Source organism: Cellulomonas sp. NTE-D12 (genome assembly GCF_027923705.1).
Taxonomy (GTDB): domain Bacteria; phylum Actinomycetota; class Actinomycetes; order Actinomycetales; family Cellulomonadaceae; genus Cellulomonas.
On record NZ_AP026442.1, the window covers coordinates 1361155 to 1476497 of the forward strand.

Consider the following 115343-nt stretch of genomic DNA (forward strand, 5'->3'; position numbering starts at 1 on the left):
TCGGGCCGTTGGGTGACCGCGGCGCCGACGAGCAGGCCGCCGTTGGAGCCGCCCCAGCACGCCAGCTGTGCGGCCGTCGTCCACCCCGTCGCGACCAGGTGCTCCGCCACGGCGTGGAAGTCGTCGAACACGTTCTGCTTGTGCTGCCGCATGCCGGCGCGGTGCCAGTCCTCGCCCTCCTCACCGCCGCCGCGCAGGTTGGCGACGACGTAGGTGCCGCCGGCCTCGACCCACGCCAGGGTGGTGGCCGAGTACGCCGGGTCGAGGCTGACCTGGAAGCCGCCGTACCCGTACAGGACGGCCGGCGCGGGTGTGCGGGGCCGGCCCGCCTCGTCGACCGCGTCGGCGCGGGTCACGACGAAGGCGCGCACCACCGTGCCGTCCCCGCTGGGCACCTCGAGGCGTCCGACGTGCACCGCCGGCAGGTCCGGGGGAGTGCCCGGCGGGGCGGCCCACAGGCTCGTGGCACCGGTGCGGCCGTCGTACACCTGCACGCTCGGCACCGTGGTGTGGTCGGTGTAGGAGAACCAGATCTCAGGGCCGCCGTCGCGCCGGGCGACGAGCCCGGACACCGACCCGAGCCCCGGCAGAGGGACCTCACCGAGCCGGGCGCCCGTCACCGGGTCGTGCCGGCTGACCTCGGAGACGGCGTGGCGCCGCCGGGACGCGAGCAGGGCGGTCGGCACCGTCTGGTCGCCGCCTCCGTCGAGCAGCGCGACGTCCTCGAGCACCGCCTCGTCGTCCTGCGCGAGGAGCGTCCGCCAGGTGCCGACGCCGGGGTCCTCCGGTCGTGTCACGGCCAGGCGGCCGCGCGGGGCGTCCAGGTCCGTCAGCACGTAGAGCTGACCGTCCCGGCCCACCCAGGCGCCCACCTGTGCGTCGTACCCGACGGCCACCTCCCGCAGCTCCGGCACCGGGCCCGCCGACAGGTCGCCGATCCAGACGTCGGTGCGCGGAGCCGTGCCCGCCGACGCGGAGACCAGCAGCCACCGGCCGTCGCGGGACACCGACACGCCGTAGTAGTTGGTCGGCTCCAGGCCGGCCCCGAACACCTCGACGTCCTGGTCGGCGTCCGTGCCGACGCGGTGCAGCCGCACCCTCCGGTGGAACGCCCGCTCGTCCGCCGGCACCAGCTCGGGCGCCAGCCGGCGGACGTAGTAGAACGCCGAGTCGCCGTCCGGGTCGGGGACCCAGGCGACCGGCGAGTACCGCGCTCGGTCGACGGGGCCGTCCACCAGCTCGCCGCTCTGCACGTCCAGGACGAACAGGACGCTCTCCTCCGTGCCGCCGGACGAGATCTGGTACGCGAGGAGCCGTCCGTCCGTCGACGGCTGCCAGGCGTCCAGCGTCGTCGTGCCCTCCGGGTCCAGCGCCATCGGGTCCACCAGGACGCGCTCGCGGACGCCGCCGTCCGGCGCCGGCTCCGCCACGACCACGACCGCGTGCTCCGCCCCGGGCTCCCGGCGGGTCTGGAACCGCAGGTCGCCCCGCCACACCGGGGTGCCGACGTGGCCCGCGCCCAGCAGGGACCGCAGCCGCTGGTCCAGCGTGCCGGCGGCGAAGGCCGTGCCGGCCGCGCGCTCCACGAGCTCGGTGCGGTAGGCGGCGTACACGGCGTCCTGCGCGGCCGACCACTCCTGCGTCGCCGCGTCGTCCGGGTCCTCCAGCCAGCGGTACGGGTCCGCCACGGGCCGCCCGTGCAGCAGGTCGACGACGTCGTCCACGCGGGCGGGCGGGTAGCGCAGGCGGAGCGAGGAGGCCATGACCCGACAGGCTACGCAGGCCAGGACGGCCGCCGCGTGTGGCCGGGTCGCGCCGCACCGGCTCTGGCAGGATCGGTGCCGTGCCAGACGAGACCGACCGCCCAGCCGAGCCGCTGCTGCGCCTCGCGGCGGCTTACGGGGTGGTCCCCGACTACCGCGGGCACGACGGGCTGCACCACTGGGCCTCCGAGGCGACCCTCCGCGGTGTGCTCGCGGCCCTGGGCGTCGACGCGTCCTCGCCGGAGCGGGTGGCGCTCGCCGTCGCGCACGTCGAGGACATGCCGTGGCGCCGCGTGGTGCCCCCCGTCGTGGTCACCCGCAGCGGGCGCCAGGCGCACGTGCCGGTGCACGTGACGGACGGCGACCCGGTCCGCGTCTGGCTGGCGCTCGACGAGGAGACCGGCGGGGGCCGGCTCGAGCTGACCCAGGTCGACGTCTACGTCGAGCCGCGGGTGGTGGACGGTCGGCGGGTCGGACGGGCGACGTTCACCCTGCCCGCCGACCTCCCGCTGGGCTGGCACGAGCTGCACGCCGAGGGACCGAGCGCGGGTGCGCACTGCGCCGTGGTGGTCACCCCGGACCGCCTGGAGCTGCCCGCCGCGCTGGCCGGTCGGCACACCTGGGGCTACATGGCGCAGCTGTACTCCGTGCGCTCGCGGACGTCGTGGGGCATCGGCGACCTCGGCGACCTGGCGGAGATCGGCTGGCTCGCAGCGAAGCGGTGCGGTGCCGACTTCGTCCTGGTCAACCCGCTGCACGCCGCCGAGCCGGCCGGGCACATGACGCCGAGCCCGTACCTGCCGACCTCCCGGCGCTTCATCAACCCGGTGTACATCCGCGTCGAGGACGTGCGGGAGACGGCCTACCTGTCGGCCGCCGACCGCGCGCTGGTCGAGTGGGCCGCCGAGCCGGTGCTGGCGCTCGACGCCGACCCGGGCCCGATCGACCGGGACGCGGCCTGGACGGCGAAGAAGGCGGCGCTCGAGGTGGTGTTCGCCGCGCCGCGGTCCGCCGCCCGGCAGGAGGCGTTCGACGACTTCGTCGCGGAGCAGGGCGCAGGCCTCGAGACGTTCGCGCTGTGGTGCGCCCTGTGCGAGCGGTACGCCGACCAGCCGCGGTGGCCGGCCGAGGCGCTCGACCCGTCGTCCGAGCTGGTGAAGGCGGCGCGGACCGAGCTGGCCGAGCGGGTCGTGTTCCACGAGTGGCTGCAGTGGGTGGCCGACACCCAGCTGGCGGAGGCGCACCGCGCCGCCCGGTCCGGCGGGATGGCGATCGGCGTGATGCACGACCTCGCGGTCGGGGTGCACCCGGAGGGCGCCGACGTGTGGGCGCTGGGCGACGTGCTGTCGTCGGGCGCGACCGTGGGGGCGCCGCCCGACATGTACAACCAGCAGGGGCAGGACTGGTCGCAGCCGCCGTGGCGTCCGGATGCCCTGGCTCGTGCGGCCTACCGCCCGTACCGCGACATGCTGCGCACCATCCTCCGGCACGCCGGGGCGCTGCGGATCGACCACGTGATCGGCCTGTTCCGGCTGTGGTGGGTGCCCACCGGCATGTCGGCCGCGGAGGGCGCGTACGTCCGCTACGACCACGAGGCGCTGGTCGGCATCCTGGCGCTCGAGGCGCACCGGGCCCGCGCGCTGGTGATCGGTGAGGACCTCGGCACGGTGGAACCCTGGGTCCGGGACTACCTGTCCGAGCGCGGCATCCTGGGGACCTCGGTGCTGTGGTTCGAGCAGGACATGCACGGCAACCCGGTGCCGCCGGAGCACTACCGCCGGCTGGCGCTGGCCACGGTGACCACCCACGACCTGCCGCCCACCGCCGGCTACCTCGCCGGCGAGCACGTGACGCTGCGCAACAGGCTGGGCCTGCTGACGGCACCCGTGGAGCAGGTCCGTGCCGAGGCCGAGGCGGAGCGCAACCGGATGCTGACCGCCCTCCGGCAGCGCGGCATGCTCGGCGACGACCCGTCCGAGCGGGAGATCGTCGAGGCCCTGCACCGCTGGGTGCTGGCCACGCCGGCGGCGCTGATCGGGGTGTCCCTGGCGGACGCGGTCGGCGAGCGGCGGGCGCAGAACCAGCCGGGCACCGACACGGAGTACCCGAACTGGAAGATCCCGCTCACGGACAGCTCCGGTGCGGTGGTCCTGGTCGACGACCTGTTCGACAACCAGCGCCTGCTCTCGCTCGCCGCCGTGATGAACGGACACTGAGCGGCCGCGGACGAGCGCGGCGCGCGGCCGTCCCACCGACGGCGGGACGGCCACGCGCGCTGCGGTCAGCCGCGGCGGTCCGCCTCCTGCGCCGCCAGGGCGCGGCGGACGCCGTCGCGGTTCTCCGACACGATCCGCCGGAGCGCCGGGGCGGCGTCCGGGTGGGCGCCGAGCCAGGCGTCGGTGCGGGCCAGCAGGTCGACGTCCGCGTGGCCGACGAGCTCCACCGGGTAGAGGCCGAACACGATCGTCTGCGCGATCTCGTTGGTCCGCGTGCGCCACACCTCCTCGATCGCCTCGAAATAGCGGTCGACGAAGGGCACCAGCAGGTCCACGTCGTGCACCCGGCCGAAGCCGGCGATCGTGGCGGCCTGCACCGCGTTCGGCAGGTCGTCCCGGTCCACCACCGAGGTCCAGGCGGTCTCCTTCGCCTCGGCGGTCGGCACGGCCGCACGGGCCGCGGCGGCGGCACGCTGACCGGTGGCCGTCGGGTCGGCGGCGAGCTGGGCCGCGATGTCAGGCTCCCCGGCGCGGCCACCGGTGACGAGCGAGCTGAGGAGCTCCCAGCGCAGGTCGGTGTCCACCGACAGGCCGGGCAGGTGCAGCCTGCCGTCCAGCAGGTCGGTGACCAGGCTGAGCTGCGGCTCCGTGACGGCGCGGGCCGCGAACGCCTTGACCAGCTGGAGCTGCAGGTCCGAGCCGGCGGCGGCCGCCCGGGCCAGCTCGAGCAGCCGGTCGGCCGCGGCGGCGGCGGTCGCACCGCGGTGCTCGGGCGCGACGTACAGGTCGAGGGCCGTGGTCAGCTGGCGCAGCAGGACGAGCACCACCGACGAGTCCGTCTCGTGCGCGAGGTTGCCCAGCACCAGGTCGACGTAGCCGCGGGCCGGCGTCTCGCCGTCGCGGGTGGCGTCCCACGCGGCCGCCCAGACCAGCGTGCGGGGCAGCGACGCGTCGAACGCGGCCAGGTGCTCCGTGGCGAAGGCGAGCGAGACCGGGTCCAGGCGGGTCTTGGCGTAGGCCAGGTCGTCGTCGTTGACCAGCAGCAGGTCGGGACGGTGCATCCCGACCAGCTCCGGCACCGGGGTGCTCGGCCCGTCGACGTCGAGCTCGATGCGCGTGGTGCGCACCAGCCGGCCCGACGCGTCCAGGTCGTAGCCGCCGACGGCCAGGCGGTGCGGACGCTGCACGGGGTGCGTGTCCGGAACCTCCTGCAGCACGGCGGCCGACGTGATGACGCCGTCGTCGTCCACCTCGATCGCTGGCCGCACCAGCGTGACCCCGGCCTGCTCGAGCCACAGCCGCGACCAGGCGCTCAGGTCCCGGCCGCTGGTGACCTCCAGCTCGCTCAGCAGGTCGCGCAGCCGGGTGTTGCCGTACGCGTGCTTCGCGAAGTAGGCCCGCACACCGGCGTCGAACTCCTCCTCGCCCACCCAGGCCACCAGCTGACGCAGCACGCTGGCGCCCTTGGCGTAGGTGATGCCGTCGAAGTTCACCTCGACGTCCTCGAGGTCACGGATGTCCGCGGCGATGGGGTGCGTGGACGGCAGCTGGTCCTGCCGGTACGCCCAGCTCTTCTCCAACGAGGAGAAGGTGGTCCAGGCGCTGGTCCACGGCGTGACGGTGGCGGTCGCGCGGGTGGACTGGAACTCGGCGAACGACTCGTTGAGCCACAGGTCGTCCCACCACTGCATGGTGACCAGGTCGCCGAACCACATGTGCGCCAGCTCGTGCAGGATCGTCACGGCGCGGCGCTCGACGGTGGCGTCCGGCACCTTGGAGCGGAAGACGTAGGTCTCGACGAAGGTGACGCAGCCGGCGTTCTCCATCGCACCGGCGTTGAACTCGGGCACGAAGAGCTGGTCGTACTTGGCGAACGGGTACGGCGTGCCGAACGTCTGCTCGTAGAACGCGAAGCCGGCGCGCGTGATGTCGACGATGTTGTCGGTGTCCAGGTGCTCGGCCAGCGAGGCGCGGCAGTAGACCCCGAGCGGGATGGTGCGCCCGTCGATGCTGGTCAGCTCGCGGTGCTCACCGTGGTACGGACCGGCGACGATCGCGGTGATGTACGACGAGATGCGCGGCGTCGTCTCGAACTGCCACACCGCGATGCCGTGGTCGGCGCCGCCGTTGCGGTTCACGCCGCCCTCGATGCGCACCGGCTGGCCGACCGCGGGGCCGTTGGAGACGACCGTCCAGTGCGCCGGCGCCGTGACGGTGAACGTGAACGTCGCCTTGAGGTCCGGCTGCTCGAACACCGCGAACACCCGCCGGCTGTCGGCCACCTCGAACTGGCTGTACAGGTAGACCTCGTCGTCCACCGGGTCGACGAACCGGTGGAGGCCCTCACCGGTGTTCATGTAGGCGCAGTCCGCCACGACCACCAGCTCGTTCTCGGCCGCCAGCCCGTCCAGCCGGATCCGCGCGTCCGCCACCACGTCGGCCGGGTCCAGGCCGCGGCCGTTGAGCACCACCTCGCGCACCGTCGGCGCGATCAGGTCGATGAAGGTCGACGCGCCCTCGGTGGCCGTGAACCGCACCGTGCTGCGGGACAGGAACGTGCTCGGGCCCGTGGTCAGGTCGAGAGCCACCTCGTAGCTGGCGGTCTGGACGAGGGAGGCGCGCCGGCGCGCCTCGTCACGGGTCAGGTTCTGTCCGGGCACGTGCGACTCCTGCGGGATGGGCCGACCGATCGGGCCGGCGCGGAGGCCGCGGGTGGCGGCCGCCGACGATCATGGCACGCGACCCGTGCACACGGCCTGCGGGCCCTACCGAGGTGCGCCGGGCCCCTGCGGGCAGGCAGACTCGAGCCGAGTCAGGCCAATTGCGACAGATCGGAGCCCGTGTGCCCTCTCGTGCCGAGACGACGCCCGTCGGTGCCCGGACCAGGACCGTCCGTACCCGGACCGGGTGCGCGCAGTGAGCGCTGTCGCGCGTCCGGACCACAACCGGTTGATCCGCATCCTCGTGGCCGTGGACGCGGTGCTGGTCGGAGCCCTGGTCATCGCGCTGGTGGTCACCGGCGTGAACCGTGGCTCCAGGAGCGGCACCGCGGCCACCACGGGCAGCTCGGTGGGCGGTTCGGCCTCGGCTGCCCCCAGCGGCTCGGCGTCGCCGGGCCCGGCCCACTTCCGGCTGCCGAGCGGCAACATCGCCTGCACGCTGACCGGCGACTCGGCGACGTGCACCATCGCCAACGCGACCTTCACCGTGCCGCCGGTCGCCGGGTGCACCGGCAGCGTCGGGCACACCGTGGTGCTCGACGCCCACGGTGTCGCGACACCCTGCGAGACGGGGCCTGCCCCCGGACCCGCCGGCGAGGACGTGCCGACGCTGCCGTACGGCAGCTCGAGCACCCTGGGCGGACGGACGTGCACCAGCGCGACGGACGGCGTGACCTGCACCGATGCCCGCGGGGTCGGCTTCCGCCTGGCGCGGGAGTCGCTGACCCTGCTCCCGCAGGGCACGGCGCCGTCCGCGACCGCCGCGTCGAACGTGACGAGCGGGTCGCCGGGCCCCACGGGTGGCGATGCCGGTGGCAAGGGGAAGGGCAAGGGCAAGGGCTAGGGCCGGGGCGAGCGTCAGCGGCCCGGCCCGGCCCGTCACCAGATGCTGACGCGCTCCTCCGGCGGCAGGTACAGGCCGTCGCCCGGCTGGACGTCGAACGCCTCGTAGAACGCGTCGAGGTTGCGCACGACGCCGTTGCACCGGAACTGCTCGGGGCTGTGCGGGTCGACGGCCAGGCGCCGGATCACCTCGGCGTCGCGGCCCTTGGACCGCCACGCCTGCGCCCAGCCGATCAGCACCCGCTGCACGCCGGTGAGCCCGTCGATGACCGGCGACTCCTCCAGCGGCCGACCGAGCGCGATCCGGTACGCCTTCAGCGCGATCGCCATGCCGCCGAGGTCGCCGATGTTCTCGCCGATCGTCAGGGCGCCGTTGACGTGGTGGCTGCCGTCCAGCTGGGCGGGGGAGTACGCGTCGTACTGGTCGACCAGGGCCTTGGTGCGGGCCTCGAACTCGGCGCGGTCCTCGGCGGTCCACCAGTCGGCGAGCCGGCCGGTGCCGTCGTACTTGCTGCCCTGGTCGTCGAACCCGTGGCCGATCTCGTGGCCGATCACCGCGCCGATGCCGCCGTAGTTCACCGCGTCGTCCGCGTCCGCGTCGAAGAACGGCGGCTGCAGGATGGCGGCGGGGAACACGATCTCGTTCATCCCGGGGTTGTAGTAGGCGTTGACCGTCTGCGGCGTCATGAACCACTCGTCGCGGTCGATCGGCTTGCCGATCTTGGCCAGCTCCCAGTCCTGCTCGAAGGCGGACGCCCGCCGGACGTTGCCGACCAGGTCGTCCGCGCGCACCACCAGGTCCGAGTAGTCCCGCCACCGCACCGGGTAGCCGATCTTCGGGGTGAACGCGTCGAGCTTGGCCAGCGCCTTCGCGCGGGTCTCCGCCCCCATCCACTCCAGGCCCGAGATGGACTCCCGGTACGCCTCGACCAGGTGGCCCACCAGGGCGTCCATCCGCGCCTTGTGCTCGGGCGGGAAGTGCCGGGCGACGTACTGCTTGCCGACCGCCTCGCCCAGCACGCCCTCGACGAAGGAGACGCCGCGCTTCCAGCGCTCGCGCTGCTCCTGGGCGCCGGTCAGCGTGCGGCCGTAGAAGTCGAAGTTCGCCTGGCTCAGCTCGTCGGTGAGGAAGGCGGCGCGGGCGCTGACGGCGTGGAACGCCATCCAGTCCTTCCAGTCCGCCAGCGGCTCCGTCTCCCACAGGCTCGCAAAACCACGGGCGAAGTCCGGCTCGCGGATCACCAGGTCGTCCATCGAGCCCTCCGGCGCGCCGAGCGCACGCGCCCAGGCGTGCCAGTCGAACTCGGGTGCCTCGTCGGCGAGGTCCGCCAGCGTCGTCGCGTTGTAGGTCAGCTCCGCGTCACGGTCCTTGACGACGTCCCAGTGGTGCGCCGCGAGCGCCGTCTCGAGGGCGACCACCCGGCCGGCGCGCTCGTCCGCGTCCGCCTGGTCGGACGCCACGCCGCCGAGCAGCAGCATGCGGGCGACGTGCGGGCGGTACGCCTCGAGGAAGGTGGCGTACTGGGGGTCGCGGTAGTAGGCCTCGTCCGGCAGGCCGAGACCGGACTGCGTCAGGTGCACGACGTAGCGGTCGGGGTTCCTGGCGTCGTTGTCGACGAAGAACGCGACGGCGCCGCCGGCACCGGTGCGCTGCAGGGCGCCGAGCGCCCCGGTCAGCTCCGCCTGCGTGCTCGCCTGCTCGATCAGCGCCAGGTCGATGCGCAGCGGGGCCAGCCCGGCGGCCTCGATCGCCTCCGTGTCCATGAAGCTGGCGAAGACGGCGCCGACCTTCGCGGCGTCCTCGTCCTGCTGCTGGCCGGCGGCGACCTGCTCGCCGAGCTCGGTGATGATGTCGCGGACCTGCTCCTCGGAGCGGTCGCGCAGCGCGCGCAGCACGCCGTCGGACGCCCGGTCGGCCGGGATGGTGTGGGAGGCGATCCAGCGCCCGTTCACGTGGGCGAACAGGTCGTCCGCGGGACGGGTGGCCGGGTCGAGGGCGGTGACGTCGATGCCGCTACGGGTCATGGGCGCCAGCCTACGGACCGGCACCGACGGGACGGCGGACGCGGTCGGTCGGGCGGCGCACCGGGCTGGCAGGATGACGCCATGCGCATCCACGTCGCCTCCGACCACGCCGGCTTCGAGCTGAAGAACGCGGTCGTCGAGCACCTGAGCGCGGCCGGCCACGAGGTCGTGGACCACGGCGCGCACACGTACGACCCGCAGGACGACTACCCGTCGTTCTGCTTCGCGGCCGGGGAGGCCGTCGTCGCCGACCCCGGGTCGCTCGGGGTGGTGATCGGGGGCTCGGGCAACGGTGAGCAGATCGCCGCCAACAAGGTGACGGGCGTCCGCGCGGCCCTGGCCTGGAACGACGACACCGCCCGCCTGGCGCGGCAGCACAACGACGCCAACGTGGTCGCGATCGGTGCCCGTCAGCACTCCGTGGACGACGCCCTCGCGCTGGTCACGCTGTTCGTCGACGAGCCGTTCTCGCACGACCCGCGGCACCAGCGCCGCATCGACCAGCTCGCGCAGTACGAGCGCGACCGCGGCTGACCGCGGCTCAGAAGGTCCAGCTGCACAACGGCGCGACCGGCCACCCGAACGCCGCGGCGGCGCGCACGCCGGCACCGGGCGTGCGCTCCTCGACCAGCCCGGCGGCGACCAGGCCGGCCAGCGACCTGCCACCGAGGTAGGCGGCGCCCAGCTCACGGACGTCGGCCCGCAGCTGCGCGTCCTGGTCGGTGCGCTCGACGGCGAGCGCCCACGTCCCCTGGTCGTCGGGGCTGTGCGACCACAGCCGCCACCTGCCCGCGTTCGCGGGGACCAGGGCGTCGGTCACCTCGAGGACGGTGTCGAGGGGCGCCAGGTAGCGGCGCAAGGACAGCGCGGTCGGCAGGTCGAGGAGCCGCACCCACAGGTTGTCCTCCAGCCGGGGGCGGCCGGGCCGTTGGTCGACGAGCAGCGAGAGCAGGGGGTCGTCCAAGGCCAGCTTCGGCGTGCTGACGGTGGTGGTGAGGTCCAGGTCGAGGAGGAACGACCAGAGCCGGTGCGTCGCCGATGCGTCCAGCGCGACGGCGGCGAGCACCTCCACGGAGAACTCCGGCCCCGCCTCGGTCCAGCGGGGTGTCCGGCGCAGCAGCGCGAAGCCGCGCGGCTCACCACCCGGCGCGCGCACGGTCGCCAGCTGCATCGGCTCGCCCCCGGCGCGCCACTGCGGCGGGTCGACCAGGATGCGCCGGCGCAGGGCGGGCGTGCTGCGCACCACCCAGCCCGGCCTGCCGGCACCTGCGGCGACGTGCAGCCGGTCGACGAGGTCCTCGTGCAGGTCGGCGTCCGCCGTCGCGAGCTCGACCGTCAGGGCGTCCGATCCCGGGACGGGACGCAGCGCGGCCCGGCGGGGGAGGGTCAGCCGAACCGCGTCCGCCGCGCAGCCGTAGCCGAACCGGCCGTAGATGCCCTGCTCGGCCGCGAACAGGGCCGAGACAGGCTCGCGGCGGGCCAGGGACCTCTCGACGTGGGTGGCGATCATCGACGTGAGCAGCCCCCGCCTGCGCTCGTCGGGACGTACCCCGACCCAGGTCAGGCCCGCGCAGGGCACCACGCCGCCCGGCACCGGCAGCGTGAACGGGTACGAGCCGTGCACGGCCGCGAGCCGACCTCCCGGCCCCTGGACCGCCATCGCCCGGTCGAACGGAACGGTGAACGGCACCTGTGCGTCGACCTCGGGGTCCGGGGGCCAGGCGAAGGCCAACCGGTCCACCGCCCGGAACTCCGCCTGGCGGTCCTCGCCGATCTCGACCGTGCTGTAGCCGTCGGGCAGCGTCGTCATGGTGCCCATGCTGCCGGGCGCCCCGGTGCCGCTGCACCGTCTTTGCTGGCCGACCGGCGGATCGTCGGGCCACCGTCGGTGCGCGCGGTTAGCCTTCGCGCATGACGAGCAGCCCCGACCGGCGCGCCGGCGACGACGTGCCGGGCGGCCCGGCCGCTCGCACCTCCGGCCGACCCGCGCGAGGCCGGGCCGCACCCGGTGGTTCCGGCGGGCTGGAGCACAGTCTCGGTCGGTGGGCCCGGCGGCCGCAGGCCGTCCCCGGCGTGGTGCTGGCGGCGCTCGCGGTGCTGCTGGCCCTCGGCATGTGGGACCGACCGGAGTGGGTGGCGCCCTCGGCCTTCCTGCTCCTGCTGCTGGTCGCGGTGTTCGTGCTGCGCTGGCTCGCCCTGGTGGTGGTCGCAGCCCTGGTCAGCGTGCTGGCGCTGACGCTGTGGGCGATGGGGTCGGGCACGATGACGCCGGGGACGATCGTGGTGCTCGCCGCGGCCGTGGGTGCGGTGCTGATCTTCGGACGCAGCCGTGAGCGGCTCGGTCTGCAGGGCGCGCCGAGCGGCCTGATGCTGGTCGACCTGCGGGACCGGCTGGAGGCGAACGGCCACATCCCGCCGCTGCCGGCCGGCTGGCGCGTCGACGCCGTGGTGCGGTCGGCCCACCAGGACGCGTTCTCGGGGGACTTCGTCGTCGCGCGGGCGCCCGCCGACGACGTGCTCGAGGTGGTGCTGGTCGACGTCTCCGGCAAGGGTCAGGCCGTCGGGGTGCGGTCCCTGCAGCTGTCGGGCGCACTGGCCGGGCTGCTGGGCGCGATGGCACCGGCCGACTTCCTGCCGGCGGCGAACTCCTACCTCCTGGGGCAGGGCTGGGACGACGGGTTCGCCACCGCCGCGCACCTGGCGCTGGACCTGCGCACCGGCGCCTACCAGGTGGCCACCGCCGGCCACCTGCCCCCGGTGCAGCTGCACGCCGGGTCGGGGCGGGTCAGCGTGGTCGACACCGTCGGTGCACCGGTCCTCGGTGTGACGCCGGACTTCCGGTGCCAGGCCCGGACCGGCACCCTGCAGCCCGGTGACGCGCTGCTGCTGTACACGGACGGGCTGGTGGAGACCCGCGGCGGCGACCTGGACCAGGGAATCGACCGGCTGCTCGGCGTCCTCGAGCAGCTGGTGTCCACGGGGCGCGGCGGGGCCGACGCGGTGCTCGCGGCGGCGCGCCGCCAGGAGGACGACGACCGGGCGCTCGTGCTGGTGCAGCGGGCCTGAGCGATGGACGACGACTACCTGGAGCAGGTGCTCGACCTGGTCGCGGCCGTGCCGGCGGGCCGCGCGGTCACCTACGGCAGCGTCGCAGAGGTGCTGCGGGACCGGCTCGGCCGGGGCGGCCCCCGGCAGGTCGGTCAGGTGCTGGCGCACGCCGGTGGGGGAGTGCCGTGGTGGCGGGTGGTCAACGCCGCCGGGTCGCCGCCCGTACGGCACGCCACCGAGGCGCTCGACCGGCTGCGCGCCGAGGGCACCCCGCTGGTCGCGGACGGCACGCGCGTGGCCCTGCGCCGCGCGCTGTGGTGGCCGGAGGACGACGCGTTCGACGACGGGGCGACACCGGGCTGACGGACGCCCCGTCGCCGCCTCGCTACGCGTCCCGGGAGTCGTCGGCTGCAGCGGTCGCCGTCGCCCCGAGAGCCTCGGCGACCCGCGGGAGGTCTCGTGGATCGGTCTGCAGCAGCATCGTCGTCACCGCGGTCTGCTGCCAGGCCGCGAGCTGGTCGCGCAGGTCGTCCGCGGTGCCCACCAGCGCGACGTCCCGCACCAGCTCGGTCGGCACCGCGGCGGCGGCACGGGCGCGGTCTCCGGCGAGGAAGTGCGCCGCGATCTCGTCGAGCGCCTCGGCGTACCCGAGCCGTGCCAGCGCGTCCCGGTGGTAGTTGGCGGCGCGGGCTCCCATGCCGCCGGCGTACAGCGCGATGAAGGGCCGGACGGCGTCGGCCGCCTGCTCGACGTCCGCCCCCAGCACCGCCGGCACGGTCGCCGTCACCTCGAAGCGCTCGCGGAGGCTGGAGCCGGCGGTGCGGCGCGCGAAGCCGTCGTCGAGCAGCTGGCGGAACTCGTCGTCGAGCCGCGGGGCGTAGAACAGCGGCAGCCAGCCGTCGGCGATCTCCGCGGTGAGGGCGATGTTGCGGGGGCCCTCCGCCGCGAGGTGGATGGGCAGGTCGGCGCGCAGCGGGTGCACCGTCGAGCGCAGCGGCTTGCCGAGACCCATGCCCTGGTCCGCCGGCAGGGGCAGGCGGTAGAACTCGCCGTCGAACGTCACCGGCGCCTCACGGGCGAGCACCTGGCGCACCACGGCGACGAACTCGCGGGTCCGGGCCAGCGGCTTGGGGTAGGGCTGCCCGTACCAGCCCTCCACCACCTGAGGCCCGGACACGCCGAGCCCCAGCACGAACCGGCCGCCGGACAGGTGGTCGAGCGTGAGGGCGGCCATCGCCGTCGCGGTCGGGGTGCGGGCGGAGATCTGCGCGACGGCCGTGCCGAGCCGCACCCGCGTGGTCGCGGCACCCCACCAGGCGAGCGGCGTGAACGCGTCCGACCCGTAGGCCTCTGCCGTCCACACCGAGTCGAAGCCCAGCCGCTCGGCGGTCAGCACCGCCTGCTGCGCGCCCTGCGGAGGTCCCGCGGACCAGTAGCCGGTGTGGTAGCCGAGCCGCACGGGAACCTCCGATCGTCCGACGTCGCCGCGCCGTCGCGGCGTCCGTGCCGGTCAGGCTACGGCCCGCACCGGCCCGCCCGGCGTTCGGCGCGGTGGTCCGTCAGATGTAGATCGCCGGGTCGTCGACCTCGGGGTCGAAGCTGTGCGCCACCTTGGGCAGCCGGACCTGCGCCGGCACGCCCACGGCGATCGCACCGGCCGGCACGTCGTGAACCACCACGGCGTTGGCGCCGATCTGGGCGCCGTCGCCGATCCACACCGGTCCGAGCACCTTGGCGCCCGCCCCGACCACCACGCCGTCACCCAGCGTGGGGTGCCGCTTGCCGTGCCGCATCGTCTTGCCGCCCAGCGTGGAGCCGTGGAACAGCACGACGTCGTCGCCCACCTCGGCCGTCTCGCCGACCACCACGCCCATGCCGTGGTCGATGAACAGCCGGCGTCCGATCCGGGCGCCGGGGTGGATCTCCACCCCTGTCGCCGCCCGAGCGGCCTGGGAAAGCAGCCGCGCGGCGAGCCGGAGCCCGGGCTCCTGCCACATGCGGTGCGCGAGGCGGTAGACCCAGACGGCGTGCACGCCCGGGTAGCCGAGCGCCACCTCGAGCCGGCTGCGGGCCGCGGGGTCGTGGTGGTGGGCGGCCTCGAGGTCCTCCCGGAGGACCTCGAGCAGCGGTCGGTGGTGCGCAGCGGTGGACGGCCGCGCACCACCGACGACCCGTCCGCGCGCCGGTGTGCCGTGGCTGCCGAGCAGTGCGGTCATGGACAGGCTCCCGGTGGATCGGTCGGACGGGTGGGGACGAGCAGCGAGCCGGCGACCCGGCTCAGTCGAGCAGGTCGGCGTACAGCACGGTGGACAGGTACCGCTCGCCGAAGCTGGGGATGATCGTGACGATCAGCTTCCCCTTGTTCTCCGGACGGTTGGCCACCTGGATCGCCGCGGCGATCGCGGCACCGGAGGAGATGCCGACCAGCAGGCCCTCCTCCTTCGCGGCACGGCGCGCGTAGGCGATCGCCGTGTCGCCGTCGATGTCGATCACCTCGTCGTACACCGAGGTGTCGAGCACCTCGGGCACGAAGTTGGCGCCCAGGCCCTGGATCTTGTGCGGACCGGGCTCGCCACCGTTGAGGATCGGGGACTCCTTGGGCTCCACGCCGATGATCTGCACGCCGGGCTTGCGCTCCTTGAGCACCTGTCCGACGCCGGTGATGGTCCCGCCGGTGCCGATGCCCGCGACCAGGATGTCCACCTCGCCGTCGGTGTCCGCCCAGATCTCCTCCGCGGTGGTCCGGCGGTGGATCGCCGGGTTGGCGGCGTTGGCGAACTGGCGGGCCAGGACGGCACCCGGACGCTCGGCGGCGATCTCGTTCGCCTTGTTGACGGCGCCCTTCATGCCCTCGGAGCCGGGCGTCAGGATCAGCTCGGCGCCGTAGGCGCGCAGCAGGGCGCGGCGCTCCTTGGACATGGTCTCCGGCATCGTCAGGACCACGTGGTAGCCACGCGCCGCACCGACGAACGCGAGCGCGATCCCGGTGTTACCGCTCGTCGCCTCGACGATCGTGCCCCCCGGCTGCAGCTCGCCGGACTCCTCGGCGGCGTCGACGATCGCGACGCCGATGCGGTCCTTGACGGAGCTGGCGGGGTTGTAGAACTCGAGCTTGCCGACGATCTGCGCGGGCGCGCCGTCCGTGATCTTGGTGATGCGGACCAGCGGGGTGTTGCCGATGAGCTGCGTGGCGTCGTCGTAGATGCGGGACATGGTTCCTCTTCGTCGGTTCTGGTGGAGGCACGGGCCGGGCGGGACGTTCACCTCGAGCCTGCGCGGTGCACGCGGCGTCGGCCACAGCAGCGGGGGCGAGGTCGTCCGACGAGGCGAGCGCTGGCCGACCGGGTGGTCCGGGTTCCCGCCGTCGGGCAGGAGGCAGCCAGCGCTCTACCGACAGCGACAGGTGCGCGCCGACGAGGCCGCGCGGGTGCGCCCGGACGGGCGCGCGGCGAGGGTGGTCGGCGGGTGCTGCACGCTGATCGGCCTCCCTCGCTCGGGCGGGTGCCAGGTCTCCGATCGGAGCTGGACCTGGTCCGCGACGCCATGACGCTAGCCGCAACCGGGAGACCGGCGCAAAGATTCCCGCCCGACCACCTCTACGCTGGTCCCTGCGCGGGACGCCGTCCGGCGCGACGGGGTGTGGCGCAGGTTGGTAGCGCGTCCGCTTTGGGAGCGGAAGGTCGCCGGTTCGAATCCGACCACCCCGACGATGCGATGCGACGTCTCGGCGTCTGAGTCCCCCAGGACGGAGGTAGACGCGTGGAGGACCAGCGCGGCCCTGCTGACCAGCAGCTGCTCGACCTGCTCGACGAGCAGCTGACGGAGTTCACCTCCGGCGCCGCCGTGGTGCTGGGGGACCGGGCGTCCTGCAGCGTGATGCTGCGGCTCGACGGCGGCGTGCGCCGCTCGGCGAGCAGCGACCCGCTCGCGGCGGCGTGCGACGAGGTCGAGCTGGCCGTCGACGAGGGGCCGTGCCTCGACGCCCTCGAGACCGGTCTGGTGATGCTGGTCGACGACCTCGACACCGAGGACCGGTGGCCGGCGTGGACGCGCACCGCTCGTGCCGCGGGATTCCGGTCCTCCGGGGGCTTCCCGGTGCACCTGCGCAGCGAGGCGGCCGTCGCGGTGAACGTCTACCGGCCGGGGCCCGGGCCGTGGGACCGGGACAGCCTGGTGCGCGCCGACGTCTACGCGCAGCAGCTCGGCCGGGTCGTCGACCTCTGCCTGGACCTGAGGGAGGCGAACGGCCGCCGGCACGCCCTGGAGGACGCCCTCGCCGCGCAGGCCTCCATCGACCAGGCGGTCGGCGCGATCATGGCGACGAAGCACTGCGACGCGTCGGCGGCCTTCGCCATGCTGATCGCGGCGGCTCGGGACGGCCGGTCCGACCTGAGCGACGTCGCGGTGCAGGTCCTCGAGGCGCTGGTGGACCGCCGGCCCGGCGGAGAGCTCTGAGCTGACCCCGCCGGGCAGGCCGGCCGGCGTCAGAACGGCAGGGTCAGGCCCTTCGGCGTGCCGTTGCCCGTCGGGCCGTCGTAGCCGGTGCGGGCGGTGCACAGGTACGCGGTTGCGGTGGACCGCTTCGAGGTGCACGTCCCGTCGGAGCCGCTGGTGACGTCGTACAGGCTCGTGGCGTTGGCGTACAGGTTCGCCGGCGCGTAGCCGGTGGTGGGGACGCCATCGCGGGCGAACACGGCCCCGACGATCGGCGCGGCGACCGAGGTGCCGCCGAAGACGAGCCAGTTCGCGCCGCCGGTGGAGCCGTACGAGTCGTAGACCGCGACACCGGTGGACGGGTCCGCGACCGCGGCGACGTCGGTCACCGTGCGGCGGGTGCACGCGGTGTCGCGCTGCCACGACGGCTTGCCGACGTACGCCGAGCAGCCGGAACCGGTGCCGGACCACACCGTCTCGGACGCCCGGGCGCCGGTGGACGTCAGCGTCAGCGTGGTGCCGCCGACGGCGATCGCACCGGCCGATGCCGCGGGGAACTGGACGCCGTACCCGTTGTCGCCGGCGGCCACCGTGACGGCCACCCCGGGGATGTTCCAGTTCGACCAGCTCGTCTCACCCTTGAACTCCGCCCCGCCGTAGGAGTTGGAGATCACGGCCGCGCCCAGGTTCTTCGCCGTCGTGACGGCCGCTGCCAGGTCCGAGAAGGACGCCGAGCTCGCACCGACGTAGAGGATCCCGCAGGCGGGGCAGATGGCGGACACCATCTGGAGGTCCAGGTCCTCCTCCTGACCCCAGCCGGTGTCGCCGGCGACCGTGGAGATCGAGCCGCCGGTCTGGTTCACCTGCGTGAGCCGGGCGGTGCCGAGTCCGAACTGGGTGCGGTAAGCAGCCAGGTCCCCGGCGGCGTTCGGGTTGGCGTAGGCGTCGACGACGGCGACCGTCGGCGCACCGGAGCCGAAGGGTCCGTAGACGCCGGTCAGCTGCGCGGGGCCGTAGCCGGCCGAGTAGCTGGCGGTCGCGGCGGGTCGGCCGGTCCGCGCATCCGTCACCACGTGGGCCTCGCACGCCGCGGCTCCTGCCGGCGCCACCGCGCAGACCCGCTTCTGCGAGTGCGCGGCACCGGTCGGTGAGGGGGCAGCGGCCGCGGCCCCGGCGGAGAACGTCAGTCCGGCCGCGGTCAGCAGACCCATGGCGGCGGTGAGGACGGCTGTCACGCGGGTACGGCGCACGGCGTGCTCCTGGGGGTCGGGGCTGGCGACACCCTTCTCATCGGCACGGCGCTCAGGTACCTGAACGATGCAGGCGCCTGCTGGTGCTCAGCGGCTGCCGCTGCGACGCCCGCGCCGCGCTCCGCCGGCCGAGAACGCTGCCGCTCCGCCGGCCGAGAACGCTGCCGCCCCGCCGGTGCCGGCCGCGCGCGGCGCCGGACGGCCCGTGGCGGTCGCGCCACCGACCGGTCGGTCCTGCGCGCCGGCACTCGAAGCGGTCGTCCGGCCGCCGCGCGGGGCCGCACCCGGTGCGGCGGAGCCGCGGCGTCGTCGAGAACCCCGACCCGTCGGCGCTGCGCCGGAACGCGGTGCGACCGGCTGGACGGCCGAGGCCGGACGGTGCACCCGCGCGGCCGGCTGTCCGACCAGTGCGCGCACCTGCGGCGACTCGGCGGTCACGGCCTGCAGCGGGGCGTGCACGGCGGCCCGGCGCAGCAGCGTGGCTACGTCGTGCCGCTGCTCGGGCAGCGTCACGGTCACCACCGTGCCGGCCGCACCGGCGCGCGCCGTACGCCCGGACCGGTGCAGGTAGGCCTTGTGCTCCGTCGGCGGGTCGACGTGCACCACCAGCGGCACGTCGTCGACGTGCACCCCGCGGGCGGCCACGTCGGTGGCCACCAGCACGCGCACCTCGCCGCTGCGGAAGGCCGTCAGGTTCCTGTCGCGGGCCGCCTGGGAGAGGTTGCCCTGCAGGTCCACGGCCGGGATGCCGTCCGCGGTCAGCTGCTTGGCCAGGCGCTTGGCGACGTGCTTGGTCCGCACGAACAGGATCGTGCGCTCCTCGCCGGAGGCCAGCGCCTCGACCAGCCGCTTCTTCGCGTCCGCGTCGGCCACGCCGAACACCGCGTGCTCCAGCAGCTCGACCGCGTTGGTCGCGTCGTCGACCGAGTGGGTGGCGGGGGAGGACAGGAAGCGACGGACCAGCTTGTCCACGCCGTTGTCCAGCGTCGCGGAGAACAGGAGCCGCTGGCCGCCGGCCGGCGTGGCCGCGAGGATGCGGGTGACCGCCGGGAGGAAGCCGAGGTCGGCCATGTGGTCCGCCTCGTCGAGCACGGTGACGCGGACGGCGCTGAGCCGGACGTGGCCCTGCTTCATCAGGTCCTCGAGGCGCCCGGGGCACGCGACCACCACGTCGACGCCGGCCTGCAGGGCCTGGACCTGCCGGTTCTGCGAGACACCGCCGAAGACGGTGGTCACGGTGTGGCCGGTCGCGGCGAGCAGCGGCTCGAACGTCGCGGCGATCTGGGTGGCGAGTTCACGGGTGGGCGCGAGCACGAGCGCGGTCGGGTGGCCCGCTCTCGCCCTCGTCCCTGCGGACGCCAGCCGCGCGACCACGGGAAGGGCGAAGGCGAGCGTCTTGCCGCTGCCGGTGCGGCCGCGGCCGAGCACGTCCCGGCCGGCGAGCGTGTCGGGGAGGGTGTCGCGCTGGATGGGGAACGGCTCGTCGATGCCCTGCGCGTGCAGGACGGAGACGAGGCGGGCGGGGACGCCGAGGGCGTCGAAGGAGGAGGACATGGACTGCTTTCGCGAGAGGGGCGCTGCGACGCGCTGAGGGGGACCGTGCGGGACACGCGCACCCCGGCAGGAGCCGGAGGCGGTTCGCCGTCGATCCGCGCCTGGGCACCGGGTGCCGCAGGGAGCGTTCGTCGACGCGAGGCGCAGGAGTGCGCCGGGTGCCCCCAGCGTACCTGCTGGCGCACGTCCGCCCCGCCGCGGCGGGGCGCCGGGAGCCTGGAATGGGCACGCATACGTGCTCTGACCTGCGCATCTCTTCGACGAGCGCCCTCGGTGGTGCCGCCTTAGCATCGAGCCCCAAGGGGGTGACCGGCCGACAGCGGAGGCAACACAGCGGAGGCAACAGTGAGCCAGATCCGTCCACACTCGCAGGACGTGCCGCCGCAGCTCGACGTCGGCACGCCCGAGGAGCCGGGAAGCCACGGCGAGCGTCGGTCCCCCCTCGCCCGGTTCTTCGGCGTCCTCGGTCCCGGCCTGGTCACGGGGGCGGCCGACGACGACCCGTCCGGCATCGCCACCTACGCCCAGGCCGGTGCCACGTTCCGCTACAGCATGCTGTGGACGTCGATCCTCACGTTCCCCCTGATGACGGCCACGCAGGAGATCTGCGACCGGATGGCGCAGGCCACGGGGGACAGCTTCGGCAAGCTGATCCGGCGCAAGTTCCCGCGCTCCCTCCGGCTCGTGATCGGCGTGCTGCTGGTGGCGCTGATCGTCGCGAACGTCGTCAACGTGGCGGCGGACCTGATGGCGATCGGCCAGGGGATGCAGCTGCTGCACGCGGGGCCCGCGCCGGTCTGGAGCGGGGTCGCCGGCGTCGCGATCCTGGGCGCCGTGGTGGCCGGCTCGTTCGAGCTGATCGGCCGGGTGTTCAAGTGGTTGTGCCTGGTGCTGCTGGTCTACATCGGCGTGCTCTTCGTGGCCGACGTGGACTGGGGGCAGGTGCTGCGGGGCTTCGCCGGCCTGTCCATCCAGCTGACGCCGGACTACCTCGGCCTGACGGTCGCCGTGCTCGGCACCACGATCTCGCCGTACATGTTCTTCTGGCAGACCGCTCAGCGCGTCGAGCAGCTGCGGGCCGAGGACCTCGGCGGCGACAAGGCGCCGCGCCTGGCCGACCGCACGCCGAGCGCCGCCCGCCGCAAGCTGCGCAACGGTCGCGTCGACGTCGTCGCCGGGATGGCGTTCTCGCAGCTGATCATGTTCGCGATCATCACCGCGACCGCGGCCACCCTCGGAAAGGCCGGTACGCAGGTCAGCACCGCGGCCGACGCGGCCAAGGCGCTGGCGCCCATCGCCGGCGCCGGCTCCACCGTCCTGTTCGCCGTCGGCTTCATCGGTTCCGCCGTGCTCGCGGTCCCGGTGCTCGCCGCCTCGGGTGCCGCCGGCATCGCGGGCCTGGCCAACAAGGACTGGGGCCTCGAGCGGAGCCCGCGAAAGGCGCCGCTGTTCTACGTCGTGCTCGGCGTCGGCATGGTCGCCGGCATCGTCATGAGCGTGATCAGCTCCGACCCGATCGGCCTGCTGGTGCTCAGCGCGATCCTCAACGGGATCGCGGCCGGCCCGTTCCTGGTGGTGATGATGCTGATCTCCCGGGACCGCCGGATCATGCGCGAGTACGCCAACGGTCGGCTGGCGGCGGTGCTCGGCTGGACGACGACGGTGCTGATGTGCGCGGCCGGTGCGTACGGCATCTGGTACACGGTCACCGGGGGCTGAACCGGTGCCGGCGGCGAGCGCCGATTCGGCCCAGGCTCACGGCTCCACCGCGTAGGGTCTGCGGCATCGACGTGGCGCACCAGCGCGCACCGTCGCTCGTGGCCAGCTCACCCGGCTGGCGCCTCGCAGGTGCCGGGTCTGCGGCGGGCGTCGAGCCGGGTCCGGGCGCTCGCTCGTGGAGGTTCCGCGTGGTGACCAGCACGTCCACCCGCCGCCCGCGCCGCGTCGGTCTCGCGGCCGACGGCGGGCGGTCCGGCGCACCCGGTCCGCTGGACCGGCCCCCAGGTCCGGTCGCGCGCCGGATGAACACCCTGGTCCGGGCGCTGGCCGGCAGCTGGGTGTCGGACCCCCGCGTGGCGGTGTCGCTCGCCGGCGCGGGCCTCCTGCTCGGGATGCTGCTCGGCGCGACCGCCCCCAACGCCGAGGCGATCGGCGTGCACCTGCCGCTCTCCCTGCTGCCGTCGCTGTCGGGGCACACCGTCCTGGCCAGCCTGATGCTCTACGCCGCCGAGATCCTCGCCGGGCTGGGGCTCGCCGGGATGATCTGGGCGAACAGCAAGGGCTGGCGGCCCGACCCCCGGCACCTGCTCGTCGCCTCGGCGGTGGTGGTGGCCGTGATGGTGAGCTTGACGCCGGTCGGCTCGTCGGACGTGGCGAGCTACGCGGTGTACGGACGCATCGCCGCGCAGGGCGGCAACCCGTACGTCACCAGCCCGCTCGCGTGGGGTGAGGCGGCGTACCTGGACCCGGTCGGCATGATGTGGAAGGACCAGCCGTCGGTGTACGGCCCGGTCGCCACCCTGCTGCAGTCGTTCGCCGCCTGGGTCGGCGGCAGCCACGTCGCGACCACCGTCCTGGTGTGGATGGTGCTGAACGGGCTCGTCTTCCTCGGCGTCGGGGTGCTCCTGCTGCGGACGTCCGACGACCCCGTGCGCGCCACGCTGTTCTGGACCGCGAACCCCGTGCTGATCCTCGCGCTGGTCGGCGGCGGGCACCTGGACACCCTGGTCGCCGCCGCGGCCGTCGGCGCGATCCAGGTCGCGCGGAAGCTGCGGTCCGGCTGGGGTGACGTGCTCGCCGGCGTCCTGGTGGGCCTCGGGAGCGGCGTGAAGATCTCCGCGGTGCTGATCGGTCTGGGCCTCGCGTGGCCCCTGGTGGCGCGGCGGCAGTGGGGCCGCCTGCTGCGGATGTCCGCAGCCGCTGCCGCCGTGCTGGTGGTGCCGTACACGTTCTACGGCACCAGTGCGCTCGGCCCCTTGCTGCACGGGCTGCAGCTGGTGACGTGGCCGTCCCCGTGGCGGCTGGTCGAGATCACCGGGCGGGCGTTCGGCGTGAGCGAGGCGGCGATGATGCACGGCATCAGCCTGCTGTGGCCGCTGGCGCTCCTGGTGGTGGCGTGGCTGCTCAACCAGCGGATCGCGACGGACCAGCCGCGTGAGGTCGTCGGGCCCTTCGTGCTGGTGTTCGCCTGGATCCTCGTGGCCCCGTGGGTGTTCGCCTGGTACACCGCGGTGGCGTGGGCGGCGCTGAGCCAGGTGCCGCGCAACCGGATGACACGCTGGCTGACGCTGGTCACCGTGGTCCTCGCGCTGTTCCTGTCCAGCGGTGGGCACCCGATGCCCGTGCGGTGAGGGCACCGGGTGCCGGCGCGCCCGTACGCTGACCGCGTGGTCACCGCCGTGGACGCCGGAGCGGCATCTCCCCTCGAGAGCGTCGATCGCGCGTTGCGGCTGCTGGAGGCGCTCGCCTCGCACGGTGCCGACGGTGCCACGCTCGCGGAGCTCGCCACGGCGACCGGCATGCACAAGACCACCGCGCACCGCACCCTCGGCGCGCTCCGGCACCGGCAGTTCGTCGACCAGGACGGCGGGACGGGGCGGTACCGGCTCGGGCGAGGGGCGGTCGCCCTCGCCGACCGGTTCCTCGACGAGGGGAACCTGCCGTCCCTGCTGCACGGCGCGCTGGTGGCGTTGTGCTCGGCCACCGACGAGCTGGTGCACCTCGGGGTGCTGTCCGGGGCGCAGGTGCTCTACCTGGACAAGGTCGAGCCCGACCGGCCGGTGCGGGTGTGGTCCGCGGTCGGCCGCCGGCGGTGGGCGGTCACCACGGCCCTGGGCAGGGCGATGCTGGCGTACTCCGGGACGTCCCGGGAGGCGCTGGACGGGTACGTGCGGCCGATCGGCGGCGACGGCCGGTCCGCCGAGCGGGCGGTCGAGGCCGACCACGTGTGGGACGAGCTCGAGCGTGCCCGCGCGCGCGGCTACGCCGTCGAGTCGGAGGAGAACGAGCCCGGCATCTCCTGCGTGGCCGTGCCGCTGGTCCGTGGTGCCGCGAGCTCGTCCGCCGGAGCCGGTCCCCAGGGTGCGGTCGTCGGCGCCGTCAGCCTCACGGTGCCGAGCGAGCGGATGGACCAGCGGCGGGTGGAGCAGCTGTACGCGACGATCCGCGAGGTGCTCCCGCCGCTCCTGCCGGCCGGCCTGGCCCTGCCCCTCGGCTGAGCCGAGGGACGACGGTGCGCTCCCGCGCATCGTCATGACATACTCGTTTCGCTGCACGCGATGGGCATTGCGACTAGCGAAACGGACTCCCGGTGCCGAGCATCCTCGACCAGCTCTCCGCCCACCGTCTGGTGCCGGTCGTCGTCATCGACGACGCCGCCCAGGCCGGCCCGCTCGCGCAGGCCCTGGTCGACGGCGGCCTGCCCGTCGCCGAGGTGACCTTCCGCACCGCGGCCGCCGCCGAGGCGATCCGCGCGATGGCCGACCGCGGGGACGTGCTGGTCGGCGCCGGGACCGTGCTGACGCCGGCACAGGTGGACGCCGCGGTCGCCGCCGGCGCGCACTACGTCGTCTCGCCCGGCACGGACCGCGCCGTCGTCGAGCGCGCGCAGGAGCACGGGGTGCTGGCCCTGCCGGGAGCCGTCACCGCGACGGAGGTGCAGGCGGCGCTCGCGCTCGGACTGACCGCCGTGAAGTTCTTCCCGGCCGGCACGTCCGGCGGTGCCGCGGCGATCGCCGCGCTGGCGGCACCGTTCGGCGGCGTCGGCTTCGTGCCGACCGGTGGTGTCGGGCCGAAGAACCTCGGCGAGTACCTGGCGCTGCCGTCCGTCAAGGCCGTCGGCGGCTCGTGGATGGTGCCGCGCGACCGGGTCGCCGCGGGCGACCTCGCCGGCGTGCGCGACCTCGTCGCAGAAGCGGTCCGGCTCGCGTCGAGCCTGCGCCCCTGACCGCGCCGAACCGCCTGCCCCGCAGCCCGAACCAGTGCACCGCCCCGACCCAGCCGCAGGAGTGCCCGTGCCCGCCCTGACCATCCGCCCCGCCGAGCAGACCCGGTACGACGCCGTCAGCCTGGGCGAGGTGATGCTGCGGCTCGACCCAGGCGAGGGGCGCATCCGCACCGCACGCGAGTTCCGGGTGTGGGAGGGCGGCGGCGAGTACAACGTCGCCCGCGGCCTGCGCCGGGCCTTCGGGCTGCGGGCCGCCGTGGTGACGGCGCTCGCGGACAACGAGGTCGGGCGGCTGGTGGAGGACCTGATCCTGCAGGGCGGCGTGGACACCTCGTTCATCCGCTGGATGCCGTACGACGGCGTGGGTCGCACGGTGCGGAACGGGCTGAACTTCACCGAGCGCGGGTTCGGGGTGCGCGGCGCAGTCGGCGTCTCCGACCGGGGCCTGACCGCGGCCAGCCAGCTGCGCGCCGAGGACGTCGACTGGGACCACCTGTTCGGCGAGCTGGGCGTGCGGTGGTTCCACACCGGCGGCATCTACGCGGCGCTGTCCGAGACGAGCGCGGCCACCACGCTGGCGGCGGTCGAGGCGGCGCACCGGCACGGCACCGTCGTCTCCTACGACCTGAACTACCGGCCCAGCCTCTGGAAGGCGATCGGTGGCAAGGAGCGCGCGCAGCAGGTCAACCGCGAGATCGCCCGGCACGTCGACGTGATGATCGGCAACGAGGAGGACTTCACCGCGGCCCTCGGGTTCGAGGTGGAGGGGGTCGACGAGAACCTGTCCGCGCTGGACGTCGACGCGTTCGGCGCGATGATCGACCGGGTCGGTGCGCAGTACCCGAACTTCGCCGTCATCGCCACGACGCTGCGCACCGTGCGGTCCGCCACGGTGAACGACTGGGGCGCGATCGCCTGGTCCCGCGAGGAGGGTCTGGTCCGGGCGACGCACCGGCCGGGGCTGGAGATCCTCGACCGGGTCGGCGGCGGCGACTCGTTCGCCTCCGGCCTGGTGTTCGGGCTGCTCGACGGTCAGCCGCTCGCGACGGCCGTGGAGTACGGCGCCGCGCACGGCGCGCTGGCGATGACCACGCCGGGCGACACGACGATGGCCTCCAAGGCGGAGGTGCTCAAGCTGGCCGGCGGCGGGAGCGCGCGGGTGGACCGCTGAGGGTCAGCTGCCGGACCCGTCGAACGTCAGCACCACCTTCACGTCGTCGTCCTGGTCCACGAACGCGTCGGCGAACCGCTCGACCGGGACCCGGCGGGTGATCAGCCGTGCGAGCCAGTCCACGTCTGCCTTGGCCAGGGCCTCGGCCGCGAGCTGGTAGTGGTGCAGGTTGGCGTTGACCGAGCCGACGACCGCCTCGTTCTCCAGGACGATCTCGCGGTTGAGGCCGCCGGCGTCGATGGTCAGCCGGCGCCTGGTCGGTGACACGCCCGTCAGGCAGACGATGCCGTACGACGAGGTGGCCGCGATCGCGCCGAAGATCAGCGGGCCGACGCCGGTCGCCTCGAGGACGACGTCCGGCTTGATCGCCGTCGCGACCTCGTCGATGTCGCCGTGGTGGTACGTCGCGCCGAGGTCGGAGACCAGCGCGGGCTTGGGTCCGTCGGTCACCCGGTCGAGCACGTGCACCTCGAGCCCGCGCTGGACGCCCAGCATGGCCGCGAGCAGCCCGATGGGTCCGGCGCCGGTGACCAGCACCGTGCGCGGGTCGAACCAGGCGCGCCGCCCGACGTGCTCCACCTGGTCCCACGCCTTGGCGACCACCGTCGTCGGCTCCATCAGCACGCCGACCTGGTGCAGCCGCGGGTCCAGCGTCACGGCGAAGTCCGGTTCCACCGACCACTGGTCGCTGGCGTAGCCGTCCAGCTGCTTGATGCCGCGCTCGGTGTACTGCCCGTTGCGGCACATGTCGAACTGCCCGTGCGCGCAGGCTCCGCACGGCACCGGGTCCGGCCGACGAACGACGCCGACCACCAGGTCGCCGGCCGAGAAGCCGCTGCCGTCGGGCGCGGAGCGGACGCGCCCCAGGGACTCGTGGCCGATCACCAGCCGCTCCCTGCCCGGCGGAGCCCACCCGTAGTGCCCGTCGGCGATCTCACGGTCCGTACCGCACACGCCGACGGCGAGGGCGTCGACCAGCAGCTGTCCGTCCGCCGCCGTGGCGTCGGGGACGTCGCTGACCTGCAGGGTGCCGCCGTGCAGCGGGATGGTGGTCAGCGCGCGCATGGTCGCTCCTTCTCCGCGTGAGGGCAGGGTCCGCATGGGGCCGGCGGGCGGCCGAGGACCCGATGGAGCCCTCCCGCACGCTAACCACGGACCGCTGGAGCGGCACGGCGAGAGGAAAGTTGAATTTCCACGGGTGTCTCCGCTTTTAACCGCGCCGTCCCTGAGCAACACTGACGATCAGCCGAGTCCGGGAGGAACCGAGGGTGGTCCAGCCGAGGGAGAACGACCTCGCTCGCTGTGCCGTCGCGGCACCCGCACCCTCCGCACCCGCGCCCGCCGCACCCCTGCAGGCGCACGCCCGGCCGCCGCGCACCCCCGCGCTCCGCCGACCGGCGCCGGGGGCACCCCGGCCCAGCTGAGCCCGTTCTCGCTACCTCCGCACGAACGTGTGTCGATCGAAGGAGCACCGATGAACCCGAGCACCACCCCGCGCACCCCCGCGGAACCGGGCCTCGACGGCCCCGTGTCGGAGGCGCTGCTGCGGCTCGGGCGCCATTTGCGCCGTGGTGAGGTGTCGGCCGACCTGCGCACCCTGAGCAAGGTGGGCGGGCGGGACGCCGACGAGTTCTACCGGGACCGCTGGAGCCACGACAAGGTGGTCCGCTCCACCCACGGGGTCAACTGCACCGGCTCGTGCTCCTGGAAGGTCTACGTCAAGGACGGGATCATCACCTGGGAGGCGCAGCAGACCGACTACCCGTCGGTCGGTCCCGACCGGCCCGAGTACGAGCCGCGCGGCTGCCCCCGCGGCGCGGCGTTCAGCTGGTACACGTACTCGCCCACCCGGATCCGCTACCCGTACGTCCGCGGCCTGCTGCTGGAGATGTACCGGGAGGAGCGCCGCCGCACCGGTGACCCCGTGGCGGCCTGGGCGGCCATCGTCGACGACCCCGAGAAGGCTCGTCGGTACAAGAGCGCCCGCGGCAAGGGGGGACTGGTGCGGGCGTCCTGGGAGGAGGCCGTCGAGATCGTCGCCGCCGCCCAGGTGCACACCATCGCCAGGTACGGGCCGGACCGGGTGGCGGGCTTCTCGCCGATCCCCGCGATGTCGCAGGTGTCCCACGGCGTGGGGGCCCGGTACCACGAGCTGATCGGCGCGCCGATGCTGTCGTTCTACGACTGGTACGCCGACCTGCCGGTCGCCTCGCCGCAGGTGTTCGGCGACCAGACCGACGTGCCGGAGTCGGGGGACTGGTGGGACGCCGGCTACCTGATCATGTGGGGCTCCAACGTCCCGGTGACCCGGACGCCGGACGCGCACTGGATGACGGAGGCGCGCTACCGCGGCCAGAAGGTGGTCGTCGTCTCGCCGGACTACGCCGACAACGTGAAGTTCGCCGACGAGTGGCTGGCGGCCCAGCCGGGCACGGACGGCGCCCTGGCGATGGCCATGGGCCACGTGACGTTGCGGGAGTTCTTCATCGAGCGGCAGGTGCCGTACTTCGACTCCTACGTGAAGCGGTACACGGACCTGGCGTTCCTGGTGCGCTTGGAGGAGCGCGACGGCGCCTACGTCCCCGGCAAGTTCCTGACGGCGGCGGACCTGCCCGGCGCCGAGGCGCGCAGCCAGAACGCCGCGTTCAAGACCGTCCTGGTCGACCGCGCCACCGGCTTGCCCGTGGTCCCGGCCGGCTCGCTCGGGTTCCACTACGGGGACGACGGAGCCGGACGGTGGAACCTCGACCTCGGCGAGGTCGACCCGCTGCTGAGCCTGTCCGACGAGGGTCCGCTCGGCGCCCCGACGAACGGCCCCGGGGAGGTCGTGCCCGTGGAGGTCGACCTGCCGCGGTTCGACACGCTGGACGGCGCGCCGGGCACGCTGCGCCGCGGCGTGCCCGCTCGGCGGATCGCGGGCCACCTGGTCACCACGGTGTTCGACCTGCTGCTCGCCCAGTACGGCGTGGGCCGGCCGGGCCTGCCCGGCAGCTGGCCCACGGGCTACGACGACGCCGAGCAGGTCGGCACGCCGGCCTGGCAGGAGCAGTTCACCGGGGTACCGGCGGAGAAGGCGGCGCGCATCGGCCGCGAGTTCGCGGCGAACGCGGAGGAGTCACGCGGCCGCTCGATGATCATCATGGGAGCCGGGACCAACCACTGGTTCCACTCCGACACGATCTACCGCACGTTCCTCACCCTGACCATGCTGACCGGCTGCCAGGGGGTCAACGGCGGCGGCTGGGCGCACTACGTGGGCCAGGAGAAGGTCCGCCCGCTCACCGGGTACACCACCTACGCGATGGCGCTGGACTGGGCCCGGCCGCCGCGCACGATGATCCAGACGGCCTACTGGTACCTGCACACCGACCAGTTCCGGTACGACCCGTTCTCTGCGGACGCGCTGTCGTCGGCCACAGGCACGGGGCTCCTCGCGGGGCTGAGCACCGCGGACGTGATCGCCAAGACGGCCCGGATGGGCTGGATGCCGTCCTACCCGACCTTCGACCGCAGCCCGCTGACGCTCGCGGACGACGCGGAGGCGGCGGGTCTGCCGCTGGACGAGTACGTGCCGCGCGAGCTCACCGAGGGTCGGCTCCGGTTCGCCGCGGAGGACCCCGACGCGCCGGAGAACTTCCCGCGGGTGCTCACGGTGTGGCGGGCCAACCTGCTGGGCAGCTCGGCCAAGGGCAACGAGTACTTCCTCAAGCACCTGCTGGGCACCGACTCGAACCTGCGGGCGCAGGAGGCGCCGCCCGACCGGCGGCCGCGGGACGTCGTCTGGCACGACGAGGCCCCCACCGGGAAGCTCGACCTGCTGCTCTCGCTGGACTTCCGGATGACCAGCACCACGGTGTTCTCCGACGTCGTCCTGCCGGCGGCCACGTGGTACGAGAAGCACGACCTCAACACCACGGACATGCACCCGTTCGTCAACTCGTTCAGCCCGGCGATCGCGCCGCCGTGGCAGAGCCGGACCGACTTCGACATCTTCCAGACGCTCGCGCGCACCTTCAGCAGCCTGGCGGGTCCGCGGCTGGGGGTGCGACGAGACGTGGTGGCGGTGCCGTTCACCCACGACACCCCGGACGAGCTGCTCAACCCGGGCGGTGTCGTGCGGGACTGGAAGGACGGCGAGTGCGACCCGGTCCCGGGTGTGAGCATGCCGAAGCTCGTCGTCGTCGAACGGGACTACGGCGCCGTCGCGGCGAAGATGGCGACCCTCGGACCGCTCGTCGACACGCTGGGTGCGACCACCAAGGGCGTGACGTTCGACGTCCGCGAGGAGGTCGAGTACCTCGCGCGCAAGAACGGCGTCGCCCGGAACACCGGGGGCAGCGTGGTGGAGGGGCGTCCGCTGCTGGCACGCGACGTGCAGGCGTGCGAGGCGATCCTCGCGCTGTCCGGCACCACCAACGGCCGGCTGGCCGTGCAGGGCTTCCACACCCTGGAGAAGCGCACCGGCACGCAGATGGCCGACCTCGCCGCCGAGCAGGAGGGCAAGCAGGTCACCTTCGCCGACACGCAGAGCCGCCCGGCGACCGTGATCACCTCGCCGGAGTGGTCCGGCACCGAGGCGCACGGCCGCCGGTACTCGCCGTTCACGATCAACGTGGAACGGCTCAAGCCCTGGCACACGCTGACCGGCCGGCAGCACTTCTACCTCGATCACGACTGGATGACGGAGCTGGGCGAGGGCCTGCCGGTGTTCCGGCCGCCGCTGGACATGCGCGAGCTCTTCGGGGAGCCGGAGATCGGCTCGATGGGCGAGCTCGGCGTGACGGTGCGTTACCTGACGCCGCACAACAAGTGGTCGATCCACTCCGAGTACCAGGACAACCTGCTGATGCTCACCCTGTCCCGTGGCGGGCCCACCATCTGGATGAGCGACGTGGACGCCGCGAAGGTGGGGGTGCGGGACAACGACTGGATCGAGGCGGTCAACCGCAACGGCGTGGTCGTCGCCCGGGCAGTCGTCTCGCACCGGATGCCCGAGGGGACCGTGTACATGTACCACGCGCAGGACCGGCTGATCGACGTCCCCTTGACGGAGACGACCGGCCGCCGCGGCGGCATCCACAACTCCCTGACCAGGCTGCTCATCAAACCGAGCCACCTCATCGGCGGGTACGCGCAGCTGTCCTACGCCTTCAACTACCTGGGCCCCACCGGGAACCAGCGCGACGAGGTCACCGTCATCCGCCGCCGTTCCCAGGAGGTGCAGTACTGATGCGCGTCATGGCTCAGATGTCGATGGTGATGAACCTGGACAAGTGCATCGGCTGCCACACCTGCTCGGTCACCTGCAAGCAGGCGTGGACCAACCGCACCGGCGTGGAGTACGTCTGGTTCAACAACGTCGAGACCCGCCCCGGGCAGGGCTACCCACGCACCTACGAGGACCAGGAGCGCTGGCAGGGCGGCTGGCGCCTGAACCGGCGTGGCCGTCTGGAGCTCAAGGCGGGCAGCCGGGCGAAGAACCTGCTGAGCATCTTCGCCAGCCCCAAGCTGCCGTCGCTCGAGCAGTACTACGAGCCGTGGACGTACGACTACGAGAACCTGACGAACGCGCCCCTGCAGGAGCACACCCCGGTGGCGCGGCCGCTGTCGCTGCTCACGGGCGAGCCGACCAAGGTGCGCTGGAGCGCCAACTGGGACGACGACCTGGGGGGCGCCCCGGAGCTGACCAAGGACGACCCGGTGCTGGCCAAGGTCTCCGAGCAGGTCAAGCTCGAGTTCGAGCAGACGTTCATGTTCTACCTGCCGCGCATCTGCGAGCACTGCCTCAACCCGTCGTGCGCGGCGTCGTGCCCCTCCGGCGCGATCTACAAGCGGGCCGAGGACGGCATCGTGCTGGTGGACCAGGACCGCTGTCGCGGCTGGCGCAAGTGCGTCACCGGCTGCCCGTACAAGAAGGTCTACTTCAACCACCGCACCGGCAAGGCCGAGAAGTGCACGTTCTGCTTCCCGCGCATCGAGGTGGGCATCCCGACGGTGTGCTCGGAGACGTGCGTCGGCCGGCTGCGCTACATCGGGCTGGTGCTGTACGACGCCGACCGCGTGCTCGCGGCGGCCAGCGAGCCGGACGAGACCAAGCTGCTGGCTGCCCAGCGCTCGGTGTTCCTCGACCCGTTCGACCCGGACGTCATCCGCGAGGCGGAGCGCTCGGGCATCCCGCGGGACTGGATCGACGCCGCGCAGCGGTCGCCCATCTGGAAGCTGATCAGCACCTACGAGGTCGCGCTGCCCCTGCACCCGGAGTACCGGACCATGCCGATGGTCTGGTACATCCCGCCGCTGTCGCCGGTGGTCGACGCGGTGCGGGAGACGGGGGAGGACGCCGAGGAGCGCGGCAACCTGTTCGCGGCCATCGACACCTTGCGGATCCCGGTGGAGTACCTGGCGGGCCTGTTCACCGCCGGCGACCCCGAGCCGGTGACCGCGGTGCTGCGCAAGCTCGCCGCCATGCGGTCCTACATGCGCGACCTGTCCATGGGTCGCGAGGGCGACGCGTCCATCCCGGCGGCCGTCGGCATGGACGAGGGCACCATCCAGGAGATGTACCGCCTGCTGGCCATCGCCAAGTACGACGAGCGGTACGTGATCCCGACGGCCCACGAGGAGCAGGCGCACGGCCTGGAGGAGCTGGCCACCGAGTGCAGCCTCGACTACGAGGGCGGTCCGGGGATGAACGAGTGGGGGCCGTTCGGCGAGGGGTCGGGCGGCACCACCCCGATCGCCGTTGAGAACTTCCACATGCTGCAGCAGCGGCAGACCACCGACACCGTGGCCGATCCCGCGACCCGCAAGGCGCGGGTCAACCTCCTCAACTGGGACGGCAAGGGCGTGCCCGAGGGGCTGTTCCCGCCGTCCTCGCCGGAGGCGAGGCCGCGCGAGCCGGAGGGTCCCTCCGGCGAGGTCGACCCCCTGCCGTCGGGCGGCAGCGAAGCCGGTCCCACCGGCTCGGGAACGGAACCGCGGTGAACCGCGTCGCTCGGGCTGCGGCGGCGCACCGGCTCGCCACCCGGGAGCACGCTCTGACGTACCGGCTGGCCGCCCTGCTGCTGGAGTACCCGACGCCAGACCTGCTCGGTCTGCTGCCGGACGTCCGGGCGTCGACCGACGAGCTGGCGCCCGGACTCGCGGCTCCGTTGCGGCGCCTGGTGGACCACCTGGTCGGCGCCCCGCTGCCGCGGCTGCAGGAGGAGTACGTCGAGACGTTCGACCTGCGGCGACGCTGCAGCCTCTACCTGACCTACTACGCCTACGGCGACACGCGGAAGCGTGGCGTCGCCCTCGTGGAGTTCAAGCAGGCCTACCGCGCGGCGGGTGCCGAGATCGAGGGCGACGAGCTGCCGGACCACCTGTGCGTGGTCCTCGAGTTCGCCGCCACCGCCGACGCCGAGTCGGGCATCCGCCTGCTGCTGGCCCACCGTGCCGGTCTCGAGCTGCTGCGCCTCGCGCTCGAGGAATCCCGCTCGCCCTACGCCGACGCGCTCGCCGCGGTGTGCGCGACGCTCCCGCCCCTGGGCGGTGACGAGCGCGAGGCGGTCGCCCGGCTCGCGGCGGAGGGCCCCCCGGGGGAGGAGGTCGGTCTCGAGCCGTTCATGCCGCCGCCGACGCCGATGGGAGCCCGCCGATGAGCACCAAGGACCTGCTGCTGTGGGTGGTGGTGCCGTACCTCTGCCTGGCGGTGTTCGTGCTGGGTCACGTCTGGCGGTACCGGTACGACAAGTTCGGCTGGACCACCCGCTCGTCGCAGCTCTACGAGTCCCGGCTGCTGCGCTGGGCCAGCCCCCTGTTCCACTTCGGCATCCTGTTCGTCTTCCTCGGGCACGTGATGGGTCTGGGCGTCCCGGAGTCGTGGACGTCGGCGGTGGGCATCAGCGAGACGGCGTACCACGTGATGGCCGTGGGGATCGGCGGCATCGCCGGTGTGTGCACGCTGGTCGGGATGGTGCTGCTGATCTACCGGCGGCGCACCGTCGGGCCGGTGTTCAGCGCGACCACCAAGATGGACAAGCTGATGTACGCCTGGCTCGCCGCGGTGGTCCTGCTGGGGCTCTGGAACACGGCCGCCGGGTCGGCGCTCAAGCTCGGCGGTGAGTACGACTACCGCCTGGGCGTGTCGGTGTGGTTCCGCGGCATCTTCTACGGGCACCTCCACCCGGAGCTGATGGCGCACGCGCCGATCGGCTTCCAGCTGCACGGACTGCTCGCGTTCGGCCTGTTCGCGCTGTGGCCGTTCACCCGGCTGGTGCACGTGTTCAGCGCCCCCGTCGGGTACCTGTGGCGACCGTACGTCGTCTACCGCTCGCGCAGCCCACGGCTCGGGGCGGAGCCGCCGCGGCGCGGGTGGGAGCGGGTGGAACGGCCGCGGAGCGGCGCACGCCGCTGAGCGCGGCAGCAGTGCGGCTCGTCGCGGACGGCGGCAGGATCGGGCGATGCGACTGGTGCTGCTCGCGGACACGCACGTCCCGGCCCGGGCGCGCGACCTGCCGCCCGTCGTGTGGGCAGCGGTCGACGCGGCGGACGTGGTGGTCCACGCCGGCGACTGGATCTCCGAGGAGCTCTACGCCGCGCTCGCCTCGCGGGCTGTGCAGCTGGTCGGCTGCGCGGGCAACAACGACTCGGTGGCGCTGACCAGGCTGCTGCCCACGGTCGCGACGGTCGAGCTGGGCGGCGTCCGTCTCGGGGTGGTGCACCAGACCGGACCGGCGACCGGCCGCGAGGCGCGCTGCGACCGGGACCACCCCGGCCTGGACGTGCTCGTCTTCGGCCACAGCCACATCCCGTGGGACTCGCGCACACCTGCCGGGATGCGGCTGCTCAACCCCGGCTCACCGACGGACCGGCGGCGTCAGCCGTTCGCGACGTTCGTGACGGCGCGGGTGCGTGACGGTGCGCTGCACACCGTGGAGCTCCAGCGGGTCGACCCGTCCTGGCGCTGAGCGGGGTCCGCGCCCGGGGGACGACGTGTCAGCGCGCGCCGGACCGCCCACCGTCCTCCGCCCGGCGGGGCCGCTCGGGGTGGCCCGCTGCTACGGCGTCGGGCGGCCCGGCGAGGGTACGCGGAGGCTGCGCCCGGCCGGTGGTCCGGACGACGCGGTCGCGCGCCCGCCGGTGTGCGCACCGTGGCTGCGCAGGTAGTCCTCCACGGCGCCGGCCGGCTGCGCCCGGGCGAACAGGAAGCCCTGTACGTAGGGGATGTCGAGCTGCTGGAGCGCCACCAGCTGCCCGGCCCGCTCGACACCCTCGGCGACGAGCACGAGCCCCAGGGAGCGGGCGAGCGCCGTGACCGCCGCCAGCAGGGGTGAGGGCTGCGTGTCGACGGAGTTGATCAGGCTGCTGTCCAGCTTGAGCACCGAGACGGGGAACCGCTCGAGGTAGTTCAGGGCGGAGTAGCCGGTGCCGAAGTCGTCGATCGCCAGCTCCACGCCCGCTGCCGTCAGCTCCGTCAGCGCAGCGGTCAGCTCGGCGCCACCCGGTACCGCGGTCTGCTCGGTGATCTCGATGGTCAGCTGGCTGGGCAGCACGCCGGCGCTCGCGACGTGGTCGAGCACATGGGTGACCAGGTCGGAGCGGCTGAGCGAGGCCGCCGTCATGTTGACGGCGACCCGGACGGACCGGAACGCGGGGTCGGCGTCGCACCAGGTGGCCAGCTGACGAAGCGCCGTGGCGAGGACCAGCTCGTCGAGGTCCGCAGAGAGGCCCGCGTGCTCAGCGGCGGGGAGGAACTGACCGGGCAGCAGCGGACCTCGGCTGGGGTGCCGCCACCGCACCAGCGCCTCGACGGACCGCAGGCCGGCGCCGTCGACCGCCACGACCGGCTGGTAGGCGACCCAGAGCCCGCCGGACTCCGGGTGGCGCAGCGCGTGGTCCAGCTGGCCGGCGAGCTCGCGCTGCCCGAGCACCTGGTCGCGCAGCTCCCGGCTGTAGACGCGGTAGGTCGCTCGGCCCGCGTCCTTGGCGGCGTACATCGCGATGTCCGCGTCCACCTGCAGCCGTTCGAGGGTCTGGACGTCGGGGGAGATCACCACACCGACGCTCGCCGACACCCGCAGCGGGAGGCCCTCCAGGACGAAGGGCTCGGCGAACACCGAGAGGATCTGGCCGCCGATCCGGTCTGCGTGCGCCGTCGCGTCGGCGTCGGTCCCGACGGCCAGGACGCCGAACTCGTCGCCGCCGAACCGGGCGACGAGGAGTCCTGCCGGAAGCGCAGTGGTCAGCCGGTCGGCCACCTGGACCAGCAGGGCGTCGCCCACCGTGTGCCCGTACGTGTCGTTGATCGCCTTGAAGTCGTCCAGGTCGAGCAGCGCGAGCAGCGCCGTCACGCCGTGCGGCAGGTGCGCCGACCGTGCCAGCTCGTTGCGGAACCGCCGGAGGTTGGCCAGGCCGGTCAGGGCGTCGTGCAGGCTGGCCCGCTCGCTGCGGGCGAGCAGGTCGATCGCGCGGGACATCGCCAGCAGGAAGAGCACGAGACCGGCGGCCGCGGCGAGCCAGAGGTCCAGGTGCAGCGTGCCCAGCACCGCCCCGAGGCACAGCGCCGGCACGACAGCTCCTGCGGGCAGCAGCATCAGGAGGCCGGGGACCCGTGAGGGCGCGACGCCCGCGGAGGGCAGCCCGACCTTGGTCATCGACGGGTGCACCGCAGCGAGGCCCAGCGCCAGGTAGGAGGTGTAGGCGAAGCCGTCCCACCGCGAGCCGGGGTGGTACTGACCGCCGATGGTCGCCAGCCCGACGACGGTGTCGGACGCGACCGCGCAGCACAGCGCCGCGACCAGGACACCGAGGGACACGCTGCGTCGTGGGCCGCGGTCGCGCAGCCGCAGCAGCAGCGCGAAGAGTGCGAGGTCGAGGGTGGGCAGCGCGGCGGCGGACGTGATCGCGGCCCCGGTGGCCCCGGCGTCGACGTAGGGCTGGACCAGGAACTGGTAGCCGAGCGTCGCCAGCGTGACCAGGCCGATCGCGCTGTCCAACCAGGCCAGGCGGTCGCGCTCGGCCGGCGCCGGAGGGGTGAAGCCGAGGATCGCGACACCGACCGCCAGCGAGCCGATGTCGAAGCCGAGAGACACGGCCGACGTGATGGCCTGCTCGTGCACCTGCACCGCGGAGCCGATCGCGGCCGAGACGAGCGCGAACGCCAGCAGCAGCCACGCCCGTGGCCGTGCCGGACCGCGCAACCCCACGGACAGGATGACGGTCACCGCCGCGGCCAGCGGAGCGACGACCAGCAGCCACAGCCGCACGTGGGCACCGGCCAGGGCGAAGGCGACGACCCCGACGACCGCCACACCGGCGGCCACCACGAACGGAGACGGGGTTCGATGCATCGCCGTCATCCAGGCCTCGCGCTCTCTGCCCACTCCGTCGCCCGGCGAGCGCCGCATCGCGCGCGGGTGGCACCCCCCCTATCGGCCTGAACCGGCGCACCGGAAGGACTCCATCGGGTGGTGCGGCTCACGGGCGCCTGATTCACCCGGTGACCGCCCGCCTAGCATCGGCAGGGTGACGGACGTGCAGAGGCTGGCGGTGGCCGGTGCGACGGGCCTGATCGGCACGCAGGTGGTGGAGCTGGCGCGGGCCGCCGGCCACGAGGTGGTGCCGCTGAGCCGCGCGACCGGCGTGGACCTCACCGTCCCCGGATCGGTGGGTGACCGCCTCGAGGGCGTGGACGCGGTGATCGACACGACGCGCTCGCCCCTGATGGACCAGGCCGCGGCCGTCGACTTCTTCACCCGGGTGGCGGCCAACCTCGGCGCCGCGGCGCACGCCGCCGGGGTGCGTCGCACGGTCGTGCTGTCGATCGTCGGCGTCGACCGGAGCCAGGACCACCCCTGGTACGTCGCCACGCTCGCCCACGAGCGCGCGACCCGTGAGCACGCGCCGGGGCCCCGGGTGCTGCGCGCCACGCAGTTCCACGAGTTCCCCGGGCAGGTGCTCGACCGGGGCCGGCACGGCGGCACGGCACAGGTGATGCAGATGCCGACCCAGCCGGTGGAGTCGCGGGAGGTCGCACGGCTCCTGGTCGAGCTCGCGACGGACCGGACGGACGGCGACGTCGACGTGGCCGGACCTCGTCGCGAGGACCTCGTGGACCTGGTCCGGCAGCTGGTCGAGCTGCGCGGCGAGCGGGTGCGGATCGAGCCGGTGCCGGCATCGCCCAGCACGATGGCCGGCTCCGTGCTGCCGGGACCGACCGCCCTGGTCAGGGGCGTCGACTGGCAGACGTGGGCGCGGTCGGCCGCGGCCTCCGGCCGGCTCTGAGCGTCGGTGCCCTCAGCCGGCGTCCAGCAGCCGCCGCACCGAGCTCGGCACCTGCAGGCGCCCGACCGGCACCCCACCGCCGAGCACCGGCGGTACGGGCACGGTGCGGAGCGTGGCCGGGTCGACACCGAGGCTCTCCAGCACCGCGAGCGCGACCGGCAGCCGAGCCCGGTCGGAGCCGTCGGCGATCTTGATCGCCACGCCGGTCCCGTTCGGCACTGCCAGCGCCTGCACCCCTTCCGCACCGTCCTTGGCGACCAGGCCGGGCACCGCACGCATCAGCTGGGTGACGTCCCGACCCTCGCCGCCCACCAGCTCGGGAAACCGACGCATCGCCGCCGCCACCCGGCCCTCGGCCGTGCCCTCGGCCGCCGTCGCCAGCCGCGCGTACGCCGTGGCGACGCCACGCAGGCTGACGGCGAACAGCGGGGCGCCGCAGCCGTCCACGGAGACGGTGGCGGGCTGCTCGCCGGTCAGCTCGGTCATGGTCCGCTCGATGGCGCGCTGCAGCGGGTGGTCCAGGGACACGTAGTCGTCGACCGACCAGCCGTTGACCACGCACGTCGCCACCATCGCCGCGTGCTTGCCGGAGCAGTCCTGGCACACCGGCACCGGTCCGTGGCCGGTGCGCAGCCACTCCTCCCGCTCGGGCTCGCCGAACGGCAGTGCCGCGACGTTGCGCAGCGCCGTCTCGTCGTGCCCGTGCAGCGCGAGGATCCGACGCACACCGTCCCGGTGGACCGCCGCGCCCGAGTGGCTCGACGCGCCGAGCGCGAGCAGGTCCTCGGGGAGCTCGAGGCCGCTGCGGAGCATCGCGGCGAGCTGCAGGGGCTTCAGCGTCGACCTCGGGAAGACGGGCGCGTCGACGGGACCGGCGCCGAGCAGGACGCGGCCCCGGGCGTCCGCGAGGCAGAACGAGCCGCGGTGCTCGCTCTCGACGAGCTCGCCCCGCGTGCACTCCACCAGGGCGACGGGTCCGGCGTGCGTCATGCCGGCCGGGTCGTGGTCCATCGTCGTCCGTCCTGTCGGGGTGTGGTCAGAGGTGCTGCGGGCCGGTCGTCGAGAGCAGCGCCAGCGCGCCCGCCGCCTCGCTGCGCGGGTCCGCGGTGTACAGCACGACGCGCAGGTCACCGGCTCCCGGCACGGTCAGCACGTCGCAGTCCACCACGACCTCGCCGACCGACGGGTGCACCACCGTCTTGCGCTCCGAGGCGTGCCGTCCCACCACCCCGGCGTCCCACAGCTGCGCGAACCGCTCGCTGCGCGCCCGCAGGCCACTGACCAGGCCGTCCACCGACCGGTCGGCGGGATGGTCGGCCGCAGCCGCCCGCAGGTCCGCGACGAGGGCGGTCTCGAAGCGGTCGAGGTCGCCGGCCGACCCGTGGCGCACCGCGCTGACCCCCAGCACGAAGTGCCGCCAGAGCAGGTTGCGCTCCGTCTCGTCGCGGAGCGGGCCGAGCAGCGCCATCCACGCGTCGTTCGCCAGCAGCATCGTCCAGGTCGCGTCCCACACGCTCACCGGCGTGCCCGAGAGCCGGTCGACCAGGCGACGGACCCCGGGCGTGACGTGCCGGGACACCATGCCGGCGCCCGGTGGGCGCAGCCCGGCGGACAGGAAGAGGTGCTCGCGCTCGGCCGTGCCGAGCCCCAGGGCCCCCGCCAGTGCCTCGACCACCCGCGGGGAGGGCGCGATGGCGCGTCCTTGCTCCAGCTGGATGAGGTAGTCGACCGAGATGCCGGCGAGCAGCGCGAGCTCGTCGCGGCGCAGCCCTGGGGTCCGCCGGCGGAACCCGGGCGGCAGACCGACGTCCGCGGGTGCCACGCGCTCCCGCCACGTGCGCAGGACGGTTCCCAGGTGGGACGGCATGGACCCAGTCTCGCTCCGCCGACCGGCCGCTCCGCACCCTGGTACTGCGGGTACCTGCCGGCGCCCGGTGGACCGGCACAGGCTGCTCGCATGACGACGACCTTGATCACAGGTGGCAACAAGGGCCTCGGCCGCGAGACCGCCCGCCAGCTCCTCGCCCACGGGCACGACGTGTGGATCGGCGCCCGGGACGCCGAGCGCGGCCGGCGAGCCGCCGACGAGCTGGGCGCCCGGCTCGTGCAGCTGGACGTGACCGACGACGCCTCGGTGGCCGCGGCGGCCGCAACGGTCGGCGACCTCGACGTGCTGGTGAACAACGCCGGGGTGTCCGGCGGCCTCGCGGCACCGGCCGACGTGACGGCGGACCTGATGCGCACGGTGTTCGACACCAACGTCTTCGGCCTCGTGCGCGTGACGCGGGCCTTCCTGCCGGCGCTGCAGCGGTCCACAGCCGCGACGGTGGTGAACGTGAGCAGCGGGCTGGGGTCGTTGACGCTGGCCACCGACCCCGGGTCGATCGCGAGCCGGTACCAGCTCCTCGCCTACAGCTCGGCGAAGGCGGCGGTGAACATGGTCACCGTGCAGTACGCCAAGGCGTTCCCGCAGCTGCGCGTCAACTGTGTCGACCCGGGCTTCACCGCCACCGACTTCAACGGCCATCGCGGGGTGCAGACGGTGGAGGAGGGTGCCCGGGCGATCGTGCGGGCGGCGCTGCTCGGCCCCGGCGGACCGACGGGCGCGTTCTTCGACGACGACGGCACGGTGCCGTGGTGACGCGGCGACGGACGGGCCCGGTGCCGGGCGCCGGTCAGAACTGGGGGCCGGCCGTCCGCGTCCGCTTGAGCTCGTAGAAACCCGGCACGCGGGTCATCAGCACCAGGCCGTCGAACAGGTCCAGCGCGGCCTGGCCGGTCGGCGCGGGCGTCACCACCGGTCCGAAGTACGCGACCCCGTCGATGGCCATCACGGGCGTGCCGACGTCGTCCCCGACCAGGTCGATCGCACGCTGGTGGGAGGCACGCAGCAGGTCGTCCACCTCGGTGGTGCCGCCGACCTCCGCGAGCGTGGCCGGCAGGCTGACCTCCGCGAGCGACTCGGCGATGATCGCGTCGGTGTCGGTCCGGCCCTGCGGGTGCCGCCGGGTGCCCAGGGCCGTGTACAGCGGCGCCAGCACCTCGTGCCCGTGGTCCCGCGCGGCCGCGATCGCGACGCGCACGGCCGCCCACGAGTCGTCCATCAGCCGCCGGTAGTCGTCCGGCAGGTCCCGGCCCTCGTTCAGCACGGACAGGCTCATCACGTGCCAGCGCAGGTCGACGTCGCGGTGCCGGCTCACCTCGGTCAGCCACCGCGAGGTCATCCAGGCCCACGGGCAGGCGGGGTCGAACCAGAAGTCGACGACAGGGCGCGGCGAGGCGGTCACGAGGCTCCTTCACGGGGCGGACGGCAGACGGCAGGGGGTCTCCATCATCAGGCCGCCCGGCCCGCGACGCCTCGTGCGCAGTCGCCGTCAGGACGTCGGCGCCAGGTAGGCGAGGGCGGCGACCACCTGGGTCTGCACCATGGTCGCCAGGGTGGGGTCGATGACGGGTGCGAAGAGGGGCGAGTGGTTGGCCGGGATGTCCTGCGCGACCCGGCCGGCCGCAACGGCGGCGCGGTACTCCGCCGCGTCGTGCCCGCCGACCGTCCAGTAGGCGTACGGGATGCCGAACGCGTCGGGGATGCGGGAGAAGTCCTCGGACGCGGTGACGGGTTCCTGGTGGTGCACGCGGTCGGCGCCGAAGTGGGCGACGAACGCGCGCGTCACCTGGTCGTTCGTGCCCGGGTCGTTGGAGGTCAGCGGGAACTGGTCGTAGTACTCGATGTCCGGCTCGCGGGGGCTGCCGGAAGCCTCGCACTCCGCGCGGACCATCCGCTCGATCGAGGCGACCACCCGCGCGCGCAGGGCGGCGTCGTACGTCCGCAGGTTCAGCAGCAGCGTCGCCCGGTCGGGGATGATGTTCGACTTGGTGCCGGCGTTCAGGGCTCCGACGGTCACCACGGCGAACGCCCCCGGCGGGGTCTCCCGGGACACGATGGTCTGCAGCCGCAGCACGATGCTGGCCGCCAGCACCACCGGGTCGACCGAGTTGTGCGGCATCGACCCGTGCGCGCCCTTGCCGTACACGGTGACCTTCACCGAGTCCCCGGCGGACAGCACCGGACCCGGGGTCGTGCCGATCGTCCCGGCCTCGAACGGCAGCACATGCTGACCCACGGCGACGTCGGGCCGCGGGATCTTCGTCGTGAGGCCGTCGTCCAGCATCGCCTGCGCGCCGGCCCCGATCTCCTCACCGGGCTGGAGCAGCACCGCGTACGTCCCCGACCATGCGGAGCGTCGGCCGGCCATGAGCGCGGCGGCGCCCAGCAGCGCCGCGGCATGCATGTCGTGCCCGCAGGCGTGCATCACGGGCACGGGTCCGGAGTCGTCCTGGACCGTCTCTGTCGACGCGTAGTCCAGCCCCGTCGCCTCGCGCACGGGCAGCGCGTCGATGTCCGCTCGGGCCAGCACGACGGGTCCGGGCCCGTTGGCCAGCACCCCGACCACTCCCGTCCCGCCGATCCGCTGCACCGCGTAGCCGAGGCCGCTCAGCCGCTGCTCGAGGAGCTGGGCCGTCCGGTGCTCACGCATGCTGAGCTCGGGATGCCGGTGCAGGTCGCGGTACAGCTCGCGCAGCCCCCCGAGCTGGTCCTTCAGGCCGACCAGGACCTCGTCCACCGCCGCCATCTCGCACCTCCGCGCCCGACAGCACCCTTGCTCATGGTGCATCGGGTCGTGCCCGCCGGCCACCGAGTCGTCGACCGGATGAGACGGCTCCAGGTGCTTGCTCGAATAAGTCCCCGGGTGCAGACTTCATTAAGTCTCCGAATGAGGACTTAGGAGGGGTCGATGGTACGGACCGGCAGGCGTCCCGGACCGACGAGCACGCGGGAGCAGATCGTCGCCGCGGCGGCCGAGTGCTTCTCGGCCCACGGGTTCGACGGGACGAGCATGCGAGGCGTCGCGGCCGCCGCCGGCGTCGACTCCGCCCTGGTCCGCCGCTTCTTCGGCAGGAAGGAGCAGCTGTTCACCGAGGTGGCGACCGCTCTGATCGTCCCCGAGCGGGCCCTCGCGGCGGTCGCGGCCGGCGCACCGGATGCCGCCGGGGAGCGGCTGGTCAGGTACTTCCTGTCCTTGTTGGGGGACGTGTCGCAGCCGGGGCCCTTCTTCGGGCTCATCCGGTCCGCCGTCGACAGCGAGCACGCCGCGGCCCTGCTGCGTCGACTGCTCGCCGACCGCGTGCTCGGCGAGCTCGCGACGTCGTTCCGCTCCGAGAACGCCGAGCTCGGTGCTGCGCTGGCCGCCAGCCAGCTCGTCGGCCTGGCCGTCGCCCGCTACGCGGTCCGCCTCGACGCACTGACGGCAGCGGGCACAGAGGACCTCATCCCGTGGGTCGCCCCGGTCGTCCAGTCCTACCTCACCGGCACCCGCATGTCCTGAAGGGGGAGACATGACCACCTGCGCCCATTCCCACGTGCTGGTCACCGGAGCCTCGTCCGGCATCGGTCGCGCCACGGCGCTGCGCCTGGCAAGGAGCGGCTACCACGTGTTCGCCGGCGTCAGGAAGCCTGCGGACGAAGCGGCTCTCGCCGCGGCGGCCGGTGGCGACGTGACCCCGGTGATCCTGGACGTCACCGACCCGCTGCAGGTCGCGTCGGCCGTCGAGGTCGTCGCCGCACACGTCGGCGACGCCGGTCTCGCCGGCCTGGTGAACAACGCCGGGATCGGGGTGTTCGGTCCGCTGGAGCTGATCCCGGTCGAGCAGTTCCGCCGCCAGCTCGACGTCAACGTCACCGGCCAGCTCGCCATCACCCAGGCTGCCCTCCCGCTGCTGCGGCGCGCCCGCGGCCGGATCGTCATGATCGGCTCGATCGGCGCGCGCTTCACGCCACCGTTCGTCGGCCCGCTGGCCGCCACCAAGAGCGCGCTGGCCACGATGAGCACCGCGCTGCGGCAGGAGCTCGCGCCGTGGGGCATCCACGTGACGGTGGTGGAGCCGGGCAGCATCCGCAGCGAGGCGGTGGACAAGCTCGAGAGCGACGCCCAGCGGGTGCTCGACGAGGCGACCGCGCAGGGCCGGGCGCTGTACGGGGACGCGTTCGGCCACTTGGTGGACTTCTTCGCCGACCTGCACGAGAAGGGCAGCCCACCCGAGGTCGTGGCGGCGACCGTCGAGCGCGCGCTGCGCGCCTCCCGTCCCCGGCCCTCCTACCTGTCCGGCAAGAACGCGAGGCGGATGGCGACGATCGCCCGGCTGCTGCCGGTGCCCGCCCAGGACGCGCTGCGCCGCAGGCTCGCCCGGCAACCGGGCCGGGGCGCCCTGGCCATCGGTACGCCTGGCTGATCGCACCTGTGACCTGCGCATACGGGGGTGGAGCGGACGACGGGAATCGAACCCGCGTAGCCAGTTTGGAAGACTGGGGCTCTACCATTGAGCTACGTCCGCACAGGTCCGCCAGGGCGGACCGCGGCCCTCAGGGTACCGGGCGGATCAGGCCTTCCGGCGCACCACCCGAGCCGCCTGCGCGGCGGCGATCCCGCCGATGCCCCCGCGTCCCGCCCGCAGCCGCGTGAACGCCGACGCGTCCGGTCCGCCGGGCACCCGCCGCGGTAGCGAGTCGACGGCGACCAGCCAGCTCGGCCAGCCGAGCAGCCGTGCCGCGGCCTGCAGCCGCTCCGACTCGTTCTCGCTCTCCCCGAGCCGCTCGGCCAGCAGCTCCTGCAGCTCGTCGGCAGCCTGCGCCCGGTCCGCCGCGCGTGCGAGGGCCGAGGCCCCGTGCGCCCCGACCGGACCGTCGGAGATCCCCACCGGGTTGCCGAACGGGTCCAGCTCGAGCGGCGCGTCCTCGGCACCGACGCTCGGGTCGCTGACGTAGTCGACCAGCTGGCCGCCGGCCCGGCCCGCCCACAGCCGCAGCAGCTCGTCCTTGACCACCACGACCGAGGCCACCACGGCATCGGTGCGCTCGCTGATCGCCTCCGCGAGCTCGGGCAGGCGCCGTCGGTGCGAGGCGACGTGACCGACCGGTGACTCGGGCACGGCGACCGTCCACCCGTCCTCCGTCGGCGCGACCCAGCCGGAGAACCGCTCTGCGGTGAGGATCTCCAGCAGCTCGTCGTGCGCCAGCCGGGTCACCAGCACGGCATAGGTCAGCCCGCTGGGACCCCCCACCTCGGTCTCGCCGTAGAAGCTCATCGGCGCCAGTCTGCCGGACCTCGGCGGTCCGCCGCCCGGACGTACCCGACCTGTCCGATCGCCCTGGGTCCACGGGGCGTGCCCCGGACGGCAGCGCCGAGCACCAGGGGCCGATTGGGGCGCGAGGATGCCGTGACGTACGATCGAGGGTCGCCAGCGCGAGGTCGACGCCGCCCTGCTCGATCACGGGCGGTACGCGCGACGCACGCGCCCCCGCCGGAGCACCGGCGCCCGCCGAACCAGTTGGAGAGCACCCGAAGTGAAGAGCGCCGTCGAGACCCTGGAGCCCACGAAGGTCAAGCTGACCGTCGAGGTGACGTACGACGAGCTCAAGCCGAGCATCGAGCACGCCTACCAGCACATCGCCGAGCAGGTCACCGTGCCGGGCTTCCGCAAGGGCAAGGTGCCGCCGCGCATCATCGACCAGCGCGTGGGACGGCCCGCCGTCATCGAGCACGCGGTCAACGAGGGGCTGGGCGAGTTCTACGCCGAGGCCGTGCGTGACAACAAGCTGCGCCCGCTCGGCCAGCCGAACGTCGAGGTGACCCAGGTCCCCGGCCTCACCAGCACCAAGCCCGGCGAGGAGGGCGAGCTCCACTTCACCGCCGAGGTGGAGGTCCGCCCCGAGATCACGGTGCCGGCGCTCGACGGCCTCACGGTCGCCGTGGACGACGTCGAGGTGACGGACGAGGACGTGCAGGCGCGGCTCGACGGCCTGCGCGAGCGCTTCGGCACCCTGGTCGGCGTCGACCGCCCCGCCGCGGACGGCGACTTCGTGCAGATCGACCTGGTCGCCACGATCGACGGCGAGGAGGTCGACAAGGTCAGCGGCGTCAGCTACCAGATCGGCTCCGGCAACATGCTCGAGGGTCTCGACGAGGCGCTCACCGACCTGTCGGCGGGGGAGACCACCACGTTCGAGAGCGTCCTGGTGGGCGGCGAGCACGCCGGCCAGACAGCTCAGGTGACCGTGACGGCGTCGACCGTCAAGGAGCGTCAGCTGCCCGACGCCGACGACGACTTCGCCCAGCTCGCCAGCGAGTTCGACACGCTCGACGAGCTGCTGGTGGACCTGCGCGAGCAGGTCGGCCGCATCAAGACCCAGAACCGTGCCGTCCAGGCCCGCGACCGGCTGCTCGAGCAGCTGCTGGCCGACCTCGACATCCCGGTCCCGGCCGGCGTCGTCGAGGCCGAGGTGGTGCGCCACCTGGAGTCCGAGGGTCGCCTCGAGGACGACGTCCACCGCGCCGAGGTCACCGAGCAGGCCACCACCGCGCTTCGCAACCAGATCCTGCTCGACACCCTCGCCGAGGACCTGCAGGTGAAGGTCAGCCAGCCCGAGCTGGTCGACTACCTGATCAACGCCTCGCGGCAGTACGGCATGGACCCGAACACCTTCATCCAGACGATCGACCAGCAGGGGCAGATCCCCTCGATGGTCGCCGAGGTCGCCCGGTCCAAGGCGCTCGCCGTCGCGCTGCGCCGCGTGACCGTCACGGACCCGGCCGGCGCCACCGTCGACCTGTCCGAGTTCATCGGTACGGACGAGGAGGAGGCGGAGGCGCAGGCTGCCGAGTCCGACGAGGCCGGCGAGACCACGGAGCAGGCCTCCCCGGTCGCCACGGACGCCGCGACCGACATCTCGGCGATCATCCGCGACTGAGCTCGCAACCGTCACGACGGGCCCGGGTCGGCACCACGCCGGCCCGGGCCCGTCGCACGTCCGGCCGCACCGGCCGGGCTGCCGCAGCGGCTCGAAGCCGGGCTGTGCGCCCCGTGCGCCGTCAGCGAAACGGCCCCCGCGCCGGACATGGCCCCACCTGGCAGGGCGTTAGGGTCGCTGCAGCGTCGCCGCCCAGCACGGTCCCTCTCGGACCCGGACCGGGCGGCACGGTGATCCACCAGCACTCGACGAGGGAGCCCATCCGTGAACGAGCAGGTGCCGGCGATCGCCCGGGCCGATTCCCCGGGGTTCGGTCTCAACGACTCCATCTACAACCGTCTGCTGCGCGAGCGCATCATCTGGCTCGGCTCGGAGGTGCGCGACGAGAACGCGAACGCCATCTGCGCCCAGATGATGCTGCTCGCGGCAGAGGACCCGGACAAGGACATCTGGCTGTACATCAACTCGCCGGGCGGCTCGATCACGGCCGGCATGGCGATCTACGACACCATGCAGTACGTCCAGCCGGACGTCGCGACCATCGGCATCGGCATGGCCGCCTCGATGGGGCAGTTCCTGCTCTCGTCGGGCGCCAAGGGCAAGCGCTACGCGACGCCGCACGCCCGCGTGATGATGCACCAGCCGTCCGGCGGCATCGCCGGCACCGCGACCGACGTGCGGATCAACGCCCAGCTGATCCTGCACATGAAGACGGTGCTGGCCGAGCTGACCGCCCAGCAGACGGGCAAGACGATCGAGCAGATCAACTCCGACGCGGACCGCGACCGCTGGTTCACGGCGCAGGAGGCGCTCGAGTACGGCTTCGTCGACCACGTCGTCGAGACGGCCCACGCGGTCACGGGCCGCGGCGGCACGGCCTGACGTCCGACGACCTGAAGAGGAGACCTTGATGAGCATCGAGTCCCAGTTCGTCGCCGCCGCCGGCCGCCTGGCCGGCCCCGGTGGCCTCGCACCCGCCTCGCCGTCCGGCCGGTACGTGCTGCCTCAGTTCGAGGAGCGCACCGCGTACGGGTTCAAGCGGCAGGACCCCTACACCAAGCTGTTCGAGGACCGGATCATCTTCCTGGGAGTCCAGGTGGACGACGCGTCCGCGGACGACGTGATGGCCCAGCTGCTGGTGCTGGAGAGCACCGACCCCGACGGCCTCATCACCATCTACATCAACTCGCCCGGCGGCTCGTTCACCGCGCTGACCGCCATCTACGACACGATGCAGTACATCAAGCCGCAGATCCAGACGGTGTGCCTCGGACAGGCCGCCTCCGCCGCGGCCGTGCTGCTCGCAGCCGGGACGCCCGGCAAGCGGCTGGCGCTGCCGAACGCCCGCGTGCTGATCCACCAGCCGGCCATGGAGGGCGGCGGCTACGCGCAGGCGTCCGACATCGAGATCCAGGCCAACGAGCTGATCCGCATCCGCGAGTGGCTCGAGCAGGCTCTCGCGCACCACACCGGGCAGCCGCTGGAGCAGGTGCGCAAGGACATCGAGCGGGACAAGATCCTCACCGCCCAGCAGGCCGCCGAGTACGGCCTGGTCGACCAGGTGCTGGCCAGCCGCAAGGGCGTCGTGCCGACGACCGTCCAGCCGTCCTGACGGGAAGGGCCGATCTGTCGGCTCCCCGTCGCGCACCGGGACCTGCGTCCCAGTCGTGACCGGGGGCCGGCGGATCGGCCCGGCAGGACACGCCGTCCGTTGCGGGGGGTACGGCTGACACGGCGCCTGCCGTGGTGTCCAATGGGAAGACGCGCACCGCCGCCGGAGCCGTGCTGCGGGACGATGCACGGAACGCACCGCGGGTGCACTCGAGGAAGGGGATTCTGTGGCTCGGATCGGGGACGGGGCCGACCTCCTCAAGTGCTCCTTCTGCGGGAAGTCGCAGAAGCAGGTCAAGAAGCTGATCGCCGGACCGGGCGTGTACATCTGCGACGAGTGCATCGACCTCTGCAACGAGATCATCGAGGAGGAGCTGGCGGAGAGCACCGAGGCGGGCATGGTCGAGCTGCCCAAGCCGAAGGAGATCTTCGAGTTCCTCGAGCAGTACGTGATCGGCCAGGACGCCGCGAAGCGATCGCTGGCCGTCGCCGTCTACAACCACTACAAGCGCATCCAGGCCGGTGAGACCGGCCGCGTCGGTCCCGCCGAGGACCACGTCGAGATCGCGAAGTCGAACATCCTGCTGATCGGCCCGACGGGCTGCGGCAAGACGTACCTCGCCCAGACGCTCGCGAAGATGCTCAACGTGCCCTTCGCCATCGCGGACGCGACCGCCCTGACCGAGGCTGGGTACGTCGGCGAGGACGTGGAGAACATCCTCCTCAAGCTGATCCAGGCGGCGGACTACGACGTCAAGAAGGCCGAGACCGGCATCATCTACATCGACGAGGTCGACAAGATCGCCCGCAAGAGCGAGAACCCGTCGATCACGCGGGACGTGTCCGGCGAGGGCGTGCAGCAGGCGCTGCTGAAGATCCTCGAGGGCACGACGGCGTCGGTGCCGCCGCAGGGTGGCCGCAAGCACCCGCACCAGGAGTTCATCCAGATCGACACCACCAACGTGCTGTTCATCGTGGCGGGTGCCTTCGCCGGCCTGGACGAGATCATCACGTCGCGCGCCGGCCGTCGGGGCATCGGCTTCGGGGCGCCGCTGCACACCGCCGACGACATCGACGTCTACGACGAGGTCATGCCGGAGGACCTGCTGAAGTTCGGTCTGATCCCCGAGTTCATCGGCCGCGTGCCGGTGATCACGACGGTGTCTCCCCTGGACCGCGAGGCCCTGGTGCGGATCCTCACCGAACCGCGCAACGCCCTGGTCAAGCAGTACCAACGGATGTTCCAGATCGACGGCGTCGAGCTCGAGTTCGACGACGACGCGGTGGCGGCGATCGCCGACCAGGCGCTCCTCCGGGGCACCGGGGCTCGCGGGCTGCGCGCGATCATGGAAGAGGTCCTCCAGCAGGTGATGTTCGAGGTACCGAGCCGCGACGACGTCGCCCGCGTGGTGATCACCCGGGACGTCGTGCTGGCGAACGTGTACCCGACGCTGGTGCCGCGCGAGGCTCCGCGGGACAAGCGCCCGCCCCGCGAGAAGAGCGCGTGAGCGACAGCAGCCCGACCGGCCCCGTGGTGCCGGCCGAGCTCGCCCGCCTGCGGCACAGCATCGACAACATCGACGCGGCGCTGATCCACATCCTGGCGGAGCGCTTCAAGGCCACCCAGCGCGTCGGCGTGCTGAAGGCCGAGCTCGGGCTGCCCGCGTCCGACCCCGGCCGCGAGGCCGTCCAGGTCGCCCGCCTGCGCGACCTCGCCCGTGAGGCGGACCTCGACCCGGTGTTCGCGGAGAAGTTCCTCGCGTTCATCGTGGAGGAGGTGATCCGCCACCACGAGGCGATCGCATCCGGGGTGGCGCTCGGCCGTGCGGGTGGCGGAAGGTAGAGGGGTCAGCCCCGGGGCCTTCGGCCCCGCCGTGGTCGCCGGGGACCGTCGAGCACCGAGGAGTCCTCTCGATGGATCTGCACTGGCTCAAGCCCCTGCTCGGGCGTCCCGCTCCCTTCACCACCGTGTACCTGGATGCGACCCCGTCCCAGCTGTCCGCTGAGGCGGAGGCGGCGGACCGGTGGAAGGCGGTGCGTCGAGCGCTCGAGCGTGACGGGGCACCGGCCGAGGTGCTGGATCAGATCGGTGAGCGCCTCCAGGTGCCCGACGGTCGTCGCACCCCGCACGGCCGCGTGCTGGTGGCGGACGCCTACGGGCTGGTGGTCGACCGGCTGCTGTCCACGCCACCGGCGCAGTCGCAGGGCATGTTCGGGCCGGCGCCCGCGCTGCTGCAGGCGATCCACGCCGCCGACGAGACCGTCGACCTGCTCGTCGTCGCAGTGGACCGCAACGGTGCCGACCTGCAACGCGTGCAGGCCGGGGAGCGGGACGCCAAGCCGACCACCGAGGTGGTGCACGGCGGTCACGACGAGGTGCACAAGACTCGCGGCGGTGGCCTGGACCGCCGGTCCCAGACCCGTGCCGAGGACTCCTGGCAGCGCAACGCGGAGGCGGTCGCCTCGGCGCTCGACCACCGCGTCGCCGAAGACCCGCCGGACCTCGTCGTGCTGACCGGCGACGTGCGGGCGGTCGCGCTGGTCCGTGACGCCGTCGGGCAGCCGGCGCGTGACCTCATGGTCGAGGTGCCGGGGGGCGGCCGCGGCGAGGGCGTGCACGGGGAGGCCTTCCACACCAAGAAGGTCGAGGCGGTGGACGCGTACCGCGCACGGCGCCGTTCTGCGACGCTGAACCGGTTCCGGCAGGCGCTGGGCCAGGGGAACGCCGCCGTAACGGCCCTGGACTCCGTGGTGGAGGTGCTGCGGCGCGGTCAGGTCGCCGAGCTGGTGCTGGGCGACGGGGCCGCCGCGCTGACGCAGCGGACCCTGTGGGTGGGTCCGGACCCCCTCCAGCTGGCGACCAGCGCCGGGGACCTGGCGGCGATCGGCGTCACGTCCGGCGAGGCCCGTTCGATGCCGTGCGACGTGGCGCTGCTGCAGGCGGCCCTCGGCCAGGACGCGGGGGTGACGTTCGCGGGCGAGGGTGAGGCGGAGCTGGTCGAGGGTGTCGGTGCGCTGCTGCGCTGGTCCGACGGCTCCACGCCCAGCGGTGGGCTGCTGTCCCAGTCCGCCGATACGGCGCGGCTGCGCACGCTCGCCTGACGCCGGCGGGGGCGAACCGTCCACGGCGCGGCCGTCGGCACCCTCGGGCGTGCCGGCGGCCCGCCGGCGGGACGGGTCAGTCGTGCTGGCGGGTGTCCTCATACAGCTCGTCGATCTGCGCTGCGAAGTCCTTGAGCACTTGCGCGCGCTTCACCTTCAGCGACGGGGTCAGGTACCCGTTCGCCTCGGTGAAGTCGGTGCTCAGCACGCGGATCTTGCGGATGGACTCCGCACGGGACACCGCCTCGTTGGTGCGGGCGACCGCGCGGTCGAGGGCCTCGAGGACGGCGGGGTTGGTCGCGGCGGTCTCGACGTCCATCGACGGCAGGCCGTGCATCGCGAGCCAGCCTGGCAGCATCTCGGCGTCGAGGGTGACCAGGGCGCCGATGAAGGGTCGCTGGTCGCCGACCACCACCACCTGGCTGACCAGCGGGTGCCCGCGCAGGCGGTCCTCGAGGAGCGCGGGGGCGACGTTCTTGCCGCCGGCGGTGACGATGATCTCCTTCGACCGGCCGGTGATCCGCAGGTAGCCGTCGTCGTCGAGCGAGCCGAGGTCGCCCGTCTTGAACCAGCCGTCCACCAGCACCTCGGCGGTCTGCTCGGGCAGGTGCCGGTAGCCACGGAAGACGTGCGGGCCGGCGACCCAGATGGCGCCGTCGTCGTCCACCCGCACGCTGGTGCCGGGGAAGGCGGGCCCCACGGTGCCGACCTTGGTCAGGCCCGGGCGGTTCACCGCCGTCGGGGCCGTCGTCTCGGTCAGGCCGTAGCCCTCGAGCACGTGGACGCCGATCCCACGGTAGAAGTGCCCCAGCCGCTCGCCCAGGGGTGCCCCTCCGGACACCGCGAACTCCGCCCGGCCGCCCAGGGCGCCGCGCAGCTTGCGGTGCACCAACCGGTCCGCGAGCCGGTGCTGGGCCGTGAGCACCGGGTTGGGGCCCGACGGGGTGTCGAGGGCTCGTGAGTACGTGATGGCGACCTTGGCGGCCCACCGGAAGATGCGCAGCGGCAGACCGTCGCCCGCCTTCTGCTCGGCGGAGTTGTAGACCTTCTCGAACACCCGGGGGACGGCGAGCACGAAGGTCGGCTGGAACGCTGCGAGGTCTGCGATCAGGTTCCGGGCGTTGGGTGCGTGCCCCATCACCGCACCGGACGGCACGCACAGCACCTCGATGAAGCGGGCGAACACATGGGCGAGCGGCAGGAACAGCAAGGTGCGCGAGTAGGGCTTCGCGCAGACCTCGCCGAGCCCGGCGACACCCTCCCGGGTGATCGAGACGAAGTTGCCGTGGGTCAGCTCGACGCCCTTGGGACGTCCGGTGGTGCCGGAGGTGTAGATGATCGTGGCGAGGGAGGCGCCGTCCGCCAGCGCGCTGCGCGCGGCGATCTCCTCGTCGGTCACCTCGGCACCGCGCGCGACGAGCGTCCCGATCGCGTCCTCGTCGAGCACCAGCACCTCGATCAGGCCGGGCAGGTCGTCGCGCACCTGGGCGACGGCCTCCGCGTGGGCGGGCGTCTCGACGATCGCGAGGCGGGCGCCGGAGTCGGAGACGATCCAGCGCACCTGCTCCGGGGACGACGTCTCGTAGACCGGCACACCCAGTGCGCCGGCTGCCCAGCACGCGAAGTCGACGACGGTCCACTCGTACCTGGTGCGGGACATGATCGCGACGCGGTCACCGGCCTGGATGCCCGAGGCGACCAGACCCTTCGCGACGGCGTTCACCTGGTCGACGAACTCGCGGACGGTCACCGCCGTCCAGGTCCCGTCCGGACCGTCGGACCGCTCGGCGAAGACACCGTCAGGGTCGCGAGCCAGCCGGGCGGCGAGCATCCCGGGGATGGACAGCGCGGGGTCGTCCTCGACGAGGGCAGGGGAGGCGAACTCGACCATGGGTGCTCCAGGTGCGGTGATGTCGGACCGACCCTAGTGGCTGGCAGGCGCGCGCCTGCCCGCCACGACGGGCGACCCGGCGCGGGGCCGCCGTGGCGGCGCCGGGCTGGTCAGGCGAGCGTTCAGGCGCGCTGCTCGGCGATGCCCAGCTCTGCGTCCCGTGCGACCGACGAGCCGTCCTCGCCGCTGACCAGGTGGAGTGTCCCGGTCACCCGGCCGGCGGCCCGGAGGTCGGTCAGCGCGAGCTCCACCGAGGTGCGCGCCGCGGACGGGACCGTGAGCGTGACCGCCGTGATCGGCGTGCGCATCGACACCTTGGCCTCGGACTTCACCTTGCGGAGGGCCGCGAGGGCAGCACCCGCAGCGGCGACCACACCGGCGTCCGCGTCGCCCGCGGCGACGCGGAGCGGCTCGGCCGTCGGCCAGGCGGCGCGGTGCACCGAGCCCTCCCGCCACCAGGACCAGACCTCCTCGGTGGCGAACGGCAGCACCGGCGCGAACAGGCGCAGCAGCGTGTCGAGGGCGATGCCCAGCGCGGCGCGCGCCGAGGCGGCACCCTCAGGGTCGTCCTCCGCGGCGTAGGCGCGGTCCTTGACCAGCTCGAGGTAGTCGTCGCAGAACGTCCAGAAGAACGTCTCGGTCACCTCGAGGGCGCGGGTGTGGTCGTAGGCCTCGAGCGCGGCGGTGGCCGTCTCGACCACGTCGGCCAGGCCGGCGAGCATCGCCCGGTCGATCGGCTGCGCCACGTGCGCGGGGTCGAGCGAGACGGGCTCGTCGGCCGCGCCGAACGACAGCGCGAACTTGCTGGCGTTGAGCACCTTGATCGCCAGGCGGCGGCCGATCTTCATCTGGCCGACCTCGAACGCCGCATCCGTACCGAGCTTCGCCGAGGCCGCCCAGTACCGGACCGCGTCGGAGCCGTGCTCCTCGAGCAGACCCATCGGGGTGACGACGTTGCCCTTGGACTTGCTCATCTTCTTGCGGTCGGGGTCGAGGATCCAGCCGCTGATCGCGGCATCGGACCACGGCAGCGCGCCGAACTCCAGGTGCGAGCGCACCACCGTGGAGAACAGCCAGGTGCGGATGATGTCCTGGCCCTGGGGACGCAGGTCCATCGGGTACACGCGGGAGAACAGGTCGTCGTCGGACAGCCAGCCGCCGACGATCAACGGGCTCAGCGAGCTGGTCGCCCAGGTGTCCATCACGTCGGGGTCCGCAGCGAACCCGCCCGGCACGCCGCGCTGGTCCTCGGTGAAGCCATCCGGGCAGTCGGTGGAGGGGTCGATGGGCAGTGCACCCTCCACCGGCACCAGCGGGTTGCCGTGGTCGGGGTTGCCGTCCTCGTCGAGCCGGTACCAGACCGGGAACGGCACGCCGAAGAAGCGCTGCCGCGACACGAGCCAGTCGCCGTTGAGGCCGTTGACCCAGTTCTCGTAGCGCACCCGCATGAACTCGGGGTGGAAGCCGAGCTCCGCACCGCGCGTGAGCAGCGCGGCGCGCAGCTCCTCGTCCCGGCCGCCGTTGCGGATGTACCACTGCCGGCTGGTGACGATCTCGAGGGGCTTGTCGCCCTTCTCGTAGAAGTTCGCCTTGCGCTGGGTCGCCACCGGCTCGCCGTCCAGCTCGCCCGAGTCGCGCAGGCCGGCGACCACGGCCTCCCGCGCCGAGAACGTCGTCTTCCCCGCGAGCTCGGCGTACAGCGCACGACCGCCGTCGGAGGTGATCCAGTCGGGCGTCTCGCGCTGCAGCCGGCCGTCGCGACCGACCACGGACCGGGTCGGCAGGCGCAGCTCGCGCCACCACTGCACGTCGGTCAGGTCGCCGAACGTGCAGCACATCGCGATGCCGGCACCCTTGTCCGGCTCCGCGGCCGGGTGGGCCAGCACCGGCAGCTCCACGCCGAACAGCGGGCCGGTCACCGTGCTGCCGAACAGGTGCTGGTAGCGCTCGTCGTCCGGGTGGGCGATCAGCGCGACGCACGCGGGGAGCAGCTCCGGGCGCGTCGTCTCGATGTGCACGTCCCCGCCACCGTCGGTGCGGTGGAAGGCGACGCGGTGGTAGGCGCCGGGGTAGTCGCGGGCCTCGAGCTCGGCCTGCGCCACCGCCGTCTGGAACGTCACGTCCCAGAGGCCGGGTGCCTCGGCCTGGTACGCCTCGCCACGGGCGAGGTTCCGCAGGAAGGCGGCCTGCGCGACCGCACGGGCCTGCTCGCCGATGGTCTGGTAGGTCCGCGACCAGTCGACCGACAGGCCGAGCCGCCGCCAGAGCGCCTCGAACTGCTGCTCGTCCTCCGCCGACAGGCGCACGCACAGCTCGATGAAGTTGCGCCGGGACACCGGCACCTGGTCGGCGGGCTTGACGGCCTTGCCATCCGTGCCCTGGTGCGGGGGCTCGAAGCCCTCGACGTAAGGCAGCGACGGGTCGCAGCGGACGCCGTAGTAGTTCTGCACCCGGCGCTCGGTGGGCAGGCCGTTGTCGTCCCAGCCCATCGGGTAGAACACCTCGGCGCCGCGCATCCGGCGGTACCGGGCCACCACGTCGGTGTGCGTGTAGGAGAACACGTGGCCGACGTGCAGCGAGCCGGAGACGGTGGGAGGTGGGGTGTCGATCGAGTAGACCTGCTCACGCGCCGCCGTGCGGTCGAACGCGTACAGCCCCTGCTGCGACCACGCCTCGTCCCAGCGCTCCTCGACCCCGTCGAGCGAGACCCGGTCCGGTACCTCGCGCACGGCACGGGTCGCCGGGACACGGGACGTCAAGGGGTTCAGCTCGGCCATGACGGCCATTCTCCCAGAAGCGCAGGTGGTGCTGCGCACGGCCGATGGGCGTCAGCGGGGCTGGTGAGCGGTGAGCCAGTCGAAGGCGGGAGCGGCCATCTCGCCCCAGACGGACCAGTTGTGGCCACCCTTGCTCAGCACCTGCACGTCGACGGAGACGCCGGTACCGGCAGCGGCCTTCAGTGCCTGTGCGTCCTTCACCGTCGCACCGTCCTGGGCGGTGGCCGACAGCAGCAGGTCGACGGGTGGGTTGACGCCATGAGCAGCCAAGGTGCGCAGGTCGGCGGCCGTGCGGTCCGCCGGGGTGGCGGTCAGGGCCGGAGAGTCCGGTGCGTCGCTGCCGGACATGCTGATCGCCGTGCCGAACCGGCTGGGTTCCGTCAGCAGCAGGCGTGCGGCGCAGTAGCCCCCGCTCGACAGTCCGACGGCCGTCCATCGTGCGGCCGGATCGGCGTCGAACTCCCGCACCATCAGCTCGCGGACGTCCCGGGTGAGCCAGGTCGCGACCTGGGGGCCGCCGACGACGTCGGCGCAGTCCCAGTTCTTGCCGCCGACGTTGGTCGTCGCGGCCACGACGATGGTCGGCGGCAGCGTGCCGGCCTGCATGCGGGCCGCCACCTCGGACGCCAGGTGCAGGCCGATGATCGCGTCGACCGGGTTCCCCGGGTACCCGGCGAGGCCGAGGATCACCCGGTACCGCGGGTGACGTGCGGGATCCCAGCCCGGGGGCAGCGCGACGACCACGTCGCCCTCGACGCCGGACGCGGTCCCGGTGAGGTGCCCGCGGACGAAGCCGTCAGCGGAGCGGGCGAACCCCTCCGGCAGCGCCGCCGCGGTGCCGGACGGCGCGGCGGACGGCCCCGCAGCACCGTGCTCCGCGGGGGAGAGCGCCGCCCCGGCGGCGTCCGCGGGGCCGAGCGCGCCCCGCAGGTCGCTCCACGAGGTGAAGAACTGGTTGACGTGGTTGATCGCCGCCGCCGCGGTCGCCACCGCGAGCAGCTGGCACAGCAGCAGGAGCCCGATCCGCTGCAGCGTGCGCAGCGGCCGCGTGCCCCGCACCCGGTTCCACAGCAGGACCGCGGCCGCCATCGCCGCGAGCAGCAGCACCGCGACAGCGACCACCACCGTCAGACCGTCCGGCCTGCTCATGTCACACGGGGTCCGCGGCTGCTCGGCGGGCGCGGTAGGCGGCGACGTGGGCGCGGTTGGCGCAGTTGTTCACGTCGCAGAACCGCCGGGACCGGTTGCGCGACAGGTCGACGAGCACCGCCTGGCAGTCCGGCGCCTCGCAGAGCGCCATCCGGGCGTACTCGTCCGACCGGATCACGTCCACGACGGCCATCGCGGCCTCGACCATGATCCGCACCGGCAGCGGGGCCTCCATGTCGGTGGCGTGCAGGTGCCAGTCCCAGCCGTCGTGGCGGACGAGGTAGGGCAGGGCGCCGGCCTCGCGCAGCATCTCGTTGACGAGCCCCGCCGCCTCGTCGCGGTCGACCTCCCACAGACGGTGCAGGCGTTCCCGCACGGTGCGCACCGCGGCGACCTCGTCGTCGTCCCTGTCGTGGCGGCCGGCGTAGCCGAAGTCCGCATAGAAGCGGTCGAGGTCGGCCACGGACGTCAGGGTGTCGACGCCGTCCCGGCGCAGGCCCGTGTTGACGAGCCAGGCGGCCGCGGTGAGCGACACCTCGGTGTCAGGGGCGAACGTCACTTTGACTCCTGTCGGCGTGTCTGGGTACTGTCACGAGCATAAATCGCGTTCACCCCTGACATCGGGGCGTTGGAGGGGGTAGTCGTGCGTACTGCGGGGTCCCGCGGCGGTGGCGTCGTGGCCGGGCTCGTCGCGGCCGCCGCGTTCGCGACCTCGGGGCCGGTGGCCAAGCCGTTGCTCGAGGCGGGGTGGACGCCGGGCGGCGCGATCCTGTTCCGCCTCTCGTTCGGCGCGCTGCTCCTGGTCGGCCCCGCGCTGTGGGCGCTGCGCGGCCGGTACCGCCTGCTGGTGACGGAGCGCCGCACCCTGCTGCTGTTCGGCCTCGTCGGCGTCGCCGGGTCGACCTCCCTGTACTACCTCGCCGTCGACCGGCTGCCGATCGCCGTCGCCCTGCTCGTCGAGTACACGGCGCCGCTGCTGCTGCTCGGCTGGGCGTGGGCCCGGACCCGCCGCACGCCCTCCCGGCTCACGCTGGTCGGCGCCGCGCTCGCGATGGGCGGGCTGGTGCTGGTGCTCGACCTGACGGGCAGCATCCACCTCGACCCGGTAGGCCTGCTGTTCGCGTTCGCCGCCGCGGTGGGGAACGCCGCGTACTTCGCGATGACGGCACGCCCGTCGCCGCTGCCGCCCGTGGCGGTGGCCGGCTCGGGGCTCGTGGTCGGCGCCCTGGTGATCGGGCTGCTGCTGGTGGTCGGGGTGCTCCCGCTCCGCACTCCCGCGGTGCCGGTGCACGTCGCCGGCACCACCACGTCGTGGCTGGTGCTCGCCCTGGTGCTCGGAGCGCTCCCCACGGCATTCGCCTACGGCGTCAGCACGGTCTCGGTGCGCATCCTCGGGGAGCGCACGGCGTCGTTCCTCGCCCTCGCCGAGGTGCTGTTCGCCGTGGTGCTCGCCTGGGCGCTGCTCGGCGAGGCCCCGGCCGGCGTGCAGCTGGTCGGCGCGGTGCTGGTGGTGGGCGGCGTGGCGCTGGTCCGCCGTGGTGCGACGGACGAGTCGGCGGGCCTGCTGGTCGAGCCGGCGGCCGCCGACGTCCTGGTGCTTCACACGTCGGACGCGCCGCTGCCGGACGCAGACCTGCGGGAGCCGCAGCCGCTGGCTGTCTGACAGGGGCGTCCTAGGCTCGTCGTCGTGCGCGCGGGACGACCTGGCCTCCGCGCCGGGCGGACGGAGACGATGTGGCAGTGACGGCGAACGGGCTGACGGTCGGCTACGCGGCGAGCCTCGAGCAGTTCCACCCGACCGAGGCGGTCGAGCTGTCGGCGGTCGCCGAGCAGCACGGGTTCTCCGGGGTGATGGCGGCGGACCACTTCCAGCCGTGGGTACCCGCCCAGGGACAGTCGGCCTTCGTCTGGAACGTGCTGACGGCCGTCGGCGAGCGGACGACCGGTGACTTCGGCCCCGGTGTGACGGCGCCGACCTTCCGCTGGCACCCGGCGATGGTCGCTCAGGCATCGGCCACGCTCGCCGCCATGTACCCCGGTCGGCACTGGTTGGGCCTCGGCTCCGGCGAGGCACTGAACGAGCACGTCATCGCCGGGTACTGGCCCGAGGCGCCCGAGCGGATCAACCGGATGTTCGAGGCGATCGAGATCATCCGCAAGCTCTTCACGTCCTCGCTTGCGGGCAAGGACACCAAGCACGCCGGGGCGTTCTACAAGCTCGAGTCGACGCGCCTGTGGACCATGCCGGAGGTGCCGCCGGAGATCCTGGTCGCAACCGCCGGTCCGGTCACGGCCAAGCGCGCCGGCCGGCACGCGGACGGGCTGATCACCGTCGGTGCGCCCCTGGAGAAGATCGGCGGCCTGTTCACCCGGTTCGCCGAGGGCGCGCGCGAGGCCGGCAAGGACCCGGACGCGATGCCGAAGGTGCTGCAGCTGCACCTGTCCTGGGCGGCGACGGACGAGGAGGCGATGGCCAACGCGATGCACGAGTGGCCCAACGGCGGGATGAAGTTCCCCAAGGGTGACGTCCGCTCGCCGTTCGACTTCGAGCAGATGGCCCGGATGGTGCGACCGGAGGACTTCGCCGGCCGGATGGTGGTCTCGGCCGACCCGGACGTGCACAGGGCCGAGATCCAGCGGTACGTCGACCTCGGGTTCGACCGGATCTACCTGCACAACGTCGGGCGCAACCAGCGGGAGTGGCTCGAGGTGTTCGGGCGGGACGTGCTGCCGGCGCTGAGCCGATGACGGGTGCCGACCGGGAACCGTCCGAGCTGCGGGTCTGGGCACCGGGCGGTGTCGGCGAGGTGCGCCCCGGCGACGACCTCGTCACCCTCCTGCTCGACGCGCTCGCGGCCGACGCCGACCCGGACCACCGTCCGGCCGACGGCGACGTCCTGGTGCTGACCAGCAAGGTGGTGTCCAAGGCCGAGGGGCGGGTGGTCGCGGCCGAGGACCGTGAGCAGGCGATCACCGACGAGACCGTGCGGGTGGTCGCGACGCGAGAGCACGCCGCCGGGGTGACGCGGATCGTGGAGAACCGGCTGGGGCTCGTGATGGCCGCCGCCGGGGTGGACGCCTCGAACACCCCGGCCGGCACCGTGCTGCTGCTGCCGCTCGACCCCGATGCCTCCGCGCGGGCCTTCCGGGACGGCGTCACCGCGAGGTTCGGGGTGACGGTCGGCGTGATCGTCAGCGACACCGCCGGTCGGCCGTGGCGCGACGGCGTGGTGGACATCGCCATCGGCGTCGCCGGTCTGGCGCCCCTCGAGGACCTGCGGGGGCAGGCGGACAGCTTCGGGCGACCGCTGACGATGACGGTGACGGCGGTGGCCGACGAGCTGGCAGCCGCGGCCGAGCTGGTCAAGGGCAAGGCGTCCGGCCGGCCGCTCGCCGTGGTGCGCGGGGCAGGCCGGTGGGTCACCGCGGAGCACGGGCCCGGTGCGCGTCCGTTGCAGCGGACGGGGCCCGACGACATGTTCCGGCTCGGTACCGCCGAGGCCTACGAGGAGGGCTTCGCCGCGGGACGGGCCGCCGCCGGTGGCACGCCCGAGGGACGCACGCAGGCGTAGCCGGCGGCCCGACGCGCGCCGGCGGTCAGGCCCGAGGTTCAGGCCCGAGGCTGCGGTCAGACCCCGGCGCCCGGAGTGCCCGTCGCGAACTGCACCGACTGCGGCGTAGCACCCGGCTCACCGGCCGCGATCGGCTCGACGACGGCGGCGGTGCCGTACGCGCACACCTCGCTGAACTGCCCGATCGAGTCGGTGTCGAACCGCATCGCCAGGATCGCGTTGGCGCCGCGCTGCTCCGCCTCGGTCACCATCCGGCGCATCACCTCGTGCCGGCTCTCGTACATGATCTTGGTGTACTCGGGGATCTCCCCGCCGCCGATTGCGCGGAAGCCGGCGGTGAAGCTGGCGCCGATGTTGGTGGAGCGGACGGTCAGACCCATCACCTCGCCGAGGACGGCGAGGACGCGGTAGCCGGGCAGGTCGTTGGAGGTGACGACGATCATGGCGGCGATCCTGCCAGCGACACCGGCCCCGCGGGAGCGGTCGAGTCAGCCGCCGGCGGCCTTGAGCGCCGCCTTGTAGGCCCGCTTCGCCTCGCGGACGGACGCCAGGCTCTCCGGGCCGGTGATGTCCGCGATGGAGCGCAGGACGCCCTCCTCGCCGTAGGGGCCGGCGGCCTCGCGCCACCCCGGCAGGTCGACGCCGCGGCGCTTGGCCAGCATGGCGAGGAAGACCTGCGCCTTCTGCTTGCCGAAGCCCGGCAGCGCCGTCAGCCGGCGCAGGACCGTGGCGGCATCCGGGTCGCCGTCGGTCCACAGCCGCGTCGTGTCGCCTTCGTACTCGTCGACGACGGTGCGGGCGACCGACTGGATGCGACCGGCCATGGCGCGTGGGTACCGGTGCACGGCCGGAGGGGTCGCGGCCAGCTCCTCGAACGCGGCCGGGTCCGCCTCGGCGATCCGGTGCACGTCGAACCCACCCATCCGGTCGGCGAGCTTGCGCGGGCCCGCGAAGGCGGCCTCCATGGTCATCTGCTGGTCGAGCAGCATGCCGATCAGCAGGGCGAACGGGTTCTCGTCGAGGAGCCGGTCGGCCGACTCGTCACCGGTGAGCCAGAAGGTCATGGGCCCATGGTGGCGACACCAGGCCCTCACCGGGAGTACGTCCCGCTGTCGGCCCCCTCAGCGGTTGCGGCGGAGCAGCCGGTCCTCGGGGTCGAGCCGCGTGAGCAGGGCCGAGGTGATCGCCTCGAGCTGAGCCACCTGCTCGTCCGTCAGGACGTCGATGACCAGCTCGCGCGCGGTGCGGACGTGCCCCGGCGCCGTCCGGACCAACGTGTCCCAGCCCAGGTCGGTCAGGTGCGCGTTGGTGGCGCGGGCATCCCCGGGACACGGGAGGCGTTCGACCAGCCCGCGGACCTCGAGCCGCTTCACCACGTGCGACAGCCGGGGGAGGGTGGCACTGGTCCGCTGCGCGAGCCCGGTCATCCGTAGCGTCCGCTCCGGCGCCTCGGACAGCATCGCCAGCACCTGGTAGTCGAAGTGCGTGAGGTCGGCGTCGCGCTGAAGCTGGGAGTCGAGGCGAGCCGGCAGCAGCTCCGCGACGGAGATCAGGCCGACCCAGGCGCGCAGCTGGTCCGGGGTGAGCCACGGCACGTCCTGCTGGTCGGCGGACGCGGCGACGTCGCAGGCGCGCCCCGCCGCGGCCACCGCAGCGGCCGGCTCGTCATAGGTCGAGGTCGTCATGCGACCAGACTACGGCATCAGTTGACACGTCAACCATTTCGAGTATGTTGGTTGTACCGACAAACTTCTGGAGGGTCAGCATGAGCACGGTCACCGTCATCGGGACAGGCAACATGGGAACGCAGATCGCCGGGCTCGCCGCCAAGGGCGGCGCCACGGTCCAGGTGCTCGACCGGCACGTGGAGAAGGCCGAGGCGCTCGCAGCGAGCATCGCGGGCACGCCGGGCGCCGTGGGCGAGCCGATCACCGGCGACATCGTCGTGCTGGCGGTCCCGTACCCCGCCGTCGCGGAGCTGGTCGGCACCTACGGCAGCCAGCTGGCCGGACGCACCGTCGTCGACATCACCAACCCGGTCGACTTCGCCACCTTCGACTCGCTCGTGGTGCCCGCGGGCTCCTCGGCGACCGAGCAGATCGCCGCGCAGCTGCCGTCGTCCGCGGTGCTCAAGGCGTTCAACACGAACTTCGCGGGCACGCTGGCCTCGGGGACCGTCGGGGCGCTCCCGACGACGGTCCTCGTCGCCGGGGACGACGCCGCCGCGAAGGCGGCCTTCACCGAGGTCTTCGGCTCCGCGATCACGGTCGTGGACGCCGGTTCCGTGCGCCGAGCGCACGAGCTGGAGGCCCTGGGCTTCCTGCAGATGACGCTCGCGGCCGCGGAGAAGATCGCCTGGACCGGCGGTTTCGCCACGGTCCGCTGACCCACGGCGCCGGTGCACGCACTCGCTGTCCACCGGTGCGGCACGACGCGGCGCCCGTCCGGTCTCGGCCGGTACGTGGCGCCGCGTCGTCGTATCCACGCGGGCCGTGCCTCACGTCGCGGACAGGTACGGCAGTCATGGGACCTTGGCCCTACGGTTGGCCCCGTGACGTCATCCGAGAGCACCCCTGAGGCCGTTCGAGGCCTGGCCCGGCACGAGGTCCCGGAGCCGCTACGGACGGATGTCCGGCTGCTCGGGGAGCTGCTGGGACGTGTGCTGCGCGAGGCCGGCGGCGACGAGCTGTTCGAGGACGTCGAGCGCCTGCGGGAGCTGGCGATCCGCGCCCACGACGACCCCGAGTCGGACGCCCTCGCCCAGGCCGAGGCGCTGGTCGAGGGCTTCGACCTGACCCGTGCCGAGCACGTGGCCAGGGCGTTCACCTGCTACTTCCACCTGGCGAACCTCGCCGAGGAGTACCACCGGGTGCGCGTGCTGCGGGAGCGGGAGTCGCAGATCGCGGCCGACGAGCTCGCGCCCGACGACTCCCTCGGGTCGGCGTATGCCCAGCTGGCTGCCGAGGTGGGACCGGATGAGGCGCGCGCCCGCCTGGGGGCCGTCGAGTTCCGTCCGGTGTTCACCGCCCACCCGACCGAAGCCCGGCGCCGCGCCGTCGCCCGGTCGATCCGGCGGATCGCCGACCTGGTCGCCGAGCGGGACGCGCTGAACATCGGCGGGACGACCCTCGCGGAGAACGAGCGCCGGCTGCTGTCGGAGATCGACACGCTCTGGCGCACCTCGCCGCTGCGCGCCGAGAAGCCGACCGTGCTCGACGAGGTCGCCACGGTGCTCAACATCTTCGACACCACCTTGTTCGACGTGCTGCCGGCCGTGTATCGCCGGCTGGACGACTGGCTGCTCGGGGACGCGGCCGGCACCACGGCTCCGGTGGTCCAGCCGTGGTCGCACCCCGGCAGCTGGATCGGTGGTGACCGCGACGGCAACCCGAACGTGACGGCCGAGGTGACGCGAGCCGCCGCGGTGCTCGCGTCCGAGCACGCGCTGACCGCACTCGAGGCGTCCGCCCGCCGTACCGCCGAGGCGTTGACGCTGGACGCCGACGGCACGCCACCCTCGGCGGGCCTGCTGGCGCTGTGGCAGCGGCAGCGGTCCCTGTCCGACTCGCTGACGGCGGCGGTCGCCGCCGAGTCGCCGAACGAGCCGCACCGCAGGGTGCTGCGCCTGATCGCCGAGCGGATCGCCGCGACGCGTCGGCGGGACGCCGACCTGGCCTACCCCGACGCCGCGGCCCTCGAGGCCGACCTGCTGGTGCTGCAGCGGTCCCTCGCGGAGGCGGGGGCCGTCCGCGCGGCCTACGGAGACCTGCAGCGCCTCGTGTGGCAGGTGCGGACCTTCGGCTTCCACATGGCCGAGCTGGAGGTGCGCCAGCACTCCCAGGTGCACGCCGAGGCCCTGGCGGACATCGCCGAGCACGGGCTCGGTGGCGAGCTGGCGCCCCGGACGGTCGAGGTGCTCGACACCTTCCGTGCGATCGGCAGCGTGCAGCGCCGGTTCGGGCTCGCGGCGGTGCGCCGGTTCATCGTGTCGTTCACGCAGTCCGCCGAGCACCTCGCCGCGGTGTACCGGCTGGCGGAGCTCGCGTTCGACGGTGCCGACGACGCGCCGGTGATCGACGCGATCCCGCTGTTCGAGACCTTCGCGGACCTGCAGGCGAGCGTCGACATCCTCGAGGAGTCGCTGGCAATCCCGCAGGTGCAGCACCGCCTGGAGCAGACCGGGCGGCACCTCGAGGTGATGCTCGGGTACTCGGACTCGTCGAAGGACGTCGGGCCGGTCTCGGCCACGCTCGCGCTGGACGACGCGCAGCGGCGGATCACCGCGTGGGCGCGCGAGCACGACATCCGGCTGACCCTGTTCCACGGTCGCGGTGGTGCTCTCGGCCGCGGCGGCGGCCCGGCGAACCGCGCCCTGCTGGCCCAGCCACCGGGGAGCGTCGACGGTCGTTTCAAGCTGACCGAGCAGGGTGAGGTGATCTTCGCCCGCTACGGCGACCCGACGATCGCCGCCCGGCACATCGAGCAGGTCACCGCGGCGACCCTGCTCGCCGGCGCGCCCTCCGTCGAGCGGCGCACGGCCGAGGCGGCCGAGCGTTTCGGCGACCTCGCGGCGCGCCTCGACGTCGCCTCGCGCCAGCGGTTCCACGCCCTGGTCCGGGCCGAGGGCTTCCCGCAGTGGTTCGCCGAGGTGACCCCGCTGGAGGAGGTCGGCCTGCTGCCGATCGGCTCCCGGCCGGCGCGACGCGGCCTGTCGGTGTCGTCCCTCGACGACCTGCGCGCGATCCCGTGGGTCTTCTCCTGGTCGCAGGCCCGGATCAACCTCGCCGGCTGGTACGGCCTGGGCACGGCGCTCGACGCCGTCGGCGACGTCGACCTGCTGCGCAGCGCGTACGCCGACTGGCCGCTCTTCGCCACCGTGATCGACAACGTCGAGATGTCGCTCGCGAAGACGGACGAGCGCATCGCGGCTCGCTACCTCGGCCTCGGCGAGCGCGCCGACCTCGCCGCGCTGGTGCTGGAGGAGATGGCGCTCACGCGGAAGTGGGTCCTGGCGATCACGGACTCCGAGGTGATGCTGTCTCGCCGGCGGATCCTCGGCCGCGCCGTCGCGCTGCGCAGCCCCTACGTCGACGCCCTGTCGTTGCTCCAGCTGCGCGCGCTGCGTGCGCTGCGGACCGGTGAGTCCCAGGAGAGCGTCGAGGACCTGCGCCGGCTGCTGCTGCTCACCGTCAACGGTGTGGCGGCAGGTCTGCAGAACACGGGCTGACCGGCACCGACATCACGGCAGGCAGCGGCTCGCCGTGCGCCAGCGCGTCGAGGACCGTCCGCTCGTGCGGGACGACCGGTTCGGGCAGCGCGTTCAGCGGGTACCAGGCCATGGCGGCGGCACGGTTCGCCTCGCGCAGCTGCGGCTCACCCGTCCAGCGGTCTGCCGCGAAGAAGACGTCGACGCGCTGCTCGACGGCCGGGCCGCCGCGCTCGAACCGGTGCAGCACCGTGAGCGGCTGCAGGTCGTCGATGCGCACCTGGACGCCGGCCTCCTCGGCGGCCTCCCGGCAGGCCGCCTCGTGCACCGACTCGCCCGGGTCCACGTGGCCGGCGAGCGTCGCCCAGTGCTCGTCCCTGTACCCGGTGCCGCGGCGCAGCTGCAGCAGCACCTCGTCGCCCTGCGGTCCCGGGCGACGCAGCACCAGGTACGCCGCGGCGACGAGCAGGGTGCGGCCGGCCAGGTGGTCGTCGTCGGCGTAGCGCTGGGTCACCCGCGCAGTCTGGCACCGGGTCCCTCCGCTGCCTCGGGGAGCGGCTGCCAGGACAGGGCTGCCGCGGTGTCGGAGGTGCGGGTTACCGTCCTGGTGTGACGCAGACCACAGCCGCGGCCGCCGCGTCGTCCGCCGCGCCGGACGACGGCGGCGCACCGGTCGTGCAGGACGGGTTCGACGCTCTCGTCGCGCCGCTGCGCCGCGAGCTGCTCGCCCACTGCTACCGGATGACCGGGTCGCTGCAGGACGCCGAGGACGCCCTGCAGGAGGCCTGGCTGCGGGCGTGGCGCGCGCTGCCGGACTTCGAGGGCAGGTCCTCCCTGCGGACGTGGATGTACCGCATCGCGACGCGCGTCTGCCTGTCGCACCTGGAGGGCAGGGCGCGACGGCCGCTCCCGGTGGGTCTTGGTGGACCGCCGGCGGACCCCGCCGTCGAGCCGCACCAGGACCGCTCGGTGCCGTGGCTGGAACCCCTGCCCGACCGCCTGCTGTGGAGCACTCCGGACGCCGACCCGGCCGACCGGGCGGTGGACGTCGACACCGTGCGCCTGGCCTTCGTGGCGGCTCTGCAGCACCTCACCGCGCAGCAGCGCGCCGTGCTGCTGCTGCGGGACGTGCTGGCCTGGACGGCGGCCGAGGTGGCCCAGGCGCTGCGGCTGTCCGTGGCGGCGGTCAACTCCACGCTGCAGCGGGCGCACGCCCGGATGGCCACGCTCGACGTCCCGCCGGCACCCGCGGAGCTCACGCCCCACCAGCAGCATCTGCTGCGCCGGTACGTGGCGGCCTTCGAGGCGTACGACGTTCCGGCGCTCGTCACGCTGCTCGCGGCGGACATCGTCTGGGAGATGCCGCCGTACCCCGAGTGGTACCAGGGTCCCGACGCGGTCGGGAACCTGATCTGCCGCTGGTGCCCCGCGACCGGCCCCGGCAGCATGCGGCTGCTGGGCACGTCGTCGAACGGGTTGCCGACCTTCGGCCTGTACATGCGGGAGGCGGACGGCCGCCACCACGCCTTCCAGCTGCAGCAGGTGACGGTCGGCCCGGACGGCGTGCAGCGGGTCACCGTCTGGTTCGCGCCCGAGCTGTTCGGGGCGTTCGGCCTGCCCGAGGTCGTGCCGCCGGACGAGGAGGGGCGCCACTAGGCTCAGCGGGTCGGCGCGTGAGCGCACCGCCGTAGGCACGGCCGCCGTGGCGGCCACGGCTCGGGAGGCCCGATGAGCGACTCCGGCGAGGGCGACTTCGAGTTCGAACGGAGGTTCGTCGCGCGGGACGTGCCGGCCGAGCTGCTCGAGTCGACCCCGACGTTGATCGTGCAGAGCTACCTTCTGGCCGCCGACGGCTATGCGGTGCGCGTGCGGGTGCAGGCGCCGGGCGTCCCGGCGGTGCAGGACCCGGGGCTGGACGAGCTCCTGCTGCTCGAGCGGTACGTCGACCGGGTGGAGTTCGCGTCCGTGACGGTGAAGGGCCCGATGGTGGCCGGCACGCGGTACGAGGCCGAGCGGGAGCTCGACCCCCTGATGGGCATCGAGATCGTCCGCCGTGGACCCGCGCGGGTGGCCAAGCTCCGCCACGCCGTCTGGCTCGGTGACGACGGCTGGGTGATCGACGTGTTCACCGGTGCGAACGCCCCCCTGGTGGTCGCGGAGGTGGAGCGAGGGGGACCTGTCACCGACCTGGCCATCCCGTCCTTCTGCGTCACCGAGGTCACCACCGACCACCGCTTCGCGAACGACGCCCTGGCGTCGAGGCCGTTCAGCACCTGGGCGGCAGAGCTCGACGCCGAGCTCGCCGAGCACGGACCCGTCTTCCTCTCCGAGCTGGGCACCAACCGGCGCCTCGAGCCGTGACCGCTTGAAAGTTGATCCTTCAACTATTACAGTGGTTGACATGACAACCACTTCGTCTGCGCCCGGCACCGCTCCTCGACCCGGGGCCGGGGCCCGCACGGCCGTCGCGCCGACGCTCGCGCAGGCTCACGAGTCCATCGCGGCGGGCACCGGCATGGACGCGGTCACGCTGCTCGTCGGGGACCTGGACACCCAGCTGCACTTCTACCGAGACGTCCTGCGCCTCGCGGTGGTCGAGCAGCCGGTCGACCGGCTCGGCACCGGGCCGGCGCAGGTGACGCTGGGCAGGGGGACCACGCCCCTCGTCGTGCTGCGGCACACGCCCGACCTGCCGCCCGCGCGCCGCGGATCGGCCGGCCTGTTCCACACGGCCTTGCTCTTCGACGACCGTGCCGACCTGGCCGAGACGCTGGCCTCGGTCGCACGCCACGCGCCCGGCACCTACACCGGCTCGGCCGACCACCTCGTGTCGTTGGCGTTCTACCTGACCGACCCCGAGGGGAACGGTGTCGAGCTGTACTGGGACCGGCCGCGCGACGAGTGGCGGCACACCGCCGACGGTGGCGTGCTGATGGACTCCCTGCGCCTCGACCCGAACGAGTTCCTGGGTGAGCACCTGGGGGAGGCGCAGCTCGAGCGGCTCGAGCAGGCGGCACCCGACCCGGCTCCGGTCGACGGGGAGACCGTCGTCGGCCACGTGCACCTGTCCGTCGGCGACGTGCCCTCGGGGCGGGCGTTCTACGTGGACGCGCTCGGCTTCGACATCACCGCGCAGTGGCACGGGGCGCTGTTCGTCTCCGCCGGCGGCTATCACCACCATCTGGCGATGAACACGTGGGCGTCGGCCGGCGCGGGACCACGCGCGTCGTCCCTCGGTCTCGGCGAGGTCCGCATCCTGGTGCCGACGGACGACGACCTCGGGGCGCTCGCCGCACGGGTCGCTCGGGCCGGGGTGCGGGGCGAGCACGACGGACAGACGTTGCGTTTAGAGGACCCCTGGCGCAACGTGATCCGGGTCGCGGCCGCAGCCTGAGCAGCACATCTGCACGTCGGGACGTAGCCTGCACGGCGTGACGCATCCCGTACGCATCGGTGTCCAGCTCCAGCCCCAGCACGCCGACTACCCCCAGATCCGCGACGCGGTGCGCCGCGCGGAGGACCTCGGCGTCGACGTGATCTTCAACTGGGACCACTTCTTCCCGCTGTCCGGCGACCCCGACGGCAAGCACTTCGAGTGCTGGACGATGCTGGGCGCCTGGGCCGAGCAGACGAGCCGGGTGCAGCTCGGCGCTCTCGTCACGTGCAACTCGTACCGGAACCCCGAGCTGCTCGCCGACATGGCGCGGACCGTCGACCACATCAGCGGTGGACGGCTGATCCTGGGCATCGGTGCGGGCTGGAAGCAGAAGGACTACGACGAGTTCGGCTACGAGTTCGGCACACCCGGCAGCCGGATCGCGGACCTGGCGCAGGCGCTGCCGCGGATCAAGGCTCGCCTGGCGGTGGGCAACCCGGCGCCGACGCGGGAGATCCCCGTGCTGATCGGCGGGGGCGGGGAGCGCAAGACGCTGCGCGTCGTCGCGCAGCACGCCGACGTGTGGCACTCGTTCGGTGACGTGACCGAGCTGCGGCGCAAGAGCGCGATCCTCGACGAGCACGGCGCCGCCGTCGGGCGGGACACCGCGTCCCTCGTCGAGCGCTCGGTGGGCGTCGGTGCGCCGCCGGAGGCTGTCGCCGACGACCTGCTCGCCGCGGGCGTCACGCTGTTCACGGTGGGGACCGGCGGACCGGACTACGACCTCTCGCTCGCGCAGCAGTGGGTGCGGTGGCGGGACGAGCGGGCGCGGCGCGAGGGGGACGAGGGCAGGTAGCCGGGGCGACAGCCCCGGAGGTCGCCCCGACCGGTGGCGCGCCTAGGGTGGTGACGATGCGACATCCACGCTTCCCCCGACGCTCCCGGCGCTGGTGGCTGCGCGCGAGCCTGCTCGTGCTGCTCGACCTGCTGGTCGCGGTGGTCGTCGGGGTGACGACCGCGTCGGTGCACGGGTCGTTCGGCCCGCACGAGGCACGGTACGAGGTCACCACCGACTCGACGGTCACCATCGACGTCGGTCCGCTCGGGACGCTCCAGGTGCGCTCGCCCCTGCCGCTCACGCTCGGCGTGCGGGCCACCGTGGAGGAGATCCCGGACACGCTGACCTCGGTCGACCCCGCGACCACGCTCGCGGCGTTGAGCGGGGACCTCCAGTCGTACATCCAGTTCTTCAGCGCGCCGCAGTCCACGGTGCACGACGTGACGCTGGCCTTGATCGCCGACGCCGCGGTGCGGGCGGCGGTGACGGCGCTGCTCCTCGCGGGCCTGTGGTACCTCGGTCGGTGGCTGCTGGGCCCGGCTCGACGCGCCGAGCTGGCGGCCGCGCTGCGGGTCCACCGGCGCCTCGTCGTGGCCGTGGTCGCCGGGGTCGTCGTGTGCGGCACGGTGCTCACCTCGAGCACCGGGCCGACCCCGACCCGCTCGACCGCGGCGATCTCGTCCGTGTTCAACGGCACCCCGCTGCAGGGCGCCCGCGTCACCGGTCGGCTCGGTGGCGTGATCGACACCTACGGCGGCTACGTCCTCTCGGCGGTGCGCGAGAACGACGCGTTCTACCAGGCGGCCGACCAGGCGCTCGTCGCCGCGTGGGGCTCCAGGCCCGCCGATCCCGTCGTCTGGTCCCGGCCGTCCCCGACCGCGACCCCGACCGCCACAACGTCCGTGTCCGCGGCCGGCTCGACCGCGGGCGCCACCGCCTCGCCGACGGGGCTCGCGCCGCAGGCGACCGGGCTCGCGCCGCAGGCGGCCGGCCTGGGCGGCGCCGCCTCCGCGTCGCCCACGTCCTCGTCGAACGGCTCGCCCAGCCCGTCGCCGACACGCGCCCAGGCGAAGCTGGTCACCGTCGTCGTGGTCTCCGACCTGCACTGCAACGTCGGGATGGCGTCCCTGATGCACTCCGTGATCACGCTGTCCAGGGCCTCGCTCGTCCTCGACGCGGGCGACACGACCCTCGACGGCACGCCGGTGGAGCAGTACTGCGACACCACGTTCGCCCGCGCCGTCCCGGCCGGCGTCGCGCTGGTGACGTCTCCGGGGAACCACGACTCGGACACCACGAGCAAGCGGTACGCCCGTTCGGGCGCCACGGTGCTCGCGGGTTCGGTCGTGACGGTCGACGGCATCCGGATCCTCGGCGACCACGACCCGAGCCAGACCCGGGTCGGCGGCGGTACCACCTCGGTGGCCGGCGAGACCGTCACGGACGCCGGTGCACGACTCGCGGACGTCGCCTGCGCCGACAAGACCGGCGTGGACCTGCTGCTGATCCACAACCCCCCGGTCGGCCAGGAGGCGCTGGACCGCGGCTGCGTGCCGGCGCAGATCTCCGGGCACTACCACGTGCGCACCGACCCCGAGGTGGTCGGCGAGGGGGTGCGGTACATCAGCAGCACGACGGCGGGCGCCCAGGTGAACCAGCCGACGATCGGGCCGCTGCACGGGGTGGCGGAGCTGACGGTGCTGCGCTGGGACACCGAGACCCGCAGGTTCGTGGACTACCGCGTGATCGCCGTGCACCCCGACCGGACGGTCACCGTCGGTGCCGCGCAGCCGTGGCCGGCGGTGCCCCCCGCGTCGTCCTCCAGCGCCGGGCCGTCCTCCGGTCACGGACCGACCGCGACGGGCGGTGCGGTGCCGGCGACCGCAGCGCCCTGACGTCGGCAACCCGCCCGGCACCGACCGGCCCGGCCCCTACGCTGGACGTCGTGAGCCAGTCCCCCCATTCGCTGACGGCCGTCAGCCAGGACTACCTCAAGGTGATCTGGTCCGCCCAGGAGTGGTCGGACGCGCCTGTCACCACCAAGGCCTTGGCCGCGCGCCTGGGCGTCGGCGCGTCGACCGTCTCGGAGACCGTCCGGCGGCTGGCCGACGCCGGCCTGGTGACGCACGAGCCCTACGGCGCGGTGGGGCTGACCCCTGAGGGACGGGCGCACGCGCTGGCGATGGTGCGACGGCACCGACTGCTGGAGACCTTCCTCGTCGCCCACCTCGGCTACGCGTGGGACGAGGTGCACGACGAGGCCGAGGTGCTCGAGCACGCCGTGTCGGACGGCTTCGTCGAACGCATTGCCGCGCACCTGGGTCACCCGACGCGGGACCCGCACGGCGACCCGATACCCGGCCCCGACGGGACGATGGACGTGCCGACCGCCAGGACGCTCTGGGACGTGGAGCCGGGGGAGTGGCGGGTGGTCCGCATCTCCGACGCCGACCCCGAGCTGCTCCGCTACCTCGCGGCCCGGGGGCTGGGCCTCGACGCTCCCGTGAGCGTGACCCGGCACTCCGTCGCCGGCGTCGTGTCCGCGCGCGTCGGAGACCAGGAGCAGGTCGACCTCGGTGAGGGCGCGGCATCGGCGATCTGGGTCGGGAACCCGTGACGGCTGACGTGTGGAGCTGACGCGTCAGCGTCTGCGCAGCGTGCCCAGCAGCGTCCGGGTCAGCTCGCGTCCCAGCTGCGTGCCGGCCGACCTCAGGAACGAGTCCAGCGGGTCCGCCGTCCGGGACCTCGCCCTGGGGCGGTACGACGAGCGGGCGTCGCGCTCCGCCTCGCGTCGCGAAGCCTCGGCGTCCTTCTCCTGCTGCGCGGCCTCCTGCTGGGCCGCGACCCGTGCCGCCACCTCCTGCGCCCGCGCGGTGAGCAGCTCGTACGCCGACTGCCGGTCGACCGGCGTGCCGTAGCGCGCTGCGAGGGGGGACGCCGCGACCGCACCGAGCACGGCGGCGTCCGGCGCGGCACCCATCGACGCCTGCGGCGCCCGCAGCCGCGTCCACGCGACGGGTGTCGGGGCACCGGTCTCCCCGAGCACGGTGACGATCGCCTCGCCGGTTCCCAGCTGCGTGAGCACCTGCTCGAGGTCGTACGACGACGAGGGGTAGGTGCGGGCCGCCGCGCGGAGCGCTGCCGCGTCCTCGGGCGTGAAGGCGCGCAGCGCGTGCTGCACACGGCTGCCGAGCTGACCGAGCACGTCGGCCGGCACGTCCTTGGGGCTCTGCGTGACGAAGACGATGCCCACGCCCTTGGACCGGATCAGCCGCACGGTCCGTATCACCTGGTCGAGGAGCTGGGGCGAGGCGTCGTCGAACAGCAGGTGCGCCTCGTCGAAGAAGAAGACCAGCTGCGGCTTCTCCGGGTCGCCGACCTCCGGGAGCACCTCGAACAGCTCGGCGAGCAACCACATCAGGAACGTGGAGAAGAGGGCCGGCCGGTCCTGCACGGCGGGCAGCTCGAGGGCCGACACGACGCCGCGTCCGTCGGGAGCCGTGCGCAGCAGGTCCGTGACGGTGAACGCCGGCTCGCCGAAGAAGGCCGCGGCCCCCTGCGACTCGAGCGCCACGAGCTCGCGCAAGATCACCCCGGCGGTCGCCGCCGACAGCCCGCCGATCGCCTTGAGCTCGGCCTTCCCCTCGTCGGAGGTGAGGAACTGGACCGTCGCCCGCAGATCGGCCAGGTCGAGCAGGGCCAGGCCCTGGGTGTCGGCCCAGTGGAAGACCAGGCCGAGGCTCGACTCCTGCGTCTGGTTCAGCCCGAGCACCTTCGACAGCAGCAGCGGGCCGAACTCGCTGACGGTGGTGCGGATCGGCACGCCCGTGCCCATCCCGCCGAGCGTGAACAGCTCCACCGGGAAGGACGACGGCGTCCAGTCCTGGCCCAGCGCGCGCGTGCGTTGCAGCAGCTTGTCGCTCGGGGTGCCGGGCGCCGTCAGACCCGTGAGGTCCCCCTTGATGTCCGCGACCAGCACGGGTACGCCCGCGGTGGAGAGCTGCTCGGCCATCAGCTGGAGCGTTCGGGTCTTCCCGGTGCCAGTCGCACCGGCGACCAACGCATGCCTGTTCAGCATGCCGAGCGGGATGCGGACCTGGGCCGCGGGATCGGGAGAGCCGTCCTGCAGCAGCGCGCCCAGCGCGAGCGCCGGACCGGTGAAGGCGTAGCCCGCGGCGACCTGGTCGGCCAGCGCGGACGACGCGCGGGCCGGGGTGGTCGTCGGTCCGCCGGAGACCTGCGCCGCGGCCAGCGCGGCCGCCGCCGCCGCGGCTTCCGCCTCGGCTGCCTCCGCCCTCGCCTTCGCGGCATCGGCGGCGGCCCGTGCCGCCTCGGCCTGCAGCTGCGCGAGCCGTGCGGGGTCGACCTGGTCACCCGTCTGCGACGACATCCTCGAAGTCTAGGAAGGCCGGTCGGACGACGACCAGGGGAGCCGTCGCCGTCCGAGGTCCCGGCCCCCCGCCGGTAAACTCGCCCAGGTGACGTCGCAGGAGATCAGCGCCCCCCGACCGGCCGCGACCCCCGACGAGGTGCCCTACCGCTACACCCCGTCGCTCGCCGCGAAGATCGAGGCGCGCTGGCAGGACGAGTGGGACCGCCGGGGGACCTTCTTCACGCCGAACCCCACCGGTCACCTCACCGACGGCGCAGGCCGCCACGCCGAGCCCGGTCGGCGCCCGTTCTTCGTGATGGACATGTTCCCGTACCCGTCCGGGGCCGGTCTGCACGTCGGCCACCCCCTCGGGTACATCGCCACGGACGTCGTCGGCCGCTTCCGGCGGATGCAGGGCGACAACGTGCTGCACGCCCTGGGCTTCGACGCCTTCGGCCTGCCCGCGGAGCAGTACGCGGTGCAGACGGGCCAGCACCCCCGCGTCACCACCGAGGCGAACATCGCGATCATGCAGCGCCAGCTGCGGCGACTGGGCCTGGCGCACGACCCGCGGCGGTCGTTCGCGACGATCGACCCCGAGTACATGCGCTGGACCCAGTGGATCTTCCTGGCGATCTACAACTCCTGGTACGACGAGTCGGCGCCCAACGCGGACGGCGGACTGGGTCGCGCCCGGCCCATCGCGGAGCTGGAGGCCGAGCTGGCGTCCGGCGCGCGGCCCGTGCCCGGCGGCGTGCCCGGTGTGCCTGCCGGTGCCGCATGGGCCGAGCTCGACAACCCGGCCCGGCGGCGGGTCGTGGACGCCCACCGTCTCGCCTACCTGTCCCAGACGCCCGTGAACTGGGCGCCGGGTCTGGGCACCGTGCTGGCCAACGAGGAGGTCACGGCCGACGGCCGCTCCGAGCGGGGCAACATGCCCGTGTTCCAGCGGAGCCTGCGGCAGTGGAACATGCGCATCACCGCCTACGCCGACCGACTGGCGGACGACCTGGACGCGATCGACTGGCCCGAGAAGGTCAAGTCGATGCAGCGGCACTGGATCGGTCGGTCCACGGGCGCGCGCGTGCGGTTCGCCGTCGAGGGCGGTGCCGAGCTGGAGGTGTTCACCACCCGCCCGGACACGCTGTTCGGCGCGACCTTCATGGTCGTCGCACCGGAGCACCCGCTGCTGGACGAGGTGCCCGCGCAGTGGCCCGACGGCACGCGGTCGGCCTGGACCGGGGGCTTCGACTCGCCCGCGGCCGCCGTCGCCGCGTACCGCGCCGAGACGGCGGGCCGGTCCGCGGTCGAGCGGCAGGCCGACGCCGGCCGCAAGACGGGTGTGTTCACCGGCCACCTGGCGATCAACCCGGTCAACGGCGAGCCGCTGCCGGTGTTCACCGCCGACTACGTGCTGATGGGCTACGGCACGGGCGCGATCATGGCCGTGCCCGGCGGCGACGAGCGCGACTACGCCTTCGCGCAGGCGTACGAGCTGCCGGTCGTCTACACGGTGGCCGCGCCGGAGGGCACCCCGGACGGCGCGCGGACCGGTGACGGCGCGGTGATCAACTCGGCCAACGACTCGCTCGACCTGAACGGCATGGACGTCGTCACGGCCAAGGACCGCACGATCGCGTGGCTTCAGGAGCGTGGCCTCGGAGAGGGCACCACCACCTACCGCCTGCGTGACTGGCTCTTCAGTCGCCAGCGGTACTGGGGCGAACCGTTCCCGATCGTGTACGACGAGCACGACCAGCCCGTCGCCCTGCCGACGTCCGCGCTGCCCGTCACGCTGCCGGAGGTGCCGGACTACGCCCCGCGCACCTTCGACCCGAACGACGCGGACTCGTCCCCGGAGGCGCCGCTCGGCCGCAACGAGGACTGGGTCAACGTCACGCTCGACCTGGGCGATGGCCCCAAGCAGTACCGCCGCGACACGAACACGATGCCCAACTGGGCCGGTTCGTGCTGGTACTACCTGCGCTACCTCGACCCGGACTCGGACCAGGTGCTGGTGGACCCCGAGCTGGAGCGCTACTGGATGGGCCCCGGCCACGGGTCCCAGCCGGAGGGTTCCGTCGGCGGCGTCGACCTGTACGTCGGCGGTGTGGAGCACGCCGTGCTGCACCTGCTGTACGCCCGGTTCTGGCACAAGGTGCTGCACGACCTGGGTCATGTCAGTGCCGGGGAGCCCTTCTACACGCTGTTCAACCAGGGCTACATCCAGGCGTACGCCTACACCGACGAGCGCGGCGTGCACGTGCCGGCGGCCGAGGTGGTCGAGGACCCCGCGGCCGGTACCGGCTACACGTGGCAGGGCGAGCCCGTCAACCGTGAGTACGGGAAGATGGGCAAGTCGCTGAAGAACGTGGTGACGCCCGACGAGATGTATGCGGAGTACGGCGCCGACACGCTGCGCGTGTACGAGATGTCGATGGGCCCGCTCGACCTGTCGCGCCCGTGGGAGACGCGGGCGGTGGTGGGTGCGCAGCGCTTCCTGCAGCGGCTGTGGCGCAACGTGGTCGACGAGGGCACCGGCGCGACGGTGGTCAGCGACGACGAGCCGTCGGTGGAGACGCTGCGCGTGCTGCACCGCACCATCGCCGAGGTCGGCGACGACATGGCGGCGATGCGGGTCAACACCGCCATCGCCAAGCTGATCGTGCTGAACAACCACCTCACCACGCTGGACCGCGTCCCTCGGGCCGCGGTCGAGCCGCTCGTCCTGATGACGGCGCCGGTGGCGCCGCACATCGCCGAGGAGCTCTGGGACCGGCTCGGTCACGAGGAGTCGCTGACCTACGCACCGTTCCCCGTCGCCGACCCCGCGTACCTGGTCGAGGAGTCGGTGACCTGCATCCTGCAGGTGGCGGGCAAGGTGCGTGGGCGCGTCGAGGTGGCGCCGTCGGTGTCCGACGACGAGCTGCGCGAGCTGGCGCTGGCCGATCCCGGTGTGCAGCGGGCGCTCGACGGCAGGGCGGTGCGCACCGTGGTGGTGCGCGCGCCCAAGCTCGTCAACGTGGTGCCGGCCTGACGCTGTCGGGCCCTCCGATGTCACGCCTCGGCTCAGCACGGCTGCCGCCCCACGTCGCCGTCGTGACGGACTCGACCGCGGCACTGCCGGCCGGCGCCGCCGAACGCTGGGGCGTGCGGGTCGTACCGCTCCAGGTGCTCGTCGACGGTGCGCCGCTCGCGGGTACCGACCTGGGTGCGGAGACGATCTCGGCTCTGCGGCGCGGAGCGCGCGTCACCACGTCCCAGCCGTCGGCGGCGGCGTTCGCCGACGCGTACGCCGCGGCGGCCTCCGACGGAGCGACGGCGGTGGTCTCCGTCCACCTGTCCGGTGAGCTGTCCGGGACGGTGCAGGCTGCCCGGTCTGCCGCCGAGCGGGCACCGTTGCCGGTGCACGTCGTCGACTCCCGGACCGCCGCGATGGCGCTGGGGTTCGCGGCACTCGCGGCCGCGTGGGCGGCCGACGGGACGCCGGTGGACGACGCTCGGGTCGACGGTCGGGCGGCCGAGGACCGGCGTCGACCCGCCTCCCGGTGGCGCATCCGCCGCAGCGGCGCCTCCGACACCCGTCCCGCCACGGACGTCGAGGCGGTCGCCCGGGCAGCGCGGACCGCCGCGGAGTCGTCGAGGGTGTGGTTCCTGGTCGACTCCCTGGAGCACCTGCGGCGTGGTGGTCGGCTCGGCGCGGCTGCGGCCGCCCTGGGGACCGTGCTCGGGCTGCGGCCGCTGCTCACCGTGGCGGACGGTCGGCTCGTCGTCGCGGAGAAGATCCGCACCCGCCGGGCAGCGGTCGAGCGGCTGGTCGCCGTGGCCACGGCCGCTGCGCTCGCCCGTCCCGGCGCGCGGGTCGCCGTGCACCATGCCGATCGCGCCGACGCCGCCCTCGACCTCGCGCATCGGCTGACCGAGGCGACCCGCGGCACCGTGCGTGAGATCGTCGTGAGCCCGGCCGGCGCCGTGCTGACGGCGCACGTGGGCCCCGGGTTGCTCGCCGTCGTCGTCTCGGACGGCGTTCCCGGCGAGGTGCCTGCCCGGCCCTGACCGAGCCATCCCCAGCCCGTGACGTCGTGCGGGCCATCGGACTCCGCTGCGACGCTCGTCGGAGCGGCCGGCTCTCGCGCCTAGCGTCCCCGGCGTGTTCCGTGCCGACGTCAGCGCCGCCCGCCGTCGGCTGGACCGACTGACCCGCCGGGCCGAGGCGCGCGGGCCGGCCGCGGATGCGCCGCCCGTCGGACTACCTCTCGCGGACCGACCGCTGCTCGATCGTCCGCTGCTCGATCGACCGCTGCCCGAACGACGAGGGGCTGACGAGCCACCCGCCGCGTCCGTGTCGCGGCCGACTCTCTGCGGTGAGGGCCCCGTCGGTCCACCGCTACCGGAGCCGGCAGCGTCGCTGGCTCGCACGTCGTGCGTGCCCTCGGTGCTCGGACCCGACGCCGTTTCGTCGGGCGGTCCAGGCCGGGCAGGGCCGACCGCGGGAGTCGGAGGGTGGGTCCCGACCGCCGTGCGCGCAGCGGCGGTCGAGTACCGGGACTCGTACGGGGTCGCGACGGACCTCAGCGTCGCCGACGAGCCCCCGCAACGGGTGCGCTGGAGCGTGCCCTGGCGGCTGGCCGCCTCCGCGGCGACCGCGGTCGCGCTCGTGGTCGGCGCCACCCTGATCCGGGCGTCCGCCCTCGCACCGGGGGACCCGGTCGAGCTGCCCACGCCGGTGCCCGCCACCGCCGGCAGCTCGCCCACGGGGTTCGCGACACCGGCGTCGCCGCTGTCGACGGACGCCGCTCAGCTCGTCATCCACGTCGTCGGAGCCGTGGCACGGCCCGGCGTGGTACGGCTCCGGCCCGGAGCGCGGGTGCAGGACGCCATCGAGGCGGCCGGTGGTGCGGCCGAGGACGCGAACCTCGCGGCGGTGAACCTGGCGCGGCCGGTGACCGACGGCGAGCAGCTGGTCGTACCCGGTCCCGGCCAGGCCGCCCCGCCGTCCGCCCCGCCGAGCCCGAGCAGCGCGGGAGGTCGCCTGGACCTCAACACGGCCACGCTCGCCGACCTCGACGCGCTCCCGGGCATCGGCCCGGTGCTCGCGCAGCGCATCCTCGACCGGCGTCTGCAGCATCGCTTCACCTCGCTCGACGAGCTCGGCGAGGTCAGCGGCATCGGCCCCACCCTGCTGGAGCGGCTCCGCCCGATGGTGCGCGTGTGAGCGCCCGTGAGACGCGTTCCGACACCGCGCCACGGCAGCGCCCCGGAGCAGCCCCGCGTGCCGGTGCGCGTGCCGACGTCCGTCAGGACGGTGCGTCCGACGCCGGGACGCCAGAGGCACTGGAGGTGCTCGACCTGCGCCTGGTGCCGGTGGCCGTCGGGTGCTGGTCGGGCGCCGCGCTCGGAGTCGCCGGTGGTCCGACGGTCGCGCGGTGGATCGGGACTGCGGCGGTCGTGGTCGTGCTGGTCCTCGTCGTCGCGCCGCGGTGCCGGCGCCCTCGGCGGCCGGGGCACCGTGTCTCCGCCACCGTGGCACTCGCGGTCCTCGTGCTCGCGCTGGCGCTGCTCGACGCGTCCGCGCAGCGCGCGCTCCGGACCGGCGGTCTGCTCGGCACCGCCCTCCGAGAGGGTGCGACCGCGACGGTCACCGGACGTGTCGTGGACCCCCCTGTGCCGATGGACGCCCGGTGGAGCCACGGCGAACCGGACCGTCGGTACACGGTCTCGGTGCGCTGGGTGGAGAGCCGTGGGCGACGGTCCGGCGCTGCCGCTTCCGTCGTCGTCGTCGCGCCGGGTGACGTGCCGCCCGGCAGCATCGTCCGCGTCACCGGACGACTGACGCGGTCGGATGTCACGGACAGCACCGTGGCGATGCTCACCGCGAGCTCGGCGGCCGAGCTCGTGGCGCCACCCGGCTGGCCGGACCGCGCCGCGGAGCGCGTGCGCGCGGCAACGCGTGGGATCGCGCAGCGGCTGCCGGCCGACGCCGGCGCCCTGCTCGTGGGCATGGCGCTCGGCGACGGCTCGCGTGTCCCGGACGACCTGTCGGAGGCGATGCGAACGGCCGGGCTGACCCATCTCATCGCCGTCTCGGGATCTCACTTCGCGCTCGTCGGAGCGATCGCGGCGGCCGCGGCGGCGGCGTGCCGACTGCCCGTGGCGCTCCGCGCAGGTGTCGTCCTGCTGACCGGGGCGGGCCTGCTCGTGCTCGTCGGACCGCAGCCCAGCGTGCTCCGCGCCGCCGTCACCGGGGTGGTCGGCCTGCTCGGCCTCCTGTCCGGCCGACCTGCCCGAGCCCCTGCAGCCCTCGCCACGACGGTCACGGCGCTGCTGCTGACCGACCCGTGGCTCGCGTTCCAGATCGGCTTCGCGCTCTCCGTGGTGGCGACCGCGGCGATCGTGGTCCTCGGCGGCGCATGGGTGCGTGTGTGGTCGCCTCGGCTCGGTCGTCCTCTCGCGGCCGCCGTGGCCGCTCCGCTCGCCGCGCAGCTGGCCTGCGCACCGGTCCTGCTCGTGCTGCGGCCCTCGGTCGGCACGTACGCGCTGCTCGCCAACCTCGCCGCAGCGCCGGCGGTGCCGCCTGCCACCGTGCTGGGCCTCCTGACCGCCGTGGTCGCCCCGTGGTCGCCGCACGCGGCGTTGCTGCTGGCACAGCTCGCCGGCGCCGCGTGCTGGTGGGTCGCCGCGGTCGCACGGGTCGCGGCCGCGGCGCCCGGTGCCCAGCTCGCGTGGGCCCCTGGCGCCGGTGGCATCGTCGCGATGGCCGGCGTGTCGGCTGCTGTCGGCGCCCTCGTGCTGTCGGCGCGGCGGCGCCGGCACCGCAGAGCGCCCCCGCGCGTCCTGGCCTGACCGGCGTGACGGTGGCTGACTCCTGTCCGTGCTGTCTGGCAGGCTGGTGCCGTGCCCAGTGCCCGACGTCCGGCGTCCCGAGCCGCGCAGAGCGGGATCGGCTGGCAGGACGCACCGGTCGCACCCGTGGTGCTCGTCTCCGGTGCCGAGGCGCTCCTCGCCGAGCGTGCGGTGGACCGGATCGTCGAGCAGGTGCGGGCACGGATCCCGGACGTGGCGGTCGAGCGCCTCGATGCCGCGGAGTACACGCCCGGTGCCCTCGCCGTGCTCACCAGCCCCAGCCTGTTCTCCGACGACAAGGTGGTCGTCCTCGAGGGCCTCGAGAGAGCGTCGGACGAGCTGCTGTCGGACGCGGTCGCGTACGTCGGTGCTCCGTTCGACTCCGTCGTCGTGGTGCTCCGGCACGGGGGCGGTGCCCGGGGCAAGCGTCTCCTCGACACGTGCCGGGCTGCCGGCGTGCCCACCGTCGCTGCCGATCCCGTCAAGTCGGATGCCGACAAGGTGGCCTTCGCCGCCGCCGAGCTCCGGCGTGCCGGCCGCCGCGCCGACCCCGCGGCTCTCCGTGCGCTCGTGGACGCAGTCGGCGCGGACCTGCGCGAGCTGTCCGCCGCCTGCTCCCAGCTCGCAGCCGACACCACGGGGCTCATCGCTGCCGAGACCGTCGAGCGGTACCACGGGGGGCGTGTCGAGGCGACAGGGTTCCAGGTCGCCGACGCCGCCGTGGTCGGCGACGCCGGCCGCGCGGTGGCCCTGCTCCGGCACGCCCTGTCCACCGGTCTCGACCCCGTGCCGATCGTCGCGGCGCTCGCGGCCCGGCTCCGCATGCTGGCCAAGGTCGGTGCGGTGCGGAGCCGGGGCGCTGCCGCCGCGCGGGAGCTCGGCCTGGCTCCGTGGCAGGTCGACCGGGCCGCCGGTGAGCTGCGCCGCTGGACACCCGAGGGTCTGGCTGCCGCGATCAGCGCCGTGGCGCAGGCCGACGCCGAGGTGAAGGGCGAGAGCAGGGACGCCGAGTTCGCCGTCGAGCGTGCCGTCCTGCGGGTCGCGGGTGCCGTCCGCCGCTGACGGCGCGCGGCTCCCGTTCCTCAGCAGGCCTGCGTCGTCGCGGCGCCCAGGGCGTCACCCTGGAGGAACTCGAAACCGAGCTCGACGGCGCGCACCAGCATCTCGACGTCGCACACGTGCTCGGCGACCAGCCGCGCACCGTAGCGCCGCGCCTCTTCCAGAGCATCGCCCGGCAGCCGCACGAGGTCGCGGCAGTCCACCTTGACGAAGTCGGCGTACGGCAGCATCGCCCGCTGGTCCGGCGACGCGGTGTAGTCGTCGACGGCGATGCGGTAGCCGCGGGCTCGCAGCCGCCGAAGCCCGAGCAGCACCCCGGCATGGGCCGGAACGGTCTCGACGACCTCGAGGACGAGCCGGCCTCGCGGTGCGGGGAGCGGTCGGTCGCGGACCAGGAACGAGCGCGTGACGTTGACGAAGGCCAGAGCCGACCCCGCCGCCACGCCGCCGTCGCCGAACACGGTGCGCAGCACCGAGGCGGACGCCTCGTCCTGCCGCGCCGCCGCCCAGCTGTCGACCCCAGCCGGCCGGCCGGAGATCGACCGGTACAGGTACTCGTGCCCGAGGAGTACTCCGTTCGTGGCCCAGATCGGCTGGAGAGCGACGGGAAGCCGCTGCGTGGGGACGCCCATCGGCGTGCTCCCGCCTCCACGCGTCCGGTGCACCTGTGCGGTCACATCGGATGAGAGCGGTGGTCGTCGGGATCGTGACGGCGCATCGCCCGTTCGGCGCAGCCGACCATGACGCGACACTGCTCCGCTGCGGGTCAGCTGGGGACGCCGCAGGCGCCCCGGGACGGTGCGGGGGACCGACGGCTCAGGGCACGACGGGCCGCGCGTCGGCCCGGTCGAGCACGCCCGCGCGCTCGAGCAGATTGCCCTGGAAGAGGTTCACGCCGAGCTCGCGCGCGTGCTGCAGCTGGTCCGGTCGTTCCACGTACTCGCCCACGACGAGCGCGCCGTACGACCGGGCGGCGCGGACGACGGGCCGGCCTTCCACGTCGAGGTCACGGACGTCGATCTTGACGAAGTCGACGAGCGGCAGCAGCTGACGTTCGCTGGGAACGTTGGTGAAGTTCGGGAGCGCGATCCGGAAACCCTGGGCGCGCAGGCGCCGGATCCCGCCGATGACGGCCGGGTCCACCGAGTCGCTCACCTCGATGACCAGCCGGTCCGGGCGGTGCGGCACCCGCAGCTCGCCGACCAGGTAGGCGCGTGGGCACCGGACGAACAGCAGCCGTCCCTGAGCGACGTCCTCCAGGTCGGCACGGCCGAACGTCGCGTCCAGGACGTGCGCGGTCGCCTCTTCGTGCTGCCGAGCGCTCCACGCGGAGGGGTTCTCCAGACGGTGCCCCGGTGACCGGAACGAGAGCTGGTAGGCAAAGGCCCGTCCGTGCTCGGTGAAGATGCCCTGCCGTGCGACGAGCACCGGCGCGCGTGCGACGTGCCGGTCCCACTCCAGTCGCAGCTGAGGCGGGATCGCCTCGTCCACCGCGGCGCCCAGCCGGGACAGGCTGTCGTCGCTCTCGGGCGTCATGCGGTTCATGACACCACATGTGTGCCCCAGGCACGCAGTTCGGCGGGGGTGGATTTTGGGGCGAGGCGATGCGGCCTTTGTGACGGTCCGTCGTTCCCGTGCCGACACGCCCCGAAACGTACCGAGAAGTAGGGACATCGTGCGGTCCAGGTGTGATGATGGGAATGACCGCACGCACAACCATCATGACAGGAGCCCGTCATGTCCCGCGCCGCCAAAACCCTCACCGCCGCCCTCGCCCTCGTCGCCCTGCTCGGCCTGAGCGCGCCCCAGGTCGCGCCCGGTTCGTCGACCGCCGGCGGCGCGATCGGCTGCTGCAAGACCTACTGAGCGTTCGTGCCGGCCGGGGCGGTTGTGACCCCATGCCGCCCCGGCCGGAATTGACCCGCTGTTGAAGGCGTCACCTACCGAGGTCACAGGTAGAGTGACTTGGTATGACGACCATCGCTGACCGTGTGCGGGAGGCGCGACTGGCTGCGGGCCTGTCCCAGACCGCCCTCGCCGGCAACGCGTTCTCGCCCAGCTACATCTCGCTCATCGAGTCCGGGCACCGGGAGCCGACAGATGCTGCGCTCACGGTCCTCGCCGAGCGCCTGGGCAGCACGCTCGAGTACCTCAAGCACGGAGAAGAGGGCCCCAACGAGGCCCGGATCCGCTTGGAGCTCAGCTACGCCAGGCTCGACGTCACCACGGGGGACACCGAGGCGGCGCGCCGTCGCCTCGAGGCGCTCGACCTCGCGGTCGTCACGCCTGCGCTGCGTGTCGAGGTGCTGTCGGAGCTCGCTCGCACCCACGAGCTGCTCGGTGACCTCGAGGCGGCCGTCGAGATCCTCGAGCCGCTCCACGCCGACGAGCGCGTCCGGGGGCACCACCTCGAGGCGGCCAAGCTCGCCAACGCCCTTGTCGTCTCCTACCTCGAGGGTGGCGACCTGCACCGGAGCGTGGAGGTCGGAGAGGCCGCGCTGGAGGACCTGGTCCAGCAGGACCTGGTCGGCACCGACGAGCACCTGCGCCTGGGTTCGACGGTCCTGTGGTCCTACGTCGAACGTGGTGACCTGCTGTTCGCCACCCATCGAGCCGCCGAGCTGATCCAGCTCGCTGAGTCGCTCGGCTCACCGCGCGGCCGCGGGTCGGTGTACTGGAACGCGGCGCTGGTCGCCGAGGAGCGGCGGGACTACGTGCTGGCCCAGCAGTACACGGAGCGGGCGCTCGCCCTGCTGTCCGAGGGCGAGCCGGACCGCGACCTCCCCCGGCTCCGGCTGAACTACGCGTGGCTCCTGCTGCGCTCGGACCCCCCGGAGCCGGCGGCGGCCCTGCAGCACATCCGCGGTGCGGCGCGCGACCTCGAGGTGCTCGGGTCCACCGTCGAGCTCGCGGCGATGGACGTCGAGACGGCGCGGGCGCACCTGCTGCTCGGAGATCCCGAGCTGGCGGAAGAGCGGGCCCGGCACGCGATCGAGCGCCTCGGCGCCGCGCCGCGCCTCGAGTCCGCAGTGGCGCACCTCGCGCTGGGCGACGCGCTCCACGCCCTTGGTCGCACCGAGGAAGCGGCCGGGGCCTACCAGTGGGCTGCCGACGTCCTCGGCATGATGTCCGCCTCCCGACAGTCTGCGGCTGCGTGGCGGGACCTGGGGGACCGCTACCGGGCGCACGGCGATTCGGCTGCCGCCGCCCAGGCCTACGACCGTGCACTCGCGGAAGCGGGCTTCCGCAGCACCGTGCCTGTCGGCGGTTGGCAGGTCTGGGCGCGCTGAGGAGAGGTGCCGGCGGCCGGTCGCCAGGAGGGCGGTGACCGGCCGGCGGCTTCACCCGCGGCTGCGGGCACCGGCTCGCCGGCGATGGCCGCCGGGCTCGGGCACGACTGAGGGCGTCACCCCGCGGGGTGACGCCCTCAGTCGTCGTGCGAAGCGGTGCCCTGCCGGGCTACCTCACGGAACTGCGGCCGAACGGCTTGGCGGCGCGGTGCGCGCCGCCGCTGTCAGAGGCCGTTGACCGACTTCGCGAGGGCCGACTTCTTGTTGGCGGCCTGGTTGGCGTGGATGACGCCCTTGGAGACGGCCTTGTCGAGCTTGCGGGACGCGGTGACCAGCGCCTCGCCGGCCTTCGCCTTGTCGCCGCCGGCGACAGCCTCGCGGACGCGCCGGACGTAGGTCTTCAGCTCGGACTTCACGGCCTTGTTCCGCATCCGCGCCTTCTCGTTGGTGCGGATGCGCTTGATCTGAGACTTGATGTTTGCCACGTGTGGACTCTCTGGTGTTCGCCGAAGCGGTCTGACAGGTCGTGAGGGCGGTCCGGCTCCGGGACCGAGGCGGTGGGGACGCCCGTGCGGAGGAGCTGGACCAAGCAGCGCAGACGTGCCGTGCAGGTGGTCGGTGAGGTGGATCCCGCCGACGCAGGCCCGCCGGGCACGCGAGCGACCATGCTATCAGGCCGGGCGGTCGGCCATCGCGCGCGTGACCAGGTCGAACGTCGCACGCGGAAGCACGGCGCCCTCGCGACGCACCGCTGCCGGGTCGATCCGCAGCACGCGGTCGAGGCGTACCTCGCTCGGCCGGCGGCGTGGGTCCCAGGGCCCGGTGCCGAGGTCCAGCCACACCTGGCCGTGACGGTCGGCACGCACGCCGCCCGCCTGGCCGGCAGGGACGTGGTCCTTGCTCGTCAGCATCAGTCCCAGCAGCCACGGTCCGTCGCGGCCCACGAGCAGGGTGGGCCGGTCCTTGCCCTGGCTGGGGTCCTCCTCGAAGGGCACCCAGGTCCAGACGATCTCGCCGGGGTCCGGTGCACCGTCGAGGTCAGGGGAGTAGGCCGGACGCACGGTCCCCTGGAAGTCGGGGAGCGCCCGGTGACGAGCGAGCGACGGGGCCGACGCAGCGCCCGCGGCCGTGCGTGGGGCTGAGGTCGGCACGGGACTCCCCGACGGTCGCCACCGGTCGAGGAGGGTGCGCCACCAGCTGCCGGCCATGGTGGGCAACGGTAGCGGTCGGTCGTCACACGTAACACGGCGTAACGCAGCCGAGACATCGCGCTCCTAGCCTCCCGGCATGGCGGACCTGTTCGACGGCTATCCCACCGGGAGGGCGTGGGACGAGATGCTCGGTCCCGACGGGACCGTGCTGACCGCGTACCAGCAGGTGCACGCGGCGGTCGCGCGGCTCACCGCCGACGAGCTGCGCGCCCGAGCCGACGGCCTCGCGCGGTCGTACCTCAAGCAGGGCGTCACCTTCGACTACGCCGGTGAGGAGCGGCCCTTCCCGGTGGACGTGGTGCCCCGCGTGCTGACGGAGGACGAGTGGGACCACGTCGCCCCCGGGGTCGCCCAGCGCGTGCGCGCCCTCGAGGCGTTCCTGGCGGACGTGTACGGACCCCAGCGGGCGGTCGCGGACGGCGTCGTGCCGCGTTCGGTCATCGTGTCGTCGCACCACTTCTGCCGGGCGGCCCACGGCATCGAGCCGCCCAACGGGGTCCGGGTGCACGTCTCGGGCATCGACCTGGTTCGTGACGGGCACGGCGGATGGCGCGTGCTGGAGGACAACGTCCGCGTGCCCAGCGGCGTGAGCTACGTGCTGGCCAACCGACGGTCCATGGTGCAGACGTTCCCGGAGCTGTTCGCGACGCTGCGCATCCGCCCCGTCGCCGACTACCCGCGCCGGCTGCACGCCGCGCTGACCGCTGCCGCGCCCGCCGGGGTCGACGAACCGACGGTCGTCGTCCTCACCCCGGGGGTGCACAACAGCGCGTACTTCGAGCACACGTTGCTCGCACGGATGATGGGCGTCGAGCTCGTCGAGGGCAGGGACCTGTTCTGCGCGGGCGGTCGCGTCTGGATGCGCACCACGCAGGGCCGTCGTCGGGTGGACGTGATCTACCGGCGGGTGGACGACGACTTCCTCGACCCGGTGGTGTTCCGTTCGGACTCCGTGCTGGGCTGCCCTGGGCTGCTGGCGTGCGCGCGCAGCGGGACGGTGACCCTGGCCAACGCCGTCGGCAACGGCGTGGCCGACGACAAGCTCGTCTACACGTTCGTCCCCGACCTGATCCGGTACTTCCTGCGTGAGGAACCGATCCTGGCGAACGTCGACACGTGGCGGCTCGAGGAGCCGGGTGCGCTCGAGGAGGTGCTGGACCGGCTGGACGAGTTGGTGGTCAAGCCGGTCGACGGGTCGGGCGGGAAGGGCATCGTCGTCGGACCCACCGCGAGCAGCGCCGAGCTGGCCGCGTTGCGTGACCGGCTCCTGGCCGACCCTCGCGGGTGGATCGCCCAGCCGGTCGTCCAGCTGTCCACCGTCCCGACCCTGGTGGAGGAGGGGCTCCGGCCGCGGCACGTGGACCTGCGGCCGTTCGCCGTCAACGACGGCGAGCACGTCTCGGTGCTGCCGGGTGGGCTCACCCGGGTGGCGCTGCCGGAGGGCCAGCTGGTCGTCAACTCCTCCCAGGGCGGCGGCTCGAAGGACACGTGGGTGCTCGGTCGGATGGCACGCCGAGGTCCCGCCGCACCGCACACGCCGCCGCAGGCCGTCGCGAAGGATGCCTCGGTGCCGATCGACGCGGGTCCGGAGGACCTGCGCGGTCAGCAGATGCAGCAGCAGCAGGCCCGGACGACCGGCGGTGCACCGTGCTGAGCCGCATCGCCGAGGCGCTGTTCTGGATCGGCCGCTACGTCGAACGTGCCGACGACACCGCCCGCCTGCTCGACGTGCACGTGCAGCTGCTCGCGGAGGACCCGTGGGCCGAGGAGGACCTGGCGTGCCGGTCGCTGCTCTCGGTGATGGACCGGCCGGTGCCGGCGCCCGACGTGGAGGTCGGCCGGGAGCAGGTGCTGGCCGTGCTGGCCTACGAGCGGTGGTCCGCCTCGTCCGTCACGGGCGCGGTCGTCGCCGCCCGGGAGAACGCACGGCGTGTGCGGGAGATCATCTCCACCGAGCTGTGGGAGTGCCTGAACGCGACCTGGAGCGTCCTGCCCGCCATGACGACGAGCACCGGTCCCCACGAGTTCTTCACCTGGGTGCGGGAGCGGTCCGCGATGGTGGCAGGCATCGTCGACTCGGCCCTGTCCCGCGACGAGACGTGGCAGTTCCTGGTGCTGGGGCGGTCGATCGAACGGGCGGACATGACGGCTCGGCTGCTGACCACCCGGGCGCTCGCCGGCTCGACGGGGCCGAGCTGGACCGCGCTGCTGCGGTCCTGCGGGGCGTACGAGGCGTTCCTCCGTACCTATCGGGGGGCGGCGTCCGACGAGCGGATGGCGGGGTTCCTGCTGCGGGACCGGCTGTTCCCGCGCTCCGTGGTGCACGCGCTCGAGCAGGCGGACGTCTGCCTGGCGGGTCTCGAACCCGTCGTGGACCGGTCGACGGTCGAGGACGCCCGGCGGCACGTGGGCCAGGTGCGCGCAGCGCTGGAGTTCAGCAGGCTCGGTGACCTGGTGGACGACCTGCCCGGCCAGATGGCCCTCGTACAACGCGGTTGCTCGGCCGCGTCCGACGCCGTGCGGGCACGCTACTTCCCGACGCCGCTGGTCACCACGTGGGTGGGGGAGGCGCTGTGAGCCGCCTGCGCATCGTGCACACGACGACGTTCCGCTACCCCCAACCGGTGGCCGTCTCGCACAACGAGGCCCGGATGACACCTGTGGACGAGCCGGGTCAGCGGGTGCTCTCGACGCGTCTGGACGTGCAGCCGAGCACCTGGTCGACGACGTTCCGGGACTACTGGGGGACGGCTGTGACCGCCTTCGAGGTGGTGACGCCGCACACCACCCTGAGCATCACCGCCGAGCACGTCGTCGAGGTGGGTGGGCGACCGGACGTCGTCCCGGTCGACTGGGACGTCGTCCGCTCCGGGCAGGTGCGCGACAGGTACGCCGAGCACCTCGCCGACCCGCCGAGCACGCAGGTCCCGGACGAGGTCGTCGCCCTCGCCGTGTCCGCGGCCGCCGGTCTCGCGCCCGATGCCGCGGCCCGGGCCGTCTGCGCGGCCGTGCACGATGCGATGGAGTACGTCCCGGGCGTCACCACCGTGCACACACCTGCGGCCGAGGCATGGGCCGCACGCACGGGCGTCTGCCAGGACCTGACCCACCTGGCGCTGGGCGCGCTGCACGCGATCGGGCTGCCGGCGCGGTACGTGTCCGGATATCTGCAGCCCAAGGCCGACGGCCTGACGGGACAGCCGGTGACCGGGGAGTCGCACGCGTGGCTCGAGTGCTGGGTGGGGGCCTGGCTCGCCCTGGACCCGACGAACCTGGGCGTCGTGGCGGACCAGCACGTGGTCCTGGCACGTGGTCGCTCGTACGAGGACGTGCCGCCCCTGCGCGGCATCTACGCCGGGCCGGCGGCGCAGGAGCTGAGCGTGCAGGTGCAGGTGACGCGCCAGGCCTGAGGTCGTCGTGTGAGGGCCTCACGCGGCATGGGACGATGAGGGGCCCCCGCCCTCCCGTCGTCCGGAGCCCGACCGCCCGTGTCACCGATCCCGAGCACCGCCGCCGCGGCCCGCATCCGCCCCGCGGCGACCCCGCCGGAGCTGCTGCGCAACTTCTGCATCATCGCGCACATCGACCACGGCAAGTCCACGCTGGCCGACCGGATGCTGCAGCTGACCGGCGTGGTGGACGCGCGGGCGATGCGCGCGCAGTACCTCGACCGGATGGACATCGAGCGCGAGCGCGGCATCACCATCAAGTCGCAGGCCGTCCGGATGCCGTGGGAGAAGGACGGCACCCCGTACGCCCTGAACATGATCGACACGCCGGGGCACGTGGACTTCACGTACGAGGTGTCGCGGTCGCTGGCCGCCTGCGAGGGAGCGGTGCTGCTGGTCGACGCCGCCCAGGGCATCGAGGCGCAGACGCTCGCCAACCTGTACCTGGCGCTCGAGAACGACCTGGCGATCATCCCGGTGCTCAACAAGATCGACCTGCCGGCGGCACAGCCGGAGAAGTACGCCGAGGAGCTCGCTCATCTGATCGGCGGACAGCCCGAGGACTGCCTGCGGGTCTCCGGAAAGACCGGTGAGGGCGTGCGCGAGCTGCTCGACCGGATCGTCGAGCAGGTGCCGCACCCCGAGGGTGACGCCGCCGCTCCGGCGCGGGCGATGATCTTCGACTCCGTGTACGACACCTACCGCGGGGTCGTGACGTACGTCCGCGTCGTCGACGGGCACCTGGACCCGCGCGAGCGCATCGCGATGATGTCCACCCGAGCGACGCACGAGCTGCTCGAGATCGGCGTGATCTCCCCGGAACCCGTTCCGACCAAGGGCCTCGGCGTCGGTGAGGTCGGCTACCTGATCACCGGCGTGAAGGACGTCCGCCAGTCCAAGGTGGGCGACACGGTGACCAACGCCGCGCGGCCGGCGAGCGAGTCGCTCGGCGAGTACCGCGACCCCAAGCCGATGGTGTTCTCCGGGCTGTACCCGCTCGACGGGACGGACTACCCGAACCTGCGCGACGCCCTCGACAAGCTGAAGCTGAACGACGCGGCCCTGCACTACGAGCCCGAGACCTCCGTCGCGCTCGGGTTCGGCTTCCGGGTCGGGTTCCTCGGGCTGCTGCACCTGGAGATCGTCCGGGAGCGGCTGGAGCGGGAGTTCGACCTCGAGCTGATCTCCACGGCACCGAACGTCGAGTACGACGTGACGATGGAGGACCGGACCGAGATCCGGGTGACCAACCCGAGCGAGTTCCCCGGCGGCAAGATCCGCGAGGTGCGCGAGCCGGTGGTCACGTCGACCGTGCTGGCCCCCAGCGAGTTCGTCGGCACGATCATGGAGCTGTGCCAGTCGCGACGTGGCGAGCTGCTGGGCATGGACTACCTGTCGGAGGACCGGGTCGAGCTGCGCTACCGCCTTCCCCTGGCGGAGATCGTCTTCGACTTCTTCGACGCGTTGAAGTCCCGGACTCGCGGGTACGCGAGCCTGGACTACGAGCCCGCCGGTGAGCAGGCGGCCGACCTGGTGAAGGTGGACATCCTCCTGCAGGGCGAGCAGGTGGACGCGTTCAGCGCGATCGTGCACAAGGACAAGGCGTACGCGTACGGCGTCGCGATGGCGTCCAAGCTGCGGGAGCTGATCCCTCGCCAGCAGTTCGAGGTGCCCATCCAGGCGGCGATCGGCTCCCGGGTGATCGCCCGCGAGACCATCCGCGCGATGCGCAAGGACGTGCTGGCCAAGTGCTACGGCGGTGACATCACCCGCAAGCGCAAGCTGCTGGAGAAGCAGAAGGAGGGCAAGAAGCGGATGAAGACGATCGGTCGGGTCGACGTGCCGCAGGAGGCCTTCATCGCGGCGCTGTCCTCCGAGGCGGCACCGTCGACCGCCAAGGACAAGGACGCGAAGCGCAAGTGAGCCCGGCGCTGCCGGACGGCGACCCGGCACCCGAGGACGGCGCGCTCCCGGCGTCGGCCGCCGTCGGCGCGGAGGACCGCCGGTTCGGGGTGTACCTGCACGTGCCGTTCTGCACGGTGCGGTGCGGGTACTGCGACTTCAACACGTACACCTCCGCCGAGCTCGGCGGGGGTGCCAGCCAGGTGGCGTACGCCCGGACGGCGGTCGACGAGATCCGTCTGGCGGCGCAGGTGCTCCACGACGCCGGCCTCCCGTCGCGGACCGTGTCGACCGTCTTCGTGGGTGGTGGCACGCCGACCGTCCTGCCCGTGGCCGACCTCGGGACGATGCTCGGCGCCGTCCGGGACGGCTGGGGCCTCGCCGAGGGCGCCGAGGTGACCACCGAGGCGAACCCGGACTCGGTGGACGCCCGGTCGCTCCTGGCGTTGGCGGAGGCGGGGTACACGCGAGTGTCCTTCGGGATGCAGTCCGCGGTGCCGCACGTGCTGGCCACCCTCGACCGGACGCACGACCCGAGGCGGATCCCGGAGGTGGTGCGCTGGGCGCGCGACGCCGGGCTGCGGGTGTCGCTCGACCTCATCTACGGCACGCCCGGGGAGTCGGTCGACGACTGGCGCCGGTCCCTGGACGCGGCCCTCGCCACCGGGGTCGACCACGTGTCGGCGTACGCCCTGGTGGTGGAACCTGGCACCCGCATGGGGTCTCAGGTGCGTCGCGGTGAGCTGCCGATGCCCGACGAGGACGACCAGGCGACGAAGTACGAGCTGGCCGACTCCGCCTTCGAGGCCGCCGGCCTGCACTGGTACGAGGTGAGCAACTGGGCCCGCGGGCCGCAGGACGCCAGTCGGCACAACCTCGCCTACTGGCGCGGCGACGACTGGTGGGGCGTCGGGCCCGGCGCCCACTCCCACGTGGGCGGGGTCCGGTGGTGGAACGTCAAGCACCCGCGGGCGTACGCGGACCGGCTGGCTGCCGGACGCTCACCCGCGGCCGGTCGCGAGGTGCTGGACGAGGACACCCGCGCGATGGAGCGGGTCCTGCTGCGCGTGCGGCTCGCCGAGGGTCTGGCCGTGGACGAGCTCTCGACGACGGCACGCAGGCGCGTGGCCGAACTGGTGGCGGACGGTCTGGTCGACCCGGTGGCGGCGCTGGGAGGCGCGGGTGCGCGGCGCCTGGTGCTCACGCTGCGCGGGCGGCTCCTGGCCGATGCGGTGGTGCGCACCCTCGTCGCCTGACGGCATGGCGCCGCTCGCGGCGGCCCGTCGATCGGGCACGAGGCGCTCCGGACGCGACGGAGGCCGGCGCCCGCGGGCACCGGCCTCCGTGTGGTCCCGGCTGACCGCGACGGTCAGCCTGCACGGCTCACTTGATGATGCGCCAGTTGAACGGGTACCGGTACAGCTCACCCTTGTTCGCGGCGACGGCGCCCATGATCCCGAAGATGATGGTCGCCAGCCATGCGAGGGCCAGGATCAGGCCGCCGATGAGGACCACCGTGAGGATGCCACCGACGATGTAGGCGATCAGGATCAGGATCTGGAAGTTGAGGGCCTCCTTCGCCTGGTCGTTCACGAATCCGCTTCGCTCGCGGAACACCAGCCAGACGACCAGCGGCGCGATGAAGCCGAGGACGATGCCGCCGACGTGCGCCAGGGTCGCCCAGAGCCGCTCGTCGCTCGGGCTGAGCGGCGCCGCGTAGACCGGCTGCCCGTAGACGGGCGGCGTCTGGCCGTAGCCAGGGGGCGGAGCCTGGTAGGCGGGGGGCGTCTGGGGCGGGGTGGGGGAGTCCGGCGGCGGGTAGGCCCCGGGATCCGGGGTGCCCTCGGGAGGGTTCGTGGTCATGGTTCCAGCTCTCTCATCGGGGGTCGCCAGCCGCGTCGGGCGCGGCCTTGCGCCGACAGTAGCGCCGCGCACAGCCGGGGTGGAGGTGCTGGCAGGGCGGTTTTCGACCAGTTCGTCGCCGTTGCGCGAGCCGGTCAGCAGGTGACGAAGTCGATGAGCTCCTCGACGCGTCCCAGCAGGCTCGGCTCAAGGTCCGCGTACGACCGCACCGTCCACAGGATGCGTTGCCAGGCGCGTGCGACGTCCGCCTGGTCGTCGGCCGGCCAGCCGAGCTCGCGCAGGATGCCGAGCTTCCACTCGGTCCCCCGCTCGATCGTCGGCCACCGGTCGAGACCCACGCGCTCCGGTCGGACCGCCTGCCACACGTCCACATAGGGGTGGCCGAGCACCAGCACGCTCCCGGGTGGACCGCACCGCCTCGCCTCGACGGCGATCCGCTCCTCCTTCGAACCGGCGACGAGGTGATCGACCAGCACCCCGACCCGACGGTCCGGACCTGGGGCGAAGCTCCGCAGGTGGTCCACCAGGTTGTCGACCCCGTCGAGCAGCTCGACCACCACGCCCTCGATGCGCAGGTCGTCGCCCCACACCTTCTCGACCAGCTCGGCGTCGTGCCGGCCCTCGACCCAGATCCGGCTCGCGCGCGCGACACGCGCGGGGGCGCCCGCGACGGCACGCGAGCCGGATGCCGTGCGAGCCGGTGCCGCCGGCGCCCGTCGGCCCACCGGTGCGGTGAGGACCACCGGTTCACCGTCGACCCAGAAGCCGGGCCCCAGCCCGAAGGTGCGGGTGCGGCCGCGGCGGTCCTCCAGCACGACGACGTGCTGGCCACCCGACTTCTCCACCCGAACCACCGCGCCGACCCAGCCCGTCTCGACGTCCTCGACCACGAGCCCCGGCTCCGCCGGGCACGGCCGCGCGCGGGGCGCGGCTCGGTGGGGGACGGCCTGGGTCCCGGCCAGCACGTCGCGGCCGTAGCGGTCCTCGGTCACCCGGGCACTGTAGGGGCACGACGACGGCGCCTCCGTCACCCTCCCGCGACGTTGCGTAGAATTGGCACTCGACTGCGTGGAGTGCTATCCGCAGCGATCCGGCTGTGACGGGCGGGAGGGACGCATGAGCAGCGAAGACCGACGCCTCGACGTCCTGCGCGCGATCATCGAGGACTATGTGGCGACCCGTGAGCCGGTCGGTTCGCGGGCCCTGTCCGAGCGGCACCAGCTCGGGGTGTCGCCCGCGACGATCCGCAACGACATGGCCGCTCTCGAGGAGGCCGGCCTGATCGTCCAGCCGCACACCTCGGCCGGTCGGGTCCCCACCGACATGGGGTACCGGCAGTTCGTCGACCGGCTGGCCGAGGTCAAGCCGCTCTCGCTGCCCGAACGGCGGGCGATCAGCGCTCTGCTGGAGCAGGCGGTCGACCTCGACGACGTCATCGACCGAGCGGTGCGGCTGCTCGCCCAGCTGACCCAGCAGGTCGCGGTGGTGCAGTACCCGTCGCTGCGGCGATCGTCGCTGCGGCACGTGGAGCTGGTCCCCGTCGGCGCCCGTCACCTGCTCGTCGTCATCATCACGACCACCGGTCGGGTGGAGCAGCGGACGCTGGAGCTCCCGGAGGACCTCGACGAGGCGCTGGTGGCTCGCCTGCGGGTGCGGCTCAACGTCGCCCTGTCCGGGCTGCGGCTCGCCGAGCTCTCCCAGGCGCTGGAGAGCCTGGTCGCCGAGCTGAGCCCCGCCGGCGCAGCACTGGTGCGCGTCGTCGTCGCAGCCGTGTCCGAGACGCTCGCGCAGGAGAGCGAGGAGCGGGTGGTCGTCGCCGGTACCGCCAACCTCGCCAGGACGGCCGGAGCCGACTTCAGCCGCACCATCGGTCCGGTGCTCGAGGCGCTGGAGGAACAGGTGGTGCTGCTGCGCCTGCTCGCCGAGATGGCGGAGGACCACACGGCCGTCGCCGTCCGGATCGGGCGCGAGACGCAGCACGCAGGCCTCGCCGAGACGAGCTTCGTCACCAGCGGCTACGGCGGAGAGGGGTCCGGCGTGGCCCGCGTGGGCGCCGTCGGACCCCTCCGCATGGACTACCCGGGCACGATGGCCGCCGTACGTGCCGTCGCCCGGTACCTCACCAGGATCCTGGCCGGCTGACCGGCCGACCTCGAAGGAAGCGAGCACACCTGCTTGTGACGGACTACTACGAGATCCTCGGCGTGCCGCGGGACGCGACCCCCGAGCAGATCAAGAAGGCCTACCGGCGCCTGGCCCGCGAGCTGCACCCCGACGTCGCGGGCAACGACCCGGCGTCCGAGGAGCGCTTCAAGGACGTCTCCCGCGCCTACGACGTGCTCGGCAACCCGGACAAGCGCCGCGCGTACGACCTGGGCGGCGATCCGAGCGCTGCCGGCGGCATGGGTGGCGGGTTCGGCTTCCAGGACATCTTCGAGACGTTCTTCGGCGCGGCGACCGGGGCGACGGCGCAGCGGGGGCCGATCCCGCGCGCACGACGCGGTCAGGACGCGCTGGTCCGGCTGGACATCGACCTCTCGGAGGCGACCTTCGGGTCGCACCGCGAGGTGCAGGTGGACACCGCCGTCGTCTGCCCGACGTGTCAGGGCAGCTGCTGCCGGCCGGGCACCTCTCCCCGGACGTGCGAGGTGTGCGGCGGCCGTGGTTCCGTCCAGCGCGTCGCGCGGTCCTTCCTCGGCCAGGTGATGACGACGCAGCCCTGCGCCGCCTGCCAGGGCTTCGGCACCGTGATCCCCGAGCCGTGCACCGAGTGCGCCGGTGAGGGTCGCGTGCGTTCCCGTCGCACCATCTCCGTGGACGTGCCCGCCGGCGTGGACACCGGGACGCGGATCAAGCTCACGGCGCAGGGCGAGGTCGGCCCGGCCGGGGGACCCGCCGGCGACCTGTACCTCGAGGTGCGTGAACGCCGGCACGACGTGTTCGTCCGCCGCGGCGACGACCTCCACGCGACGCTCCCCGTACCGATGACGGCCGCGGCCCTCGGCACGGTGCTGACGCTGGACACGCTCGACGGGCCGCAGGAGGTCGATCTGCGACCGGGCACCCAGCCCGACCAGGAGGTCGTGCTCAAGGGCCTGGGCGTCGGGCACCTGCACACCGGTGGCCGGGGTGACCTCCACGTGCACGTGGACGTCCAGGTGCCGGTGGCGCTGGACGACGAGCAGGCGGAGCTGCTGCGACGGCTCGCGGCGCTGCGCGGCGAGGAACGCCCGGACGCGCGGCTCGCGACCGCCAGCACGGGGATGTTCGCGCGGCTGCGCGACAAGCTCGCCGGACGATGAGCCGCGACCGGCGATGAGTGCGCCCGTCTTCCTGACCGAACCGGGGGACCTCCGCGGCGTGGTGGCCGGTGGGACGTACCTGCTGGACGGCGCCGAGGGACGGCACGCCGGCGTGGTGCAGCGGCGCGGTCCCGGTGAACGGGTCGACGTCGTGGACGGCAGCGGTGTCCGGCTCGTCGGCGTCGTCGACTCGACCGGCCCGGACGGCGTGCGGCTGCGGGTGCTGGCCCGCAACGAGGAGCCGCCCGCGCGCCCGGCCCTGGTCCTGGCCCAGGCGTTGGCCAAGGGCGACCGCGACGAGCTGGCGATCGAGGCGGCCACCGAGGTCGGGGTCGACGCGGTGCTGCCGTGGCAGGCGGCGCGGTCGATCGTGGTCTGGCGTGGGGACCGGGCGGCGAAGAGCCGGGCGCGCTGGCTCGGCACGGTGCGGGCGGCCACGAAGCAGGCGCGCCGTTCCCGCGTGCCGGCGGTGGAGGTCGCCGTGGACACGGCCGGGCTCGCCCGACGGGTCGCCGACGTGGTGGCCGCGGGGGGAACGGCACTCGTGCTTCACGAGGAGGCCACTGTGCCGCTGCGGACCGCCGCCCTGCCGGTCGACGGCTCGGACGTCGAGGTCCTGGTGGTCGTCGGCCCCGAGGGCGGGATCTCCCCGGACGAGCTGGACCGTCTGGTGGAGGCGGGAGCGGTGCCCGTGCGTCTGGGGCCGTGGGTGCTGCGCACGTCGACGGCGGGCCCCGTGGCGCTCGCCCTGCTGGCCGAACGCCTGGGGCGCTGGAGCTGATCAGCGCTGACGGCGGCGGCGCCTGGAGCGTGGGGCTGCTGCCGCGCGGGTGCGAGTGAGCTCGTCGTCGGATCCTCCGACGAGCCCGCGGGGGGCCGGGCCCAGCCCTGGCCCGACCCCCCGCGGGGACTCAGCGGGCGTCGCTCGTGCTGCTGTCGATCGCCGCGCGACCGGCCTCGAGCCGGGCCACCGGCACCCGGAACGGGGAGCAGGACACGTAGTCGAGCCCGACGGAGTCGAAGAACCGGATCGACTCCGGGTCGCCGCCATGCTCGCCGCACACGCCGAGGTGCAGGTCCGGCCGCGTCGCGCGGCCCTCCTCCACTGCGATCTTCACCAGGCGGCCGACGCCCTGGGCGTCGATCGTCTCGAACGGGGACACCGACAGCACGCCGTTCGCGGTGTACTGCGCGAAGAAGGCGCCCTCGACGTCGTCGCGGGAGAAGCCCCAGGTCGTCTGCGTCAGGTCGTTCGTGCCGAAGGAGAAGAACGCGGCCTCCTCCGCGATGCGTCCGGCCGTCAGCGCCGCGCGCGGCAGCTCGATCATGCAACCGATCGGCAGGTCGAGGGTGATGCCGTGCTTGGCGCCGACCTCGGCCATGATCTCGATCGCCGAGTCGCGGACCAGGTGCAGCTCCTGAACCGAGCCGATGAGCGGCACCATGATCTCGGCCTTGGGGTGACCGCCGGCGGCGATGCGTGCGGCCTGGGCCTCGCAGATCGCACGGATCTGCAGCTCGAAGAGGCCGGGGATCACCAGACCGAGCCGGACGCCGCGCAGGCCGAGCATCGGGTTCGCCTCGTGCATCCGCTCGACCGCCGCGAGCAGCTCGACGTCGTGCTGGTCGACCTCGCCGCGCTCCTTGGCCAGCGCGACCTTGACGGACAGGGCCGTCAGGTCGGGGAGGAACTCGTGCAGCGGCGGGTCGATGAGCCGGATCGTCGTCGGCAGGCCGTCCATCGCCTCGAAGATCTCGATGAAGTCCTGCGTCTGCACGGGGAGCAGCGCGTCGAGAGCCGCCTGGCGCTCGTCGTCCGTCCGGGCCAGCACCACGTGCTCGACGAGCACCCGGCGCTCGCCGAGGAACATGTGCTCGGTACGGCACAGCCCGATGCCCTGCGCACCGAGGCTGCGGGCACGGCGGGCGTCCTCCGGGGTGTCGGCGTTGGCACGCACCCCGAGCCGACGGGCGGCGTCGGCGTGCGTGATGATCCGGTCGACGGCGCGTACCAGCTCGGAGGTGTCCTCGTCGGCCGCCTGCTCGAGCGCGGCGTCGAGACCCTCCTCGAGGTACGTGCTGACGGGGGAAGGTACGACCGGCACGTCGCCGAGGAACACCTCGCCGGTCGTGCCGTCGATGGCGATGACGTCGCCCTCCTTCACGACCGTCGCGCCGCAGGTGAACTGGCGAGCGACCGGGTCGACGACCAGCGCCTCGGCACCGACGACCGCCGTGCGGCCCATGCCGCGCGCCACGACCGCCGCGTGCGACGTCTTGCCGCCGCGCGCCGTCAGGATGCCGACCGAGGCGATCATGCCGCCGAGGTCGTCGGGGTTGGTCTCGCGGCGGACCAGGACGACGTCCTTGCCCTTCGCAGCCCACTCGACGGCGGTCGCGGAGTCGAAGACGGCCTCACCGACAGCCGCGCCAGGGGAGGCCGCCATCGCCTTGGTCAGCAGGGTGGTGGACGAGCCCGGCGCGAACTGCGGGAACAGGAGCTGGGTCAGCTGGGCGCCGGTCACGCGGGCCAGGGCCTCGTCCATCGTGATCAGGTGCTCGTCCACCAGCTGCGAGGCGATCCGGAACGCGGCGGGTGCGGTCCGCTTGCCGACGCGCGTCTGCAGCATCCACAGCTTGCCGTGCTCGATGGTGAACTCGATGTCGCACAGGTCGCGGTAGTGCGTCTCGAGCTGGCGCATCACGCGCTTGAGCTCGTTGTGCGCCTCCGGGTCGATCCGCTCGAGGTCTGCCAGGGACATGGTGTTGCGGATGCCCGCCACCACGTCCTCGCCCTGGGCGTTGGCCAGGTAGTCGCCGTAGTCACCGGTCTCGCCCGTGGACGGGTTGCGGGTGAACGCCACACCGGTGCCCGAGTCCGGGCCGAGGTTGCCGAACACCATCGCGACGACGTTGACGGCGGTGCCGAGGTCGTCGGAGATGCGCTCCTTGCGCCGGTACAGGCGGGCGCGCTCGGTGCCCCACGAGCCGAACACCGCGACGATGGCCAGGTCGAGCTGCTCGCGGGGGTGCTGCGGGAACTCCCGCCCGGTCTCGTCGATCACGATCTGCTTGAACGTGCCGACCAGCTCGCGCAGGTCGTCGGCCGTCAGGTCGACGTCGTTGGAGACGCCGCGGGTCGCCTTGGCCTTGTCGAGCGCGTCGGCGAACTTGTCGCCCTCGATGCCGAGCACCGTGCGGCCGAACATCTGGATCAGCCGGCGGTAGGAGTCCCAGGCGAACCGCTCGTTGTGGGCGAACTCGGCGAGACCGCGCACGGAGGCGTCGTTCAGGCCGACGTTGAGGACCGTCTCCATCATGCCGGGCATCGAGAACTTGGCGCCGGAGCGGACGGAGACCAGGAGCGGCTCGTGCACGTCGCCGAGGGTGCGGCCCATCGTGTCCTCGAGGTGCCGGAGCGCCTGCGTCACCTCGACCCGCAGCTCGGGAGGGACGTCCCCGGACTTCATGTAGGCCCGGCAGGCCTCGGTGGTGATGGTGAAGCCGGGCGGTACCGGGAGGCCGAGCCGGGTCATCTCGGCAAGGTTCGCGCCCTTGCCCCCCAGCAGGTCCTTCTGGTCCTTGTCGCCTTCGGTGAAGTCCTTGACGTACCTGGCCACGGTGGCACCTCCGCGTGCGCCGCCGGGCTCCGTTGCCCGGCGTCCTCGCCCGTCAGTGTCGTCCTCGCTGTTGGCGAACGACAGGACCATCGGCCCACCGCTGAGCAGGGCTCCACGGGTGTTGCCAGGTAGGATCGGCTTGCCTGCCGGACCGACCGAAGGAGCGCACGGCGCACGCCGAGCACATGGCTCAACCCACACCCGCCCAGCCCTCGTCGGGCACCCCCGGCGCGACGCCTCCGGCTGCGGGCGCCCCGGTCCTCTCGACCCCCCTCCAGCGTGGCCGGCCCGACGCCGTCCCTGCGCGCGTCGAGCACCGCATCACGGTGCCGTCGCAGGTGCCGATGGTCGAGCTGCTCGGGCTCCGCGACGAGGTGCTGCGCGAGATCGAGGCCGGCTTCACCACCGTCGACGTGCACGTCCGCGGCAACGAGGTCACGCTGACCGGTCCGGTGGGCGATGTCGCACTGGTCGCACGCCTGGTGGAGGAGCTCGTGGAGACGGTCTCTGCCGGGACGCCGCTCAGCCCCGAGGTCGTCAACCGTTCCGTCGCCATGCTGACCGCGGCGTCCTCGGCCCGGCCGGCCGACGTGCTCACCTTCAACATCCTGTCGACGCGAGGGCGTGCCATCCGGCCGAAGACCGCCGGGCAGAAGGAGTACGTCGACGCGATCGACCGGCACACGCTGACCTTCGGCATCGGGCCCGCCGGCACGGGCAAGACGTACCTGGCCATGGCCAAGGCGGTGCAGGCGCTGCAAGCGCGGCAGGTGAACCGGATCGTGCTGACCAGGCCGGCGGTGGAGGCGGGGGAGCGGCTGGGCTTCCTTCCCGGGACGCTGGCCGAGAAGATCGACCCGTACCTCCGCCCGCTGTACGACGCGCTGCACGACATGGTCGACCCGGAGTCGATCCCCCGGCTGCTCGACGCCGGCACCATCGAGGTGGCACCCCTGGCGTACATGCGGGGCCGCACCCTGAACGACGCCTTCGTCATCCTCGACGAGGCGCAGAACACCTCCTCGGAGCAGATGAAGATGTTCCTCACCCGGCTGGGCTTCGGCTCGAAGGTCGTGGTGACCGGCGACGTCACGCAGGTGGACCTGCCCTCCGCCGCCACCTCGGGCCTGCGGCAGGCCGAGCAGGTGCTGCAGGGAGTCCCGGACGTCGAGTTCTGCCGCCTCACGTCCTCCGACGTGGTCCGCCACCGCCTGGTGGGGGACATCATCGACGCCTACGCCCGTTGGGACTCCGCATGAGCATCGAGGTCAACAACGAGTCGGGCGTCGAGGTCGACGAGGCCGAGTTCGCCGCGCTGGCACGCCACGTGCTCGACGAGATGCACGTCCACCCGCAGACCGACCTGTCGGTGCTGCTGGTCGACACCGACGTGATGGCGGACCTGCACGTGCGCTGGATGGACGAGCCGGGCCCGACCGACGTGCTGTCGTTCCCGATGGACGAGCTGCGGCCCGGTACCGACTCCGAGCCGACGCCCGCGGGGCTGCTCGGCGACGTGGTGCTGTGCCCGCAGGTCGCCGCGGACCAGGCGCGGGCCGCAGGCCACTCGACCATCGAGGAGCTGCTGCTCCTGGAGACGCACGGGATCCTGCACCTGCTGGGCTACGACCACGCGGAGCCGGAGGAGGAGAAGGAGATGTTCGCGCTGCAGCGACGTCTGCTGCTCACGTTCCTGGCCGGCCGATGACGGGAGCACCGCTGGTGCTGCTGGGCGCGCTGGTGGTGCTCGGCATCGCTCTCGCCGCGCTCCTGTCCGCCGGCGAGGTCGCGGTGATGCGCGTGACGCGCGCCCAGGTGACCGAGCTGGTCGCGGCGCACCACCCGGCGGCCCCGCAGGTGCAGCGGCTGGTGGCGCACCCGTCCCGGGTCGCGTCCGCGGCGGCGTTCGTCCGGCTGCTCGGCGAGATGACGGCGACCGTCAGCGTGACGCTGGCCGCCTCCGAGCTGGTGCGGCCGTGGTGGGCGGTGCTGCTCACGTCGTTCGGCGTCTGCGTGGTGATGGCGCTCGTGCTGGTGCGCGTCAGCCCGCGCACCGTCGGCCGGCGCCGGCCCGTCGCGACCCTGACGGCGCTCGCCGGGCTGCTGTCCGCGGTCACGGCGGCGTTCGGCGGTCTGGGCCGGGCGGCGGCGGCAGGTCGGACCACGGCCGAGGAGGACGAGAACGAGCTGCGGGACATGGTGCAGCGCGTGGCGGAGTCCGAGGTGATCGAGGACACGGAGCGGGCGATGTTCCGGTCCGTCCTGCAGCTGGGGGACACGCTGACGCGCGAGGTGATGGTGCCGCGCACGGACATGGTGGTGACCCACGAGGACACACCGGTGCGCAAGGCTCTCGCGCTCCTCATGCGGTCGGGGTTCTCGCGGGTGCCGGTGATCGGCGAGTCGGTGGACGACGTCCGCGGGGTGCTGTACCTCAAGGACGTGGTGAGTCGCCTGGCGCCGGACCGCCCGCGGGACGCGGCGGAGCTGGACGTCCCCGTCAGCGCGCTGGTGCGACCTGCGGTGTTCGTTCCCGAGTCCAAGCCGGTGGACGACCTGCTGCGGGAGCTGCGCGACGGCGCCAGCCACATGGCGATGGTGGTCGACGAGTACGGCGGCATCGCCGGGCTCGTCACCATCGAGGACGCGCTGGAGGAGATCGTCGGTGAGCTGACCGACGAGCACGACCGCACCGCGCCGACGGTCCAGGACCTCGGCGACGGGGTGTTCCGGGTGCCGGCGCGGATGGGCCGTGACGAGCTGGGCGAGCTGTTCGGGCTCGAGGTGGAGGACGAGGACGTGGACACCGCTGGGGGCCTGCTGGCCAAGGCGCTGGGGATGGTGCCCCTGCCGGGCTCGGCGGGGGACATCCACGGGCTGCACCTGGTCGCCGACCGGGCGGAGGGACGGCGCCGACGCCTCGCGACCGTGCTCGTGAGCCGGTCCGTCGAGGGCCAGGTCGGCGAGGGAGCCGAGCATCCCGGCGGAGCGGAGGTCGAGCGATGAGCCACCGCTCCGGCTTCGCATGCCTCATCGGCCGTCCCAACGCGGGCAAGTCGACGCTGACCAACGCGCTCGTCGGCCAGAAGGTGGCGATCACCTCGGGCCGTCCGCAGACCACGCGGCACACCGTCCGCGGCATCGTCACGCGGCCGGACGCCCAGCTGGTGCTGGTGGACACCCCGGGGCTGCACCGCCCTCGCACGCTCCTCGGTGAACGGCTGAACGACCTCGTCAAGGACACGCTCGGCGAGGTCGACGTCATCGGGTTCTGCATGCCGGCCGACCAGCAGGTCGGGCCCGGCGACCGGTACATCGCTGCCGAGCTCGCGTCGCTGGGTCAGGGCAGGCGCCGGACCCCGGTGGTCGCCATCGCGACGAAGGCGGACCTGGTCGGCAAGGGCCGGCTGGCCGAGCACCTGATGGCGATGAGCCGGCTGGGTGAGTGGGACGACGTGGTGCCGGTCTCGGCGCGTTCGGGCTACCAGGTGGACGTGCTGGCCGACGTGCTGACCGGTCACCTGCCGGAGGGACCGGCGCTGTACCCGGACGGCGAGCTGACCGACGAGCCCGAGGCGGTGATGGTCGCCGAGCTGGTCCGCGAGGCGGCGCTCGAGGGGGTGCACGACGAGCTGCCGCACTCGCTGGCCGTGGTGGTGAACGAGATCGTGCCGCGCGGGACCGCCGGCCGGGACGACGTTCCGCTGCTCGACGTGCGCGTCGACCTGTTCGTCGAGCGGGACTCGCAGAAGGCGATCGTCATCGGCAAGGGCGGCGGTCGGCTGCGGGACGTGGGTACGCAGGCTCGGCGCGAGATCGAGGCGCTGCTCGGCGCTCGCGTGTTCCTGGACCTGCACGTGCGGGTGGCCAAGGACTGGCAGCGCGATCCCAAGCAGCTCGGCCGGCTCGGGTTCTGAGCGTGAGCCTGCACACGGTGACGTCTCTCCCGCACCTGCTCAACCAGGACGGTCACCGGCGTCCGCCGCACGCCGTCTCGCGCGCCGGCAACGTGTACCGGGTTCTCGCGTCCTCGGTCCTGGGCGTGCTGGTCCTCGCCGTCGTCGGCGCCGTGCTCGGGCCGCAGTGGGACCCGGCGCCGCTGACGCAGCCGCTCCAGGTCCAGGGCTCCTCGACCGCGATCACCGGGGCACCGTCGCTGCACACCTACCCGGTGCGGACCGAGGTGGTCACGGTGCAGCTGGACGGCACCACCGTGCAGGCTCAGATCAGCGAGCCGATCGGGGCGCCGGGACCGCGCCCCGGCGTGGTGTTCATCCACGGCGCCGGCACGGGCAAGTTCGCGGTGGCGTTCCGGTCGCAGGCGGCCGTGCTGGCCAGCGCCGGAGTCGTGGCGATAGTCCCGGACAAGCGGCTCGACACCTACACCACGGCGCACCGCGACTACGTCGCGATGGCCGCCGACTACGAACGGTCCGTCGAGCTGCTGCGCGCGCACCCGGGAGTGGACCCGTCCCGGGTCGGGGTGTACGCCGAGAGCGAGGGCGGCTGGATCGCGCCCGTCATCGCGGCCACCGACCACCAGCTCGCCTTCGTCATCCTCGTGTCCTCGCCGGTGGTGCCGCCGCGGCAGCAGGCCGCCTTCGCCTCCGACCACTACCTGCGCAACACCGGCGTGCCGCACGGGGTCTTCCGCGCGATCCCCCGGGCGGTGGGGATGACCCTGCCGGGTGGTTTCGAGTACGTGGACTTCGACGTGCAGCCGTACCAGCAGCGGATGACGCAGCCGGTGCTGGTCGTCTACGGCACGGGCGACGCCTCGATGCCCGTCGTCCAGGGCGCTCAGCAGATCCTTGCTGACACGGCACGGGCCGGCAACGACGCGGTGACCGTCCGTTACTACGCCGGTGCGGACCACGGCCTCAAGGTCGACGGGATCGTGTCCGCCACGTTCCTGCAGGACATGACCGGCTGGGTGCTCGGCCTGCCGGCGACCGCGTCCGGCGTGCCGCAGGTCGCCGGGGCCCAACCCGTCCAGCTGTACCTCGCGGGGCCGGTCCCGCAGCCGCAGCAGCTGCGGGACGGGAACGTCGTGCTCCTCGTGGTCCTGGGGGCGGGCGGCCTGGTTCTGCTCGGCTGCCTGCTCGTGGTCGGGCACCGGGTCGGCGAGGCGTGGACGAGCCGGCGTTCGACCCGCGACCGTCCTGCCGGAGCGCGATGGCCGTCGGGCTACGCGCGCTACCTCGTGGCGTTCGGCGGCGGCGCGATCCTGACGGTGGCCGGGCTGGTGTGGTACCTGCTGTCGGTCGCGCGGCTGGCGATGGACTACCAGCACAACTCCGTCCTGGTGCAGGGCGGATGGCTCGCCCTCCGGCTCGCCGGGATGCTGGTCGTGGTGGCCGGCGTGCTCGCGGTGCGACGGGCGAGGGCCGGTCGGGTGCCCGGTTCCGGGCCCGGCGCCGTGCGGACCGCCGCGTCCTGGACCGTCGCCACCGGAGGGTTGGTCCTGCTCGTCGTGCTCGCGTACTGGGGTGTCTACCAGCTGGGCGTCTGAGGTCCCGCCAAGATGGGCACCGGCGCCGGTACCGTCGACGCTCAGGTTGGCGTCCCTCGACGCCGATGTCATCGTGACGAGTGCGGACGGGAGGTGCAGGGTGCGGACGTCGTGGGGCTCGGCCAGCGACCGCGGTCGCGTGCGCGACGTCAACGAGGACGCCCTGCTCGCGTGCCCGCCCGTGTTCCTCGTCGCGGACGGGATGGGCGGGCTCGACGCCGGCGCAGTCGCCAGCCGGGTGGCGGTCGAGGAGTTCGCCCGCCTCGCCGGGCGGCCCTCCGTCGGCACCGCGGACGTGCTGGCCTGCCTCGACAGCGCATGGGCACGCCTGCGTGAGGAGCTGACGGGTGACCGCCAGGGCGGTACGACGGTCGCCGGCGTCGCCACGGTGGAGGACGAGGGACGTCCCTCCTGGCTGGTGTTCAACGTGGGCGACTCGCGGGTGTACCGCTGGGCCGACGGCGTGCTGCACCAGGTGACGGCCGACCACTCGGTGGTGCAGGAGCTGCTGGTCGAGGGCCGCGTCACCCCGGACGAGGTGGCCCGGCACCCGGAGCGGAACGTGCTGACGCGTGCGCTCGGCACCGGCCGCCGCCCCGACCCCGACCTCTGGATCCTTCCGGCGGGCCCCTCCGACCGGTTCGTCATCTGCACCGACGGCCTGACCCGGGACGTCCCGGCCAACCGCATCGCCGAGCTGCTCAGCCAGGAGCCGGACGCGCGCCGGGCGGCGAGCGCGCTCGTCGCCGAGGCGCTGCTGAACGGCGGCCACGACAACGTCAGCGTCGTCGTGGTCGACAGCGGCACGCGGGCGGACGGTGCGGACGGAACGCAGCCCGCCGCTGCCGAGCCGCGGGAGACCCTTCCCCGTCAGCGCCGCGACGCTCCGCCGCACGAGGGGCCGACGGCTGCGCCCGCCACCCCTCCCGCGCGGTCGGGACGGCACTCCTAGACTCGGAGCATGACCGGGATCCACCCGGCCGTGCGGATGCGGCCGGTGGAGCTCGACGAGGACGTCACCCCGCGGCGGTGGCACCACTCGTCGGCGAACGGTGCGCCCACCTCACCTGGCGTGCCCGCCCGTTCGACGTCCGGCGACGTCTCCGAGTCAGGTGCTCGCACCCGCCGCTGGCCGTGGTTGAGCGTGGCCGCGCTGGTGGCGCTCGGTGCCCTGCTGGTCGCCGGGAACGCCGTCGACAGCCGCCAGCGGACCCTGGCGGACCGGATCGCCGCCGTGCCCGGTCTGGTGCGGCCCTTGCAGGACGCGCCCGTCGAGCTGTGGCGTGCGGCCGCCGCCGAGGGTCCCGGCACGGTGCTGCAGGCGTCCGGCTCGGTGGTGCTGGTGTCGCTGCGTGCAGCCGTGTGGTGGGTGACGGCGTACGAGCCACGCTCGGGCGCCCAGCGCTGGACCGTTCCGGTGGCGCCCACGACCGCGGATGGCGGGCCCGTCACGGTCCGGTGCCCGTGGGACGCCGGCGCCGACGACGGTGTCGTCCTGTGCCTCGCCGGTGGACCTCGCGACTCGGCGGCACCGGCCCGCGTGGTCGCCCTCGATGCGGTCGGTGGACGCCCGCTGGGCCGGTGGGCGGTGGACGGCCCGGTCATCGGCGTCGCACGGGTCGGCGACGACCTGGTGCTCGGATCGGTCCGGCCCGACCGACGCGTGCGCGTGCAGCGCTCCGACGGGCTGACCGGCACGCTGCGCTGGGAGCACGTCACGGCGGACGTCGTCGACGACGCGGCGTCGGGGCGTATCGCCGAGGTCGCCGTGGGCCCGCGCAGGACCGTCGTCCGCGGTGCGGGCTCCGAGGTGCTGGACGACGCGACCGGATCGGTCCTGGTCACCGCGCCGGTAGGCGTGGACCTCCAGGTGGTGGACGTGCCCGGCGGCTTCGCGACGTTCGGAGGGATCCAGGGCGGCTGGCTCTACCGGGACGGATCGGGCTCGTGGGTGACCCTGCGTGGGAGGGCGGTCCAGCTCGAGGCGGACGACGGTTCGGCTCCTGGTCTGCTGGTGGTCGACACCGGCCCGCAGCTGCGCGGCGTCGACCGGGTGACCGGGACCGTGCGATGGCAGCTGCCGACCGACCTCGACGCGGTGGCCGTCGCCTCGGGCGTCCTGGTCACGGCGGCGGACGGCGTGTACGGAGCGGTCGACGTGCGCACCGGGGCCGCCCTGTGGCAGGTGCGGGCCGGCCTGGAGGGCGGCGCGCGCACGTGGGTCCCGCGCACGGACGGCACGCAGGTCATCGGGCTCGAGGTCGCGTCGGGCGGAGCGTTGGCCATCGTGGGTCGGGGCCTGCGCGACGGGATCCGGACCTGGAGCGTGCCCGCCCCGGTGGGGACCGACCGGCTCGACACGGTCGGCGGTCGGCTGCTCGCGCGCGGGCCGGCGGACGTCGTCGTGCTCGGCTGAGCCTGGACGCGTTGCCGGGTTCCGCGAACGGGGGAGTAGGGTGCCAACCGTGCTCCGGAGCGTTCTCCTTCTTCGTCGCCGCGGCGAGGCCCTCTAGGCCGGATCCTCGTCGCGGTGTCCGCTGCGCCGGCTGAGCACCCGCCGCGACGACTGACGAGGAACCCCGATGACCGACGTAGCAGAGCGCAACCCCCAGCAGCCCTCCGGGATGCCGGTGCACAAGTACCGGCCCTTCCACGAGCAGATCCGCGTGGACCTGCCGGACCGGACCTGGCCCGACCGCCACGTGACCCGTGCCCCGCGGTGGTGCGCCGTGGACCTGCGGGACGGCAACCAGGCGCTGATCGAGCCGATGAACCCCGCCCGCAAGCTCGCGATGTTCGAGCTGCTGGTGCAGATGGGCTACAAGGAGATCGAGGTCGGCTTCCCGTCCGCCTCGCAGACCGACTACGACTTCGTCCGGATGCTGATCGAGGAGAACCGCATCCCCGACGACGTCGTCATCCAGGTGCTGACGCAGTGCCGTGAGCACCTGATCGAGCGCACGTACGAGGCGATCGCCGGGGCCAAGCAGGCGATCGTGCACTTCTACAACTCGACCTCGGTGCTGCAGCGGCGCGTCGTGTTCAACGCCGACGAGGACGGCATCCTCGACATCGCCGTGTCCGGCGCGCGGTTCTGCAAGAAGTACGAGGAGCTGGTCCCGGACACCGAGGTGTTCTACGAGTACAGCCCCGAGTCGTACACCGGGACCGAGCTCGAGTACGCCGTGCGGGTGTGCAACGCGGTGCTCGACGAGCTGGAGCCCACCTCCGACCGGAAGGTCATCATCAACCTGCCGGCGACGGTGGAGATGGCCACCCCGAACGTCTACGCCGACTCGATCGAGTGGATGGGCCGGCACTTGCACCACCGCGAGAACGTGGTGCTCTCGCTGCACCCGCACAACGACCGTGGCACCGCCGTGGCGGCCGCCGAGCTGGGCTACCTGGCCGGTGCGGACCGCATCGAGGGCTGCCTGTTCGGGAACGGCGAGCGGACCGGCAACGTCGACCTGGTCACCCTCGGCATGAACCTGTTCAGCCAGGGCATCGACCCGCAGATCGACTTCTCGGACCTGCCGCACGTGCGGTCCGTGGTGGAGCACTGCAACCAGCTGCCGGTCGCCGAGCGGCACCCGTACGGCGGCGACCTGGTGTTCACCGCCTTCTCCGGCTCGCACCAGGACGCGATCAAGAAGGGCCTGACGGCGATGGAGGTGGACGCCGCCGCGGCCGGCACCACCACCGACCAGCTCGAGTGGGCCGTGCCGTACCTGCCGGTCGACCCGAAGGACGTCGGCCGCAGCTACGACGCGATCATCCGGGTGAACAGCCAGTCCGGGAAGGGCGGCATCAGCTACCTGATGAAGTCCGAGCGCGACCTCGACCTGCCGCGCCGGCTGCAGATCGAGTTCTCGCAGGTGGTGCAGCGGCACACCGACACCCACGGCACCGAGGTCACCGCCGACGACCTGTGGCGGATCTTCGTCGACGAGTACCTGCCGGTGGAGATGGCGGCGGCGGCGCGCCCGCGGCAGACCACAGGGTCCGGCGACGAGCCCGGGCAGCCGCTCGACCCGTGGGGCCGGTTCTCGCTGCGTGGCACCCGGGCGACCAGCACAGAGGGCGGCGAGGACCACCTCGAGGTGGACCTGGTCGACCGCGGGGTCGAGCGGACCATCGTCGGCAACGGGAACGGCCCGGTCGCGGCCTTCGTCGCGGCGCTGCGGTCCATCGGCGTCGACGTCGCCGTCATGGACTACGCCGAGCACGCCCTGTCGTCCGGTGGTGACGCGACGGCGGCCGCCTACGTCGAGTGCGCGGTGGGGAGCGACATCCTGTGGGGTGTCGGCATCGACCCGTCGATCACCACGGCGTCCCTCAAGGCGATCATCTCCGCGGTGAACCGGCAGCAGCGCTGACCGTTCCCCGTCCGGCCACCGACGCGCCGCGTCCTTCGCGCCCCGGCGCGTCGGTGGTCCGGGGGAGAATGGGCCGGTGAGCCTCTACCGCGACGAGGCGATCGTGCTGCGCACCCATCCGCTGGGTGAGGCGGACCGCATCGTCACCCTCCTGACCCGCACCAACGGCAAGGTGCGTGCGGTCGCCAAGGGGGTGCGGCGCACCACGTCCCGGTTCGGCTCCCGGCTCGAGCCGTTCATGCACGTGGACGTGCAGCTCAGCACCGGGCGGTCGCTGCACGTCGTCACCCAGGTGGAGACCCTCGGTGCGTACGGGCGACCGGTGTGCGAGGACTACGCGCTGTACACGGCGGGCACCGTGATGCTCGAGACGGCCGACCGGCTGGTCGAGGCGGAGCACGAGCCGGCGGTGCAGCAGTACTGGCTGCTGGTGGGCGCCGTGCGGGCGCTCGCCGGCCGGGAGCACGCACCTGGTCTGGTGCTGGACAGCTACCTGCTGCGGGCCCTGTCCGTCGCCGGGTGGGCGCCGAGCTTCGCGGACTGCGCCAGGTGCGGGGCGGCGGGCCCGCACCACTCGTTCGCCGTGGCGATGGGCGGTGCGGTGTGCAACGCGTGCCGGCCGGCGGGTGCGGCGGCACCTGCGCCGGAGACGTTCGCCCTGCTCGCCGCTCTGCTGGTCGGTGACTGGTCCACGGCGGACGGCAGCGCCGAGCGTCACCGCGCCGAGGGCAACGGGCTGGTGGCGGCGTTCAGCCAGTTCCACCTCGAGCGACGGCTGCGGTCGCTGCCGATGGTGGAGCGCGTCTAGTGGCCGCCGCACGCACCCCCGTCCCACCGCCCCCGCACCCGTCCGGCGCCAGGCCGCCCGCGATCCCGCGCGAGCGGGTCCCGCGCCACGTCGCGGTGGTGATGGACGGGAACGGCCGGTGGGCCAACGCCCGCGGCCTGCCGCGGACGGCCGGGCACGCGGCCGGCGAGGCGTCGCTGCTCGACGTGGTCGCCGGCGCCATCGAGGTGGGCGTGGAGTACGTGTCGGCGTACGCCTTCTCCACCGAGAACTGGTCCCGGTCACCCGACGAGGTGCGGTTCCTCATGGGGTTCAACCGCGACGTGCTGCACCGGCGGCGCGACCTGATGGACTCGTGGGGCGTGCGCGTGCGGTGGGCCGGCCGCCGGCCGCGGCTGTGGCGGTCGGTGATCTCCGAGCTCGAGCGGGCCGAGGAGCAGACCAGGGACAACACCGTGTGCACGCTGACGATGTGCGTCAACTACGGCGGGCGGGCGGAGATCGCCGATGCGGCCCGCGCCATCGCCCTCGAGGTCGCCGCCGGTCGGCTCGACCCGAAGAAGGTCAGCGAGAAGACGATCCAGCGGCACCTGGACGAGCCGGACCTGCCGGACGTCGACCTGTTCGTGCGGTCGTCCGGCGAGCAGCGCACGTCGAACTTCATGCTCTGGCAGGCGGCCTACGCCGAGCTGGTGTTCCTCGACGAGCCGTGGCCGGACGTGGACCGGCGGCACCTGTGGCGGGCCGTGGAGACCTACGCGCGCCGTGACCGCAGGTACGGCGGGGCGGTGGACAGCCCCGCCGCGACCTAGCGGCGAAGGCCTACTGGCGGCCCACCTGATCGGCCCGCACCGAGGCGTTCGGGTGCCGATGGGGTGCGGGCACGGGCACCTGGCACTCGTCGTCCGAGTCGGCCAGCAGCACGTCGTCGGCCATCTCCGGGTGCGGGTCGGAGGCCGCAGCCCGCCGGCGCACCATCGGCCGCAGCGCCGCCGAGACCGCGTAGACGGCGATCGCGAGCACCACGATGGTGGCCCCCGGCGGGATGTCGTTCCAGTAGGTGAGCACCAGCCCGACCACGCTCACCGTCACACCGACACCGCTTGCCGCCGCCATGGTCCGGCCGAACGACCGGGCGTACAGCTGGGCGACGGCGACCGGCACGATCATCAGCGCGCTGACCAGGAGAAGGCCGACCACCCGCATCGCCACGGTCACCGTCACGGCGGCCAGCACGGCGACCACCATCGCCAGGGCGCGCGTCGGCAGCCCGCTGGCGCGGGCGAACTCCTCGTCGTGGCTCACGGCGTACAGCGCGGTCCGCAGCCCGACGCCCACGACGAGCACCACGGCGGCCAGCGCGACGGTCCACACGAGGTCGGTCGGGGAGACCGTGGAGATGGACCCGAACAGGTACGCCATCAGGTTCGCGTTGGTGCCGCCCGCGACCTTGATCAGCAGCACGCCGCCGGCGATACCGCCGTAGAACATCAGCGCCAGCGCGAGGTCGCCGGTGGTGCGGCCGCGCTCGCGGACCAGCTCGATGACGACGGAGCCGACGACGGCCGCCACCACGGCGCCCGGGACGGCGAGTGCGCCGTTGGGCACCAGCCCGGCCCAGCTGCCGACCAGCCAGCCGAGCGCCACGCCGGTCAGTGCCACGTGCCCGATGCCGTCGCCCATCAGCGCCATGCGCCGCTGCACCAGGAAGGTGCCGACGACGGGCGCCGCAGCACCGACGAGCACGGCGGCCAGCATGGCGCGCTGCATCAGCGGCGAGGTGGCCATGGCCACCACCTGGTCCCAGAACGTCACGGGGTCACCTCCACCGACAGGCCGGATGCGGCGCTCGGCGGGTCGCCGTGCGCATGCGCGTGGTCGTGCGCCGGTCCGGCGTGCTCGACCCGGGCGACCGGTGGGGCGCCGTCGTGCACCACGCGACCGTGCCGGAGCACCACGGAACGCTGGATCAACGGTCCGAACTCGCCGAGCTCGTGGAGCACCACGACGACGGTGCCGCCGCTCTCGTGCATCCGCCGGACGGTGCTGACGAACGCCTCCTGAGTCGGCAGGTCGATGCCCGAGGTCGGCTCGTCGAGCACCAGCAGGTCGGGCCGCCGCACCAGCGCCCGGGCGATCTGGACGCGCTGCTGCTGCCCGCCGGACATCTCCTGGACGCGCTGACCGGCACGGCCCGCCATGCCGACCTCGTCCAGGGCGGCGAGCGCGCGGGTCCGCGCGTCCCGCGGCGGCCGCAGCGACCGGCCCGACAGCAGACCGGAGCGCACCACCTCGAGGGCCGTCGACGGCATGCCGGACGCGACCGGCACCCGCTGCGGGACGTACCCGACGCGCAGCCACGGGACACCGGGCCCGAGAGGCTCGCCGAACAGGCGGACGCTGCCGCCGCTGAGCGGGACGGCACCCAGCAAGGCGCGGATCAGGGTGGACTTGCCGGAGCCGTTGGCGCCGAGCACCGCCAGCACCTCGCCCCGCGGCACCTCCAGGTCGACCCCCCGGACGATCGCCAGCCCCCCGAGCGTGACCTGCAGGTTCACCGCCTCGATCACCGGTGCGGCGGCGGGGGCCGACGGCGCGGTCGCGGCGCTCATGCGCAGCCCAGCGCCGTGCGCAGCGTCGCCAGGTTGTCCTGCGCGACGGAGAAGTAGTCGGCGCCCGGTGCGGTGATGGACTCCATCGGGTCCAGCACGGTCGCCTGGACGCCCAGGTCGGAGGCCAGCGTGCGGGCCACCTTGGGGCTGGCCAGCGTCTCGAAGAAGATCGTCGTCACACCCTCTCGTCTCACCACGTCTCCGATCTGTGCCAGCCGGGCCGGCGACGGTTCGGTCTCCGGGTCCAGCCCGGAGATGCCGACCTGCTGCAGGTGGTACCGGAGCGCGAGGTACCCGAAGGCCTCGTGCGAGGTGACCAGCACCTGACGCCGGCAGTCCGCCAGGCCGGTGCGGTAGGCCGCGTCCAGGGAGGTGAACCGGGCCGAGAGCCGGTCCGCCGCCGCGCGGTAGTGCGTAGCGCCCGCCGGGTCGACCTGGCTCAGTGCCGTGGCGACGTCGTCCGCCAGCGCGGGCAGGCGGGACGGGTCGAGCCAGAAGTGCGGGTCGAGCGTGCGGGCGGTGGCAGTGCCGGCGCCGGCGCCGGCGCCGGCGAGCGGGTCGGCTCCCTCCGAGGCCTGCTC

97 protein-coding genes and 2 tRNA genes (2 of these 99 only partly in view) are annotated in these 115343 nt (G+C 73.4%); 63 read left to right on the forward strand and 36 right to left on the reverse strand.

Annotated features, from left to right (window positions below; genetic code table 11):
- Positions 1-1763, reverse strand: partial view of a prolyl oligopeptidase family serine peptidase gene (locus QMF98_RS06335; RefSeq protein ID WP_337975167.1) — the 5' portion only. It extends 403 nt beyond the left edge of the window; 1763 of the gene's 2166 nt are visible here — the first part of the coding sequence; the start codon lies at positions 1761-1763; its stop codon lies beyond the left edge, outside the window.
- An 80-nt stretch (positions 1764-1843) separates the two neighbouring features.
- On the opposite strand from QMF98_RS06335, the gene malQ reads away from it, so the two are divergent.
- Positions 1844-3979 (forward strand): 4-alpha-glucanotransferase, encoded by a 2136-nt coding sequence (gene malQ, locus QMF98_RS06340; RefSeq protein ID WP_337975168.1) that lies wholly within the window; start codon positions 1844-1846, stop codon positions 3977-3979.
- Between the two features lie 65 nt (positions 3980-4044).
- Here malQ and pepN read toward each other — a convergent pair whose 3' ends face one another.
- Complete coding sequence (pepN, locus tag QMF98_RS06345) at positions 4045-6639, reverse strand: aminopeptidase N (RefSeq protein WP_337975169.1); 2595 nt, start codon at positions 6637-6639, stop codon at positions 4045-4047.
- A 256-nt stretch (positions 6640-6895) separates the two neighbouring features.
- Between pepN and QMF98_RS06350 the strand changes: the two genes are divergently transcribed.
- Positions 6896-7543 (forward strand): hypothetical protein, encoded by a 648-nt coding sequence (locus tag QMF98_RS06350; protein ID WP_337975170.1) that lies wholly within the window; start codon positions 6896-6898, stop codon positions 7541-7543.
- 35 nt (positions 7544-7578) lie between these two features.
- Here QMF98_RS06350 and QMF98_RS06355 read toward each other — a convergent pair whose 3' ends face one another.
- Complete coding sequence (locus QMF98_RS06355) at positions 7579-9567, reverse strand: M13 family metallopeptidase (protein ID WP_337975171.1); 1989 nt, start codon at positions 9565-9567, stop codon at positions 7579-7581.
- An 81-nt stretch (positions 9568-9648) separates the two neighbouring features.
- On the opposite strand from QMF98_RS06355, the gene QMF98_RS06360 reads away from it, so the two are divergent.
- Positions 9649-10101: a ribose-5-phosphate isomerase gene (locus QMF98_RS06360; RefSeq protein WP_337975172.1), complete on the forward strand. Its 453-nt coding sequence runs from the start codon at positions 9649-9651 to the stop codon at positions 10099-10101.
- A gap of 7 nt (positions 10102-10108) precedes the next feature.
- On the opposite strand, the gene QMF98_RS06365 is transcribed toward QMF98_RS06360, so the two are convergent.
- Complete coding sequence (locus QMF98_RS06365) at positions 10109-11377, reverse strand: GNAT family N-acetyltransferase (RefSeq protein WP_337975173.1); 1269 nt, start codon at positions 11375-11377, stop codon at positions 10109-10111.
- A gap of 101 nt (positions 11378-11478) precedes the next feature.
- Between QMF98_RS06365 and QMF98_RS06370 the strand changes: the two genes are divergently transcribed.
- Complete coding sequence (locus QMF98_RS06370; protein ID WP_337975174.1) at positions 11479-12633, forward strand: PP2C family protein-serine/threonine phosphatase; 1155 nt, start codon at positions 11479-11481, stop codon at positions 12631-12633.
- Positions 12634-12636: 3 nt separating this feature from the next.
- Complete coding sequence (locus QMF98_RS06375; RefSeq protein ID WP_337975175.1) at positions 12637-12978, forward strand: MGMT family protein; 342 nt, start codon at positions 12637-12639, stop codon at positions 12976-12978.
- A gap of 22 nt (positions 12979-13000) precedes the next feature.
- Here QMF98_RS06375 and QMF98_RS06380 read toward each other — a convergent pair whose 3' ends face one another.
- The 3 genes from QMF98_RS06380 to cysK all read right to left on the reverse strand — a co-directional run bounded on the left by QMF98_RS06380 (position 13001) and on the right by cysK (position 15828).
- Positions 13001-14074, reverse strand: a complete 1074-nt coding sequence (locus QMF98_RS06380; protein ID WP_337975176.1) for an LLM class F420-dependent oxidoreductase — start codon at positions 14072-14074, stop codon at positions 13001-13003.
- Positions 14075-14174: 100 nt separating this feature from the next.
- Positions 14175-14831, reverse strand: coding sequence for a serine O-acetyltransferase EpsC (gene epsC / locus QMF98_RS06385; RefSeq protein WP_337975177.1), 657 nt, complete (start codon positions 14829-14831; stop codon positions 14175-14177).
- Positions 14832-14892: 61 nt separating this feature from the next.
- The gene (cysK, locus tag QMF98_RS06390; RefSeq protein WP_337975178.1) at positions 14893-15828 is read right to left on the reverse strand and encodes a cysteine synthase A; all 936 of its coding nucleotides are present in this window, start codon (positions 15826-15828) and stop codon (positions 14893-14895) included.
- A 420-nt stretch (positions 15829-16248) separates the two neighbouring features.
- Here cysK and QMF98_RS06395 point away from each other — a divergent pair.
- Positions 16249-16322: transfer RNA gene (locus QMF98_RS06395), tRNA-Pro, on the forward strand.
- A 52-nt stretch (positions 16323-16374) separates the two neighbouring features.
- Entirely contained in the window at positions 16375-17070 is a 696-nt protein-coding gene (locus QMF98_RS06400; RefSeq protein WP_337975179.1) for a GAF domain-containing protein, read from the forward strand.
- Between the two features lie 29 nt (positions 17071-17099).
- Here the strand turns inward: QMF98_RS06400 and QMF98_RS06405 are convergent, their stop codons facing one another.
- Together QMF98_RS06405 and QMF98_RS06410 are read right to left on the reverse strand one after the other, a co-directional pair.
- Positions 17100-18299 (reverse strand): S53 family peptidase, encoded by a 1200-nt coding sequence (locus tag QMF98_RS06405; protein WP_337975180.1) that lies wholly within the window; start codon positions 18297-18299, stop codon positions 17100-17102.
- 87 nt (positions 18300-18386) lie between these two features.
- The gene (locus tag QMF98_RS06410) at positions 18387-19853 is read right to left on the reverse strand and encodes a DEAD/DEAH box helicase (RefSeq protein WP_337975181.1); all 1467 of its coding nucleotides are present in this window, start codon (positions 19851-19853) and stop codon (positions 18387-18389) included.
- A 345-nt stretch (positions 19854-20198) separates the two neighbouring features.
- On the opposite strand from QMF98_RS06410, the gene QMF98_RS06415 reads away from it, so the two are divergent.
- From QMF98_RS06415 to QMF98_RS06435, 5 genes are all read left to right on the forward strand, one after another.
- Positions 20199-21572, forward strand: coding sequence for an NRAMP family divalent metal transporter (locus QMF98_RS06415; protein ID WP_337975182.1), 1374 nt, complete (start codon positions 20199-20201; stop codon positions 21570-21572).
- A 191-nt stretch (positions 21573-21763) separates the two neighbouring features.
- Positions 21764-23203: a glycosyltransferase family 87 protein gene (locus tag QMF98_RS06420; protein ID WP_337975183.1), complete on the forward strand. Its 1440-nt coding sequence runs from the start codon at positions 21764-21766 to the stop codon at positions 23201-23203.
- Between the two features lie 36 nt (positions 23204-23239).
- Complete coding sequence (locus QMF98_RS06425) at positions 23240-24070, forward strand: IclR family transcriptional regulator (RefSeq protein ID WP_337975184.1); 831 nt, start codon at positions 23240-23242, stop codon at positions 24068-24070.
- A gap of 92 nt (positions 24071-24162) precedes the next feature.
- A complete protein-coding gene (eda, locus tag QMF98_RS06430) occupies positions 24163-24798 on the forward strand; it encodes a bifunctional 4-hydroxy-2-oxoglutarate aldolase/2-dehydro-3-deoxy-phosphogluconate aldolase (RefSeq protein ID WP_337975185.1) in 636 nt (211 codons plus the stop codon).
- Between the two features lie 67 nt (positions 24799-24865).
- Positions 24866-25969 carry a sugar kinase gene (locus QMF98_RS06435; protein WP_337975186.1) on the forward strand — a complete coding sequence of 368 codons (1104 nt, stop codon included), beginning with the start codon at positions 24866-24868 and terminating at the stop codon, positions 25967-25969.
- 3 nt (positions 25970-25972) lie between these two features.
- On the opposite strand, the gene QMF98_RS06440 is transcribed toward QMF98_RS06435, so the two are convergent.
- Positions 25973-27034, reverse strand: a complete 1062-nt coding sequence (locus tag QMF98_RS06440) for a glucose 1-dehydrogenase (protein ID WP_337975187.1) — start codon at positions 27032-27034, stop codon at positions 25973-25975.
- 409 nt (positions 27035-27443) lie between these two features.
- Here QMF98_RS06440 and QMF98_RS06445 point away from each other — a divergent pair, with 409 nt between their 5' ends.
- The 5 genes from QMF98_RS06445 to QMF98_RS06465 are packed head-to-tail and all read left to right on the forward strand — an operon-like array spanning position 27444 to position 34920.
- Positions 27444-31199: a nitrate reductase subunit alpha gene (locus QMF98_RS06445; protein ID WP_337975188.1), complete on the forward strand. Its 3756-nt coding sequence runs from the start codon at positions 27444-27446 to the stop codon at positions 31197-31199.
- Positions 31199-32953, forward strand: a complete 1755-nt coding sequence (gene narH / locus QMF98_RS06450; RefSeq protein ID WP_337975189.1) for a nitrate reductase subunit beta — start codon at positions 31199-31201, stop codon at positions 32951-32953. The genes QMF98_RS06445 and narH overlap by 1 nt, the downstream gene beginning before the upstream one ends.
- Positions 32950-33612, forward strand: a complete 663-nt coding sequence (gene narJ / locus QMF98_RS06455; protein WP_337975190.1) for a nitrate reductase molybdenum cofactor assembly chaperone — start codon at positions 32950-32952, stop codon at positions 33610-33612. The genes narH and narJ overlap by 4 nt, the downstream gene beginning before the upstream one ends.
- Positions 33609-34367, forward strand: a complete 759-nt coding sequence (gene narI / locus QMF98_RS06460) for a respiratory nitrate reductase subunit gamma (RefSeq protein WP_337975191.1) — start codon at positions 33609-33611, stop codon at positions 34365-34367. Before narJ ends, narI begins: the two co-directional genes overlap by 4 nt.
- Before the next feature lie 46 nt (positions 34368-34413).
- Entirely contained in the window at positions 34414-34920 is a 507-nt protein-coding gene (locus QMF98_RS06465; protein ID WP_337975192.1) for a metallophosphoesterase family protein, read from the forward strand.
- Between the two features lie 90 nt (positions 34921-35010).
- Here QMF98_RS06465 and QMF98_RS06470 read toward each other — a convergent pair whose 3' ends face one another.
- Positions 35011-37302 (reverse strand): putative bifunctional diguanylate cyclase/phosphodiesterase, encoded by a 2292-nt coding sequence (locus QMF98_RS06470; RefSeq protein ID WP_337975193.1) that lies wholly within the window; start codon positions 37300-37302, stop codon positions 35011-35013.
- Positions 37303-37477: 175 nt separating this feature from the next.
- Between QMF98_RS06470 and QMF98_RS06475 the strand changes: the two genes are divergently transcribed.
- Positions 37478-38236 (forward strand): SDR family oxidoreductase, encoded by a 759-nt coding sequence (locus QMF98_RS06475; protein ID WP_337975194.1) that lies wholly within the window; start codon positions 37478-37480, stop codon positions 38234-38236.
- 12 nt (positions 38237-38248) lie between these two features.
- Here the strand turns inward: QMF98_RS06475 and QMF98_RS06480 are convergent, their stop codons facing one another.
- Together QMF98_RS06480 and QMF98_RS06485 are read right to left on the reverse strand one after the other, a co-directional pair.
- Complete coding sequence (locus QMF98_RS06480) at positions 38249-39247, reverse strand: asparaginase (RefSeq protein ID WP_337975195.1); 999 nt, start codon at positions 39245-39247, stop codon at positions 38249-38251.
- 25 nt (positions 39248-39272) lie between these two features.
- On the reverse strand, positions 39273-40103 hold the full coding sequence (locus tag QMF98_RS06485) for a helix-turn-helix transcriptional regulator (protein ID WP_337975196.1): 831 nt from the start codon (positions 40101-40103) through the stop codon (positions 39273-39275).
- Between the two features lie 90 nt (positions 40104-40193).
- On the opposite strand from QMF98_RS06485, the gene QMF98_RS06490 reads away from it, so the two are divergent.
- Positions 40194-40877, forward strand: a complete 684-nt coding sequence (locus QMF98_RS06490; RefSeq protein ID WP_337975197.1) for an SDR family NAD(P)-dependent oxidoreductase — start codon at positions 40194-40196, stop codon at positions 40875-40877.
- A gap of 34 nt (positions 40878-40911) precedes the next feature.
- Here QMF98_RS06490 and QMF98_RS06495 read toward each other — a convergent pair whose 3' ends face one another.
- Both QMF98_RS06495 and QMF98_RS06500 read right to left on the reverse strand, forming a co-directional pair.
- Positions 40912-41523, reverse strand: coding sequence for a mycothiol-dependent nitroreductase Rv2466c family protein (locus QMF98_RS06495; protein ID WP_337975198.1), 612 nt, complete (start codon positions 41521-41523; stop codon positions 40912-40914).
- 87 nt (positions 41524-41610) lie between these two features.
- Positions 41611-42867 carry an amidohydrolase gene (locus QMF98_RS06500; RefSeq protein ID WP_337975199.1) on the reverse strand — a complete coding sequence of 419 codons (1257 nt, stop codon included), beginning with the start codon at positions 42865-42867 and terminating at the stop codon, positions 41611-41613.
- A 162-nt stretch (positions 42868-43029) separates the two neighbouring features.
- Here QMF98_RS06500 and QMF98_RS06505 point away from each other — a divergent pair, with 162 nt between their 5' ends.
- Positions 43030-43620 carry a TetR/AcrR family transcriptional regulator gene (locus QMF98_RS06505; protein ID WP_337975200.1) on the forward strand — a complete coding sequence of 197 codons (591 nt, stop codon included), beginning with the start codon at positions 43030-43032 and terminating at the stop codon, positions 43618-43620.
- Between the two features lie 10 nt (positions 43621-43630).
- Entirely contained in the window at positions 43631-44524 is an 894-nt protein-coding gene (locus QMF98_RS06510; RefSeq protein WP_337975201.1) for an SDR family NAD(P)-dependent oxidoreductase, read from the forward strand.
- 28 nt (positions 44525-44552) lie between these two features.
- Here QMF98_RS06510 and QMF98_RS06515 read toward each other — a convergent pair.
- Positions 44553-44626: transfer RNA gene (locus QMF98_RS06515), tRNA-Gly, on the reverse strand.
- A gap of 45 nt (positions 44627-44671) precedes the next feature.
- Entirely contained in the window at positions 44672-45376 is a 705-nt protein-coding gene (locus QMF98_RS06520) for a hypothetical protein (RefSeq protein WP_337975202.1), read from the reverse strand.
- A 259-nt stretch (positions 45377-45635) separates the two neighbouring features.
- Between QMF98_RS06520 and tig the strand changes: the two genes are divergently transcribed.
- The 6 genes from tig to QMF98_RS06550 all read left to right on the forward strand — a co-directional run bounded on the left by tig (position 45636) and on the right by QMF98_RS06550 (position 51752).
- Positions 45636-47039: a trigger factor gene (gene tig, locus QMF98_RS06525; protein WP_337975203.1), complete on the forward strand. Its 1404-nt coding sequence runs from the start codon at positions 45636-45638 to the stop codon at positions 47037-47039.
- Positions 47040-47303: 264 nt separating this feature from the next.
- The gene (locus QMF98_RS06530; protein ID WP_337975204.1) at positions 47304-47921 is read left to right on the forward strand and encodes an ATP-dependent Clp protease proteolytic subunit; all 618 of its coding nucleotides are present in this window, start codon (positions 47304-47306) and stop codon (positions 47919-47921) included.
- Between the two features lie 28 nt (positions 47922-47949).
- Complete coding sequence (locus QMF98_RS06535) at positions 47950-48651, forward strand: ATP-dependent Clp protease proteolytic subunit (RefSeq protein ID WP_337975205.1); 702 nt, start codon at positions 47950-47952, stop codon at positions 48649-48651.
- A 226-nt stretch (positions 48652-48877) separates the two neighbouring features.
- Positions 48878-50158 carry an ATP-dependent Clp protease ATP-binding subunit ClpX gene (gene clpX, locus QMF98_RS06540; RefSeq protein ID WP_337975206.1) on the forward strand — a complete coding sequence of 427 codons (1281 nt, stop codon included), beginning with the start codon at positions 48878-48880 and terminating at the stop codon, positions 50156-50158.
- The gene (locus QMF98_RS06545; protein ID WP_291762093.1) at positions 50155-50493 is read left to right on the forward strand and encodes a chorismate mutase; all 339 of its coding nucleotides are present in this window, start codon (positions 50155-50157) and stop codon (positions 50491-50493) included. The genes clpX and QMF98_RS06545 overlap by 4 nt, the downstream gene beginning before the upstream one ends.
- Before the next feature lie 71 nt (positions 50494-50564).
- Positions 50565-51752, forward strand: a complete 1188-nt coding sequence (locus tag QMF98_RS06550; protein ID WP_337975207.1) for a baeRF2 domain-containing protein — start codon at positions 50565-50567, stop codon at positions 51750-51752.
- 76 nt (positions 51753-51828) lie between these two features.
- Here the strand turns inward: QMF98_RS06550 and QMF98_RS06555 are convergent, their stop codons facing one another.
- The 4 genes from QMF98_RS06555 to QMF98_RS06570 all read right to left on the reverse strand — a co-directional run bounded on the left by QMF98_RS06555 (position 51829) and on the right by QMF98_RS06570 (position 58128).
- Complete coding sequence (locus QMF98_RS06555; RefSeq protein WP_337975208.1) at positions 51829-53643, reverse strand: AMP-dependent synthetase/ligase; 1815 nt, start codon at positions 53641-53643, stop codon at positions 51829-51831.
- Between the two features lie 122 nt (positions 53644-53765).
- Positions 53766-56420 (reverse strand): valine--tRNA ligase, encoded by a 2655-nt coding sequence (gene valS / locus QMF98_RS06560; protein ID WP_337975209.1) that lies wholly within the window; start codon positions 56418-56420, stop codon positions 53766-53768.
- 51 nt (positions 56421-56471) lie between these two features.
- Positions 56472-57569: an alpha/beta hydrolase gene (locus QMF98_RS06565; protein ID WP_337975210.1), complete on the reverse strand. Its 1098-nt coding sequence runs from the start codon at positions 57567-57569 to the stop codon at positions 56472-56474.
- Between the two features lies 1 nt (position 57570).
- Complete coding sequence (locus QMF98_RS06570; RefSeq protein WP_291762103.1) at positions 57571-58128, reverse strand: CGNR zinc finger domain-containing protein; 558 nt, start codon at positions 58126-58128, stop codon at positions 57571-57573.
- A 117-nt stretch (positions 58129-58245) separates the two neighbouring features.
- Between QMF98_RS06570 and QMF98_RS06575 the strand changes: the two genes are divergently transcribed.
- The 3 genes from QMF98_RS06575 (at position 58246) to cofE (ending at position 61141) form a co-directional block, all read left to right on the forward strand.
- Complete coding sequence (locus QMF98_RS06575) at positions 58246-59232, forward strand: EamA family transporter (protein WP_337975211.1); 987 nt, start codon at positions 58246-58248, stop codon at positions 59230-59232.
- Between the two features lie 71 nt (positions 59233-59303).
- The gene (locus QMF98_RS06580; RefSeq protein ID WP_337975212.1) at positions 59304-60317 is read left to right on the forward strand and encodes a TIGR03557 family F420-dependent LLM class oxidoreductase; all 1014 of its coding nucleotides are present in this window, start codon (positions 59304-59306) and stop codon (positions 60315-60317) included.
- On the forward strand, positions 60314-61141 hold the full coding sequence (cofE, locus tag QMF98_RS06585) for a coenzyme F420-0:L-glutamate ligase (RefSeq protein ID WP_337975213.1): 828 nt from the start codon (positions 60314-60316) through the stop codon (positions 61139-61141). Before QMF98_RS06580 ends, cofE begins: the two co-directional genes overlap by 4 nt.
- Before the next feature lie 56 nt (positions 61142-61197).
- Here the strand turns inward: cofE and QMF98_RS06590 are convergent, their stop codons facing one another.
- From QMF98_RS06590 to QMF98_RS06600, 3 genes are read right to left on the reverse strand one after another with little or no spacing between them, the layout of a single operon-like run.
- Positions 61198-61584 (reverse strand): YbjQ family protein, encoded by a 387-nt coding sequence (locus QMF98_RS06590; RefSeq protein ID WP_337975214.1) that lies wholly within the window; start codon positions 61582-61584, stop codon positions 61198-61200.
- A gap of 45 nt (positions 61585-61629) precedes the next feature.
- Positions 61630-62205 carry an HhH-GPD-type base excision DNA repair protein gene (locus QMF98_RS06595; RefSeq protein WP_337975215.1) on the reverse strand — a complete coding sequence of 192 codons (576 nt, stop codon included), beginning with the start codon at positions 62203-62205 and terminating at the stop codon, positions 61630-61632.
- Between the two features lie 57 nt (positions 62206-62262).
- A complete protein-coding gene (locus tag QMF98_RS06600) occupies positions 62263-62826 on the reverse strand; it encodes a MarR family winged helix-turn-helix transcriptional regulator (RefSeq protein WP_348773401.1) in 564 nt (187 codons plus the stop codon).
- Between the two features lie 44 nt (positions 62827-62870).
- Between QMF98_RS06600 and QMF98_RS06605 the strand changes: the two genes are divergently transcribed.
- Complete coding sequence (locus tag QMF98_RS06605) at positions 62871-63527, forward strand: NADPH-dependent F420 reductase (protein WP_337975216.1); 657 nt, start codon at positions 62871-62873, stop codon at positions 63525-63527.
- A gap of 165 nt (positions 63528-63692) precedes the next feature.
- Positions 63693-66368 (forward strand): phosphoenolpyruvate carboxylase, encoded by a 2676-nt coding sequence (locus tag QMF98_RS06610; RefSeq protein ID WP_337975217.1) that lies wholly within the window; start codon positions 63693-63695, stop codon positions 66366-66368.
- On the opposite strand, the gene QMF98_RS06615 is transcribed toward QMF98_RS06610, so the two are convergent.
- Positions 66331-66861 carry an NUDIX domain-containing protein gene (locus tag QMF98_RS06615; RefSeq protein WP_291762114.1) on the reverse strand — a complete coding sequence of 177 codons (531 nt, stop codon included), beginning with the start codon at positions 66859-66861 and terminating at the stop codon, positions 66331-66333. The genes QMF98_RS06610 and QMF98_RS06615 overlap by 38 nt on opposite strands.
- Positions 66862-66956: 95 nt before the next feature.
- Between QMF98_RS06615 and QMF98_RS06620 the strand changes: the two genes are divergently transcribed.
- From QMF98_RS06620 to QMF98_RS06645, 6 genes are all read left to right on the forward strand, one after another.
- A complete protein-coding gene (locus QMF98_RS06620; protein WP_337975218.1) occupies positions 66957-68003 on the forward strand; it encodes a sigma-70 family RNA polymerase sigma factor in 1047 nt (348 codons plus the stop codon).
- Positions 68004-68075: 72 nt separating this feature from the next.
- Positions 68076-68708, forward strand: a complete 633-nt coding sequence (locus tag QMF98_RS06625) for a CYTH domain-containing protein (protein WP_337975219.1) — start codon at positions 68076-68078, stop codon at positions 68706-68708.
- 40 nt (positions 68709-68748) lie between these two features.
- Positions 68749-69741 (forward strand): VOC family protein, encoded by a 993-nt coding sequence (locus tag QMF98_RS06630; protein WP_490715652.1) that lies wholly within the window; start codon positions 68749-68751, stop codon positions 69739-69741.
- Positions 69742-69778: 37 nt separating this feature from the next.
- A complete protein-coding gene (locus QMF98_RS06635) occupies positions 69779-70579 on the forward strand; it encodes an LLM class F420-dependent oxidoreductase (protein ID WP_337975220.1) in 801 nt (266 codons plus the stop codon).
- A 56-nt stretch (positions 70580-70635) separates the two neighbouring features.
- Positions 70636-72456: a metallophosphoesterase family protein gene (locus QMF98_RS06640; protein WP_337975221.1), complete on the forward strand. Its 1821-nt coding sequence runs from the start codon at positions 70636-70638 to the stop codon at positions 72454-72456.
- 50 nt (positions 72457-72506) lie between these two features.
- Complete coding sequence (locus QMF98_RS06645) at positions 72507-73178, forward strand: metal-dependent transcriptional regulator (protein WP_337975222.1); 672 nt, start codon at positions 72507-72509, stop codon at positions 73176-73178.
- A 24-nt stretch (positions 73179-73202) separates the two neighbouring features.
- On the opposite strand, the gene QMF98_RS06650 is transcribed toward QMF98_RS06645, so the two are convergent.
- Entirely contained in the window at positions 73203-74951 is a 1749-nt protein-coding gene (locus QMF98_RS06650) for a helicase HerA-like domain-containing protein (protein WP_337975223.1), read from the reverse strand.
- A gap of 88 nt (positions 74952-75039) precedes the next feature.
- Here QMF98_RS06650 and leuS point away from each other — a divergent pair, with 88 nt between their 5' ends.
- The 5 genes from leuS to holA all read left to right on the forward strand — a co-directional run bounded on the left by leuS (position 75040) and on the right by holA (position 82838).
- Entirely contained in the window at positions 75040-77970 is a 2931-nt protein-coding gene (gene leuS, locus QMF98_RS06655; protein WP_337975224.1) for a leucine--tRNA ligase, read from the forward strand.
- Positions 77971-78032: 62 nt separating this feature from the next.
- Positions 78033-78989 (forward strand): DegV family protein, encoded by a 957-nt coding sequence (locus QMF98_RS06660; protein ID WP_337975225.1) that lies wholly within the window; start codon positions 78033-78035, stop codon positions 78987-78989.
- Positions 78990-79452: 463 nt separating this feature from the next.
- Positions 79453-80148: a ComEA family DNA-binding protein gene (locus QMF98_RS06665; RefSeq protein ID WP_337975226.1), complete on the forward strand. Its 696-nt coding sequence runs from the start codon at positions 79453-79455 to the stop codon at positions 80146-80148.
- Positions 80145-81776: a ComEC/Rec2 family competence protein gene (locus QMF98_RS06670; protein ID WP_337975227.1), complete on the forward strand. Its 1632-nt coding sequence runs from the start codon at positions 80145-80147 to the stop codon at positions 81774-81776. The genes QMF98_RS06665 and QMF98_RS06670 overlap by 4 nt, the downstream gene beginning before the upstream one ends.
- A 51-nt stretch (positions 81777-81827) precedes the next feature.
- Positions 81828-82838 (forward strand): DNA polymerase III subunit delta, encoded by a 1011-nt coding sequence (gene holA / locus QMF98_RS06675; protein ID WP_337975228.1) that lies wholly within the window; start codon positions 81828-81830, stop codon positions 82836-82838.
- Between the two features lie 20 nt (positions 82839-82858).
- Here holA and QMF98_RS06680 read toward each other — a convergent pair whose 3' ends face one another.
- Complete coding sequence (locus QMF98_RS06680; RefSeq protein WP_337975229.1) at positions 82859-83467, reverse strand: EAL domain-containing protein; 609 nt, start codon at positions 83465-83467, stop codon at positions 82859-82861.
- A gap of 184 nt (positions 83468-83651) precedes the next feature.
- Complete coding sequence (locus QMF98_RS06685; protein WP_337975230.1) at positions 83652-84380, reverse strand: EAL domain-containing protein; 729 nt, start codon at positions 84378-84380, stop codon at positions 83652-83654.
- 192 nt (positions 84381-84572) lie between these two features.
- Between QMF98_RS06685 and QMF98_RS06690 the strand changes: the two genes are divergently transcribed.
- Both QMF98_RS06690 and QMF98_RS06695 read left to right on the forward strand, forming a co-directional pair.
- A complete protein-coding gene (locus QMF98_RS06690) occupies positions 84573-84701 on the forward strand; it encodes a hypothetical protein (protein ID WP_263730224.1) in 129 nt (42 codons plus the stop codon).
- A 104-nt stretch (positions 84702-84805) separates the two neighbouring features.
- Complete coding sequence (locus tag QMF98_RS06695) at positions 84806-86125, forward strand: helix-turn-helix domain-containing protein (protein WP_337975231.1); 1320 nt, start codon at positions 84806-84808, stop codon at positions 86123-86125.
- Between the two features lie 224 nt (positions 86126-86349).
- Here QMF98_RS06695 and rpsT read toward each other — a convergent pair whose 3' ends face one another.
- Positions 86350-86610, reverse strand: coding sequence for a 30S ribosomal protein S20 (rpsT, locus tag QMF98_RS06700; RefSeq protein WP_291762142.1), 261 nt, complete (start codon positions 86608-86610; stop codon positions 86350-86352).
- 186 nt (positions 86611-86796) lie between these two features.
- Positions 86797-87333 carry a type II toxin-antitoxin system PemK/MazF family toxin gene (locus QMF98_RS06705; protein WP_337975232.1) on the reverse strand — a complete coding sequence of 179 codons (537 nt, stop codon included), beginning with the start codon at positions 87331-87333 and terminating at the stop codon, positions 86797-86799.
- 79 nt (positions 87334-87412) lie between these two features.
- Here QMF98_RS06705 and QMF98_RS06710 point away from each other — a divergent pair, with 79 nt between their 5' ends.
- From QMF98_RS06710 to hemW, 5 genes are all read left to right on the forward strand, one after another.
- Entirely contained in the window at positions 87413-88990 is a 1578-nt protein-coding gene (locus QMF98_RS06710; protein ID WP_337975233.1) for a circularly permuted type 2 ATP-grasp protein, read from the forward strand.
- Positions 88984-89913: an alpha-E domain-containing protein gene (locus QMF98_RS06715; RefSeq protein WP_337975234.1), complete on the forward strand. Its 930-nt coding sequence runs from the start codon at positions 88984-88986 to the stop codon at positions 89911-89913. Before QMF98_RS06710 ends, QMF98_RS06715 begins: the two co-directional genes overlap by 7 nt.
- Positions 89910-90746, forward strand: a complete 837-nt coding sequence (locus tag QMF98_RS06720; RefSeq protein ID WP_337975235.1) for a transglutaminase family protein — start codon at positions 89910-89912, stop codon at positions 90744-90746. The genes QMF98_RS06715 and QMF98_RS06720 overlap by 4 nt, the downstream gene beginning before the upstream one ends.
- A 78-nt stretch (positions 90747-90824) precedes the next feature.
- On the forward strand, positions 90825-92708 hold the full coding sequence (lepA, locus tag QMF98_RS06725; RefSeq protein ID WP_337975236.1) for a translation elongation factor 4: 1884 nt from the start codon (positions 90825-90827) through the stop codon (positions 92706-92708).
- Positions 92705-93943 (forward strand): radical SAM family heme chaperone HemW, encoded by a 1239-nt coding sequence (hemW, locus tag QMF98_RS06730; RefSeq protein WP_337975237.1) that lies wholly within the window; start codon positions 92705-92707, stop codon positions 93941-93943. Before lepA ends, hemW begins: the two co-directional genes overlap by 4 nt.
- Before the next feature lie 127 nt (positions 93944-94070).
- Here hemW and QMF98_RS06735 read toward each other — a convergent pair whose 3' ends face one another.
- Positions 94071-94550: a DUF4870 domain-containing protein gene (locus QMF98_RS06735; RefSeq protein ID WP_337975238.1), complete on the reverse strand. Its 480-nt coding sequence runs from the start codon at positions 94548-94550 to the stop codon at positions 94071-94073.
- Positions 94551-94684: 134 nt separating this feature from the next.
- Positions 94685-95542: a DUF3097 domain-containing protein gene (locus tag QMF98_RS06740; protein ID WP_337975239.1), complete on the reverse strand. Its 858-nt coding sequence runs from the start codon at positions 95540-95542 to the stop codon at positions 94685-94687.
- A 124-nt stretch (positions 95543-95666) separates the two neighbouring features.
- Between QMF98_RS06740 and hrcA the strand changes: the two genes are divergently transcribed.
- Genes hrcA through QMF98_RS06755 form a run of 3 tightly spaced genes read left to right on the forward strand, consistent with a single transcriptional unit; the run spans position 95667 to position 98633 of the window.
- Complete coding sequence (gene hrcA / locus QMF98_RS06745) at positions 95667-96692, forward strand: heat-inducible transcriptional repressor HrcA (protein ID WP_337975240.1); 1026 nt, start codon at positions 95667-95669, stop codon at positions 96690-96692.
- A gap of 35 nt (positions 96693-96727) precedes the next feature.
- Entirely contained in the window at positions 96728-97852 is a 1125-nt protein-coding gene (gene dnaJ, locus QMF98_RS06750; protein ID WP_263730235.1) for a molecular chaperone DnaJ, read from the forward strand.
- Positions 97853-97865: 13 nt separating this feature from the next.
- Positions 97866-98633 (forward strand): 16S rRNA (uracil(1498)-N(3))-methyltransferase, encoded by a 768-nt coding sequence (locus QMF98_RS06755; protein WP_337975241.1) that lies wholly within the window; start codon positions 97866-97868, stop codon positions 98631-98633.
- Between the two features lie 130 nt (positions 98634-98763).
- Here the strand turns inward: QMF98_RS06755 and ppdK are convergent, their stop codons facing one another.
- Positions 98764-101472 carry a pyruvate, phosphate dikinase gene (ppdK, locus tag QMF98_RS06760; RefSeq protein ID WP_337975242.1) on the reverse strand — a complete coding sequence of 903 codons (2709 nt, stop codon included), beginning with the start codon at positions 101470-101472 and terminating at the stop codon, positions 98764-98766.
- Between the two features lie 185 nt (positions 101473-101657).
- Here ppdK and QMF98_RS06765 point away from each other — a divergent pair, with 185 nt between their 5' ends.
- The 10 genes from QMF98_RS06765 to QMF98_RS06810 all read left to right on the forward strand — a co-directional run bounded on the left by QMF98_RS06765 (position 101658) and on the right by QMF98_RS06810 (position 112962).
- A complete protein-coding gene (locus QMF98_RS06765; RefSeq protein WP_337975243.1) occupies positions 101658-102731 on the forward strand; it encodes a PhoH family protein in 1074 nt (357 codons plus the stop codon).
- Positions 102728-103180 carry an rRNA maturation RNase YbeY gene (gene ybeY / locus QMF98_RS06770; protein ID WP_291762161.1) on the forward strand — a complete coding sequence of 151 codons (453 nt, stop codon included), beginning with the start codon at positions 102728-102730 and terminating at the stop codon, positions 103178-103180. Before QMF98_RS06765 ends, ybeY begins: the two co-directional genes overlap by 4 nt.
- Positions 103177-104478 (forward strand): hemolysin family protein, encoded by a 1302-nt coding sequence (locus tag QMF98_RS06775; protein ID WP_337975244.1) that lies wholly within the window; start codon positions 103177-103179, stop codon positions 104476-104478. The genes ybeY and QMF98_RS06775 overlap by 4 nt, the downstream gene beginning before the upstream one ends.
- Entirely contained in the window at positions 104475-105389 is a 915-nt protein-coding gene (era, locus tag QMF98_RS06780; protein ID WP_337975245.1) for a GTPase Era, read from the forward strand. The genes QMF98_RS06775 and era overlap by 4 nt, the downstream gene beginning before the upstream one ends.
- Positions 105390-105391: 2 nt before the next feature.
- Complete coding sequence (locus QMF98_RS06785; RefSeq protein ID WP_337975246.1) at positions 105392-106984, forward strand: alpha/beta hydrolase family protein; 1593 nt, start codon at positions 105392-105394, stop codon at positions 106982-106984.
- A 100-nt stretch (positions 106985-107084) separates the two neighbouring features.
- Positions 107085-107936, forward strand: coding sequence for a PP2C family protein-serine/threonine phosphatase (locus tag QMF98_RS06790; protein ID WP_337975247.1), 852 nt, complete (start codon positions 107085-107087; stop codon positions 107934-107936).
- 9 nt (positions 107937-107945) lie between these two features.
- Entirely contained in the window at positions 107946-109400 is a 1455-nt protein-coding gene (locus tag QMF98_RS06795) for an outer membrane protein assembly factor BamB family protein (RefSeq protein ID WP_337975248.1), read from the forward strand.
- 166 nt (positions 109401-109566) lie between these two features.
- Positions 109567-111363, forward strand: coding sequence for a 2-isopropylmalate synthase (gene leuA, locus QMF98_RS06800; RefSeq protein ID WP_337975249.1), 1797 nt, complete (start codon positions 109567-109569; stop codon positions 111361-111363).
- 76 nt (positions 111364-111439) lie between these two features.
- On the forward strand, positions 111440-112171 hold the full coding sequence (recO, locus tag QMF98_RS06805; RefSeq protein ID WP_263730248.1) for a DNA repair protein RecO: 732 nt from the start codon (positions 111440-111442) through the stop codon (positions 112169-112171).
- Positions 112171-112962 (forward strand): isoprenyl transferase, encoded by a 792-nt coding sequence (locus tag QMF98_RS06810; RefSeq protein ID WP_337975250.1) that lies wholly within the window; start codon positions 112171-112173, stop codon positions 112960-112962. Before recO ends, QMF98_RS06810 begins: the two co-directional genes overlap by 1 nt.
- A gap of 10 nt (positions 112963-112972) precedes the next feature.
- On the opposite strand, the gene QMF98_RS06815 is transcribed toward QMF98_RS06810, so the two are convergent.
- The 3 genes in view from QMF98_RS06815 to QMF98_RS06825 are tightly spaced (each overlapping or abutting the next) and all read right to left on the reverse strand, a layout consistent with a single transcriptional unit that may run on beyond the window.
- The gene (locus QMF98_RS06815) at positions 112973-113965 is read right to left on the reverse strand and encodes a metal ABC transporter permease (RefSeq protein WP_337975251.1); all 993 of its coding nucleotides are present in this window, start codon (positions 113963-113965) and stop codon (positions 112973-112975) included.
- Positions 113962-114762 carry a metal ABC transporter ATP-binding protein gene (locus QMF98_RS06820; protein WP_337975252.1) on the reverse strand — a complete coding sequence of 267 codons (801 nt, stop codon included), beginning with the start codon at positions 114760-114762 and terminating at the stop codon, positions 113962-113964. Before QMF98_RS06820 ends, QMF98_RS06815 begins: the two co-directional genes overlap by 4 nt.
- On the reverse strand, positions 114759-115343 hold the 3' portion of the coding sequence (locus tag QMF98_RS06825) for a metal ABC transporter substrate-binding protein (protein ID WP_337975253.1). It continues 384 nt past the right edge of the window; only the last 585 of its 969 coding nucleotides appear in the window; its start codon lies beyond the right edge, outside the window; it ends in the stop codon at positions 114759-114761. Before QMF98_RS06825 ends, QMF98_RS06820 begins: the two co-directional genes overlap by 4 nt.

Excerpts from the sequence above, each read along its gene's own strand:
- QMF98_RS06355 (WP_337975171.1), bottom strand. The coding sequence starts at position 9,567 with ATGACCCGTAGCGGCATCGACGTCACCGCCCTCGACCCGGCCACCCGT.
- QMF98_RS06360 (WP_337975172.1), top strand. The coding sequence starts at position 9,649 with ATGCGCATCCACGTCGCCTCCGACCACGCCGGCTTCGAGCTGAAGAAC.
- QMF98_RS06365 (WP_337975173.1), bottom strand. The coding sequence starts at position 11,377 with ATGACGACGCTGCCCGACGGCTACAGCACGGTCGAGATCGGCGAGGAC.
- QMF98_RS06370 (WP_337975174.1), top strand. The coding sequence starts at position 11,479 with ATGACGAGCAGCCCCGACCGGCGCGCCGGCGACGACGTGCCGGGCGGC.
- QMF98_RS06375 (WP_337975175.1), top strand. The coding sequence starts at position 12,637 with ATGGACGACGACTACCTGGAGCAGGTGCTCGACCTGGTCGCGGCCGTG.
- epsC (WP_337975177.1), bottom strand. The coding sequence starts at position 14,831 with ATGACCGCACTGCTCGGCAGCCACGGCACACCGGCGCGCGGACGGGTC.
- cysK (WP_337975178.1), bottom strand. The coding sequence starts at position 15,828 with ATGTCCCGCATCTACGACGACGCCACGCAGCTCATCGGCAACACCCCG.
- QMF98_RS06410 (WP_337975181.1), bottom strand. The coding sequence starts at position 19,853 with ATGTCCTCCTCCTTCGACGCCCTCGGCGTCCCCGCCCGCCTCGTCTCC.
- QMF98_RS06440 (WP_337975187.1), bottom strand. The coding sequence starts at position 27,034 with ATGCGCGCGCTGACCACCATCCCGCTGCACGGCGGCACCCTGCAGGTC.
- QMF98_RS06445 (WP_337975188.1), top strand. The coding sequence starts at position 27,444 with ATGAACCCGAGCACCACCCCGCGCACCCCCGCGGAACCGGGCCTCGAC.
- narH (WP_337975189.1), top strand. The coding sequence starts at position 31,199 with ATGCGCGTCATGGCTCAGATGTCGATGGTGATGAACCTGGACAAGTGC.
- narI (WP_337975191.1), top strand. The coding sequence starts at position 33,609 with ATGAGCACCAAGGACCTGCTGCTGTGGGTGGTGGTGCCGTACCTCTGC.
- QMF98_RS06465 (WP_337975192.1), top strand. The coding sequence starts at position 34,414 with ATGCGACTGGTGCTGCTCGCGGACACGCACGTCCCGGCCCGGGCGCGC.
- QMF98_RS06470 (WP_337975193.1), bottom strand. The coding sequence starts at position 37,302 with ATGCATCGAACCCCGTCTCCGTTCGTGGTGGCCGCCGGTGTGGCGGTC.
- QMF98_RS06480 (WP_337975195.1), bottom strand. The coding sequence starts at position 39,247 with ATGGACCACGACCCGGCCGGCATGACGCACGCCGGACCCGTCGCCCTG.
- QMF98_RS06485 (WP_337975196.1), bottom strand. The coding sequence starts at position 40,103 with ATGCCGTCCCACCTGGGAACCGTCCTGCGCACGTGGCGGGAGCGCGTG.
- QMF98_RS06490 (WP_337975197.1), top strand. The coding sequence starts at position 40,194 with ATGACGACGACCTTGATCACAGGTGGCAACAAGGGCCTCGGCCGCGAG.
- QMF98_RS06500 (WP_337975199.1), bottom strand. The coding sequence starts at position 42,867 with ATGGCGGCGGTGGACGAGGTCCTGGTCGGCCTGAAGGACCAGCTCGGG.
- QMF98_RS06505 (WP_337975200.1), top strand. The coding sequence starts at position 43,030 with ATGGTACGGACCGGCAGGCGTCCCGGACCGACGAGCACGCGGGAGCAG.
- QMF98_RS06510 (WP_337975201.1), top strand. The coding sequence starts at position 43,631 with ATGACCACCTGCGCCCATTCCCACGTGCTGGTCACCGGAGCCTCGTCC.
- QMF98_RS06520 (WP_337975202.1), bottom strand. The coding sequence starts at position 45,376 with ATGAGCTTCTACGGCGAGACCGAGGTGGGGGGTCCCAGCGGGCTGACC.
- QMF98_RS06535 (WP_337975205.1), top strand. The coding sequence starts at position 47,950 with ATGAGCATCGAGTCCCAGTTCGTCGCCGCCGCCGGCCGCCTGGCCGGC.
- QMF98_RS06550 (WP_337975207.1), top strand. The coding sequence starts at position 50,565 with ATGGATCTGCACTGGCTCAAGCCCCTGCTCGGGCGTCCCGCTCCCTTC.
- QMF98_RS06555 (WP_337975208.1), bottom strand. The coding sequence starts at position 53,643 with ATGGTCGAGTTCGCCTCCCCTGCCCTCGTCGAGGACGACCCCGCGCTG.
- valS (WP_337975209.1), bottom strand. The coding sequence starts at position 56,420 with ATGGCCGAGCTGAACCCCTTGACGTCCCGTGTCCCGGCGACCCGTGCC.
- QMF98_RS06565 (WP_337975210.1), bottom strand. The coding sequence starts at position 57,569 with ATGAGCAGGCCGGACGGTCTGACGGTGGTGGTCGCTGTCGCGGTGCTG.
- cofE (WP_337975213.1), top strand. The coding sequence starts at position 60,314 with ATGACGGGTGCCGACCGGGAACCGTCCGAGCTGCGGGTCTGGGCACCG.
- QMF98_RS06590 (WP_337975214.1), bottom strand. The coding sequence starts at position 61,584 with ATGATCGTCGTCACCTCCAACGACCTGCCCGGCTACCGCGTCCTCGCC.
- QMF98_RS06595 (WP_337975215.1), bottom strand. The coding sequence starts at position 62,205 with ATGACCTTCTGGCTCACCGGTGACGAGTCGGCCGACCGGCTCCTCGAC.
- QMF98_RS06600 (WP_348773401.1), bottom strand. The coding sequence starts at position 62,826 with ATGACGACCTCGACCTATGACGAGCCGGCCGCTGCGGTGGCCGCGGCG.
- QMF98_RS06605 (WP_337975216.1), top strand. The coding sequence starts at position 62,871 with ATGTTGGTTGTACCGACAAACTTCTGGAGGGTCAGCATGAGCACGGTC.
- QMF98_RS06625 (WP_337975219.1), top strand. The coding sequence starts at position 68,076 with ATGAGCGACTCCGGCGAGGGCGACTTCGAGTTCGAACGGAGGTTCGTC.
- QMF98_RS06630 (WP_490715652.1), top strand. The coding sequence starts at position 68,749 with ATGACAACCACTTCGTCTGCGCCCGGCACCGCTCCTCGACCCGGGGCC.
- QMF98_RS06640 (WP_337975221.1), top strand. The coding sequence starts at position 70,636 with ATGCGACATCCACGCTTCCCCCGACGCTCCCGGCGCTGGTGGCTGCGC.
- QMF98_RS06650 (WP_337975223.1), bottom strand. The coding sequence starts at position 74,951 with ATGTCGTCGCAGACGGGTGACCAGGTCGACCCCGCACGGCTCGCGCAG.
- QMF98_RS06680 (WP_337975229.1), bottom strand. The coding sequence starts at position 83,467 with ATGGGCGTCCCCACGCAGCGGCTTCCCGTCGCTCTCCAGCCGATCTGG.
- QMF98_RS06685 (WP_337975230.1), bottom strand. The coding sequence starts at position 84,380 with ATGAACCGCATGACGCCCGAGAGCGACGACAGCCTGTCCCGGCTGGGC.
- QMF98_RS06690 (WP_263730224.1), top strand. The coding sequence starts at position 84,573 with ATGTCCCGCGCCGCCAAAACCCTCACCGCCGCCCTCGCCCTCGTCGCC.
- QMF98_RS06695 (WP_337975231.1), top strand. The coding sequence starts at position 84,806 with ATGACGACCATCGCTGACCGTGTGCGGGAGGCGCGACTGGCTGCGGGC.
- QMF98_RS06705 (WP_337975232.1), bottom strand. The coding sequence starts at position 87,333 with ATGGCCGGCAGCTGGTGGCGCACCCTCCTCGACCGGTGGCGACCGTCG.
- QMF98_RS06710 (WP_337975233.1), top strand. The coding sequence starts at position 87,413 with ATGGCGGACCTGTTCGACGGCTATCCCACCGGGAGGGCGTGGGACGAG.
- QMF98_RS06735 (WP_337975238.1), bottom strand. The coding sequence starts at position 94,550 with ATGACCACGAACCCTCCCGAGGGCACCCCGGATCCCGGGGCCTACCCG.
- hrcA (WP_337975240.1), top strand. The coding sequence starts at position 95,667 with ATGAGCAGCGAAGACCGACGCCTCGACGTCCTGCGCGCGATCATCGAG.
- QMF98_RS06755 (WP_337975241.1), top strand. The coding sequence starts at position 97,866 with ATGAGTGCGCCCGTCTTCCTGACCGAACCGGGGGACCTCCGCGGCGTG.
- QMF98_RS06765 (WP_337975243.1), top strand. The coding sequence starts at position 101,658 with ATGGCTCAACCCACACCCGCCCAGCCCTCGTCGGGCACCCCCGGCGCG.
- ybeY (WP_291762161.1), top strand. The coding sequence starts at position 102,728 with ATGAGCATCGAGGTCAACAACGAGTCGGGCGTCGAGGTCGACGAGGCC.
- QMF98_RS06775 (WP_337975244.1), top strand. The coding sequence starts at position 103,177 with ATGACGGGAGCACCGCTGGTGCTGCTGGGCGCGCTGGTGGTGCTCGGC.
- era (WP_337975245.1), top strand. The coding sequence starts at position 104,475 with ATGAGCCACCGCTCCGGCTTCGCATGCCTCATCGGCCGTCCCAACGCG.
- QMF98_RS06795 (WP_337975248.1), top strand. The coding sequence starts at position 107,946 with ATGACCGGGATCCACCCGGCCGTGCGGATGCGGCCGGTGGAGCTCGAC.
- leuA (WP_337975249.1), top strand. The coding sequence starts at position 109,567 with ATGACCGACGTAGCAGAGCGCAACCCCCAGCAGCCCTCCGGGATGCCG.
- QMF98_RS06820 (WP_337975252.1), bottom strand. The coding sequence starts at position 114,762 with ATGAGCGCCGCGACCGCGCCGTCGGCCCCCGCCGCCGCACCGGTGATC.